The organism is Arthrobacter sp. ZBG10 (genome assembly GCF_001238605.1).
In the GTDB taxonomy this organism is placed as follows: Bacteria; Actinomycetota; Actinomycetes; order Actinomycetales; family Micrococcaceae; genus Arthrobacter.
In genome coordinates, this window is record NZ_LFQH01000047.1 from 1 (window position 1) to 115,343 (window position 115,343).

The 115,343-nt window shown below is 66.4% G+C and carries 97 protein-coding genes and 1 tRNA gene (1 of these 98 running past the window's edge); 67 read left to right on the top strand and 31 right to left on the bottom strand.

The window, feature by feature from the left end:
• Window positions 1–32: 32 nt before the first annotated feature.
• Both ACU18_RS11725 and ACU18_RS11730 read right to left on the bottom strand, forming a co-directional pair.
• On the bottom strand, window positions 33–1,886 hold the full coding sequence (locus tag ACU18_RS11725; protein ID WP_157407688.1) for a glycosyltransferase family 39 protein: 1,854 nt from the start codon (window positions 1,884–1,886) through the stop codon (window positions 33–35).
• Between the two features lie 71 nt (window positions 1,887–1,957).
• The gene (locus ACU18_RS11730) at window positions 1,958–3,196 is read right to left on the bottom strand and encodes a bifunctional glycosyltransferase family 2/GtrA family protein (RefSeq protein WP_050685956.1); all 1,239 of its coding nucleotides are present in this window, start codon (window positions 3,194–3,196) and stop codon (window positions 1,958–1,960) included.
• A 193-nt stretch (window positions 3,197–3,389) separates the two neighbouring features.
• On the opposite strand from ACU18_RS11730, the gene glmM reads away from it, so the two are divergent.
• Window positions 3,390–4,751, top strand: a complete 1,362-nt coding sequence (gene glmM / locus ACU18_RS11735; RefSeq protein WP_050685742.1) for a phosphoglucosamine mutase — start codon at window positions 3,390–3,392, stop codon at window positions 4,749–4,751.
• An 81-nt stretch (window positions 4,752–4,832) separates the two neighbouring features.
• Here glmM and mscL read toward each other — a convergent pair whose 3' ends face one another.
• The 3 genes from mscL to coaA form a co-directional block, all read right to left on the bottom strand.
• Complete coding sequence (mscL, locus tag ACU18_RS11740; RefSeq protein ID WP_050685743.1) at window positions 4,833–5,222, bottom strand: large conductance mechanosensitive channel protein MscL; 390 nt, start codon at window positions 5,220–5,222, stop codon at window positions 4,833–4,835.
• A 91-nt stretch (window positions 5,223–5,313) separates the two neighbouring features.
• Entirely contained in the window at window positions 5,314–6,150 is an 837-nt protein-coding gene (locus ACU18_RS11745; protein ID WP_050685744.1) for a M15 family metallopeptidase, read from the bottom strand.
• A gap of 5 nt (window positions 6,151–6,155) precedes the next feature.
• Window positions 6,156–7,151 carry a type I pantothenate kinase gene (gene coaA, locus ACU18_RS11750; RefSeq protein WP_197273570.1) on the bottom strand — a complete coding sequence of 332 codons (996 nt, stop codon included), beginning with the start codon at window positions 7,149–7,151 and terminating at the stop codon, window positions 6,156–6,158.
• 106 nt (window positions 7,152–7,257) lie between these two features.
• Between coaA and glmS the strand changes: the two genes are divergently transcribed.
• The 8 genes from glmS (at window position 7,258) to ACU18_RS11790 (ending at window position 19,890) form a co-directional block, all read left to right on the top strand.
• Complete coding sequence (gene glmS / locus ACU18_RS11755) at window positions 7,258–9,150, top strand: glutamine--fructose-6-phosphate transaminase (isomerizing) (RefSeq protein ID WP_050685746.1); 1,893 nt, start codon at window positions 7,258–7,260, stop codon at window positions 9,148–9,150.
• A 5-nt stretch (window positions 9,151–9,155) separates the two neighbouring features.
• Window positions 9,156–9,503 (top strand): holo-ACP synthase, encoded by a 348-nt coding sequence (locus tag ACU18_RS11760; protein WP_050685747.1) that lies wholly within the window; start codon window positions 9,156–9,158, stop codon window positions 9,501–9,503.
• Between the two features lie 13 nt (window positions 9,504–9,516).
• The gene (locus tag ACU18_RS11765; protein WP_050685748.1) at window positions 9,517–11,112 is read left to right on the top strand and encodes an NAD(P)H-hydrate epimerase; all 1,596 of its coding nucleotides are present in this window, start codon (window positions 9,517–9,519) and stop codon (window positions 11,110–11,112) included.
• 64 nt (window positions 11,113–11,176) lie between these two features.
• The gene (gene glgX, locus ACU18_RS11770) at window positions 11,177–13,432 is read left to right on the top strand and encodes a glycogen debranching protein GlgX (RefSeq protein WP_050685749.1); all 2,256 of its coding nucleotides are present in this window, start codon (window positions 11,177–11,179) and stop codon (window positions 13,430–13,432) included.
• Window positions 13,429–15,750: a malto-oligosyltrehalose synthase gene (treY, locus tag ACU18_RS11775; RefSeq protein WP_050685751.1), complete on the top strand. Its 2,322-nt coding sequence runs from the start codon at window positions 13,429–13,431 to the stop codon at window positions 15,748–15,750. The genes glgX and treY overlap by 4 nt, the downstream gene beginning before the upstream one ends.
• On the top strand, window positions 15,747–17,516 hold the full coding sequence (gene treZ, locus ACU18_RS11780; RefSeq protein ID WP_050685752.1) for a malto-oligosyltrehalose trehalohydrolase: 1,770 nt from the start codon (window positions 15,747–15,749) through the stop codon (window positions 17,514–17,516). The genes treY and treZ overlap by 4 nt, the downstream gene beginning before the upstream one ends.
• 93 nt (window positions 17,517–17,609) lie before the next feature.
• On the top strand, window positions 17,610–18,650 hold the full coding sequence (gene mgrA, locus ACU18_RS11785) for an L-glyceraldehyde 3-phosphate reductase (protein WP_050685753.1): 1,041 nt from the start codon (window positions 17,610–17,612) through the stop codon (window positions 18,648–18,650).
• Window positions 18,651–18,804: 154 nt separating this feature from the next.
• The gene (locus ACU18_RS11790; protein WP_050685754.1) at window positions 18,805–19,890 is read left to right on the top strand and encodes an inositol-3-phosphate synthase; all 1,086 of its coding nucleotides are present in this window, start codon (window positions 18,805–18,807) and stop codon (window positions 19,888–19,890) included.
• Between the two features lie 84 nt (window positions 19,891–19,974).
• Here ACU18_RS11790 and ACU18_RS11795 read toward each other — a convergent pair whose 3' ends face one another.
• The 4 genes from ACU18_RS11795 to ACU18_RS11810 form a co-directional block, all read right to left on the bottom strand.
• Complete coding sequence (locus ACU18_RS11795) at window positions 19,975–20,892, bottom strand: endonuclease domain-containing protein (RefSeq protein WP_050685755.1); 918 nt, start codon at window positions 20,890–20,892, stop codon at window positions 19,975–19,977.
• Window positions 20,893–21,030: 138 nt separating this feature from the next.
• The gene (locus ACU18_RS11800; protein WP_050685756.1) at window positions 21,031–22,707 is read right to left on the bottom strand and encodes a formate--tetrahydrofolate ligase; all 1,677 of its coding nucleotides are present in this window, start codon (window positions 22,705–22,707) and stop codon (window positions 21,031–21,033) included.
• A 54-nt stretch (window positions 22,708–22,761) separates the two neighbouring features.
• Window positions 22,762–24,027 carry a D-inositol-3-phosphate glycosyltransferase gene (mshA, locus tag ACU18_RS11805; protein ID WP_050685758.1) on the bottom strand — a complete coding sequence of 422 codons (1,266 nt, stop codon included), beginning with the start codon at window positions 24,025–24,027 and terminating at the stop codon, window positions 22,762–22,764.
• Window positions 24,028–24,102: 75 nt separating this feature from the next.
• Window positions 24,103–25,560 (bottom strand): family 4 glycosyl hydrolase, encoded by a 1,458-nt coding sequence (locus ACU18_RS11810; protein ID WP_050685762.1) that lies wholly within the window; start codon window positions 25,558–25,560, stop codon window positions 24,103–24,105.
• 70 nt (window positions 25,561–25,630) lie between these two features.
• Between ACU18_RS11810 and ACU18_RS11815 the strand changes: the two genes are divergently transcribed.
• The 6 genes from ACU18_RS11815 to tsaD are packed head-to-tail and all read left to right on the top strand — an operon-like array spanning window position 25,631 to window position 30,865.
• Window positions 25,631–26,722 carry a carbohydrate kinase family protein gene (locus ACU18_RS11815; RefSeq protein ID WP_050685764.1) on the top strand — a complete coding sequence of 364 codons (1,092 nt, stop codon included), beginning with the start codon at window positions 25,631–25,633 and terminating at the stop codon, window positions 26,720–26,722.
• A gap of 56 nt (window positions 26,723–26,778) precedes the next feature.
• Window positions 26,779–27,987, top strand: a complete 1,209-nt coding sequence (gene alr, locus ACU18_RS11820; RefSeq protein ID WP_050685766.1) for an alanine racemase — start codon at window positions 26,779–26,781, stop codon at window positions 27,985–27,987.
• A complete protein-coding gene (gene tsaE / locus ACU18_RS11825; RefSeq protein WP_050685768.1) occupies window positions 27,984–28,622 on the top strand; it encodes a tRNA (adenosine(37)-N6)-threonylcarbamoyltransferase complex ATPase subunit type 1 TsaE in 639 nt (212 codons plus the stop codon). Before alr ends, tsaE begins: the two co-directional genes overlap by 4 nt.
• Complete coding sequence (gene tsaB, locus ACU18_RS11830; RefSeq protein WP_050685770.1) at window positions 28,603–29,274, top strand: tRNA (adenosine(37)-N6)-threonylcarbamoyltransferase complex dimerization subunit type 1 TsaB; 672 nt, start codon at window positions 28,603–28,605, stop codon at window positions 29,272–29,274. The genes tsaE and tsaB overlap by 20 nt, the downstream gene beginning before the upstream one ends.
• Window positions 29,275–29,318: 44 nt before the next feature.
• Window positions 29,319–29,777, top strand: a complete 459-nt coding sequence (gene rimI, locus ACU18_RS11835; protein WP_050685958.1) for a ribosomal protein S18-alanine N-acetyltransferase — start codon at window positions 29,319–29,321, stop codon at window positions 29,775–29,777.
• Window positions 29,774–30,865, top strand: coding sequence for a tRNA (adenosine(37)-N6)-threonylcarbamoyltransferase complex transferase subunit TsaD (gene tsaD, locus ACU18_RS11840; protein ID WP_050685772.1), 1,092 nt, complete (start codon window positions 29,774–29,776; stop codon window positions 30,863–30,865). Before rimI ends, tsaD begins: the two co-directional genes overlap by 4 nt.
• A 158-nt stretch (window positions 30,866–31,023) precedes the next feature.
• On the opposite strand, the gene ACU18_RS11845 is transcribed toward tsaD, so the two are convergent.
• Complete coding sequence (locus ACU18_RS11845; protein WP_050685774.1) at window positions 31,024–32,175, bottom strand: glutamate--cysteine ligase; 1,152 nt, start codon at window positions 32,173–32,175, stop codon at window positions 31,024–31,026.
• A 377-nt stretch (window positions 32,176–32,552) separates the two neighbouring features.
• Here ACU18_RS11845 and ACU18_RS11850 point away from each other — a divergent pair, with 377 nt between their 5' ends.
• Window positions 32,553–33,989: a glycoside hydrolase family 3 N-terminal domain-containing protein gene (locus tag ACU18_RS11850; RefSeq protein WP_050685959.1), complete on the top strand. Its 1,437-nt coding sequence runs from the start codon at window positions 32,553–32,555 to the stop codon at window positions 33,987–33,989.
• A gap of 35 nt (window positions 33,990–34,024) precedes the next feature.
• On the top strand, window positions 34,025–34,843 hold the full coding sequence (locus ACU18_RS11855) for a shikimate 5-dehydrogenase (RefSeq protein ID WP_269430539.1): 819 nt from the start codon (window positions 34,025–34,027) through the stop codon (window positions 34,841–34,843).
• An 18-nt stretch (window positions 34,844–34,861) separates the two neighbouring features.
• On the opposite strand, the gene ACU18_RS11860 is transcribed toward ACU18_RS11855, so the two are convergent.
• A complete protein-coding gene (locus ACU18_RS11860; RefSeq protein WP_050685778.1) occupies window positions 34,862–36,094 on the bottom strand; it encodes a class I SAM-dependent methyltransferase in 1,233 nt (410 codons plus the stop codon).
• Between the two features lie 10 nt (window positions 36,095–36,104).
• Window positions 36,105–36,941, bottom strand: coding sequence for a helix-turn-helix transcriptional regulator (locus ACU18_RS11865; RefSeq protein WP_050685780.1), 837 nt, complete (start codon window positions 36,939–36,941; stop codon window positions 36,105–36,107).
• Window positions 36,942–37,045: 104 nt separating this feature from the next.
• Here ACU18_RS11865 and ACU18_RS11870 point away from each other — a divergent pair, with 104 nt between their 5' ends.
• Together ACU18_RS11870 and ACU18_RS11875 are read left to right on the top strand one after the other, a co-directional pair.
• Window positions 37,046–37,867 (top strand): phytanoyl-CoA dioxygenase family protein, encoded by an 822-nt coding sequence (locus ACU18_RS11870; protein WP_082178302.1) that lies wholly within the window; start codon window positions 37,046–37,048, stop codon window positions 37,865–37,867.
• 27 nt (window positions 37,868–37,894) lie between these two features.
• Window positions 37,895–38,272, top strand: a complete 378-nt coding sequence (locus tag ACU18_RS11875) for a glycosyltransferase 87 family protein (RefSeq protein WP_157370894.1) — start codon at window positions 37,895–37,897, stop codon at window positions 38,270–38,272.
• Here ACU18_RS11875 and ACU18_RS11880 read toward each other — a convergent pair.
• Entirely contained in the window at window positions 38,197–39,129 is a 933-nt protein-coding gene (locus ACU18_RS11880) for a DMT family transporter (protein ID WP_050685784.1), read from the bottom strand. The two genes, ACU18_RS11875 and ACU18_RS11880, sit on opposite strands and share 76 nt — an antisense overlap.
• Window positions 39,130–39,353: 224 nt before the next feature.
• Here ACU18_RS11880 and groES point away from each other — a divergent pair, with 224 nt between their 5' ends.
• The 6 genes from groES (at window position 39,354) to ACU18_RS11910 (ending at window position 49,302) form a co-directional block, all read left to right on the top strand.
• A complete protein-coding gene (groES, locus tag ACU18_RS11885; protein ID WP_003805290.1) occupies window positions 39,354–39,647 on the top strand; it encodes a co-chaperone GroES in 294 nt (97 codons plus the stop codon).
• A 79-nt stretch (window positions 39,648–39,726) separates the two neighbouring features.
• A complete protein-coding gene (groL, locus tag ACU18_RS11890) occupies window positions 39,727–41,337 on the top strand; it encodes a chaperonin GroEL (RefSeq protein WP_050685790.1) in 1,611 nt (536 codons plus the stop codon).
• A gap of 101 nt (window positions 41,338–41,438) precedes the next feature.
• On the top strand, window positions 41,439–43,487 hold the full coding sequence (locus ACU18_RS11895) for an acyltransferase family protein (protein WP_231686068.1): 2,049 nt from the start codon (window positions 41,439–41,441) through the stop codon (window positions 43,485–43,487).
• Window positions 43,487–45,568, top strand: coding sequence for an acyltransferase family protein (locus ACU18_RS11900; protein WP_157407689.1), 2,082 nt, complete (start codon window positions 43,487–43,489; stop codon window positions 45,566–45,568). The genes ACU18_RS11895 and ACU18_RS11900 overlap by 1 nt, the downstream gene beginning before the upstream one ends.
• A 211-nt stretch (window positions 45,569–45,779) precedes the next feature.
• Window positions 45,780–47,291, top strand: a complete 1,512-nt coding sequence (guaB, locus tag ACU18_RS11905; protein WP_050685796.1) for an IMP dehydrogenase — start codon at window positions 45,780–45,782, stop codon at window positions 47,289–47,291.
• Between the two features lie 82 nt (window positions 47,292–47,373).
• On the top strand, window positions 47,374–49,302 hold the full coding sequence (locus ACU18_RS11910) for an ABC transporter ATP-binding protein (protein WP_050685798.1): 1,929 nt from the start codon (window positions 47,374–47,376) through the stop codon (window positions 49,300–49,302).
• Here the strand turns inward: ACU18_RS11910 and ACU18_RS11915 are convergent.
• Window positions 49,262–49,903 carry a hypothetical protein gene (locus ACU18_RS11915; RefSeq protein WP_050685800.1) on the bottom strand — a complete coding sequence of 214 codons (642 nt, stop codon included), beginning with the start codon at window positions 49,901–49,903 and terminating at the stop codon, window positions 49,262–49,264. The genes ACU18_RS11910 and ACU18_RS11915 overlap by 41 nt on opposite strands.
• A 95-nt stretch (window positions 49,904–49,998) precedes the next feature.
• Here ACU18_RS11915 and ACU18_RS11920 point away from each other — a divergent pair, with 95 nt between their 5' ends.
• From ACU18_RS11920 to ACU18_RS11950, 7 genes are all read left to right on the top strand, one after another.
• A complete protein-coding gene (locus tag ACU18_RS11920; RefSeq protein WP_050685802.1) occupies window positions 49,999–51,135 on the top strand; it encodes a GuaB3 family IMP dehydrogenase-related protein in 1,137 nt (378 codons plus the stop codon).
• A gap of 120 nt (window positions 51,136–51,255) precedes the next feature.
• Entirely contained in the window at window positions 51,256–52,995 is a 1,740-nt protein-coding gene (locus tag ACU18_RS11925; protein WP_050685804.1) for a glycerol-3-phosphate dehydrogenase/oxidase, read from the top strand.
• A gap of 42 nt (window positions 52,996–53,037) precedes the next feature.
• On the top strand, window positions 53,038–53,526 hold the full coding sequence (locus ACU18_RS11930; RefSeq protein WP_050685806.1) for a PTS sugar transporter subunit IIA: 489 nt from the start codon (window positions 53,038–53,040) through the stop codon (window positions 53,524–53,526).
• An 80-nt stretch (window positions 53,527–53,606) separates the two neighbouring features.
• Entirely contained in the window at window positions 53,607–54,431 is an 825-nt protein-coding gene (locus ACU18_RS11935) for an SURF1 family protein (protein WP_050685808.1), read from the top strand.
• Window positions 54,428–54,934 carry a DUF3817 domain-containing protein gene (locus ACU18_RS11940; RefSeq protein ID WP_050685810.1) on the top strand — a complete coding sequence of 169 codons (507 nt, stop codon included), beginning with the start codon at window positions 54,428–54,430 and terminating at the stop codon, window positions 54,932–54,934. Before ACU18_RS11935 ends, ACU18_RS11940 begins: the two co-directional genes overlap by 4 nt.
• 105 nt (window positions 54,935–55,039) lie before the next feature.
• Window positions 55,040–56,629, top strand: a complete 1,590-nt coding sequence (gene guaA, locus ACU18_RS11945; RefSeq protein WP_050685962.1) for a glutamine-hydrolyzing GMP synthase — start codon at window positions 55,040–55,042, stop codon at window positions 56,627–56,629.
• A gap of 128 nt (window positions 56,630–56,757) precedes the next feature.
• Window positions 56,758–61,050 (top strand): DUF4011 domain-containing protein, encoded by a 4,293-nt coding sequence (locus ACU18_RS11950; RefSeq protein WP_050685811.1) that lies wholly within the window; start codon window positions 56,758–56,760, stop codon window positions 61,048–61,050.
• Window positions 61,051–61,077: 27 nt separating this feature from the next.
• Here ACU18_RS11950 and cpaB read toward each other — a convergent pair whose 3' ends face one another.
• The 3 genes from cpaB to ACU18_RS11965 form a co-directional block, all read right to left on the bottom strand.
• Window positions 61,078–61,815, bottom strand: a complete 738-nt coding sequence (gene cpaB, locus ACU18_RS11955; RefSeq protein WP_082178304.1) for a Flp pilus assembly protein CpaB — start codon at window positions 61,813–61,815, stop codon at window positions 61,078–61,080.
• A 144-nt stretch (window positions 61,816–61,959) separates the two neighbouring features.
• Window positions 61,960–62,232, bottom strand: a complete 273-nt coding sequence (locus ACU18_RS11960; protein ID WP_050685813.1) for an FmdB family zinc ribbon protein — start codon at window positions 62,230–62,232, stop codon at window positions 61,960–61,962.
• A gap of 117 nt (window positions 62,233–62,349) precedes the next feature.
• Window positions 62,350–62,970: a 5-formyltetrahydrofolate cyclo-ligase gene (locus ACU18_RS11965; RefSeq protein WP_050685815.1), complete on the bottom strand. Its 621-nt coding sequence runs from the start codon at window positions 62,968–62,970 to the stop codon at window positions 62,350–62,352.
• 110 nt (window positions 62,971–63,080) lie between these two features.
• Here ACU18_RS11965 and galU point away from each other — a divergent pair, with 110 nt between their 5' ends.
• The 6 genes from galU (at window position 63,081) to ACU18_RS11995 (ending at window position 70,188) form a co-directional block, all read left to right on the top strand.
• The gene (gene galU, locus ACU18_RS11970; RefSeq protein WP_050685816.1) at window positions 63,081–63,986 is read left to right on the top strand and encodes a UTP--glucose-1-phosphate uridylyltransferase GalU; all 906 of its coding nucleotides are present in this window, start codon (window positions 63,081–63,083) and stop codon (window positions 63,984–63,986) included.
• A 5-nt stretch (window positions 63,987–63,991) separates the two neighbouring features.
• Window positions 63,992–64,612 carry a GNAT family N-acetyltransferase gene (locus ACU18_RS11975; protein ID WP_050685818.1) on the top strand — a complete coding sequence of 207 codons (621 nt, stop codon included), beginning with the start codon at window positions 63,992–63,994 and terminating at the stop codon, window positions 64,610–64,612.
• Window positions 64,613–64,693: 81 nt separating this feature from the next.
• On the top strand, window positions 64,694–65,608 hold the full coding sequence (locus ACU18_RS11980; protein WP_231686069.1) for a hypothetical protein: 915 nt from the start codon (window positions 64,694–64,696) through the stop codon (window positions 65,606–65,608).
• 121 nt (window positions 65,609–65,729) lie between these two features.
• A tRNA-Ala gene (locus tag ACU18_RS11985) sits at window positions 65,730–65,802 on the top strand.
• A 338-nt stretch (window positions 65,803–66,140) separates the two neighbouring features.
• A complete protein-coding gene (locus ACU18_RS11990; protein WP_050685820.1) occupies window positions 66,141–68,867 on the top strand; it encodes a hypothetical protein in 2,727 nt (908 codons plus the stop codon).
• Window positions 68,842–70,188, top strand: coding sequence for a hypothetical protein (locus ACU18_RS11995; RefSeq protein ID WP_197273571.1), 1,347 nt, complete (start codon window positions 68,842–68,844; stop codon window positions 70,186–70,188). The genes ACU18_RS11990 and ACU18_RS11995 overlap by 26 nt, the downstream gene beginning before the upstream one ends.
• 55 nt (window positions 70,189–70,243) lie before the next feature.
• Here ACU18_RS11995 and corA read toward each other — a convergent pair whose 3' ends face one another.
• Both corA and ACU18_RS12005 read right to left on the bottom strand, forming a co-directional pair.
• Window positions 70,244–71,239, bottom strand: coding sequence for a magnesium/cobalt transporter CorA (gene corA, locus ACU18_RS12000; RefSeq protein WP_050685824.1), 996 nt, complete (start codon window positions 71,237–71,239; stop codon window positions 70,244–70,246).
• A gap of 120 nt (window positions 71,240–71,359) precedes the next feature.
• Entirely contained in the window at window positions 71,360–71,839 is a 480-nt protein-coding gene (locus ACU18_RS12005) for an Lrp/AsnC family transcriptional regulator (RefSeq protein ID WP_231686070.1), read from the bottom strand.
• A 166-nt stretch (window positions 71,840–72,005) separates the two neighbouring features.
• Between ACU18_RS12005 and ACU18_RS12010 the strand changes: the two genes are divergently transcribed.
• Window positions 72,006–73,247: an MFS transporter gene (locus tag ACU18_RS12010; RefSeq protein ID WP_050685967.1), complete on the top strand. Its 1,242-nt coding sequence runs from the start codon at window positions 72,006–72,008 to the stop codon at window positions 73,245–73,247.
• 8 nt (window positions 73,248–73,255) lie between these two features.
• Here the strand turns inward: ACU18_RS12010 and ACU18_RS12015 are convergent, their stop codons facing one another.
• Window positions 73,256–73,759, bottom strand: a complete 504-nt coding sequence (locus tag ACU18_RS12015) for an Lrp/AsnC family transcriptional regulator (protein ID WP_050685829.1) — start codon at window positions 73,757–73,759, stop codon at window positions 73,256–73,258.
• Between the two features lie 114 nt (window positions 73,760–73,873).
• Window positions 73,874–75,121, bottom strand: coding sequence for an MFS transporter (locus ACU18_RS12020; protein ID WP_050685831.1), 1,248 nt, complete (start codon window positions 75,119–75,121; stop codon window positions 73,874–73,876).
• A 120-nt stretch (window positions 75,122–75,241) separates the two neighbouring features.
• On the opposite strand from ACU18_RS12020, the gene ACU18_RS12025 reads away from it, so the two are divergent.
• Window positions 75,242–76,234, top strand: coding sequence for a LysR substrate-binding domain-containing protein (locus tag ACU18_RS12025; protein ID WP_050685833.1), 993 nt, complete (start codon window positions 75,242–75,244; stop codon window positions 76,232–76,234).
• A gap of 51 nt (window positions 76,235–76,285) precedes the next feature.
• Window positions 76,286–77,236 (top strand): BadF/BadG/BcrA/BcrD ATPase family protein, encoded by a 951-nt coding sequence (locus ACU18_RS12030; protein WP_082178305.1) that lies wholly within the window; start codon window positions 76,286–76,288, stop codon window positions 77,234–77,236.
• A 9-nt stretch (window positions 77,237–77,245) separates the two neighbouring features.
• Here ACU18_RS12030 and ACU18_RS12035 read toward each other — a convergent pair whose 3' ends face one another.
• Entirely contained in the window at window positions 77,246–78,268 is a 1,023-nt protein-coding gene (locus tag ACU18_RS12035; RefSeq protein WP_050685835.1) for a pirin family protein, read from the bottom strand.
• Window positions 78,269–78,514: 246 nt separating this feature from the next.
• On the opposite strand from ACU18_RS12035, the gene ACU18_RS12040 reads away from it, so the two are divergent.
• The 6 genes from ACU18_RS12040 to ACU18_RS12065 all read left to right on the top strand — a co-directional run bounded on the left by ACU18_RS12040 (window position 78,515) and on the right by ACU18_RS12065 (window position 84,355).
• Window positions 78,515–79,615, top strand: coding sequence for an ABC transporter ATP-binding protein (locus ACU18_RS12040; protein WP_050685837.1), 1,101 nt, complete (start codon window positions 78,515–78,517; stop codon window positions 79,613–79,615).
• Complete coding sequence (locus ACU18_RS12045) at window positions 79,615–80,385, top strand: ABC transporter permease (protein WP_050685838.1); 771 nt, start codon at window positions 79,615–79,617, stop codon at window positions 80,383–80,385. The genes ACU18_RS12040 and ACU18_RS12045 overlap by 1 nt, the downstream gene beginning before the upstream one ends.
• Window positions 80,382–81,128, top strand: a complete 747-nt coding sequence (locus ACU18_RS12050; protein WP_050685840.1) for an ABC transporter permease — start codon at window positions 80,382–80,384, stop codon at window positions 81,126–81,128. Before ACU18_RS12045 ends, ACU18_RS12050 begins: the two co-directional genes overlap by 4 nt.
• The gene (locus ACU18_RS12055; RefSeq protein WP_050685842.1) at window positions 81,125–82,078 is read left to right on the top strand and encodes an ABC transporter substrate-binding protein; all 954 of its coding nucleotides are present in this window, start codon (window positions 81,125–81,127) and stop codon (window positions 82,076–82,078) included. The genes ACU18_RS12050 and ACU18_RS12055 overlap by 4 nt, the downstream gene beginning before the upstream one ends.
• Before the next feature lie 150 nt (window positions 82,079–82,228).
• Entirely contained in the window at window positions 82,229–83,449 is a 1,221-nt protein-coding gene (locus tag ACU18_RS12060) for a pyridoxal phosphate-dependent aminotransferase (RefSeq protein ID WP_050685843.1), read from the top strand.
• Between the two features lie 51 nt (window positions 83,450–83,500).
• Window positions 83,501–84,355 carry a polyphosphate kinase 2 family protein gene (locus tag ACU18_RS12065; protein ID WP_050685845.1) on the top strand — a complete coding sequence of 285 codons (855 nt, stop codon included), beginning with the start codon at window positions 83,501–83,503 and terminating at the stop codon, window positions 84,353–84,355.
• Between the two features lie 18 nt (window positions 84,356–84,373).
• Here ACU18_RS12065 and ACU18_RS12070 read toward each other — a convergent pair whose 3' ends face one another.
• Together ACU18_RS12070 and xseA are read right to left on the bottom strand one after the other, a co-directional pair.
• On the bottom strand, window positions 84,374–84,595 hold the full coding sequence (locus ACU18_RS12070; RefSeq protein ID WP_050685847.1) for an exodeoxyribonuclease VII small subunit: 222 nt from the start codon (window positions 84,593–84,595) through the stop codon (window positions 84,374–84,376).
• A complete protein-coding gene (gene xseA, locus ACU18_RS12075) occupies window positions 84,588–85,928 on the bottom strand; it encodes an exodeoxyribonuclease VII large subunit (RefSeq protein WP_050685849.1) in 1,341 nt (446 codons plus the stop codon). The genes ACU18_RS12070 and xseA overlap by 8 nt, the downstream gene beginning before the upstream one ends.
• A gap of 163 nt (window positions 85,929–86,091) precedes the next feature.
• Between xseA and ACU18_RS12080 the strand changes: the two genes are divergently transcribed.
• Together ACU18_RS12080 and ACU18_RS12085 are read left to right on the top strand one after the other, a co-directional pair.
• Entirely contained in the window at window positions 86,092–86,934 is an 843-nt protein-coding gene (locus tag ACU18_RS12080; RefSeq protein WP_050685851.1) for a hypothetical protein, read from the top strand.
• A 9-nt stretch (window positions 86,935–86,943) separates the two neighbouring features.
• On the top strand, window positions 86,944–88,023 hold the full coding sequence (locus tag ACU18_RS12085; RefSeq protein WP_050685853.1) for a 4-hydroxy-3-methylbut-2-enyl diphosphate reductase: 1,080 nt from the start codon (window positions 86,944–86,946) through the stop codon (window positions 88,021–88,023).
• 21 nt (window positions 88,024–88,044) lie between these two features.
• Here the strand turns inward: ACU18_RS12085 and ACU18_RS12090 are convergent, their stop codons facing one another.
• On the bottom strand, window positions 88,045–89,265 hold the full coding sequence (locus ACU18_RS12090; RefSeq protein WP_050685855.1) for a DNA recombination protein RmuC: 1,221 nt from the start codon (window positions 89,263–89,265) through the stop codon (window positions 88,045–88,047).
• A gap of 54 nt (window positions 89,266–89,319) precedes the next feature.
• Here ACU18_RS12090 and ychF point away from each other — a divergent pair, with 54 nt between their 5' ends.
• The 5 genes from ychF (at window position 89,320) to ACU18_RS12120 (ending at window position 93,746) form a co-directional block, all read left to right on the top strand.
• Window positions 89,320–90,405: a redox-regulated ATPase YchF gene (ychF, locus tag ACU18_RS12095; protein WP_050685970.1), complete on the top strand. Its 1,086-nt coding sequence runs from the start codon at window positions 89,320–89,322 to the stop codon at window positions 90,403–90,405.
• A gap of 345 nt (window positions 90,406–90,750) precedes the next feature.
• On the top strand, window positions 90,751–90,954 hold the full coding sequence (locus tag ACU18_RS19655; RefSeq protein ID WP_157407690.1) for a hypothetical protein: 204 nt from the start codon (window positions 90,751–90,753) through the stop codon (window positions 90,952–90,954).
• A 121-nt stretch (window positions 90,955–91,075) separates the two neighbouring features.
• Window positions 91,076–91,492: a hypothetical protein gene (locus ACU18_RS12105; protein ID WP_050685858.1), complete on the top strand. Its 417-nt coding sequence runs from the start codon at window positions 91,076–91,078 to the stop codon at window positions 91,490–91,492.
• A gap of 726 nt (window positions 91,493–92,218) precedes the next feature.
• Window positions 92,219–93,010, top strand: a complete 792-nt coding sequence (locus ACU18_RS12115) for a DUF1877 family protein (protein ID WP_050685862.1) — start codon at window positions 92,219–92,221, stop codon at window positions 93,008–93,010.
• A 76-nt stretch (window positions 93,011–93,086) separates the two neighbouring features.
• Entirely contained in the window at window positions 93,087–93,746 is a 660-nt protein-coding gene (locus ACU18_RS12120; RefSeq protein ID WP_050685863.1) for an SDR family NAD(P)-dependent oxidoreductase, read from the top strand.
• A gap of 20 nt (window positions 93,747–93,766) precedes the next feature.
• Here ACU18_RS12120 and ACU18_RS12125 read toward each other — a convergent pair whose 3' ends face one another.
• On the bottom strand, window positions 93,767–94,804 hold the full coding sequence (locus ACU18_RS12125) for an LLM class flavin-dependent oxidoreductase (protein ID WP_050685971.1): 1,038 nt from the start codon (window positions 94,802–94,804) through the stop codon (window positions 93,767–93,769).
• An 82-nt stretch (window positions 94,805–94,886) separates the two neighbouring features.
• Here ACU18_RS12125 and ACU18_RS12130 point away from each other — a divergent pair, with 82 nt between their 5' ends.
• From ACU18_RS12130 to ACU18_RS12155, 6 genes are all read left to right on the top strand, one after another.
• A complete protein-coding gene (locus ACU18_RS12130; protein WP_050685864.1) occupies window positions 94,887–96,503 on the top strand; it encodes a cryptochrome/photolyase family protein in 1,617 nt (538 codons plus the stop codon).
• Between the two features lie 85 nt (window positions 96,504–96,588).
• Complete coding sequence (locus ACU18_RS12135; protein WP_050685865.1) at window positions 96,589–98,349, top strand: ABC transporter family substrate-binding protein; 1,761 nt, start codon at window positions 96,589–96,591, stop codon at window positions 98,347–98,349.
• 298 nt (window positions 98,350–98,647) lie between these two features.
• Complete coding sequence (locus ACU18_RS12140) at window positions 98,648–100,333, top strand: peptide ABC transporter substrate-binding protein (protein ID WP_050685866.1); 1,686 nt, start codon at window positions 98,648–98,650, stop codon at window positions 100,331–100,333.
• Between the two features lie 124 nt (window positions 100,334–100,457).
• Window positions 100,458–101,387 (top strand): ABC transporter permease, encoded by a 930-nt coding sequence (locus tag ACU18_RS12145; protein ID WP_050685867.1) that lies wholly within the window; start codon window positions 100,458–100,460, stop codon window positions 101,385–101,387.
• Window positions 101,377–102,324, top strand: coding sequence for an ABC transporter permease (locus ACU18_RS12150; protein ID WP_050685868.1), 948 nt, complete (start codon window positions 101,377–101,379; stop codon window positions 102,322–102,324). Before ACU18_RS12145 ends, ACU18_RS12150 begins: the two co-directional genes overlap by 11 nt.
• A gap of 11 nt (window positions 102,325–102,335) precedes the next feature.
• Window positions 102,336–104,039 carry an ABC transporter ATP-binding protein gene (locus ACU18_RS12155; protein WP_050685869.1) on the top strand — a complete coding sequence of 568 codons (1,704 nt, stop codon included), beginning with the start codon at window positions 102,336–102,338 and terminating at the stop codon, window positions 104,037–104,039.
• Window positions 104,040–104,103: 64 nt separating this feature from the next.
• On the opposite strand, the gene ACU18_RS12160 is transcribed toward ACU18_RS12155, so the two are convergent.
• Window positions 104,104–105,006 (bottom strand): SGNH/GDSL hydrolase family protein, encoded by a 903-nt coding sequence (locus ACU18_RS12160; RefSeq protein WP_050685870.1) that lies wholly within the window; start codon window positions 105,004–105,006, stop codon window positions 104,104–104,106.
• A gap of 285 nt (window positions 105,007–105,291) precedes the next feature.
• On the opposite strand from ACU18_RS12160, the gene typA reads away from it, so the two are divergent.
• Window positions 105,292–107,220, top strand: a complete 1,929-nt coding sequence (gene typA / locus ACU18_RS12165) for a translational GTPase TypA (RefSeq protein WP_050685871.1) — start codon at window positions 105,292–105,294, stop codon at window positions 107,218–107,220.
• 125 nt (window positions 107,221–107,345) lie between these two features.
• On the opposite strand, the gene ACU18_RS12170 is transcribed toward typA, so the two are convergent.
• Window positions 107,346–107,585, bottom strand: a complete 240-nt coding sequence (locus ACU18_RS12170) for a putative acetyltransferase (protein WP_050685872.1) — start codon at window positions 107,583–107,585, stop codon at window positions 107,346–107,348.
• A gap of 150 nt (window positions 107,586–107,735) precedes the next feature.
• Here ACU18_RS12170 and fdxA point away from each other — a divergent pair, with 150 nt between their 5' ends.
• From fdxA to ACU18_RS12185, 3 genes are all read left to right on the top strand, one after another.
• On the top strand, window positions 107,736–108,062 hold the full coding sequence (gene fdxA, locus ACU18_RS12175) for a ferredoxin (RefSeq protein ID WP_050685972.1): 327 nt from the start codon (window positions 107,736–107,738) through the stop codon (window positions 108,060–108,062).
• Window positions 108,063–108,075: 13 nt separating this feature from the next.
• Window positions 108,076–109,218: a succinyldiaminopimelate transaminase gene (gene dapC / locus ACU18_RS12180; RefSeq protein WP_082178306.1), complete on the top strand. Its 1,143-nt coding sequence runs from the start codon at window positions 108,076–108,078 to the stop codon at window positions 109,216–109,218.
• Between the two features lie 245 nt (window positions 109,219–109,463).
• A complete protein-coding gene (locus ACU18_RS12185; protein WP_050685874.1) occupies window positions 109,464–110,750 on the top strand; it encodes a citrate synthase in 1,287 nt (428 codons plus the stop codon).
• A gap of 59 nt (window positions 110,751–110,809) precedes the next feature.
• Here the strand turns inward: ACU18_RS12185 and galE are convergent, their stop codons facing one another.
• Complete coding sequence (gene galE / locus ACU18_RS12190; protein WP_050685876.1) at window positions 110,810–111,829, bottom strand: UDP-glucose 4-epimerase GalE; 1,020 nt, start codon at window positions 111,827–111,829, stop codon at window positions 110,810–110,812.
• 107 nt (window positions 111,830–111,936) lie between these two features.
• Between galE and ACU18_RS12195 the strand changes: the two genes are divergently transcribed.
• Complete coding sequence (locus ACU18_RS12195) at window positions 111,937–112,545, top strand: TetR/AcrR family transcriptional regulator (protein WP_050685878.1); 609 nt, start codon at window positions 111,937–111,939, stop codon at window positions 112,543–112,545.
• A gap of 99 nt (window positions 112,546–112,644) precedes the next feature.
• Window positions 112,645–113,256, top strand: coding sequence for a hypothetical protein (locus tag ACU18_RS12200; RefSeq protein WP_050685880.1), 612 nt, complete (start codon window positions 112,645–112,647; stop codon window positions 113,254–113,256).
• Window positions 113,257–113,275: 19 nt separating this feature from the next.
• Here ACU18_RS12200 and ACU18_RS12205 read toward each other — a convergent pair whose 3' ends face one another.
• Entirely contained in the window at window positions 113,276–114,124 is an 849-nt protein-coding gene (locus ACU18_RS12205) for a hypothetical protein (protein ID WP_050685882.1), read from the bottom strand.
• Window positions 114,125–114,131: 7 nt separating this feature from the next.
• Window positions 114,132–115,160 (bottom strand): 2,3,4,5-tetrahydropyridine-2,6-dicarboxylate N-succinyltransferase, encoded by a 1,029-nt coding sequence (dapD, locus tag ACU18_RS12210; RefSeq protein WP_050685884.1) that lies wholly within the window; start codon window positions 115,158–115,160, stop codon window positions 114,132–114,134.
• 95 nt (window positions 115,161–115,255) lie between these two features.
• Here dapD and dapE point away from each other — a divergent pair, with 95 nt between their 5' ends.
• Window positions 115,256–115,343, top strand: the 5' portion of a protein-coding gene (gene dapE, locus ACU18_RS12215) for a succinyl-diaminopimelate desuccinylase (protein ID WP_050685978.1). Its footprint extends 1,043 nt past the window's final position; only the first 88 of its 1,131 coding nucleotides appear in the window; its start codon is at window positions 115,256–115,258; its stop codon lies beyond the right edge, outside the window.

Consider the following 115,343-nt stretch of genomic DNA (forward strand, 5'->3'; position numbering starts at 1 on the left):
CCCGCCATTGGCGGGGCGGGCTGTTCCGCGTTTCAGGGCTGGTGCAGGAGGTACAGTTCGGCGCCGTCGCCGTCCCGGGCGGGAAAGGTGGCACGGACCCATGCCACGATCCGGGCCGACTCGCCTTTACCTTCCAGCGTCAGCGGCGGCAGGTCCTGGACCACTAGGGAACCCACCTTGCCGTCTGCCACAAGGGCCTGGAACTGTTCCAGCGTGGGATATGGGTCTGTGCCGTCGAAACCGCCCAGCGGAAGGACGGCGCGACCCAGTCCCAGCTGGTAGTTTGCTGCCGTTTCAGACCCGACGACCGCAGCCACCCAGGTTACCGACGGGGGGATGCTGCGCAGGGAGCTTTCCAGCCCCGCGGACGGTGAGCTGCCCAGGACCAGGGCCACGTGACCGGGCGCCAGGATGGATTCGAGCTGTTGCTTGTCCGGATGGTCGGTCCTGACGCCCCAGATGGCCGGCCCTGCCGTCACTGCGGCCCCTGTATGCGGACTGAGGGCCGTGTTGACGGACCAGACGGCGGGGCCCAGGACAACGCAGGCCAGAAGCAGCGGCATCGAGGCCCGCCGTAGGGCAGGGGGAGCCCCGGGGACCATCCGCAGGGCGATGGCCACGGCCCACCCGATCAGGAGCAACTGGGCGCCGGCAGGAAATTCGGACGGCGACCGGCCTGCCGTGAGGAAGGCCATGCTGGCCAAAGACAGCAGCGTCACGGCGAAGATGATCCTGGTAAGCCGACCCTTTGATCGAAGAAAATAGGCCAATGCCACGGCGGCCAGCACACACAACGGGGGCACGGCTGTCAGGGAATAGTACGGGTGGACCATGCCGGACATAAATGCGAGCACCGTTGCCGAGGTGGCAAACCAGACGGCCGCCAGGAGCAGCAGGCTTCGCGCCCCACGGCTGCCGTACCGTTTGGCCAGCCACAGGGCAGCAATCAAAAGTCCGACGGCGGCCAACGGCAGGAACCAGCCGAACTGCCCTGAGAACTGGGGTTGCAGGAACCGTTGATAGCCACTGTCCCACTCCTCCAGTTGGGCACCGGACGGGGTTGTCCGAGCCAAATCCTCGCCGGTGAGGCGCTGCAAACCGTTGTAGCCCAGCGCAAGTTCCAGGGTGCTGTTGGTTCTGGACCCGCCGATGAAGGGCCTGCTTGTAGGGTCGGCTGTCTGAACGGCCACCAGCCAGGAGCCGGCCACCACTGATGCCGCGGCTGCTGCGTACCCCAGGTGCAGGAAACGCCGCCGCCAGGGGATCCGAGCGAAGGCCAGATACGTCACCGCGAGTGCCGGGAGGATGAGGCTGATCTGGAGCTGCTTGGTGAGGAATCCAGCACCCACCAGGGCTCCGGCGAGGATCATCAGCGATGGCCGTTGCCTGTCGATGGCCGTGGCCACAGCCAGCGCTGCGGCCACCATGGTCAGGATCAGCAAGGCGTCAGGGTTGTTGTACCGGAACATCACGGTACTTACCGGCGTCACGGCCATAAACGTTGCCGCGAGGAGGGCTGTGGAGGCGCCGAGGTAGCGGCGGACCAGCACATACAGCAAATAGACGGTCAGGACCCCCATGGCGGCCTGGGGCAGGAGGATGCTCCAGCTGTTGAGGCCGAACAGGCGGACCGACAGGGCCATCACCCAGATGCTCATGGGAGGTTTGTCCACGGTGATGGCATTGGCAGGGTCCGAGGAGCCGTAAAAGAAGGCCGTCCAGTCCTGCGCGCCGGACATCACGGCCGCGGAGTAGTAGGAGTTCGCCCAGCCGTTCCGGTCCAGGCCCCAGCAGTACAGAACCGCCGTGGCGGCCAGCAGCCCCAGCAGGGCGCCGCGTTCCCAGCGTCCATGTGCCAGCGCAGCCTGGCCGAATACCCGGGCCATGATGCGGGGCTGGATGAGATGTGCGGGGCGGGTTCCGCGGCGGGTACGCGGCGCAGTCCCGGCCGACGCCGTCACCCGAGACCTCCGGCAGCCGTCCCCAGCGCGAGACGCCGGGGCGCCCTGTCGGCCCGCCGCGCCCGGAACACCCACAGCCGCAGGAGCAGGAACCGTACCAGCGTGGCCACCACATTGGCTGCCGTCAGGGTGAGGAGCTCCAGGTTGGGCGCGGCATCCGCGTTCACCAGGTGGAGCGTCAGCAGGGAGGAGGCTGTTATGGCCCAAGCCAGGAGGAACACCATAAGCCCTTGGATCTGGTGGACGAACAGCCGGCCGGGCCCCGTGATGCCGAACGTGAACCGGCGGTTGGCGGCCGTGTTTCCCACGGCGGTGAGGAGCAGGGCGAGGAAGTTGGCTTCCTGGGCGCCGAAGGGGCCCTGCAGCATCAGGTACAGCAGGGCGAAAGCCAAGGTGGACACCGCTCCCACCAGGCCGAAGCGCAGGACCTGGCCAAAAAAACTGGGCCGGTGCAGCGGTGCCGCCGGCCGGCGGCCCAGTTCGGCATAGATGGCCTGGACAGGAACCACACCGCGCAGCAGGGAGCCCGCGACCCGTGCCATACCGCGCAGGTCAGCCAGCGCCGTTTGGCGGATATCCACGCGGCTGTCCGGATCATCGACCCAGTCGACGGGGATTTCGTGGATGCGCAGCCCGGAACGTTCGGCAATGATCAGCAGCTCGGTGTCAAAAAACCAGCCGTTGTCCTCCACGTGGGGCAGCAGCCGCCGGGCCACCTCGGCGCGGATGGCCTTGAAGCCGCACTGCGCGTCCGAAAAGCGGACCTGCAGGGTCCGCCGCAGCAGGAGGTTGTAGGACCGGGAAATGAACTCCCGCTTGGGACCCCGGCTGACCCGGGAGTTCTGCCCCAGCCTGGTCCCGATCGAGATGTCCGAGTGTCCGGAGAGGAGGGGTGCCACCAACGGCGGCAGCGCGGCCAGGTCCGTGGACAGGTCCACGTCCAAGTAGGCCAACACCTTTGCCTCCGAGGCGCTCCAGGCGTCCCTGAGGGCGAGGCCACGGCCCTTGACCTCCAGCCGGCGGTAGGCCACGTTGGGCAGCTGTTCGCTGAGCCGGGCCGCGATGGCCGGTGTGCGGTCAGTGCTGGCATTGTCCGCGATGGTGATCTGCCACGTCGTGGACAACTCAGTTGTCAGGTATTCGAAGAGTCGCGTGATGCTGTTCTCGAGTACCGCCTCTTCGTTGAAGACCGGTACAACAATTTCGAGCGCCAAGCCCCCATAGCTAGGTGTCATGAATGGAGCGTAGAAGGCCCGGATCGGCACTGGCGAGGCTTTCCCGCAAAGACAGGTACCGTCAACGGGGAAGCAGGTAGTGCGGCGTGGCCGGCAGGAAACGGGTGAGTAGCCGGGCCCGGAAATCAGGTAGGAAAAGGCGCCGGGCACGGCCCGCGACGGTACCCGCGCGGCCATCCTCTAGACTTGACCGGTGTCTAGATTATTTGGAACTGATGGTGTCCGGGGGCTGGCCAACGGACTGCTGACTGCTGAGCTGGCGATGCAGCTGGCCCAGGCGGCCGCCGTCGTACTCGGCCATGACCGCAACACCAACGGAACCAGGCCCCGCGCCGTGGTGGCCCGCGATCCCCGCGCCAGCGGCGAATTCATCGCAGCTGCGGTGGAAGCCGGCCTGTCCAGCTCCGGGGTGGACGTCTACGACGCCGGTGTCCTGCCCACTCCTGCGGCCGCCTATCTGGTGGCGGACCTGGATGCCGACTTTGGCGTGATGATCTCGGCGTCCCACAACCCCGCCCCGGACAACGGCATTAAATTCTTCGCCCGCGGCGGCCAGAAACTCCCGGACGAGGTGGAGGACGCCATCGAGGCCCGGATGCTGCAGGACGCCGTCCGGCCGGTGGGTGCGGACGTTGGCCGGATCCAGCGCTTCTCCGATGCGGAGGACCGCTACATCGTCCACCTGCTGGGCACCCTCCCGCACCGCCTGGACGGCGTCAAGGTTGTCCTGGACTGCGCCCACGGTGCGGCCAGCGGCTGCTCGCCCCAGCTCTTCAAGGACGCCGGCGCCGACGTGATTGTTATCGGTGCCGATCCCGACGGCCACAACATCAACGACGGCGTGGGCTCAACCCATCTGGGCCCGCTCAAAGCGGCCGTACTGGCGCATGGCGCCGACCTTGGCATTGCCCACGACGGCGACGCGGACCGCTGCCTGGCTGTGGACCACGAGGGCACCGAAGTGGACGGCGACCAGATCATGGCCATCCTTGCGGTGGCTTTGAAAACTGCGGGCAAGCTCAAGGACAACGTCCTGGTGGCTACGGTGATGAGCAACCTGGGCCTCAAAATCGCGCTCCGTGACGCCGGCATCAGCATCCGGGAAACCGCAGTGGGGGACCGCTACGTCCTGGAAGGCATGCGTGAAGGCGGCTTCAACCTGGGCGGTGAACAGTCCGGCCATGTCATCTTCGCTGACCACGCCACCACCGGCGACGGCCTGCTGACGGGGCTGCAGCTCGCCGCGCAGGTTGCCTTGACGGGCCGGCCGCTCAAGCAGCTGGCCACGGTGATGACCAAGCTGCCCCAGGTCCTGATCAACGTCCGTGGTGTTGACCGCACCCGCGTGGGTGACAGTGAGGTGCTGCACCGCGCCGTGCTGGCCGCGGAGGCCACCCTTGGCGAGACCGGCCGCGTCCTGCTCCGGCCATCCGGCACGGAGCCGGTGGTCCGCGTGATGGTGGAAGCCGGCGATGAAGAAACCGCGCAGTCCATTGCAGCGCACCTCGCCGACGTGGTCCGGGCCGAACTGGCGCTCGAGCTTGTGACCGACTGACGGAAAATCCAAAAAAACTGCGGCCCGCTTCCAACCGGAAGCGGGCCGCAGCTTTTGGCGGCCGGAGCCGTTGCGGAAATGTCAGGCGCGGCGCTCCTGCAGGGCGTCGCGGATTTCGGTGAGCAGGGCGATCTGCGGGTCCTCGGCAGATTCTTCCTTCACATCGGGGTCGATGCCGAGCCGGCGGTTGCGGCGTTCAATCATCAGGTTCATGGGCAGGATCACCACGAAGTAGATGGCCGCGGCGATGAGCACAAAGGAAATAATGCTGGAGATGACGGATCCGTACATGAATCCCTCCCACTGCATGTCCTCGATGCCCTTTGCACTGAAGAGCCGGCCGATCAGGGGAGTCAGCAGGCCTTCCACGATGGATGTCACAACGGCCCCAAAAGCGGCGCCCATGACGACTGCGACGGCAAGGTCAACGACATTGCCCTTCATGATGAAGTTCTTGAATCCTGTCAGCATAGGAACCAAGCTAGTGCAGGATTGTTAACCTTGGAAGAATGCCGGGTAATTTCCTTGGGCGTGTCCGGAACCGGAAGGATGCCCGGGTCGTTCAGGGGTAGCCCGGCGCGGCTTCCAGGCCGAAGTATTCCTCCACTGTGCTGATCCCGCGGGCCGCCATCTCCGTGGCAGCCTCCACCCCGATGTACCGCAGGTGCCACGGCTCGTAGTAGTAGCCCGTCACGGGGTGGAACATCAGCGGGTACCGGACCACAAAACCGAAGCGGTGGCCGTTCGCCTTGGCCCATACCGCTGCCGGCTGGTCAGCGAAGCATGGCTGGAAGGCGCAGCCCCCGCCGCCGTCGGCGATGTCGAAGGACCAGCCCGTCTGGTGTTCCGAGTAGCCGGGCCTGGCGCTCGCGGTGTCCGCGTCCGCCTGGCCGCGGCTGGCAACATAACCGTTGTACGTGGCCACCTGGGTGGCGTAGGAACGGTAGCCGCTGGCCAGGACCATGGCCACGCCGTCCTGGGCAGCGGCGGCAAACATGGCCTCGGCGGCCGCTGCCGTGGTGCTGTTGAGCAGGGCCGCGTCACCTGCTGCGGACGTGGCGACGGCGGGCCGCACCAGGTCAGCCGGCGCATAGTCCGCCGGCGCCAAGGGACGGTACTTGTTGACCACCAGCCAGGGGCTGGCGGGGTCCGTCAGGGAGAACTTCCGGGCAGGGGAGGGGACAGGCTCAGGTTCGGGGACGGCTGGGGGAGCCGTCGTGGCGGCAGGCGGGGACGGCGGCGCGGAAGCCGTCGGGGAAGCGGACGACGGCGGCGCCCCGGCAGGTGCCTCCGGTGTGCAGGCCGCCAGGACAGTGAGCCCGGCCCCCAGCGCCAGGAAGCGGCCAAAAGCGCGGCGGCTGCCGGCCATTGCAGGCAGGCATTCCTGGTTGTGGCACACCTGGGTTAAACCTTGCGGAGCAACATGCGGCGGATGGAGTGGTCCGCTTCCTTGGTAAGCACCAGCTGGGCCCTGCCGCGGGTGGGCAGAACATTTTCTTCCAGGTTGGGCTCGTTGATTCGCTTCCAGATGCTGCGGGCCGTGCTCTCCGCCTCGGAATCGGAGAGGGTGGCGTAGCGGTGGAAGTAGGACTCCGGCTGGGCGAAAGCAGTGGTCCGCAGCTTGCGGAACCGGTCCACGTACCACTCCTCGATAAAGGAGGTCTTGGCATCCACATAGATGGAGAAGTCGAAGAAGTCACTCAGCGCGAGCCCCTGCCGGCCGTCATGCCGGGGCCGGGCCGGCGCCAGCACGTTCAGGCCTTCCACAATCAGCACATCCGGCCGGCGGACCACCACTTCCCGGTCCGGGACGATATCGTAGGTGACGTGCGAGTACCAGGGAGCGCGGACTTCCTCGGCCCCGCCCTTGATCTCGCTGACGAACCGCAGCAGGGCCCGCCTGTCGTAGGACTCCGGGAACCCCTTGCGGTCCAGCAGCTGGCGGCGCTTCAGCTCCGCCAGGGGATACAGGAAACCGTCGGTGGTGATGAGCTCCACGTTCGGGGTGCCCGGCCAGCGCCGCAGCATTTCCCGGAGCACGCGGGCGATGGTGGATTTCCCCACGGCCACCGAACCGGCCACGCCAATCACAAACGGCGTGCGCTGGGTCTGCTCGCCCAGGAACGTGGTGGTGGCCGAATGCAGCTGGCCCGCGGCTTCGACGTAGAGGTGCAGGAGCCGGGACAGGGGAAGGTAGACCTCGCGTATTTCCCGCATGTCCAGGGGATCGCCGAGGCCGCGCAGCCGGAGGATGTCCTCCTCATTGAGGGGCTGCTCCATCTGGGCTGCGAGCCTGGACCAGGTCTGCCGGTCCAGTTCCACGAACGGGGAGGCACCCTCTCCGTTCGCCTCATTGCGTTGCAAAGTCACTTTAGAGATTCTGCCCCGCCCCCGGCACATAGCGAAATGGGCCCGCCGCCGCGCGCGCCGGGAGGCGCAACATTCCCGCAGCCGGGCACACTGCCCAGGTTTAGAACTTCCGGTCCCTGCCGATAGGCTTGACCCTATGTGTGGAATTGTGGGATATGTGGGCCGTTCAAACGACGGCGTCAATGCCGGTTACAGCGCCCTGGACGTTGTCCTGGAAGGCTTGCGCCGCCTGGAGTACCGGGGCTATGACTCGGCAGGTATTGCTGTGGTGTCCGAGGGCGCCATCGAGTCCCGGAAGAAGTCCGGGAAGCTGAGCAACCTGATCCATGAGCTGGAAGAACATCCGCTGCCTGCAACGGCCACGGGCATCGGCCACACCCGCTGGGCCACCCATGGCGGCCCCACGGACCGCAACGCGCACCCGCACCTGGCCGACGGCGGACGCCTGGCAGTGATCCACAACGGCATCATCGAGAACTTCGCCGAGCTCAAGCTGGAACTGCAGAACAAGGGCATCAGCTTCGTTTCCGAGACGGACACCGAGGTGGCCGCCGCGCTCCTGGCCGACATCTTCCGGAACACCCTGGGCGGCGAAACGGCGAACGGTGGCCTGGCCAAGGCCATGCAGCTCGCCTGCCAGCGCCTGGAGGGCGCCTTCACCCTGCTTGCGGTCCACGCCGACCAGCCTGACATGGTGGTTGCTGCCCGCCGCAACTCGCCCCTGGTGGTTGGCCTGGGCGACGGCGAGAACTTCCTGGGCTCGGACGTGTCCGGTTTCATCGACTACACCCGCCGGGCCGTGGAACTGGGCCAGGACCAGATCGTCACCATCACCGCCGATTCCGTGGAGATCACCGACTTCTTCGGCAACCCCGCCGAAGGCAAGGAATACCACGTTGACTGGGACCCGGCCTCTGCCAAGAAGGACGGCTTCAGCTCCTTTATGGAGAAGGAAATCCACGACCAGCCGGACGCCATCAGGCAGACCCTGCTGGGCCGCTCGGACCTGAACGGGAACCTGACCCTCGACGAGCTGCGGATCGACCCGGAACTGCTCAAGCAGGTCAACAAGATCATCGTCCTGGCCTGCGGCACCGCAGCCTACGCCGGGACCGTCGCCAAGTACGCGATTGAAAACTGGTGCCGGATCCCCACGGAAGTCGAGCTTGCCCACGAGTTCCGTTACCGCGACCCGATCCTGGATTCCAACACCCTGGTGGTCTCCATCAGCCAGTCCGGCGAGACCATGGACACCCTGATGGCCGTCCGCTACGCCCGGGAACAGGGCGCCAAGACCATCTCCATCTGCAACACCAACGGCTCCACCATCCCGCGTGAATCCGATGCAGTGCTGTACACCCACGCCGGCCCCGAAATTGCGGTGGCGTCCACTAAGGCGTTCCTGGCACAGATCACGGCCGCCTACCTGCTGGGCCTGTACCTGGCCCAGCTGCGCGGGAACATTTTCTCCGGGCAGATCAAGGACGTCCTGGCGGACCTGAACAAGATCCCGGCGAAGATCCAGACCATCCTCGATGGCGCCGGGCCGCTCCGTGAACTGGCCCGCAGCATGGCCAACGAGCAGTCGGTGCTTTTCCTGGGCCGGCACGTGGGCTACCCCGTGGCCCTGGAAGGTGCGCTGAAGCTCAAGGAAATCGCGTACATCCACGCCGAAGGCTTCGCCGCCGGTGAGCTCAAGCACGGGCCCATTGCGCTGATCGACGAAGGCAAGCCCGTCTTTGTGGTGGTCCCGTCCCCCCGCGGCCGTGATTCCCTGCACGCCAAGGTGGTCTCCAACATCCAGGAGGTCCGCGCCCGCGGCGCCCGCACCCTGGTCATCGCCGAGGAAGGCGACGAAGCCGTAAAGGCCTATGCCGAACACGTCTTCTACGTCCCCGAGACGCCCACGCTGCTGATGCCCCTCCTGACCACCGTGCCGCTGCAGATCTTTGCCGCGGAACTTGCCGCCGCCAAGGGCTATGACGTGGACCAGCCGCGCAACCTGGCCAAGAGCGTCACCGTAGAATAAGCCGCATGATTGTTGGCATTGGCGTAGACGTTGTAGACATCGAGCGGTTTGGCCGCCAGCTTGAGCGGACCCCCGGCCTCCGGGACCGGTTGTTTGTTCCTGCCGAGCGGGAACTGAACACCCGGTCCCTGGCCGCGCGCTTTGCGGCCAAGGAAGCCGTGGCCAAGGTCCTGGGCGCCCCCGCCGGCATGAACTGGCAGGACTGCTGGATCGGACTGGACCGCAATGGCCCCACCGTCCAGGTCAAAGGCACCGTGCTCGCCGTGGCCGAGGCAAAGGGCGTCAAGCGCTGGCACCTCTCCATCAGCCATGACGGCGGGATCGCCACGGCCACCGTCATCGCAGAAGGCTGACCTGCCCGGACCCATGATCAGCGCCTACACCGGAACGCAGGTCCGCGCAGCCGAGCAACCGCTCCTCGCTGCCGGGCAGGGTGATGCCCTGATGCAGCGCGCCGCGTTTGGCCTCGCCGCCGCTGTGGTTGGCGGGCTCCGGTCCCGCGGCCGCCGCCTGGCCGGCACCAGCGTGGTGGTACTTGCCGGCAAGGGAAACAACGGCGGTGACGGCCTGTACGCCGCCGCCTTCCTGGCCGCACGTGGAATGCGCACGACGGCGGTCCTCACCGCAGGCGCTGCCCACCCCGCAGCCCTCGCTGCCTTTGAACGTGCCGGTGGCCGCGTCCGCGGGCTGACCGAAGCCACCCTTAAGGGTCTGGCCGAGGAAGCGGCCAACGCCGGCGTCGTCATTGACGCGATCCTGGGCACCGGCGCACGCGGCGGGCTGCGCGGACCTGCCGCCGACCTGGTCCGGGCCATCGACGACGCACGCGCGGACCTTCCAGGCCGGGGCCTTGCCGTGGCCTGCGACCTGCCCAGCGGCGTGGACGCCGATACCGGCGCGGTGACCGGACCGGTACTCTCCGCCGACCTGACGGTAACGTTCGGAGCCGCCAAGGCAGGGCTGCTGGCAGATCCCGGCGCCGACCACTCCGGCCGGGTCGAGGTGGTTCCCCTGGGCATTGAAGCGCACCTCCCGGCCGCCCCGGTGCGCCGGCTGGAAGCCGCCGACCTGGCCGCCCTCCTGCCGGATCCTGCCCGCCGCGCGCAGAAGTACTCCCGGGGTGTCCTGGGGGTGGTGGCTGGTTCCGCAGACTATCCGGGCGCCGCTGTCCTGGCCTGCCGCGGCGCGCTGGCGGCCGGCGCCGGCATGGTGCGCTACCTGGGCCCACCCGAGGCCACCCGCCTGGTGCAGCAGGCCTGCCCCGAAGTGGTCTGCAGCGACGGCCCGGTGGCCGATACCCACGTCCAGGCCTGGCTGGTGGGCCCCGGCATGGGCCCCGGCGACCAGCGCCAGCTCCAGCGGGCGCACGACGCCGCAGCCTCCGGGCTGCCCACCGTGGCGGATGCCGGAGCCCTGCCGGCCCTGCCCGCTGCCCTCGGCCCCCAGGTGGTCCTGACCCCGCACGCCGGCGAACTCGCCGCCCTGCTGGCGAGGCTGGGCCAACCCGCGGACCGTGCCGGAGTGGAGGCCGGAACCCTGGCCGCTGTCCGCGGGGCCGCCGCATTGACGGGCGCCACTGTCCTCCTGAAAGGTGCCACCACTCTGGTGGCGGCCCCCGGCGGAACCGTGTTCAGCCAGGCCGACGGCGTCCCGTGGCTTGCCACCGCCGGCAGCGGCGACGTCCTGGCCGGCATCATCGGCGCGCTGCTCGCGCAGGCGGGGACCGGCGTCGGGCGCTTCGAAAAACTGGACATTCCCGAACCGGCGCGCTGGGCTGCGGTGGCCGCACTCGGTGCCGCCCTGCACGGCAACGCCGGCAGGTCGGCGTCGGACGCCTGTGCCGGCGGGCCCATCACCGCCGGCGGCATCGCCGATGCCCTACCCCATACCTGGGGTAAAGTAAGCACGCTTAGTAACCCTGGGGCCCATTCACGTAATAGTCACCGCCTGCCGCTACGGTAGGCATAAGTTCGCACCTGCAGCCGGGGCGCTTCATTCCCGGCTGCGGCAATCACTGAGGAGCATCATGGAAGTCTGGCCTGGAACCGCTTATCCGCTCGGAGCTACCTTCGACGGTACCGGCACCAACTTTGCCCTGTTCAGCGAGCAGGCGGAGCGGGTCGAACTCTGCCTTCTGGCTGATGACCTGACCGAGACCCGCGTCGAGCTGACTGAAGTGGACGGGTACGTGTGGCACTGCTACCTGCCCCACATCCAGCCCGGCCAGAAGTATGGCTACCGGGTCCACGGACCCTACGATCCGGCCAGCGGCAACCGCTTTAACGCCAACAAGCTGCTCCTGGACCCCTACGCGAAGGCCGTTGAAGGCCAGATCGACTGGGACCCGGCCCTGTTCTCCTATGAGTTCGGCGATCCAGACTCCACAAACGACGCCGACTCGGCTCCCCACACGATGCACGGTGTGGTCATCAACCCGTTCTTCGAGTGGGACGGCGACCGCCAGCTCCGGATTCCGTACCACCAGTCCGTCATCTACGAGGCGCATGTCAAGGGCCTGACCCAGCTGCACCCCGAGATCCCCGAGGAGCAGCGCGGCACCTACGCCGGCGTTGCCCACCCCGCCGTGATCGAGCACCTGAAGAAGCTCGGCGCCACCGCGATCGAACTGATGCCGGTCCACCAGTTCGTCAATGACGGCACCCTGGTGGAAAAGGGCCTGAACAACTACTGGGGCTACAACACCATCGGGTTCTTCGCCCCGCAAAACACCTACAGCTCCGCAGGTGACGTGGGAAACCAGGTCCAGGAATTCAAGGCAATGGTCCGCGACCTGCACCGGGCCGGCATTGAAGTCATCCTGGACGTGGTCTACAACCACACCGCCGAGGGCAACCACCTGGGCCCCACCCTGTCCTTCAAGGGCATCGACAACCAGGCCTACTACCGCCTGGTTGACGGCGACCAGAAGCACTACATGGACTACACCGGCACCGGCAACTCCCTGAACGTCCGGCATCCGCACTCCCTGCAGCTGCTGATGGACTCCCTCCGGTACTGGGTCACGGAAATGCACGTCGACGGGTTCCGCTTCGACCTCGCCTCCACCCTGGCCCGTGAGTTCTACGACGTCGACAAGCTTTCCACCTTCTTCGAACTCATCCAGCAGGACCCGATCGTCTCGCAGGTCAAGCTGATCGCCGAGCCGTGGGACGTTGGCCCCGGCGGTTACCAGGTGGGCAACTTCCCGCCACAGTGGACTGAATGGAACGGCAAATACCGCGATACAGTCCGTGATTTCTGGCGCGGCGAGCACGCCACACTGGGTGAATTCGCTTCCCGCCTGACCGGTTCCGCGGACCTCTACGAAAGCTCCGCCCGCCGCCCGGTGGCCTCCATCAACTTCGTCACGGCCCACGACGGCTTCACCATGCGCGACCTCGTGTCCTACAACGAGAAGCACAACGACGCCAACGGTGAAGGCAACAACGACGGCGAGTCGCACAACCGGTCCTGGAACTGCGGCGAAGAGGGCGACACGGACGACGAAAAAGTCCTGACGCTCCGCGCGCGCCAGCAGCGGAACTTCCTGGCTACCCTCCTGCTCTCGCAGGGTGTCCCCATGGTGCTCCACGGCGACGAACTCGGCCGCACGCAGCAGGGCAACAACAACACCTACTGCCAGGACTCCGAGCTGAGCTGGATCCACTGGGATGCCATGGACCAGCCGCTGGTCGAATTCACCTCCTTCGTGAACAAACTCCGGCGCGACCACCCCACCTTCCGGCGCAGCCGCTTCTTCGACGGCCGGCCCGTCCGGCGTGGCGAAGGCGAGAAGCTGCCCGACATCGTCTGGCTGCGGACCGACGGCACCGAAATGCTGCCCGAGGACTGGGGCAACGGGTTTGGCCGCACCATCGGCGTCTTCTACAACGGCGACGGCATCCAGGAGAAGGACTTCCGCGGCCGCCGCATCACCGACGACAGCTTCCTCATGACCTTCAACGCCCACGATGACAGTGTGGACTTCCTCCTTCCGTCAGAGGAGTACGCCCAGTACTGGGAAGTCATGATCGATACCGCAGCCCAGGCAGACGCGTACGAACCGCTCAAGGCCGGCGCCACGATCACCCTGGATGCCAAATCCATGGTGGTCCTGCGGGCCTACTCCGGCCCCGAAGCTGAGGTGGATCTGTCCGCCGCCGCGTCCCTGGCCTCCATGGCCGATCATGAAGAAGCCCAGGTGGAAATGGTGGAGGCGCAGACGCAGGCCGCCGAAGCCAGCGAAGCAAGGGCAAGTGAAGCGAAGGCGGACGAAAAGTGAAGGTCCCCGCTTCCACCTACCGGTTGCAGATCCGGCGCAGCTTCACGCTCTTCGACGCTGCCGCCACCGTCCCGTACCTGAAGGACCTGGGGGCGGACTGGATCTACCTTTCACCGATCCTGACGGCGGAACAGGGCTCGGACCACGGCTATGACGTGACCGACCCTTCCGCCGTCGACCCCGAACGCGGCGGCCCGGAAGGGCTCCTGGCCCTCTCGGCAGCCGCCCGCGAGCACGGCATGGGTGTCCTGGTGGACATTGTGCCGAACCATGTGGGCGTAGCCACGCCCGCGCAGAACCCCTGGTGGTGGTCCCTGCTGAAGGAAGGCAAGGACTCGCCGTACGCGGACGCGTTCGACGTCGAATGGGACCTCGCCGGGGGCAAGGTGCGCCTGCCCATGCTGGGCTCGGACGATGACCTGGACAAGCTGGAAATCGTGGACGGCGAGCTGCGGTACTACGACCACCGGTTCCCGCTGGCCGCCGGCACGTATTCGGCCGGGGACTCCGCGCAGGACGTCCACAACCGCCAGCACTACCAGCTGGTGGGCTGGCGGCGGGCCGACGCCGAGCTGAACTACCGGCGCTTCTTCGCTGTCACCACCCTGGCGGGCATCCGTGTGGAAACGCCCCGCGTTTTTGAAGAAGCCCATGCCGAGGTGGGCCGCTGGTTCACCGAGGGCCTGGTGGACGGGCTCCGCGTGGACCACCCGGACGGCCTGGCCGATCCGGGCGGCTACCTGCGCTGGCTCAAGGACCTCACCGGCGGCGCGTACATCCTGGTGGAGAAAATCCTCGAACCAGGGGAAGTCCTGCCCGGCGAATTCGCCTGCGAAGGGACCACCGGGTACGACGCCCTGGCTGACGTGGACCGGCTCTTTGTTGACCCGGCCGGCCAGCCGGGACTTGATGACCTGGACGCATCCCTGCGCGGCGGCAGCCCCGCGGACTACGCCGGGATGATCCGCGGCACCAAGCGCATGATCGCGGACGGCATCCTGCGCTCCGAGGTGCTCCGGCTGGCCCGGCTGGTGCCGGAGTCCGCAGGGTTGTCCGTGGCAGCGGCCGCAGACGCCCTCGCCGAAATCATCGCCGCGTTCCCGGTCTACCGGACGTACCTGCCCACAGGCGCCGAGGTGCTCAAGGAAGCAGCCGGCGCCGCAGCGGGCCACCGGCCGGAGCTGGCAGCCACCGTGGACACGCTCCTGCCCCTGCTGCTGGATCCGGAGCACGCCCTGGCTGTCCGGTTCCAGCAGACCTCCGGCATGGTCATGGCCAAAGGCGTGGAGGACACCGCCTTCTACCGGTACACCCGGCTGGGCACACTCACCGAGGTGGGTGCCGAACCCACCGAGTTCGCACTGGACCCGGCGGAGTTCCACCACCGGATGCAGCGGCGCCACCAGGACATGCCGCTGTCCATGACCACGCTCTCCACCCATGACACCAAGCGCAGCGAGGATGCCAGGGCCAGAATCTCGGTCATCGCCGAACTCCCCGCTGAATGGGCCGGAACCCTTGCCACCCTCCGCAGGCTTGCCCCCATCCCGGACGGCCCGTTCGAGAACCTGCTATGGCAGGCAATTGTGGGCGCCTGGCCCGCCAGCCGGGAACGGCTCCAGGGCTACGCGGAGAAGGCGGCCCGCGAGGCCGGCAACTCCACCACCTGGACCGAACCCAACGAAGCCTTCGAGGCGGCCGTCACGGCAGCAGTGGATGCCGTGTTCGACAACACCGAAGTGGCGGCAGCCCTCACGGCGTTTGTGGACACCATCGATGCGCACGCAGCGTCCAACTCGCTCTCCGCCAAGCTGGTCCAGCTGGCCATGCCGGGCGTGCCGGATGTCTACCAGGGCAGCGAATTCTGGGAACGGTCCCTGACCGATCCGGACAACCGCCGCCCCGTGGACTTCGGTGAACGCCGCGACGAACTGGCGCGCATCGACGCCGGGACCTTGCCCGCCGCGGGCACGGAGGCCAGCAAGCTCCTGGTCACCTCGCGGGCATTGCGGCTGCGGCGGGACCGGCCCGAGCTTTTTGCCGGCTACAGCCCGGTGCAGGCCGCCGGTGCGGCGGCCGGCCACCTCGTGGCCTTCTCCCGTGGTGCGGATGCGGACGGCGCACTCGCCCTGGCCACCAGGCTCCCTGCGGGACTGGCGGCCGGCGGCGGCTGGCGCGATACCGCCGTCGAGCTTTCCGTGCCGATGCGGGACGAACTCACCGGTGCCGGGTATGGGCCCGGCAGCGTCCCGGTGGCCGAACTGCTGGGCACCTATCCGGTGGCCCTGCTGGTACCAGCGAATGGAGCAACCCGATGACCCTGGTACACAACGGCACTGCCCGTTTTGACGTCTGGGCGCCGGACGCAGCCACCGTGGTGCTGGCGGCAGACGGCCGGGAATACCCGATGGAAAAGGTCCACTCCGCTCCCGGCACTGAAGGCTGGTGGTCCGCCCCGGACGCGCCAGCCTTTGGCGAAGTCGATTACGGGTACCTGCTCGACGGCGACACCACCCCGGTGCCGGATCCCCGGTCCCGTCGGGTTCCTGACGGCGTCCACGGCCTCTCCCGGACGTTCGATCCTGCCGCGCACCACTGGCAGGACGGCAACTGGCAGGGCAAGGAGCTGCAGGGGTCGGTGATCTACGAACTGCACGTGGGCACCTTCACGCCCGAAGGAACCCTGGACGCCGCGGCCGCCAAACTGGACTACCTCGCGGACCTCGGCGTCGGGTTTGTGGAACTGCTTCCCGTCAACGGCTTCAACGGCACGCACAACTGGGGCTACGACGGCGTCCAGTGGTGCGCGGTCCACGAAGGTTACGGCGGGCCGGCGGCCTACCAGCGGTTTGTCGACGCCGCGCACGCTGCGGGCCTGGGCGTTATCCAGGACGTCGTCTACAACCACCTTGGCCCCAGTGGCAACTACCTGCCCAAATTCGGTCCGTACCTGAAGCAGGGCGACGCCAACACCTGGGGCGACTCCGTCAACCTGGACGGTGCGGGCTCGGATGTTGTCCGGGAGTACATCCTGGACAACGCCGCGCTCTGGCTGCGGGACTACCACGTGGACGGACTCCGGCTTGATGCCGTGCACGCCCTGCGGGACGAGCGTGCTGTGCACATCCTGGAGGAGCTCGGTGCCCTGGGCGATGCTGTCGCCGCCGAGACCGGACTGGCCAAGACCCTCATCGCCGAATCCGACCTGAACAATCCGCGGTTGATGTACCCACGGGATGTCAACGGCTACGGCCTGGCGGGGCAGTGGAGCGACGACTTCCACCATGCCGTGCACGTCAGTGTCAGCGGCGAAACCACGGGCTACTACGGGGACTTCGCCTCGCTGGCCGTCCTGGCCAAGGTACTCAAGGATGGCTTCCTGCACGACGGCAGCTACTCCAGCTTCCGCGGCCGCCACCACGGCCGGCCCATCGACGCCTCGCTGGTGCACCCGGCGGCGCTGGTGGTCTGCAACCAGAACCACGACCAGATCGGCAACCGGGCCACGGGGGACAGGCTCTCCCAGTCACTCTCCCATGGCCAGTTGGCCCTCGCCGCGGTGCTCACGCTGACCTCGCCGTTCACACCCATGCTGTTTATGGGTGAGGAGTTTGCCGCCAGCACGCCTTGGCAGTTCTTCACCTCGCATCCCGAACCCGAACTGGGCAAGGCCACCGCCGAGGGCCGGATCAAGGAATTTGAACGGATGGGCTGGGATCCCGCGGTGGTTCCCGATCCGCAGGATCCGGAGTCCTTCCACCGGTCCAAGCTCAACTGGGATGAAGCCGGCACCGGCGATCACGCCCGGTTGCTGGACCTGTACCGGTCCCTGGCTGCGGTGCGCCGGGACCACCCGGAACTGGCCGGGCTCGGTTTTGCGGAGACCACGGTGGAGTTTGACGACGCCGCCGGCTGGCTGCGCTTCCGGCGCGGCAGCGTCGAGGTGCTGCTGAATTTTGCGGACGCCGAAGCCCGGCTGGAGGACGTCGCCGGCTCGGTCCTGCTCGCCACGGACGCCGGCACGGAACTGGCTGCCGGCACCCTGGTCCTGCAGCCGTGGAGTGCAGCCATCGTCAAGGCCTGACGTTTGGTTACGCCCCGGGCTGCGCTGTCAGCCTGGGGCGTAACTTCGTCCCTCCCTGCGTGTTGTGCGGGTCACAACTGGCAGGATGGAAGTATGACTTATTCTGCAGCGGAGAACCGCTACGAATCCATGCCCTACCGCCGGGTCGGCCGCAGCGGCCTGAAGCTGCCCGCCATTTCCCTGGGCCTGTGGCACAACTTCGGCGACGACAAGCGCTTCGACGAACAGCGCGCCATCCTGCGCCGCGCCTTCGACCTGGGTGTCAACCACTTTGACCTGGCCAACAACTACGGCCCGCCGGACGGCACCGCGGAGACCAACTTCGGCCGGCACCTGCAGGACGACTTCAAGCCGTACCGCGACGAACTCGTGATCTCCACGAAGGCCGGCTACTACATGTGGCCCGGCCCCTACGGCGAGTGGGGATCGCGCAAGTACCTGCTTTCCAGCCTGGACCAGTCCCTGCAGCGCATGGGCCTGGACTACGTGGACATCTTCTACAGCCACCGGCCGGACCCGGAAACGCCCATGGAAGAGACCATGGGCGCCCTGGACTACGCCGTGCGCTCCGGCAAGGCCCTGTACGCGGGCATCTCCTCCTACACCCCGGAGCAGACCCTCGAAGCGGCCCGGATCCTCAAGGACCTCGGCACGCCGCTGCTCATCCACCAGCCCAGCTACTCGATGCTGAACCGCTGGACCGAAAACGGCACCCCCAACCTGTACGAGGCCCTCGACCAGGTGGGTGCAGGGTCCATCGCCTTCTCGCCGCTGGCGCAGGGGATGCTCACGGACCGCTACCTCAACGGCATCCCCGCCGACTCCCGCGCCGCCAAGGCCCGGTTCCTGTCCGAGGACGCCATCACGGACGAGAAGCTGGACCGGATCCGCGGGCTGAACAGCATCGCCGCCGGCCGCGACCAGACCCTGGCACAGATGGCCATCGCCTGGCTCCTCCGCGACCAGCCCAAGGGCACCCCGGTGACGTCAGCGCTGGTGGGTGCCTCCAGCGTGCGCCAGCTTGAGGACACCCTGGGCGCCCTCAACAACCTCGGCTTCACCGAAGCGGAACTGACCGCGATCGATGAGTTCGCCGTCGATTCGGACATCAGCCGCTGGAAGCAGAACGCCTGAGCCTTTTGTTGCTGGGCGGTGCCGGGGAACAATCCCCGGCACCGCCCTGTTGGGTATCATGAAAAGGCGCCGTTTGGCGCCATGCCTGCCGGCCGCCGTCGTACGTATTCTGCAGCGGAAGCCAGCGGGCTGACGTATGTCATAAAGGAGTTCCGTGTCTTCACATCCGATCCGTGTTGCAATCGTCGGCGTTGGCAACTGCGCCGCCTCGCTGGTCCAGGGCGTCCAGTACTACAAGGACGCCGATCCTGCGGCCACCATTCCCGGCCTGATGCACGTTGAGTTTGGCCAGTACCACGTGGGCGACGTTGAGTTCGTTGCCGCGTTTGATGTTGATGGCAAGAAGATCGGCGTTGACCTTGCGGATGCCATCCTGGCCAGCGAAAACAACACCATCAAGATCGCCGACGTGCCGCCCACAGGCGTCACGGTCCAGCGCGGCCACACCCTGGACGGCCTGGGCAAGTACTACCTCGAGACCATTGAACAGTCCACGGAAGAGCCCGTGGACGTGGTTCAGGCACTCAAGGACGCCAAGGTCGACGTGATGGTCTGCTACCTGCCCGTGGGATCCCAGGCCGCCGCCGAGTTCTATGCCCAGGCCGCCATCGATGCGGGCGTGGGGTTCGTCAACGCCCTGCCCGTCTTCATCGCCGGCACCAAGGAATGGGCGGACAAGTTCACCGCCGCCGGCGTGCCGATCGTGGGCGACGACATCAAGAGCCAGATCGGTGCCACCATCACGCACCGCGTCATGGCCAAGCTGTTCGAGGACCGCGGCGTCACCCTTGACCGCACCTACCAGCTGAACGTGGGCGGCAACATGGACTTCAAGAACATGCTGGAGCGTGACCGCCTGGAGTCCAAAAAGATCTCCAAAACCCAGGCCGTGACGTCCAACGTTCAGGCCGAACTCGCCGCCAAGGACGTCCACATCGGCCCGTCGGACTACGTCCAGTGGCTCGATGACCGCAAATGGGCGTTTGTCCGGCTCGAGGGCCGCAACTTCGGCGACGCCCCCGTATCGCTGGAGTACAAGCTGGAGGTCTGGGATTCGCCCAACTCCGCCGGCGTGATCATCGACGCCATCCGCGCGGCGAAGATCGGCCTGGACCGTGGTGTGGGCGGGCCGCTGCTCTCCGCATCGAGCTACTTCATGAAGTCGCCGCCGGAGCAGTTCAACGACGACCTCGCCCGCGAGAAGGTCGAAGCCTTCATCCGCGGCGACCTGGAGCGCTAAGCCCTCCCCACCCTCCCGTTGCCCTATCACCTATGGTCGCCAAACGCCTTGTTTGGGGACCATAGGTGATAGGGCAACGTGCGTTCAGGCCTGGCGCAGTGCCGCCCGGATCTGGCCAACGGCGCCGCGGAAGTCCCGGGCAAGGTCGTCGGCGTTGAACTTGAAGTACCGCCAGCCGGCAGCATGGAAGGCTGCATCCCGCCGGTTGTCGCGGGACTGCTGTTCGCGGCTGAGGTGATGGCCGCCGTCGTACTGGATCGCGATGCGGCGGGCCCGGTACCCGAGGTCGGCGGCCGGCGAGTAGGGATCGGCCGGATCGATCCGGACCTGAAGGCCGGGCTCGGGGAGCCCGGCGTCTGTCAGGGCCAGGCGCAGGAACGTCTCAGGGGCGGAGTCTGAACCGCAACGGACAAGTTCGACGGCGGTACGCGCCTTGACGATGACCTTGAGCTTTGGGTGCCGGGAAGCGACCAGCCGCAGCTCCTGGACGCTGGACCAGGCTTCCGTCCGCAGCTCGAGGCCGGGGCGGGGCGGGCGCACCAGCTGGTCGCCGACCGCCACCAGATGCTCCAACGGCAAACGCCTGGCCAGGTCCAGCCAGGTGCGCGCTGGGGTGGACAGGTGGATGCCCTCCCAGCACATGGTCTCGTCAGGGAAAGCAAGAACGGTGTGGCCCACCACCCCGGAGCGTCGGGCTGGCGGCAAGGCCCTGGGCTTACTCAGGTGCAGTTCGCGGCTGTCCTGGAGCCACGGCGGCAACCACAGGCCCAGCAGCGCGGCAGCCGTCAGATGGGATATCCAGGCGCCGGGCGTGGCCGCGGAGAGTGCCCGTGCCACCCCCGGAAGGTCGAACTCCCAATCCGAGCGCTGGTAGAGCAGGCGCCCGGTGGATGTCAGGTCCGCTGCACGCAGCCGGCCCCGGGTCAGGCCCGCCGCCCGCGCCTCGTGGACGGTGAAAGGCGCGGCGGAGAGTCCTTTTGGGAGGGGCGAGGGCTGGTGCATGTCACCATTGTGGCGCGGAGCCAGGGTGGTCCGCTGAAGTTATCCACAGCCCCCGTTGCGCTATCAGTTGTGGTCCCTAAAGCCCCCTTTTGGGGACCCTAAGTGATAGCGCAACGGGGAGGGGAGGGGCCGACGGTTTTAGGCGAGCCCCACCGGGTTTCCGGCGTCGTCCACGTCCATCCGCAGCGCTGCCGGTTCCGGCGGGAGGCCCGGCATGGTCATCACCGCGCCGGTCAGGGCCACGATGAAACCCGCACCGGTCTTGGGCAGCAGGTCGCGCACGTGGATGGTGAAGCCTTTGGGGGCACCCAGCCGGGTGGCGTCGTCGGTAAATGAATACTGGGTCTTGGCCATGCAGATTGGCAGGTTGCCCCACCCGTTCCGCTCGATGTCGGCGAGCCGCTTCAGGGCCGGCACCGAGAAGTCCACGCCGTCCGCCCCGTAGATCTCCTGCGCGATGGTCCGGATCTTCTCCTCCACAGGCATGTCCAGGGGGTACAGGTGCCGGAAGCTGGTGGGTTCCGTCAGGGCCTGTGCCACCAGGGCCGCCAGTTCATCGCCCCCGGCGCCGCCGCCGCCGTGTCCCCAAACGTCCGCGACGGCGGCCGGAACGCCTTCAGCGGCGCACCAGGCCAGGAGCCAGTCCAGTTCCTCCTGCGTGTCCGAGGAGAACCGGTTGATGGCGACCACCGGCGGGACGCCGAATTTTTCCACGTTCCGTACGTGCCGGCGGAGGTTGGCCACGCCGGCTTCCAGCGCCGCCAGGTCAGGGCGGGTCAGCTGGTCCCTGGCTACGCCGCCCTGCATCTTCAGGGCCCGGACCGTCGCCACAACCACCACCGCGGACGGCGCAACCCCGCCCGTGCGGGCCTTGATGTCCATGTATTTCTCGGCCCCCAGGTCGGCGCCGAACCCCGCCTCGGTAACCACAATGTCCGCCAGCCGCCGGGCCGTCTGGGTGGCGATCAGGGAATTGCAGCCATGCGCGATGTTGGCAAACGGGCCCCCGTGGACCAGCGCGGGCGTGCCGGCGATGGTCTGCACCAGGTTGGGCCGGATCGCGTCCTTGAGGAGCAGTGTCAGGACGCCCTGCACCTTAAGGTCGGCCACCGTGACGGGCCTGCGCGCGTAGGTGTAGCCGAACGTGATGCGGCCCAGGCGGTCCCGGAGGTCGGCCAGGTCCGTGGCCAGGCAGAACACGGCCATGACCTCGGAAGCCACGGTAATGTCGAAACCGTCCTGCCGCGGGACGCCCTGGGTGGGTCCACCCAGCCCGATGACCACCTCCCGCAACGCCCTGTCATTCATGTCCAGGACGCGCTTGAACGTCATCCGCCGCGGGTCGATGTCCAGTTCGTTGCCCTGGTAGATGTGGTTGTCCACCAGGGCCATCAGGGCATTGTTGGCGCTGGTCACAGCGTGGAAGTCACCGGTGAAATGCAGGTTGATCTCGTCCATGGGCAGCACCTGCGAATAGCCGCCGCCCGTTGCCCCGCCCTTCATGCCCAGGATGGGCCCGAGCGACGGTTCCCGCAACGCAATCATCACCTTGTGCCCGGCCCGGGCCAGCGAGTCCGCCAGCCCCACCGTGGTGGTGGACTTGCCCTCGCCGGCAGGGGTGGGGGACATGGCCGACACCAGGACCACCTTCCCCGCAGGCCCGGGTGCGTCCAGCAGCGCCGGGTCGATCTTGGCCTTGTATCGTCCGTAGGGCTCCAGCGCCGCGGCGTTGATTCCAGCGGCTTCGGCAATCTCGGTGATGGGCCGGATGGCGGCGGCACGGGCTATCTGCAGATCAGTCGGGAAATCAGACACCGTTGTCCTTTCCTTGGGTTGGCGCCACCGCAGTGGCGTTGACGACGGCGGCCGTCAGGAAGCGGGGATGGCGCGGACCAGGCGGGGCGCGGCTGAGTCGTCGGCAGCGGCGTGGTAACTATCCAGGGTGACCGCCGCCGTGCGCTGCCAGCCGGAACTCTGCGCGCGGATGGCGGCGGCCCGGCCCATGTCAGCCCGGGTGGCCGGATCGTCGTAGAGCGCTTCGAGCGCATCGGCCCAGTCAGCGGCATGATGCCCGTCCACCAGCAGGCCCGTCCGGCCGTGGAAGATGGCACGCGAGAGGCCGCCCACCCGGGTGGCCACCACGGGAGTGCCGCAGGCCTGGGCCTCCAGCGCCACCAGCCCGAAGGATTCGCTGAAGGACGGCATGGCCACCACGTCAGCCGCCCGGAACCAGCCCGCCAGCTCCGGTGCCTTGACCGGCGGAAGCTGCGTGACGACGTCGTCCATTCCTGCCTCGGCAACCAGCCGCCGGAGGTTGAATTCCTTGTTTCCGCTTAGCGAGCCGAGGATGGTGAGCCGGAGGTCGATGTCCGGCCGGCGCTGGCGCAGCAGTGCGGCGGACTTCACCAGGACCTGGGGGCCTTTGAGGCGCTGGATGCGGCCGGCGAAAACCAGGTGGAACGTGTCCGGGCTGATGCCCCGTTCGGCGCGCGACCGGGTGCGGAACGCCGGCGTGAACGTGTTGAGGTCAACGCCCGGGGGAGCGACGTCGATCCGCTCGAAGCTGGCGCCGTAATGGGAGACGAGCTCGCCGGCCTCGGCGCTGGTGTTGGCGATCAGCCTGGCCGCGCCATCCACAATGCGCTGCTCGCCCACTTCGCGCCGCCGCGGTTCGGGCTGTTCACCGGATTCCAGGAGCAGGTTTTTGACCTTGGCCATGGTGTGCATGGTGTGGACCAAGGGCACGTCCCATTGCCGGGACAGTTCCAGGCCGGCCAGTCCGGAGACCCAGTAGTGCGAGTGGATCACGTCGTAGCGCCCGTGCGGCTGGCGGCGGCGGATCTGCTCGATCTCCGCCACCATGGCGTTCACCAGGCCCGGAAGTTCCTCTTTCGGAACCTTCCGCGGCGGCCCGGCCATTACGTTGTGGACGCAGACGCCGGGATCCGGATGTTCAACGGCCGGCTGGTTGGCGGCGGTGGCGCGGGTGAAGATCTCCACCTCGATTCCGGCTTCGGCCAGGGCTTCGGCCAGTTCGCGGACGTACACGTTCATTCCGCCGGCGTCGCCGGAGCCTGGCTGTTCCATCGGCGAGGTGTGGAGGGAGAGCAAAGCAACCCTGCGGATCAGTGCCACGGGATCTCCTTCCGGCCGCCGGCGCGAGTGCCGGGCGAGGCTGCAGTGCGCATTCGGTAAAACACTACTCCCAACTTAACGCCCGCTGCCCCGCCACATCTTCCCGAGGTCGGGGAAGGCCTGCTCGTACCCGGCCAGGAGCCTGGCCGCGAGGTCGGCGGAGGCCACCAGCGGATGATGCGCGAACGCGGCGAGGGCGGCTTCCCGGTCCCCGTCCGTCGCGGCCCGGACCGTGAACCGCTCCACGTCCTTGACCTCCCGGAGCAGCTTCAGGCGTGGTTCCGGTGGCGCCGCCTGGGGCAGCGGCACCGCACCTTGGGCGCTGACCGTGCAGGGGAGTTCGACGACGGCGTCCGCGGGCAAACCGGGAATGGCGGCTTCCGCGGGGGCCGGGTCAGCGGGGGCGGGGGTGGCCGGGTGGCCCAGCTGGTCGGGTTGGCCCACCCGGGACCGGGCTGTGCCGGACGCGGCCGGCACCGTGTTGACGGTGTTCAGGATCAGCTGGGTGTCGCCACCGCCGGTCAGAGCGCGCATGGCGGCCAGCGCCACTTGCTCGTAGCCGCCACCGGCCAGGCCTTCTTCGTCCCGGCGCTCGCCGTCCGACCGGGCCTCAGCCAGGTAGCCTTCCTCCCGGGCGAGCCGGGCAGCCTCCCAGAGGCGGAACGCATCCGGCCCGGCGACAGCCAGTTGCGGGTACAGGTCCTGCTGCTGCCGGTGGATGTCCTCGCCCCGGGTCCGCGCCCTTGCGGCGATGGCCAGGCGGGCGGCGTCGTGCCGGTAGTAGTAGTACAGGTACTCGTTGGGAATGGCACCCAGGCCGGCCAGGAACGCCTGCGGGAACAGCCGGCCTTCCTCGAAGCTTTGCAATGCTTCCCGGTCCTCGAGCAGGGCCGGGAGGACATCCGTTCCGCCGGGTGCCAGCCGGTACAGCCAGCCCAGATGGTTCAGCCCGTGGTAGCCCACCCCGGCCAGGCTTCCAGCCGCCAGTGGTGTACCCGCAGCCCGTGCCGCCCGCAGCACCAGGCCGCCGGCCGAGTCGCAGATTCCGATGACCTTGTGGCCCAGCACCGGGCGCAGGGCTTCCGTGACCATGCCGGCCGGGTTGGTGAAGTTGATCAGCCACGCGGCCGGGCAGCGCTGCTTCATCAGCGCCGCCAGCTCCAGCATCCGCGGGATGGTGCGCAGGGCGTACGAGATGCCGCCGGCGCCTGTGGTTTCCTGACCCAGCAGGCCCAGGCCTGCCGCCACCTTCTCGTCAAGGACCCGGCCGCTGGTCCCGCCCGGGCGGATGGCCGCGAAGACCATGTCCACACCATCCAGTGCCTCGGGCAGGCTGGTGCTGCAGCGGACGGCCAGCCGGGCACCCGGTCCGGGCGGCATGCCGGCCAGCACTGCGGCGACGGCGTCGAGGCGGTGCGGATCGACGTCGTACAACACCAGGCTCGAGACCAGGCCGCCGTAGCCGCCGGACGTCAAGGCCCGGTAGATGACTGGGACGCGGAAACCCCCGCCGCCCACAATGAGTAGCCGCATGGGTCCGAGTCTAGGCCTGCCGCCCGCGCGCCCCTATCGGTGGGAAGCGGCGTGGCGTATCGTGCCGGACATGGACGCGATCCCGGCACGCCTTTTCGACCCCCTGGGCGCCGTCCGCGCGCGGACCGGACCGGGGTTCGACCTGCTGCTCGCCGGCACAGTTTTCCAGGACATCATTTTCACCGGACTGCCCAGCGAACCCGAAGCAGGCACCGAAATCTGGAGCGAAGGGATGGGCAGCTGCCCGGGCGGCGTGGCCAACCAGGCCATCGCAGCGGCCCGGCTGGGGCTCCGGACCGGGCTGGCGGCAGCGTTCGGTGACGACGGCTACGGCGACTTCAACTGGAAGATCCTCGCGGACCAGGAACAGGTGGACCTCAGCTTGTCCAGGCGGGTAAAGGGCTGGCACTCGCCGGTGACGGTATCCCTCTGCGTGCAGAAGGACCGTTCCCTGGTGACCCACGGGCATCCGGCACCGGTGACTTCCTCGGAGTTGATCGGGGACCCGCCGCCGGCGCTCGCGGGCATCGCCGAGGTGGGCGTTGAGGTGGAACCGTGGGCCGTGGCCGCGCACCAGGCAGGCGTGAAGCTGTTCGGTGACATCGGCTGGGACCCCAGCGGTGAATGGGCGCCAATCCGGCTGGAGAACCTGAAGTACTTCCACGGGTTCCTGCCCAACCAGCGCGAGGCAATGGCCCTGACCGGGAAGGACAACCCGTGGTCCGCCCTCTATGCGCTGGCCGACCGGGTGCCCGTCGCCGTTGTGACCCTCGGCCAGCAGGGAGCCATGGCGGTGGACTCCGAAACGGGGGAGGAGGAGTGGGTGCCCTCGCTGCCCGTTAAGGCACTGGACCCCACCGGCGCCGGCGACTGCTTCGATGCTGCGTTTATTGTGGGCAGCCTGGCGGGCTGGCCGTTGGGCAACCGGCTCCGGTTCGCCAACCTGTGCGCAGCCCTGTCGGTGCAGGAAGTGGGCGGCTCGCTGGCCGCGCCGGGCTGGGGCGACATTGCCGACTGGTGGAAACGCGCCAACGCCCGGCCGGAACGGCAGACCAGCCAGTGGCTGCGGCGCTTCGGTTTCCTGTCCGAGATCATCCAGGACGTCCCGCCCACGGCCCAGCGCCGGGCCTCAGCCACCATTGCGCACCTCTCGGACGCCTGAACCCGCGGCAGGGCGGCGATTATCCGGCCGGTAGCGCCAGCACTAGAATCACTAGGGTGACTTACCCCGCAGCACCCGGCCCCACCAGCACTGACCCCGGACAGGATCCCCGCAACGAGAGGTCAGCCGTCATTGACCTGGCCGCCGTCCGGCACAACGTCCGCCGGCTTGCCGCGGCAGCCTCGCCGGCCAAAGTGATGGCCGTGGTCAAAGCCGATGCCTACGGCCATGGCGCCGTCCCCGTGGCCCGGGCCGCACTCGAGGCCGGCGCCGCCTGGTTGGGGGTTGCCCATATCTCCGAGGCACTGTCCCTCCGCGCGGCGGGTATCGACGCCCCGCTCCTGGCCTGGCTGCACACCACGGAAAGCAACTTCGGCGCGGCCGTTGCCGCCGGCGTCGACATCGGCTGCTCGGGCTGGGAACTGGACCGCATCGTCGCTGCCGCCCGCGAGCAGGAACGCCCCGCCCGGATCCACCTGAAAGTGGACACCGGCCTGGGCCGGAACGGCGCCACCACCGGCACCTGGGACACGCTGGTGGGCGAAGCCATGGAATACCAGGACCAGGGCCTGCTCCGCGTGGTGGGCATCTTTTCGCACCTCGCGGTGGCGGACGAGCCGGACCGGCCAGAGACGGACCAGCAGCTGGCCCTGTTCAAGGAAGTACTGGCCGTGGCGGAGGACGCCGGGGTGGATCCCGAGGTGCGCCACCTGGCCAACACCCCCGCCACGCTGTCCCGGCCCGACACCCATTTCGACCTGGTCCGGGTGGGCCTGGGCATCTACGGCCTGTCCCCGTTCGAGGACCTCACTGCCGCGGAACTCGGCCTGCGCCCGGCCATGACGCTGCGCACCGTGGTGTCGCAGTGCAAGCAGGTTCCGGCCGGGCAGGGCGTGTCCTACGGCCTGAACTACCGCACTGCCGCCGACACAACGCTGGGCCTCATCCCGCTCGGCTATGCCGATGGTGTGCCGCGCGTGGCAACGGGCGGCCCGGTCCGGATTGCCGGCACCACCTACCCCGTGGTGGGGCGGATCGCCATGGACCAGATGGTCATCGACCTGGGTGGGGCCTCCGGGGCGGAGGCCGGCCTGTCCGGAGCCGAGGCGGTCCTGTTCGGCGACGGGGCCGACGGCGGTCCCACAGCTGACGACTGGGCCCGCGCCGCCGGGACCATCAACTACGAGATTGTCACCAGGATCAGCCCGCGCGTCCCGCGCCGTTTTATTAATGAGCCCGATGATGGTGCGGAGGGCGCCGCGTGAGCGGGTCCGGCCAGCCCGCCTGGGAGCTCACGGTCCAGGCGACGACGGCGGAGCTGACCCATGCGCTCGCGGCCAGGCTGGCGGTGGTCCTCGACGCCGGGGACCTGCTGGTGCTCTCCGGCGAGCTGGGTGCCGGCAAAACCACGTTCACGCAGGGCCTGGCCGAGGGTCTGGGGGTCCGGGCCGGCGTCATTTCGCCCACCTTTGTGCTGGTCCGCATCCATCCCAACCTCGCCGACGGTCCCCGGCCCGGCGGACCGGACCTGGTCCACGTGGATGCTTACCGGCTCGGGTCGGCCGCGGAGATTGATGATATCGACCTGGAGAACACGCTGGATTCCGCCGTCACTGTGGTGGAGTGGGGCCGTGACCGGGTGGAGCACCTGAGCAACAGCCGGCTCGAGATCGACCTGCACCGGGCCATCGGCCTGGCCGGCGCTGCCACCGCTGGAGCGGCCGCCGGTTTACCGGCCCAGGAGGCCCCAACGGAGCAGGGCGCCGGCTTCCTGGACTTTGATACCGACGAAACAGACGAACCCCGCACCATTGTGCTGCGGGGGTACGGTCCGCGCTGGCCAGCTGCCCCGGACCTTGCCCTTCCCGAAGGAGATCCGCATGCTGATCCTCGCCATTGACACCTCCGCCGTGGCCAGCGCCGCCCTGGTGTCGGATGACGCGCTCGAGGGCATGGTGGCCGGTTTCGCCACCGAGGATACCCGCAGCCACGCCGAAGTGCTGGCCCCGGGCATCCAGGACATGCTGGCCACTGCCGGTGTTGCGGGAACGGACATCGATGCCCTGGTGGTGGGTGTGGGCCCCGGGCCGTTCACGGGCCTGCGCTCCGGCATCGCCACGGCCCGCACCCTGGCCTACGTCTGGGGCAAGCCGCTGCACGGACTCATGAGCCTGGACGCGGTGGCCCTGGAAGTGGCGGAGTCCACCGCAGCCGTTCCGGAATTCCTGGTGGCCACCGACGCCCGGCGTAAAGAGGTGTACTGGGCCCGGTACACCCTGGCGCCCGGGCAGCTGCCCGAACTGGTGGACGGTCCGCACGTCGGTTTCGCTGCTGACCTTCCGGACCTGCCGGCCTTTGGCGCAGGCGCCGGGCTGTACGCCGATGTGCTCCGCGCTGACCCGGCCTTCGTCCGGGAGCAGCCCGATGCCCTGTACCTGGGCCAGTTTGCGCTGGCCCGGCTCGCGTCCGGCGGAACCCTGCCCGACTCCACCCCCCTGTACCTGCGCGAATCCGACGCACAGGTACCCGGACCCCGCAAGCGTGCCCTGTGACCGCCGACGGACCCGCCCGCCTCGAGGGCATCACCCTCCGGCCCATGACCCTTGACGACGTCGCCGCCGTCAACGCGCTGGAGCAGCGGCTTTTCCCGGTGGACGCCTGGCCGCTGCACATGTTCCTTTCCGAACTGTCCCAGCCGGACACCCGGCACTACCTGGTGGCGGAGGACACTGCCGGGATCGTGGGCTACGCCGGCCTGATGTGCATCGAGCCCATCGCGGACGTCCAGACCATCGCCGTCGTGCCCGAACAGGAAGGCCGCGGCATCGGCAGTACCCTCCTGACCCTCCTGATCGACGAAGCCCGGGCGCGGCGGGCAGCCGACGTGCTCCTGGAGGTCAGGGCGGACAATCCCCGGGCGCAGGCACTGTACGTCCGTTTCGGCTTCGAACAGATCCATATCCGACAGCGCTATTACCGCGACGGCGTCGACGCCCTCATCATGAGGCTGCAGCTCGACGGCGGCAGCGGAACCACGGAAGCAGGCCAGCAATGAACCGGACACAGCCACTGGTGCTGGGGATCGAATCCTCCTGCGACGAAACGGGGGTAGGCATCGTGCGGGGGACCACCCTGCTGACCAACACCGTCTCCTCGTCCATGGACGAGCACGTCCGGTTCGGCGGTGTTATTCCCGAAATTGCGTCCCGGGCGCACCTGGACGCCTTCATCCCCACCCTGGACGCGGCATTGTCCGACGCCGGTGTGCGGCTGGACGAGGTGGATGCCATCGCCGTCACCGCCGGGCCTGGGCTGGCAGGTGCCCTGATGGTGGGCGTGTGCGCCGCGAAGGCCCTGGCCGTTGCCACCGGGAAGCCCCTCTACGCGATCAACCACCTGGTGGCACACGTGGGGGTGGGGCTCCTGGCGCCGGACGGCGGCGGGCGCGCCCCGGAACTGCCGGCCAACCTTGGCGCGCTGCTGGTTTCCGGCGGACATACCGAAATCCTGAAGATCAACAACATCACCGATGACGTGGTCCTCCTGGGCTCCACCATCGACGACGCCGCCGGAGAAGCATACGACAAAGTGGCCCGCATCCTGGGGCTGGGGTACCCGGGCGGGCCGGCGATCGACGCCGTGGCCCGGACCGGCAACCGTGCCGCCATCAGGTTTCCCCGTGGCCTGAGCCAGCCTAAATACATGGGAACCGCCGAAGAGCCCGGCAAGCACCGCTACGACTGGTCCTTCAGCGGGCTTAAGACAGCAGTGGCCCGCTGCGTGGAGCAGTTCGAGGCTCGCGGCGAGGAGGTGCCGGTGGCGGACATCGCCGCAGCCTTCCAGGAGGCGGTGGTGGACGTGGTGTCCGCCAAGGCGGTCCTGGCCTGCCGGGAGCACGCGATCAAGGACGTGCTGCTGGGCGGCGGCGTCGCCGCCAACTCCCGGCTTCGCGAACTGACGGGCCAGCGCTGCACGTCCGCCGGGATCCGGCTGCACGTGCCGCCGCTGGGGCTGTGCACCGACAACGGGGCCATGGTGGCTGCCCTGGGAGCGCAGCTGGTGATGGCCGGCAAGGAGCCCAGCGGGATCGCCTTCGCCCCGGACTCCTCCCTCCCGGTCACAGCGGTCTCACTCCCGGCCTGACCCCCCGCCTGAAGCCCCCGTTGCGCTATCACTTATGGTCCCCAAACCGCCGGTTTGGGGACCATAAGTGATAGCGCAACGGGGACGGGGGAAAGCGGGGACGGGGACGGGGGAAAGCGGGGACGGGGGAAAGCGGGGACGGGGCGGAGGTCGGGCGGTTAGGCCGTGGGGCCGTTCCGCATCTGCTTGACCAGGTCCAGCACCACGGCCTGGAGGTTCCCGCTGTTTTCTGCGGCGACCCGGCGCTGCCGCTGGTAGCCGGCGCCGCGGTTGATGATCTTTTCCACGTCGGCCAGTTCATCGGCGCAGCCCAGCTTGGCGGCCACCGGCTCCAACCGGTTCAGGGTCTCCAGCAGGTGATCCGTGACCAGCTGCTCCTTGCCGGCGGCGTCCAGGATGATGATCGCCTCCATCCCGTACCGGGCCGCCCGCCATTTGTTCTCCTGGATGTGCCACGGCGGCATGGTGGGGATGGTGCCGCCGCTGTCCAGGGTGGTGGAGAACTCATCCACCAGGCACTGGGTGAGGGCAGCGATGGCGCCCACTTCCTCGAGTGTGGCCAGGCCGTCGCAGATCCGCATCTCGATGGTGCCCAGGTTGGGGACCGGCCGGATGTCCCAACGGATCTCGGACAGGGTGTCGATCACCCCGGTGGTGAACATGTCCTGCACATAGGACTCGTAGTCGGCCCAGGAGGAGAACTGGAACGGCAGGCCGGCGGTGGGAAGCTGCTGGAACATCAACGCCCGGTGCGAGGCATACCCGGTGTCCTCGCCGCCCCAGAAGGGGCTGGACGCGGACAACGCCTGGAAATGCGGGAAGTAGTTGACCAGGCCATCAAGCACCGGCAGCGCTTTTTCCCGGCGGTCCAGGCCCACGTGGACGTGGACACCGTAGATGACCATCTGACGGCCCCACCACTGGGTCCTGTCGATCAGCTTCGCGTACCTGGCCTTGTCCGTGACAGGCTGCAGCTGGGGCGGGCTGAACGGGTGGCTGCCGGCGCAGAACAGCTCCACACCCATGGGGTCCGTGATTTCGCGCACAGCAGCGAGGGACCGGCTGAGGTCCTCCTTGGCTTCGGCAGCGGTTTCACAGATGCCCGTGACCAGCTCCACGGTGTTCAGCAGCAGTTCCTGCTTGATGTGTGGGTGTTCATCGTCTTCGTTGAGCTCCGGGTGGCGCGCGGCCACGCCACGGAGCACCTGGTTGGCCACGGAGGCCAGCTCGCCCGTTTCACCGTCCACCAGGGCCAGTTCCCATTCCACACCAAGGGTTGATTGCCTCGATTGTGCGAAGTCGATCTGCACGCGTTTCCTTACTGTCCGGTTTGCCGCTGGCTCGCGCCGCTGACAGGCAATGGCTGGCAGGCGAACGGGTGGTCCAAGTCTAGTGCAGGGGTAGCATCGTACTGATGGTTATGTTCCAGCGCCTGCCTCAACGACTTTCCAAAACCCTCCCCTTCCTCGCGGCGGCAGCGGCCCTTGCCCTCACCTCGTGCACCGCCACGCCGCCGCCTGCGACGCCGTCGGAATCCCCGTCCGGTTCCACAGCTGCGGCCGCCCCGTCGCCAAGTACGACGCCGGTCCCCACCACCGCGCCCCCGGCACCTGATCCCGGTTCCCGGGCCTTGGGGTGGGGCCCCGAGCAGCGCGACCAGGGCGCCGCCGCGGCAGCGGTGGCCGCCATGGACACCGGCCAGAAGGCCGGCCAGGTGCTGCTGCCGTTCTTTAAGGGCACCGACGCTGCCGCGCACGCCGCCGTTATTGAACGTCTGCACCTCTCCGGGGCCATCATCATGGGTGACAACGTGCCCAAGGGGCCGCAGGGGCAGGTTGATCCCGCCGCGATGACCGCCGCCAACCAACAGCTCGCCACCGCGACCAGGGCGGATGGGGATTCATGGCCGGGCCTGATCGGTGTGGATCAGGAAGGCGGAGTGGTGGCGCGGCTGGGCCTGCCCCTGACGGAATGGCCTGCGCCGATGAGCTTCGGGGCTGCCGGCAGCGAACCGCTGGCCCGCGAAGCCGGCGGCGGGCTGGCCGCTGAACTGGCACCGCTCGGGTTCACCGTTGACTTCGCGCCGGACACCGACGTGACCATCGGGCCCAAGGACCCCACCATCGGTGCCCGGTCCATGTCCTCGGATCCGGACGCTGCCGCTGCCCTGGGGGCCGCGTTCTCCCACGGCATGCTGGGCGCGGGGATCCTGCCCGTTGCCAAGCATTTCCCGGGCCATGGCTCCGTGACAGCCGATTCGCACCTCAGCCTGCCCGTGCAGCCCGCCACCGTTGAGGAACTCCGCGGCCGGGACTGGAAACCGTTCCAGGCGGCCGTAGCCGGCGGAGCGCCGATGATCATGACCGGGCACATTGCGGTTCCAGCGCTGGAACCCGGCGTTCCGGCGTCGCTCTCCGCCCCCACGTACCAGGCGCTGCGCGGCCTGGGCTTCAATGGCGTGGCCGTCACGGACGCCCTGAACATGGAAGCGGTGAACAAGCAGTACCCGTCCGGCGCCGCTGCCGTTAAGGCCCTGGCCGCAGGCGCCGACCTGCTGCTGATGCCGGCCGACGTGGATCAGGCCCATGCCGCCATTGTCCGGGCCGTCGCATCCGGCGAGCTCTCCGCGCAGCGGCTGGACGAGGCTGCAACGCGGGTGGCCACGATGATGACGTGGCGCGGCCGGACCGGAGCCCCGCAAGGCGCTGCGCCCGGCAGCGGTGCGGCACTCTCCGCCAAGGTCTCGGCGGCCGCGGTGACGGTCCTGTCCGGGCCCTGCACCGGGCCGCTGGTGCCGGGTGCCGTCCAGGTGACCGGCGGCGGTCCCGGCGACCGGGAACGTTTTGCGGCCGCCGCCGCCCGCGCCGGGCTCGCCGTGGGCTCCGGGCCGGTGGTGAACCTGATCGGCTATGGCGGCCGCCCGGCCGGTGGGGACATTGCCGTGGCCCTGGACGCACCCTGGCCGCTGCAGGAATCCGCCGCACCCGTGAAACTGGCCGTCTACGGCCGATCCGACGGCGCTTTCGACGCGCTGGCAGCAGTGCTGGCCGGAAAGGCGACCGCGCCCGGGAAGCTCCCGGCCGCCGTCGGCAGCTTCCCGCTCGGAACGGGCTGCGCGCCCTGACCCCGGGAACGTGCGCGAAGGCGTTTTAATGAAGGGTGCCCATTCTGAATAAAGACATGACCCTCTGCATCTCGCTCTCCGCACGGCCCAGCAACAACGGGACGCGCTTCCACAACCACCTGTACGGGCAGTTGGGGCTGAACTGGATCTACAAGGCGTTTGCCCCCACCAACCTGGAGCAGGCCATCGCCGGCGTGCGCGGGCTGGGCATCCGGGGCTGCGCGGTGTCCATGCCGTTCAAGGAGGACGTGATGGCGCTGGTGGACGAGATGGACGATTCCGCCACGGCGATCGAATCCGTCAACACGATCGTGAACACGGATGGCCATCTCAAGGCCTACAACACCGACTACACCGCCATCGAGCAGCTGCTGGCCAGCAACGCCGTCCCCACGGACTGGTCTGTCCTGGTCCAGGGCGCCGGCGGCATGGCCAAAGCCACGGTGGCAGCCCTCCGGGACGCCGGCTTCACGGACGTTACGGTCATCGCCCGGAATGAAGCCACGGGCCCGGCGCTCGCCGGTCAGTACGGTTTCGCCTGGCGGCCGGAGCTCGACGCCGGTTCAGCGGACCTGATCATCAACGTCACGCCGCTGGGCATGGCAGGCGGCCCGGACGCGGACGCGCTGGCGTTCCCCGCCACGGCCATTGACGCCGCCCGGATGGTGTTCGACGTGGTGGCGCTGCCAGCCGAGACACCATTGATCAAGGCGGCACGGGCGGCCGGGAAACCTGTGATTACGGGGGCCGAGGTGGCCACCATCCAGGCGCTGGAACAATTTGTGCTCTACACCGGAACCCGGCCCACCGCTGAGCAGGTCCGGGCCGCTGAAGACTTCATGAGGGCGCAATAGTCCCTGCTGTGCTGGAGCTCAGACCGGCTCCACCACTACCGCCACCCGGTCCTCGCCGATGCGCGTCAGGACCAGGGTGGCGGTCTTCCCGCCGCCCTTTTTGGCGGAATGCGACTTGCCGGCGGGCAGCAGCTGTTTGCGGAGTTCCTCGGGCGTCACGGCGGTGCCGCGCTTCTTGATGTCCAGCACGGTGATGCGTTCCTGCTTCACCCACGCTTTAAGCGCCTTGACGTTGTGCGGCATCACCTGCCGGACTTTGTACGCCCGGGCGAAGGGCGTGTCCACCAGTGTGGGTGCGCAGATGTAAGCGATGTGCTCGTCCACCAGGTGCCCGCCCAGCTGAAGGGCGACGTCGGCCACCAGGCCTGCGCGGATCACCGCACCATCCGGTTCGTACAGGTAGCCCTCGACTGGGCCCACCGCAGGTACCGGACCCGCACCAAAGTCCTGGCCGCTGGTCAATTCCGCTGCACCGTGCGGGCTGAGCACCAGGGCGGCACGCCGGATGTCCGGGCGCCGGACCGCGTTGAACCAGAGCGCCACCTCGGTGACGTCGCCGCCCACCGACACCCACTGTGCCTCGCAGTCGGCAGGTACCGACTCGTGCGGCATGCCCGGCCCCATCTTCACGCCCACCGCGCGGCCGGAGGCAGCCAGGGCTTCGACGAAAGACAGCGGCGGGGAGAAGGCTTCGGGATCCCAGATGCGTTTGGTGCCCGAGGTGGAGGTGACCCGGCGTGCGGGATCCAGCCAGACGCCGTCGACCCCGTCCAGCGGAACGGACGTGGCGTCGGCGTGGACCACCGTGGCGTTGGGGAAGGGGATGAGGTTCACGGTGGCGCAGGCAGCAGTGGTCTCGTCCATTTCCACTGCCGTGACGTTGATGTCCATGGAGGCAAGCGCCAGCGAGTCCGCGGCCAGGCCGCAGCCCAGGTCGGCCACATGGCTGATGCCGGCAGCCGCAAACCGCTGGGCGTGGCGGGCGGCAACACTCAGGCGGGTGGCCTGCTCAAGTCCCGCCTGGGTGAACAGCATCCGGGACGCGAACTCCCCGAACTTGGCTTCGGCCTTGGTGCGCAGCCGGGACTGGGTGAGGACCGCCGAGACGAGGGCGGGGGAGTGGCCGGCCTTGCGGAGGGCGGCGTTGAGCGCAAAGGACTCGTCGTCCCGGTAAGGGCCCAGGGACGCAAGGAGCTCCCAGCCTTCGGCGGTGAGCAAGGGCGCGATCTGGTCCTGGGGTGCTGGGGGCATGCGTTCCAGCCTAGTTGAAATCCTGCGGCGGTCCCGGGTGGGCGCCGCTGCCCGGCCCCGGAATCCGGCCGGCGCGGAAGGCCGAAGGGGACAGCCCGGACCACGCCTTGAACCGCCGGGAAAAGTACAGCGGGTCCGCGTAGCCCACGGCCGCCCCCACGTCCGCCACGGCCATCGAGGTCAGGGCCAGCAGGTCCGCGGCGGTGGAGTGCCTGACCCGGGCTACGTAGGCCTGCGGGCTCAGCCCCACAGCGGCGATGAACAACCGGTGCAGCTGCGCCGGCGAGTAGGTGGCCACGGCGCACAATTCGCTGAGCGGAAGCGGACGGTTCAGGTTCTCGGCGATCCAGCCGAACAGGGCCTCCAGCCTCGGTTCCCCGGCGGACCGTTGCGCCTGCGGCGCGCACCGGTCGAGGAGGGTGCCAAGGAGCCCCAGGAGTTCGCCGCTGAGGGCCCGGGACTCCTGCGGTGCCGGGCTCTGCTGGGCGTGGGTAAGGACCGCCATGAACTTCCGGTACATGCCCTGGTCGTCGGTCAGGGCCAGTGGCACGCCCGCTGCAGCGAACTCCTCGTGGACCGCCGCGGCCGCGGAACCGGCAAAGTGCACCCACAGCCAGTGCCAGTCGCCTGTTCGCGGCGCCGCATAGGAATGCGGGACCGACGGCGGGAACATCAGGACCCTGCCGCGCCCTGCGGTGAAGGGTTCCCCGGCCAGGTCGCCGTGGATGGTGCCCTCGATGACCCAGACCAGCAGGTAGTCCCCGGGATCCGCGCGACGGACCGGCGGCATGGGGATGTTGCGGAAGGAACCGGAGGCGCGCCAGTGCAGCAGATCAGGAAAGGCCATGACTCAAGGATAAGAAAATCCATGCAGATGAGAGGCCTTGCCATGCCGGACCGCAGCGTGGGATTCGATGATGGAAGCCCACCCAATTGCAGAGGATGAGAAGAATGCACGTAGAAACACCCGCCTACCGGCTGACGCAGGACCAGGTCAACGCCTATCATCACACCGGATTTACGGTGGCCAGGGGACTGTTCAGCGCCGCCGAAGCGGCGGACTGCGCCAAGCACTTCGACGCGCTCGCAGAAACCGGCGAGCCCATCGAGGGGCATTGGGCGCCGCAGCCCGGCACGGATCCGCTGGCCCGCTACCCGAGGATGTTCCACCCGCACCTGTTTGACGCAGGCAGCAAACAACGGCTCCTCGATCCACGGGTGAAGTCGGTGCTCACCCAGCTGATGGCGGACGAGCCGATCGCCGTGCAGTCCATGTACTACTTCAAGCCGCCGGGTGCCCGCGGGCAGGCCTTTCACCAGGACAACTATTTCCTGAAGATCAAACCCCAGTCCTGCCTGGCGGCGTGGCTGGCCATCGACCCCTCCACGCCGGAGAACGGCGGACTGCAGCTGTGCCCCGGAACGCAGGACATGGAGGTGGTCTGCCCCGATTCGTCGGACCCGGCGGAAAGCTTCACCAAGGAGCGTGTGCAGCCGCCGGAGGGCCACGAGCCGGTCAAGCTTTCCCTGGCGCCCGGGGACGTGCTGCTGTTCAACGGCAGCGTGGTCCACGGCTCGGGTGCCAACCGGACCAGCAGCCAGTGGCGCCGTTCCTTCATCTCCCACTACATGCCGGCCTCGGCCACCCACGTGGGCCGCTGGTACGCCCCGGCCATGATGGATTTTGATGGACGCCCCGTGGCCCGCGCCAGCAACGAGGACGGCGGCCCCTGCGGCTCGCTGCCCGGAGACCCGGAATCCGGCCTCCACTGATGCACCCATGCCGATAGTGTTGACGGCATGGCGGAAAATACAGAGGTCCCGGGGCCCGGAGCGAACCGGCCTGCGGCGGGACGTGTTGGATTTGCCCGCCCCGCCCTGATTGCCGCGGCGGTGGTGGCAGTAGTCTGCATCGCGCTGCTGGTCATCATCTTTTTCCTCGACACCTTCAACGCCACCGTGTACTCGGTGGGCGGCAACAACATCTCCGATGACACGCAGGAAGCCCGGGACATCCGGGGCCTCTATGCCGGCGCCCGGGCCGTCGGCATCATCCTGCTGGTGGTGTCCCTGCTGACCGCCGCGGCCGCCGGGTTCCTGCTCTACCGCCGGCGGAACCAGGGCAACCCGGAGGCCGACGCCGGCGAGGACGTGGGATTCGACGGGCTGACCGGCTGAGGGGCCCGGCCGGCGCCGGTCAGGAGGACGCCGGAGATCACCAGGACGCCGCCCAGGACCTGCGGGACCGTAATGGGCTGGCCCAGCAGCACCGTGATCACCGCTGTGAAGACCGCGATCAGGTTGAGGTAGTTTCCGGCGTTGGCCGCTGAGGTCCGCTTCAGCGCCAGGTTCCACAGCAGGTAGGACCCCAGCGACGGGAACACGGCGATGTACGCCAGCGACCAGTTGCCCGATGCCGTGGCCGGGAGTCCGGCGCCGGCAGCCAGCGCCACCGGGGCGAGGACCAGCGCGGCCATTGCCACCTGCACCGCTGTGGCCGTGATGGCCGGCAGGGACAGCCGCCGGGCGATGATCGTATACAGGGCCCAGACGGTGATGGCCGCGACGATCAGGAGTTCACCTGCGCCGAGCGAGAAGGTCAGCAGCCGTTCCACATCTCCGCCTGAGAGGACCAGCAGCACCCCGGCCAGGCCCAGCCCGATGCCTGCCCACCCCAGCGGACGTGGCCGCTCCCGCAGCAGCACCACCGAGAGCACCACGATCACCGCGGGGTTGGCGGCTGTCACCAGGGAAGCGTTGAGGGCTGAGGTGTGCTGCAGTGCGCTGTACAGCAGCAGCGTGTAGCCGCTCATGCCCAGCACGCTCAGGAGCAGCAGCACCCGCCAGTGGCGCAGCACTGCCCTCCAGTCGGGCCGCTCGACGGCCTGCGCCAGGACCAGGAGCGGCACGGCGGCCAGGGCCCAGCGCCAAAACGTCAGCTGGAGCGGTTCCATGGTTTTCACGGCGGCCTGGCCCACCACGAAGTTGCCCGCCCAGAAGAGGTTCGCAAAAATCAGGTAGATGGCTGCCCGCACCGCTCAAATGTACAGCCACGCTGTCCGCCCATGACGAAATGCTGGCACTCACCTTGACCGAGTGCTAACCCTTACATAGAGTCTCTCTTAGCACTCTCCCTAGGAGGGTGCTAACACATGAAGAGCTGCCAGCCAGGCTGCTGCCGGCACCGCGACGACGGTTTGCCAGCCAGGCGGGAGAGCTTTCCAGTCCACAAATTTGCTGACGTAAAGGAGAGGTCCGAGTGTCGGTCTCTATTAAGCCTCTTGAGGATCGTATTGTTGTCCGCCCGCTCGAAGCCGAGCAGACCACGGCTTCCGGCCTGGTCATCCCGGACTCCGCGCAGGAAAAGCCGCAGGAAGGCGAAGTTGTTGCAGTCGGCCCCGGCCGCTTCGAAGATGGCAACCGCGTTCCCGTTGACGTAGCCGTTGGCGACGTCGTTATCTACTCCAAGTACGGTGGAACCGAAGTCAAGACCGGCGGCACCGAGTACCTCGTGCTGTCCGCCCGCGACGTCCTGGCGATCGTCGTAAAGTAACCCTCCCGGATCCCCGCGCTGCTGGTCATGCTCTTAGCTGGTCAGCCGCGCGGGGTTTCTGTCTTGAAAGGACAAAACCATGGCAAAGCAGCTTGCGTTTAACGACGCTGCCCGCCGGTCGCTCGAAGCCGGCATCGACAAGCTCGCCAACACGGTCAAGGTGACGCTCGGCCCCCGCGGCCGCAACGTCGTCCTGGACAAGAAGTGGGGTGCTCCGACCATCACCAACGACGGCGTGACCATCGCCCGTGAAGTCGAACTGGATGACCCGTACGAAAACCTTGGCGCGCAGCTGGCCAAGGAAGTCGCCACCAAGACCAACGACGTTGCCGGCGACGGCACCACCACGGCTACGGTCCTGGCCCAGGCACTGGTCAAGGAAGGCCTGCGCAACGTTGCCGCCGGCGCCGCTCCCGGCCAGATCAAGCGCGGCATCGAGGTTTCCGTTGAAGCCGTCGCCGCCCGCCTGCTCGAGAACGCCCGCCCGGTTGAAGGCACCCAGGTTGCCAACGTTGCAGCCATCTCGGCCCAGAGCGATGAGATCGGCGAACTGCTCGCCGAAGCATTCGGCAAGGTCGGCAAGGATGGTGTGATCACCATCGAGGAGTCCTCCACCACGCAGACCGAACTGGTCCTCACCGAAGGCATGCAGTTCGACAAGGGCTACCTGTCCCCGTACTTCGTCACCGACGCGGAACGCCAGGAAGCTGTCCTCGAAGACGCCCTGATCCTGATCAACCAGGGCAAGATCTCCTCGGTGCAGGACTTCCTGCCGCTGCTGGAAAAGGCGCTGCAGAGCTCCAAGCCGCTCTTCATCATTGCTGAGGACGTTGACGGCGAAGCCCTCTCCACCCTGATCGTCAACCGCATCCGCGGCACCCTGAACGTGGTTGCCGTCAAGGCTCCGGGCTTCGGCGACCGCCGCAAGGCCATGCTCCAGGACATCGCCACCCTCACCGGTGCGCAGGTTGTTTCCCCGGAGCTGGGCCTGAGCCTGGACACGGTTGGCCTTGAGGTGCTGGGCACTGCCCGCCGCATCACGGTCACCAAGGACAACACCACCATCGTTGACGGCGCCGGTTCGGCAGAAGACGTAGCAGCCCGGGTTGCCCAGCTGCGCGCCGAGCTGACCCGCACCGACTCCGACTGGGACAAGGAAAAGCTCCAGGAACGCCTGGCCAAGCTGGCCGGCGGCATCGGCGTGATCAAGGTCGGCGCAGCCACCGAGGTTGAGCTGAAGGAAAAGAAGCACCGCATCGAAGATGCTGTGTCGTCCACCCGCGCCGCCCTCGAAGAAGGCATCGTGGCCGGCGGCGGTTCCGCGCTGATCCACGCGTTGAAGGCCCTGGACGAGGATTCCGCTGTCCTGGCCCTCGAAGGTGACGCAGCAGCAGCTGTTGGCATCGTCCGCCGCGCACTGGTCCAGCCGCTGCGCTGGATCGCCCAGAACGCCGGGTTCGACGGTTACGTTGTCACGGCCAAGGTTGCCGAGCTCGAAACCAACAACGGTTTCAACGCCAAGTCCGGCGAGTACGAGGACCTGATCGGCGCCGGTGTCATCGACCCGGTCAAGGTCACCCGTGCGGCCCTCCGCAACGCTGCCTCCATCGCAGCGCTGGTCCTCACCACCGAAACCCTCGTGGTGGAGAAGCCCGCTGATGAAGACGAGCACGCGGGTCACAGCCACTAGGCTGAATCCGCTTTCCGAAGGCCGGTCCGGCGTCTGCCGGGCCGGCCTTCGGCGTCTCTCCGGTAGAATTGATGCTTTGCCTACCGCTGGAGGATCGTCCCGTGTCGTTTGCGAGAACCGCGTCGCCCCCCGGTGTGGACCCCAAAAAGCCTGCCGGCAAGCGGAAATCCACGTTCCGCGCCGAGATCCAGGGCCTCCGTTCGCTCGCTGTCCTGATGGTGGTGACGTACCACGTCTGGTTTGGCCGCGTCTCCGGCGGCGTTGACGTTTTCCTGCTGATTTCCGCGTTCCTGATGACCCTCCAGTTCACCGGCCGCTACGACCGCCGCGAACCGGTGGCTCTTTTCAAACACTGGCTGCACCTGTTCCGCCGCCTGCTTCCCGCGGCGGTCACGGTGATCGTTGCCACCCTCGCGGCCGCGGCCCTGCTGCTGCCCCGGACCCGCTGGCTGGACCTGATCGACCACGGCTGGGCTGCGATGTTCTACTTCGAGAACTGGCTCCTGCAGAAGCAGGCCGTGGACTACTACGCCGCTGATCACAGCGGGGCCGGTCCGCTGCAGCACTTCTGGTCCCTCTCCATCCAGGGGCAGGTTTTTATCCTGTGGCCGCTCATCTTCGTGCTGGCAGCCTTTGCCGCCCGGCGGTACCGGCTGTCCTACCGGCCGCTGCTGGCCTACGTGTTCTTCGGCATTTTCCTGGTCTCCCTGATCTACTCGATCGTCTTCACGGCCACCAACCAGGGCCAGGCCTATTTCGACACCGGCGCGCGCCTGTGGGAGTTCGCGCTGGGAACACTGGTGGCCCTGATCCTCCCCGGGCTGAGGCTGCGGACCGCGCACCGCATTGTGATGGGCTGGGTGGGCATTGCCGCCATGCTGGCCTGCGGCATACTCCTTGACGTCGAGGGCGCTTTCCCCGGTGTCGCCGCCCTGTGGCCCACGGTGGCTGCCGCCCTGGTGATCGCCGCGGGCAGGACCGGCAGCCCGTTCGGCGTGGACAGATTCCTCGCCTCGAAACCCCTGGTGCGGCTGGGCGACAACTCCTACGCCCTGTACCTGTGGCACTGGCCCGTCCTGGTCATCTCCCTGGCCTGGACCGGCAAGGAACACGCCGGCTGGTTGGCCGGCACCATCATCATCCTCACCTCACTGGGCCTGGCCTACCTCACCACACGCTTCATCGAGAAGCCCTGGCGTGAATGGCGGTGGCCCGAGGTCAACAAGCGCCGGGCTGTCCTGGCGGTCCTGCTCGCCGTGGCGGTGGCCGCGGCCCCGCTGGGCCTGTGGCGGCAGCAGATCGTCCAGTCCAACTCCATCACTTCCATCGGATTGGACGACCCCCGTTATCCGGGTGCCCGCGCCCTCAGCCCCGGCTACCAGTTCACGCCTGACCCTGCAGCTGAGCCGGTCCCCAAAGTAGAGGCCATCGCCGAAGAGTGGCCGGAATTTCCGGAACCCTGCATCGGGGCCGGTGAAAACGCCAGCATCTGCACCAACGGTGTTGAGGGGGCGGCCAAGCACATTGTCATCCTCGGCAGTTCCCACGCCTATGTCATGAACACGCCGGTGCTGATGATGGCCGAGAAGTACAACTGGCGTGTCACCTCCATCACCAAGGGGTTCTGCCCCCTCACCGACGAGCCGGGTCCCGAAATTACCGCGGAGTGCCTTGACTTCAACAAGGAGGCCATGGAACAGGTCCTCGACATAAAACCCGACCTGGTGCTCACCATCAGCACGAGGACCTCTGCCGATCCCGGCACACCTGAAGTGCTGGAGGATTCCTGGCTCGCGCAGGCGCGCAAGCTCAACGACGCCGGCATTGAGGTGGTTGGTGTCCGCGAGACGCCCCGGATGCCCCACGTGCCAAACTGCCTGGCCGCGCACCCGGATGACCCGGCGGCCTGCAACGGCAGCGTCCTGGATACGTTCGGGCCCGTTGCGGCCACTGACGGCGTTGATACCCAGCTTCCCGACACCCGGTTCCTCGACCTCACCCGCTACTTCTGCGTGGCGGACGTCTGCCCGGCCATCATCGGCAACGTCATTGTGTACAAGGACGAAAACCATGTCACCCGGTCGTACCTCATGACCCTGGCTCCCTACTTCGAAAAGGATTTCCTCGCCTTGACCGGATGGAAACCCTGATGGCGGCCGCAACGGCAGGCGCCGCCACCGGGCAGTCAGCCGCCCCTGCTGCCGCCAAAAAGCTGCGGCTGGGATACCGGCCCGAAGTCCAGGGCCTGCGGGCCCTGGCAGTCCTGATGGTGGTGGCCTACCACGTGTGGTTGGGGCGGGTTTCGGGCGGGGTGGACGTGTTCCTGCTCATCTCCGCCTTCCTGCTCACGCTCTCGTTTGTCCGCAAGGCAGAATCGGGCCGGCCGTTCGGACTCCTGACGCACTGGCTGCACCTGTTCAAGCGGCTGCTGCCCGCCGCCGTCGTGGTTATCCTGGGGGTCCTCGCGGGCACCTGGCTGATCCTGCCGCAAAGCCGCTGGCCGGAGATCCTGGACCAGGCCTGGGCCTCGCTGCTGTACCGCCAGAACTGGCTGCTGGCGGACACCGCCGTGGACTACTACGCCCAGGACCATGCCGGGGCCAGCCCGCTGCAGCATTTCTGGTCCCTGTCGATCCAGGGCCAGGTGTTTGTTCTCTGGCCCCTGGTCTTCGCCGGGACCGCCGCCCTGCTGGCTGTGCTGCGCCGGACCCCGGCCGGCGCGCGGTTCAGCTACCGCGGGCTGCTTGCCCTGGTGTTTGGGGCAGTCTTTGTGGTCTCGCTGGCCTACTCGGTGGAGCAAACCGCCACCAACCAGGCCTACGCCTACTTCGATACCCGCGCCAGGCTATGGGAGTTCGCGCTCGGTTCCCTGCTGGCGCTGGCCCTGCCTTACCTCAAGCCGGGCCGCCGGCTGCGCGTGGCGCTGGGCTGGGCCGGCCTCACGGCCATGGTTTCCTGCGGCCTGCTGCTCACCGTGGACCGGTCTTTTCCCGGCTTTGTGGCGCTGTGGCCCACCCTGGCGGCCGCGGCCATCATGGTGGCAGGCCAAAGCGGCAGCCGGTTCGGTGTTGACCGGCTCCTCAGCAGCAAGGCTGCCGTGGCGCTGGGGGATAACTCCTACGCGCTCTACCTGTGGCATTGGCCGGTCCTGGTGCTGGCGCTTGCCGCCACGGGCGTGGAAGCCCCCAACCTGATGCAGGGCCTCGCGATCGTGGGCGCCGCCATCGTCCTGGCCTTCCTCACCACCAGGTTTGTCGAGAAGCCCCTGCGCGACTGGCACTGGCCCAAGCTCCGCGCCTGGCGCACCGCCGTCGTGATTGTGGCCTGCGGTGCCCTGCTGGCCGGACCCGTCGCCGTGTGGCAAACCAGCCTTACGGCTGAGGAAAGCGCGACGGCGGCGCAACCCCGGGAGCTGACACCCGGCGCTGCCGCCCTCCGCCCCGGTCAGGAGGACGTCCCGGCGCCCCCGGCCCGGCTGATCCCCGGCCCGTCCGCCCTGGACAATGACTGGGCGGGCATCCAGACCCCCTGCAGCGGATTAAACGCCACCGCCGATCCCATCCTGGAGGGGTGCCGGCAGGAAGCGCCGGACGTCCCGGCCACCAAGCGGATTGTGGTGCTGGGCGACTCCCACGCCCAGCAGTACCTTGCCGCCCTGGCGCCCGTGGCGGCAGCCCGCGGCTGGGAACTGGTCACCCTCCTGATGCCGGCCTGCCGGTTCGGGGCCGAATCGGAAACCCGCAACGCCGAATGCAACGCCTACAACCGGGCCAGCGCCGCCTACGTCCTGGAACACCAGCCGGACGCGGTGTTCACGGTTGCCTCCCTGACCCATGAGGAGGCCCCCTTCGAAACCGAGGTGCCGGGCTACCTGGACGGAATCCGGCCTTTCGCGGACGCCGGCATCGAGATCCTGGGCATCCGGGACAACCCCCGGTTCACCATCAATATGCCCGAATGCGTCCAGCGCCACGGCGCGGACGCGCCTGAATGCAACCCCTCGCTCGCCGAATCCCTGGTGGAACCGTCGCCGTTGGAGGCCTACCGCGGGCAGGTGGCGGGCCTGCACCTGATGGATCTCAGCGATTTCATCTGCGCCCGGGGCGTCTGCCCGGCCGTGGTGGGCAACGTCTATGTCTACAAGGACGACAACCACCTGACCCGCACCTACGTGGAAAGCATGGTTCCCATGTTCGAACAGCGCCTGCTGGCGGCGACCGGCTGGACGTAACCGGCGCCGGGCGTGCGGTTGCTCACATTGCGCGCCCGGAATAGGGGGATCAGCGCAGAGGTTCTAATATTTACTCAATACTTTCTGCCTCCCGGCGGCCGTCCTTCCCGGCCGTCCCGGCGGAATTCCTGCACAGGCCAGTTCCGTAATGACGGGCTGGTCATCGGCTGCAACCCCTACCCGCCAAGCAACCAAGGTAAGAGGCGCACTCATGACCGAGCCCGAACACAATCCCTTCGCCCTCATCGGTTTGACCTACGACGACGTGCTGCTCCTGCCGGGCCACACGGACGTCATCCCGTCCGAGGCGGACACCTCCTCACGGATCTCCAAACGGATCACGGTGCAGACCCCGTTGCTCTCCGCAGCCATGGACACCGTCACCGAATCCCGGATGGCCATCGCCATGGCCCGCCAGGGCGGCCTGGGCGTGGTGCACCGCAACCTGTCCATCCAGGACCAGGCTGACCAGGTGGACCGGGTAAAGCGCAGCGAGTCGGGAATGATCACCAACCCGCTGACCATCGGCCCTGAGGCCACACTGGCGGAACTGGACGAGATCTGCTCCCAGTACCGTGTTTCCGGGCTGCCCGTGGTTGATGAGGGCATGCGGCTGCTCGGCATCGTCACCAACCGCGACACCCGGTTTGTGCCGGAAGCGGACTTCCCGCTGCGGCTGGTCAGCGACGTCATGACCAAGATGCCGCTGATTACCGGCCACGTGGGGATCAGCCGCGAGGAGGCCTCGCACAAGCTGGCCACCAACAAGATCGAAAAGCTGCCCCTGGTGGATGAGCAGGGCCGGCTCAAGGGCCTGATCACCACCAAGGACTTCACCAAGGCGGAGCAGTACCCGCTGGCCACCAAGGATGATGAAGGCCGCCTCCGGGTCGGTGCCGCCATCGGCTTCTTCGGCGACGGCTGGGAGCGGGCCATGACGCTGGTTGACGCCGGCGTGGACGCCTTGTTTGTGGACACCGCCAACGGCCACTCGCAGGGTGTGCTGGACATGATCCGCCGGCTCAAGTCCGATCCCGTGGCCGCGCACGTGGACATCATCGGCGGCCAGGCGGCCACCCGTGAGGGCGCGCAGGCACTCATCGACGCCGGCGCCGACGGCATCAAAGTGGGCGTGGGCCCCGGGTCCATCTGCACCACCCGCGTGGTGGCCGGTGTGGGTGTCCCGCAGATCACCGCCATCCACGAGTCCGCGAAGGCGGCCATCCCGGCCGGCGTGCCGCTGATCGCCGACGGCGGCCTGCAGTACTCCGGCGACATCGGCAAGGCCCTGGTGGCCGGTGCCGATACCGTGATGCTGGGCTCCCTGCTGGCTGGCTGCGACGAGTCCCCGGGCGAGCTGATCTTCGTCAACGGCAAGCAGTTCAAGTCCTACCGCGGCATGGGCTCCCTGGGCGCCATGCAGTCCCGTGGAAAGAACACGTCCTACTCCAAGGACCGCTACTTCCAGGCCGACGTCTCCGGCGATGACAAGCTCATCCCCGAGGGCATCGAAGGCCGGGTGGCCTACCGCGGCCCGCTGGCGTCCGTGGCGTACCAGCTGGTGGGCGGCCTCCGCCAGACCATGTTCTACACCGGCGCCCCCACCATCCCCGAGCTCAAGATCCGGGGCAAGTTCGTCCGGATCACCGCTGCCGGCCTGAAGGAATCGCACCCGCACGACATCCAGATGACCGTCGAGGCGCCCAACTACGGTTCACGCTGACGTTCAAAAAACCATCCACACAGGCCACGGGGAGCAATCCCTGTGGCCTGTGTGTTTCCGTGCCGGGAACTAGGCTGTAGGCATGCCCGCATCACGCCACCCGGAGGAACTGAATCCCAGGAAGGACCCGCAGCGGCGGCTGGCGCTGGGCCCTTACGCCCGGGCCGTTGCGCAGGTCCTGCGGGTCAGCTTCCGGGCCTCGCCCGGGGCAGTGGTCATGAAGGTGCTCGGCTCCGTGATCTCCGCCGTGCTGCCCCTGGTCACCACTTACTACGCGGCGCTGACCACCACTGCCCTGGCGGCCGCGTATGCCGGCGACGCCGCCGCCGGCCAGCTGGCCATTGTGTACGTGGTCATCACCGCGGCCCTTGGCCTGTTCTGGGGCGCGTTCAACAGCGTTGACCGCTACATCCAGCAGCTGATGAGCTTCAAAGTGGGCGCCATTGTGGGCGACCAGATGTACGAACGCTTCCTGGCCCTGGAGTTCTGGCGCTACGACGACAAGGAAACGGTGGACCTGTACGACAGGGCCAAGCGGTTCTCCGATTCCTACGCCCGCGTCCTGGACCGGATTGCCGCCATTTTCACGCAGCTGGTCTCCGTGCTCCTGGCCATCGGCGCGCTGCTGCTGGTCAGCTGGTGGATCGCCGTGATTGTCCTGGTGGCCATCGTGCCCAGCGTGTACCTGCAGTTCAAGCTCTCCCGCGAACAGATTGCCCACTGGAATACGCAGGTCGATTCCCGCCGCCAGCGCCGCATGATCGAAACGAACCTGCTGCGCCCCCAGCACATCGCCGAGATGCGCCTCTACGGGATCGTGACGTACCTGATGGACTTCCGCTCGCGCCTGCGTGACGCGGACGAACGCCGCCGCCTGGACTTCCAGCGACGCTACATACCCAAGCAGCTGGCAGCTGACGCCCTCCAGTACGGGGCCGAGGTGGTTTCCCTGATCTGGGTGGTGGGGCAGATCATCGCCCGCGCGCAGCCCGTGGGCCAGTTCCTGTACGTCCAGCAGATCGTCAGCAGGGCGCTGTCCACGGCCAACAACCTGGTGTCATCCCTCAGTTCCATCGACGAGGACCTGGCCAACCTCAAGGACTACGAGCTGTTTATGGCCCTGCCGGCGCACTCGGAGTACGCCCCGCCGCTGCTGGGAGCCCCGTCCGTGGTGGAGCTCAAGGACATCCGTTTTACGTATACCGGAAGTGACACCGAAGTGATCCGGGGGATCAGCCTGACCATCCGCGAAGGCCAGCACATCGCGATCGTGGGGGAGAACGGCGCCGGAAAATCGACGCTGATCCGGATCCTGGCGGGCCTGTACCGGCCCGATTCAGGGCAGGTAATGCTCGACGGCGTTGACCTCGCCGCCGTCGACGTCACCTCCTGGCACCGGCACCTGGCCGTGCTCAGCCAGGAATTCCTGAAGTACGAGTTCGCGACCGCGGCGGAAAACATCTGGTTCGGCGACGTGGGGGAGCCCCGCGACGACGCCCGGATCAGGACGTCCGCTGCGGAAGCCGAGGCGCTGGACTTCATCGAAAAGCTGCCCAACGGGCTCAACAACCACGTCAGCAACTGGATGGAGGATCCCCGCGGCCGGAAGGGAAGCGGGCTCTCCGGCGGGCAATGGCAGCGCCTGGCGATGGCCCGGAACTTCTACCGCCGCGCCGCTTTTATGATCATGGATGAGCCCACCTCGGCGATCGACGCCCTGGCAGAGCACCGGATCTTCACCCGGCTGTTCGCGGAGCGCGCCAGCACCATCATCGCCATCAGCCACCGCCTGGCCACCATCGAGAAGGCGGACATTGTGTACATGCTGGAGGACGGGCAGGTGGTGGAGCAGGGCACCCACAAGGAACTTGTGGCCCGCCGCGGCAGGTACTTCCGGATGTTCGAATCGCAGCTTGGCGACCAGCCAGACCTGCCCGACCTGCAGGACCTGCCCGACCTGCCGGCGGACCCTACCGGCGTGCGCCCGGGCGTGGACGCCGGCGGGGCGTAGCGTCCTGCACCGTGGTGCGGACCCGGGCCAGGCTCGGCTGCGGCGGGACACTGCTGAACCCAAACGTCACAGCCGGCCGGACAGCGGCCAGGGACCCGGCGTCGGCCCCGTCCCAGGCCACGGCAGCGGAGTCGATGCGGTGCAGGTCGCTCACCCCGTAGTACTCCCAGCGGCCGCTGCCGGCCGAACCGGACGTCCGCGACCCACGGCTCACCAGGCCCGCCAGCGGGCTGACCGCACGCAGCCAGGACGGGTGCACCGCCAGCCGCCGGGGCAGCGCCCGCAACCCGGACCCCAGGAAGGTCCTGCCGCCCACGCCCGCGCGGACAGCCAGCGGACCGGCGTCGACCGTCAGGATCCCGTCAGCCAGGCGGGCTGAAACGTCCACCACGGTGACCTCGTCGAAACTGTAGGTGGCGGCGATGAACTCCGCGATGGGTGCGGCGGGAGCCAGGAGCAGCCGGTGGCCGGACGGTTCCTGGACCATAACGTCGGCAAACGCACCGAAAGGCGAGTCCTGCCAGATCCCCACCACCGCACGCAGGCCGGAGGTGGTGCCGATTCCGGCAATGTGCCCGTCAAAAATCCAGCGGCTTCCCATCCATCCACTGTAGCCACCCCTCCGGGCCGCCCCGGATTCCGCCCCGGCCCCGCGCTGGTCCGTGATCAGGGGGGCGGCTGGGATAACCTAGAGCAGTGACTTACGAGATCGAGATCGGCCGTGGCAAGCGTGGGCGTCGTGCCTACTCCCTGGATGACATTGCAATCGTCCCCAACCGTCGCACACGCGACCCCAAGGACGTCTCTGTCTCCTGGCAGATCGATGCCTACCAGTTCAGCATGCCGGTCATCGCCGCGCCCATGGATTCCGCCATGTCGCCGCAGACGGCCATCGCGCTGGGCCGCCTGGGCGGACTCGGTGTCCTGGACCTCGAAGGCCTTTGGACCCGATACGAGGACCCGCAGCCGGTCCTGGACGAGATCGGCGCACTGCAGGATGAAACCAACAGCCCTGCAGTGACCTGCAGGATGCAGGATCTTTACCGGGCACCCATCCAGCCGGAATTGATTACTTCCCGCCTCGCCGAAATGCGTGACGCCGGCGTGACCGTGGCCGGGTCCCTGACCCCGCAGCGCACCCAGGAGCACTACAAAACGGTCCTGGCCGCCGGCGTCGACATCTTTGTCATCCGCGGCACCACCGTCTCCGCCGAACACGTGTCCAAGGACCACGAGCCGCTGAACCTCAAGCAGTTCATCTACGAACTCGATGTTCCCGTGATTGTGGGCGGCGCCGCAGGCTACACGCCTGCGCTGCACCTCATGCGGACCGGCGCGGCCGGCGTGCTGGTGGGCTTCGGCGGCGGCGCAACCACCACCACCCGCCGGGCCCTGGGCATCCACGCGCCCATGGCGTCGGCGATTTCCGACGTCGCAGCCGCCCGCCGCGACTACATGGACGAGTCCGGCGGCCGCTACGTGCACGTGATTGCCGACGGCGGCATGGGCGCCTCAGGTGACATCGTCAAGGCCATCGCCATGGGCGCCGACGCCGTGATGCTGGGCAGCGCGCTGGCACGCGCCGAGGAAGCGCCGGGCAAGGGCTGGCACTGGGGCCAGGAGGCCCACCACCTGGAACTGCCCCGCGGCGACCGGGCCAACGTGGGCACCGTGGGCCCCCTGGAGGAAGTCCTCTTCGGCCCGGGCCACCACACCAACGGAACGTCCAACCTCATCGGCGCGCTGCGCCGTTCGATGGCTACCACCGGCTACTCGGACCTGAAGGAATTCCAGCGCGTCGACGTCGTCGTCTCCCCGTACGCGGGTAACTGACGCGCCAGGCCGGTTCGGGGCCGCGCCTGCCCTGACCGGCCTGTGCTGACCGGCCTGCCCAAGTCTGCCGCGAGCAAGTAGTGTGGCTTTAGACGGCACATGAGGCACTGGAGGCGTTCAATGAAGAGTAGTCCGGCAAACGGCGGGGCGCTCGGCCCCGAAGCCAGGGAAGCATCCATCCAGCGGCTGCGGGCAACCACCGAACCCGGCCGGGAACTCGACATCCTGATCGTGGGCGGCGGAATCGTGGGCACAGGGGCCGCCCTCGACGCCGTCACCCGAGGCCTGAGCGTGGGAATCGTTGAAGCCAACGACTGGGCCGCCGGCACTTCCTCACGGTCATCGAAGCTCATCCACGGCGGTTTGCGCTACCTCGAGATGCTCGACTTCGCCCTGGTCAAGGAAGCGCTCCAGGAACGCGGGCTGCTGCTTTCAACCCTCGCACCGCACCTGGCCCGGCCAGTGCCTTTCCTGTACCCCCTCACCAAACCTTTCTTCGAACGGCCTTACGTCGGCGCGGGCATCGCCCTCTACGACGCGATGTCCATTTCCAGCGGCCACAACCGCGGCGTGCCGTTCCACAAACACCTCAGCCGGCGCGGCACCCTGCGCGCAGCCCCCAGCCTGAAGGACGACGCCTTTGTCGGTTCCATCAGGTACTACGACGGGCAGGTGGACGACGCGAAGTACTGCGCCAACCTCATCCGCACGGCCGCCCATTACGGCGCCCACGCCGTCAACCGGATGGCAGTGGTGGACTTTGTCCGCGAGGGCGAACGGGTGGTGGGCGCCAAGGTGGTCAACCACGAGGACGGCTCGCAGTTCAAGATCCGCGCCAAGCAGGTCATCAACGCCACCGGTGTGTGGACGGACGAAACCCAGGCCATGGTCACTGACCGTGGCCAGCTCAAGGTCCGGGCCTCCAAGGGCATCCACCTGGTGGTGCCCCGCGACCGGTTCCAATCCACGGTGGGCCTGATCCTGCGGACGGAGAAGTCCGTGCTGTTCGTCATCCCCTGGGGCCGGCACTGGATCATCGGCACCACGGACACGGACTGGAACCTCGACAAGGCCCACCCGGCGGCGTCCAGCAAGGACATCGACTACATCCTGGAACACGTCAACAAGGTCCTGAAGCGGCCGCTGACCCGGGAAGACGTGGAAGGCGTGTACGCCGGGCTCCGGCCCCTCCTCGCCGGCGAGAACGACTCCACCGCTAAGCTTTCCCGCGAACACGTCGTGGCGCACCCGGTCCCGGGCCTGGTGGTGGTGGCCGGCGGTAAATGGACCACCTACCGGGTGATGGCCAAGGATGCCGTGGACGAAGCCACGCGCACCATGGACGAGCGCGTGCCCCCAAGCTGCACAGAGACGATTCCGCTGCTGGGCGCCAGTGGCTTCAAGGCCGCGTGGAACCGCCGCAACCGGACTGCTGAGGAATCCGGGGTGCACGTGGCCCGGATCGAACACCTGCTCAACCGGTACGGCGCCATGATCCCGGAGGTCCTGGCCATCATCGCCGCGAACCCCGACCTGGCCGAACCGCTGCCCGGCGCGGACGACTACCTGCAGGCCGAGGCCGTGTACGCCGCCACCCACGAAGGCGCCCGCCACGTCAATGACGTCCTGACCCGGCGCACCCGGATCTCCATCGAGGCGTGGGACCGCGGTGTGTCTGCCGTGCCCGTTGTCGCTAAACTGATGGGTGACGTCCTCGGCTGGAGCGACGCTCAGCGCGAAAATGAAGTCCGGAACTACATTGCCCGCGTCGAAGCGGAACGCCTCAGCCAGCAACAGCCGGACGACGAATCCGCAGACGCCGCCCGGCTGGGCGTGGAGGACATCGTGCCCTTGCGCTGAGGGGCGTCCCTGCTCTGCACCGCTGACCGAAAGGGATACGCCTTGGCGGAACCACTTGACCCGTACGATGCCGAACTCACCACCCCGGACATGGTGATCCTCGAACTGGCGGCCACAGACAAGACCGACGCCGCCAACCAGTTGGCCGAACGGCTCCACGCGGCCGGCCGCATCACCGACCTCGCCGGCTTCCTCACGCACGTCAACGCCCGGGAACACCAACTGGCCACGGGACTCCCGGGCGGCATCGGGCTGCCGCATGCGCGGAGCGAATTTGTCTCCCGCACCTCCATCGCCGTGGGCATCACCAAGTACGGCCACGCCCTGGACTTCGGGGCTGCCGACGGGCCCGCAACCGTGATCCTGCTCATTGCGACGCCGGCCAGCTCCTTCTCCGACCACCTGGAAGTCCTGGCAACCCTTGCCAGATCATTGTCCAAGGAGTCCTTCCGCGATTCCCTGCGCCGTGCCTACGACGCCGAGGTCATCGCGGAGTTGATCAATTCCAGCCTGGTGTTCTTCGACCACTGAGCAGGCCCCCGGCGCCGCCTCCGACAGGTGGGATTGCCGGCGTTTAGTTGTTCTACAGCGCTACGAAGTACGGTTAAGACGTGTGGAAAACAGCCCTTAAGCCCCGGTGGATCGCAGGATTCGTGTTTGCGATCGCCGTTTCAGGGGTGTTTGTGCTGCTCAGCCAGTGGCAGTTCGGCAGGTCCACCCAGCCTGAGATGCCGGTCAACCCCGCCACCGAGCAGGTGCAGGCCCTCACGGGCATCCTGGAACCGGGGGATTTCTTCCACGGTAGCGACGCCGACCAGATGGTCTCGGCGACGGGCAGCTACGACCCCGCCAAGCAGGTCCTGGTTCCCAACCGGCTGCACGACGGCACCTCCGGCTACTGGGTGGTTTCCGCGTTCGCAGTAGCGGGTGCCCCCACCCTGGACGGCGTGGCTTCCACCCCCAAAACCTGGATTCCCGTGGCGCGCGGCTGGGTGGCCGAGCCCGGTGACGCGGCAGCACCGCCGTCGGGCGCCATTGAACTGACCGGCCGCCTGCTGCCGTCTGAGGCGCCGCTCCCGGAAACCTCCCCGCAGCCCGGCCAGGCCACCGCCGTATCGGTCGCGGAACTGATCAACTACTGGGACGTCAGCAGCTACCCGGGTTTCATTTCCGCCACTGCCGAACTGGCCGCCGGCACCGACGTCAGTGCCGCCGCCGTGCCGGGGGACCTGCGTCCGCTGGACATCGGCCCGCAGCCGCCGGCGCAACAGGTCAACTGGCTGAACCTGTTCTACTCCCTGGAGTGGGTGGTCTTCGCCGGGTTTGCCCTCTTCATTTGGTGGCGGCTGGTCAAGGACGACTACCGGCGGGACCTTGAAGAGCTTGACGACGAACCGACTTCCCCTGAACCGATCCAGCAAAAGGTAAAGCCATGATTGATCCGAAACCGGCCACCCCGGCCCAGGCCACCGCAGGCAAGCCCGCCAACCGGAAACGCCGCTTCGGCGGCACCGAAGCCCAGATCCGGTCCGCGCTGAAGTTCTACAAGGTCCTCGCCTACCTCACCGGCGGTATGCTGCTGCTGCTGTGCGCCGAGCTGATCGCCCGCTACGGATTCGGTGCGTACCTGTTCGCCGGTGGCACCAACGCCGTCACCGGCCAGCCTTTCGGGTTCGGCTTCGCCGCGGCCGAGCCCCCGGCGGTGCTGGACGGCGTCAACCTGTCGATCGCGGTGCTGATTGTGCATGGCTGGATGTACGTGGTGTATCTGATGTCCAACTTCCGGCTCTGGACGCTTATGCGCTGGCCCTTCCTGAAAATGATCGTCCTTGCCCTTGGCGGGGTGGTTCCGTTCCTGTCCTTCTTTGTGGAGAAAAAGGTGCACGCCGAGGTGGAAGCCGAATTGGCGGCACACCCGCAGGCACCCCAGCGCTACTGACCGGCGCTGCCGGGATGACGCTGCCAAGTGGGTGGCAGCGTCTGCTCCGTCACAGCCGGGCCCCTCAAGGTGCGCCGGCGCAAGGGCGCCAAGTACGCTAGTACGGTGACTACTCCCACTGCATCCCAGACTTCCCAGAAGCCGGTGCTGGTTGTTGACTACGGTGCCCAGTACGCGCAGCTGATTGCCCGCCGCGTCCGGGAAGCGAATGTGTATTCGGAAGTGGTTCCGCATACCTACTCCACCGAGCAACTCCTGGCCAAAAACCCGGCGGCCATCATCCTGTCCGGCGGCCCGTCGAGCGTCTACGCCGACGGTGCACCAAGCGTCGGCGCCGACCTCTTCGAAGCCGGCGTGCCCGTCTTCGGCATCTGCTACGGCTTCCAGGCCATGGCCAACGCCCTGGGCGGCAAGGTGGACAAGACCGGCCTGCGGGAATACGGTTCCACCGAGACCACCGTCCTGGGCGAGGCCCGCTCGGTCCTCGACGGGATGCCGCAGCACCAGAACACCTGGATGAGCCACGGCGACTCCGTGCACGAGGCCCCTCCGGGCTTCGAGGTCCTGGCCACCACGGCGGGCGCCGAAGTGGCAGCCTTCGCCAACGAGGAAAAGTGCCTTTACGGCGTGCAGTGGCACCCCGAGGTCAAGCACTCCGCCTACGGACAGCAGGTCCTGGAGAACTTCCTGTTCAAGGGCGCCAAGCTCGAACCCAACTGGACCACCGGCAACATCCTCGAAGAGCAGGTGGACCGCATCCGCCAGCAGGTAGGCGATGCCCGGGTCATCTGCGGCCTCTCCGGCGGCGTTGACTCCGCCGTGGCCGCCGCCCTGGTGCAGCGCGCCGTGGGCGACCAGCTGACGTGCGTCTTCGTGGACCACGGACTGCTGCGCGAAGGCGAAGCCGAACAGGTCGAACGCGACTTCGTGGCCGCCACCGGCGTGAAGCTGTACATCGCCAACGAGCAGGAACGCTTCCTGTCCGCCCTGGCAGGTGTCAGCGATCCCGAAACCAAACGCAAAATCATCGGCCGCGAATTCATCCGCGCCTTCGAAGAAGCGGAACTGGCCATCATCGCCGAAGCCGCCGCGCACGGCGAGAAGATCAAGTTCCTCGTCCAGGGCACTTTGTACCCTGACGTCGTCGAATCCGGCGGCGGCGAAGGTGCCGCCAACATCAAGAGCCACCACAACGTGGGAGGCCTGCCGGAGGACCTTCAGTTCGAACTCGTCGAGCCCCTGCGGGCGCTGTTCAAGGACGAGGTCCGAGCTGTCGGCGCCCAGCTGGGCCTGCCGCAGGAGATCGTGGGACGCCAGCCGTTCCCCGGACCCGGCCTCGGGATCCGGATCGTTGGCGACGTCACCAAGGAACGCCTGGACCTGCTGCGCAAGGCAGACGCGATTGCCCGCGCCGAGCTCACCGCCGCCGGCCTGGACAACGAGGTGTGGCAGATGCCCGTGGTGCTGCTCGCTGACGTCCGCAGCGTTGGCGTGATGGGGGACGGCCGCACCTACGGCCACCCGATCGTGCTCCGGCCCGTTTCCTCCGAGGACGCCATGACGGCCGACTGGTCGCGGTTGCCGTATGACCTGCTGGCCAGGATCTCCAACCGCATCACCAACGAAGTTGATGGTGTGAACCGTGTGGTTCTTGATGTGACCAGCAAGCCGCCGGGAACCATCGAGTGGGAATAGCAGGCTAAACGGCCGGTCTCCGAATGGGGGCCGGCCGTTCCCGCTTTCCCGGCAAAATCATTGCAAAATCGGGCCTGTACGTGTTGCGGTCTCCTAACTCCGGCGTCGAAGCGGCTACTCTCGAACGTATGCCGGTATGGTCCAGGTCCCCACGTGTTAATGCAGAAAAGAAGGCAGAAGTGTCAGTTGGTCAAGGCCACCAGGAAGGCTCGGAAGAGCTGCGCAAATGGCTGTCCGGGCTTAAACCCGTCACGGGTGCCGACACCATGCTGCGGTTCACCAAAACACCCGAAGGCTCCATTGACCTGACGCATGCACACCCGTCGGGGCTGGCCCAGCTGATGGCCGGCCGCAAGACCCGGCTGTCCACGCTCATCCGGGACCGGCAGCAGTACGTGGTGGCGGCGAGGGCTTCCCGGAACATCCGGTCCAAGATCTTTGAGCTGGCCAACGACCGCGGCATCGACGCCGGGTACCTGTCCGCCGGGACCGTGGTGTGGACGTCCGCCGTAGGTGGCAAACCCCAGCGGGTCTCCGCCCCGGTCATGCTTACGGCCATCTCCCTGACGGTCCGTCCGGGGGAGGACGACTTTGAACTTCAGCTGACCGAGCAGGCACACATCAACCCCGCCCTGGTACGGCACCTGAAGAACGTCCACGGCATCGTCTTTGACGTCAACGCAGTCACCCGGCTTGCCTACAGCACCGCCCGGTTCGATCCGCAGCCGGTCCTGGACCGGCTGTCCACCCTGATCGCACCCATCCACGGTGCCGAGGCCCAGCACAACCTGCTGGTTTCCACCTTCGCCGACCTTTCCGGCAACCTCGATGACCCGTGGATCAACGAATCGAACCCCCTCGTTGCAGCCCTGGCCGCGGCGTCCGGCGGGGATCGGGTGGACGTCGCAGCGCCCGATCCTTCCCGCTTCAGCCCCCTGGACGAGCGGGACCCCCAGGACGAACTGCTGCTCCTGGACGCGGACACGGACCAGCAGTATGTCCTGGACGCGGCCCGCGCCGGCGATTCCCTGGTGGTCAGCAGCCCGCCGGGAACCGGCCAGACACAGACAGCCATCAACACCATCGGCGCGCTGGTGGACGCCGGGAAGACAGTGCTGGTGGTGGGTGACCGCCGGGCCAGCCTCAGCGAGGCAGCCAGCCGGCTGGAGGATCTTGGCCTCGAATCCATCCTCTTCCAGCTCTCCGGAAACGTCACCGCCCAACAGCTCAAGGCCCAACTGGTCCGCGCCATCATGCGCAACGAAAAGTCGCTGGAACCGCAGTTGGGAAACCTGCACACCACGCTGGCCGAACACCGCCACGCCTTGATGGACCACGTGGCGTCCCTGCACAACGTGCGCGACCGCTGGGGCTGCTCGCCCTACCAGGCAATGCAGTCCCTGGCCGAGCTGACCTCCATCCACCCGGCGCCCGCCACCACCGTCCGGCTCAAGCGCAGCGTCCTGGACAGCATCCGCGACCGCGAGGAGCTGGCCGGCCGGCTGCGCCGGGCTGCTGAGCTGGGCAGCTTCAGCAAGGCATCCACCACCAGCCCGTGGCACGGTGCGAAACTGCTGAACCGCAAGGAAACCGAGGAAGCCCAGGACCTGGTCCGTGCTGTGGCAAAGAGCCTGCCGGTCCTGCGGGAGCGGATGAACGCCGTCGCGGAACACGCCGAAATCCGGCTCGGGGAAACGTTCACGGAATGGGGCGAGCAGCTTGAGCTGCTCGTGGCCGTGCGCGGCAGCCTGGACAAGTTCACGCCGGACATCTTCGACCGGCCGGTCACTGACCTGATTTCCGCTACGGCGTCCTCGTCCTGGCGGCGTGAACGCGGCGTTGATATGGCCGCCATGCAGCGCTCCCGCCTCCGCCGCGTGGCCAAGGAGTACGTCCGGCCCGGAGTCCACATCTCCGACCTCCACACCTCGCTGGGCCTGGTCCAGGAGCAACGCGCCCTGTGGGCCGGCTATGCCACCACCCAGCGGCACCCGGCAGTGCCGTCCGGCCTGGCCGAACTGAACGTGATGTACCGCGACCTTGACCGGCAGCTGACCCGGCTCGGGTTGGCGCTGCGTCACACCGCATCCGGCGGTGCCCTGCATGGTGTCCGCTACGGGGACCTGATGGAACGCCTTGAGCGGCTGGTGGCCGACACCGACACCCTGAAGACCCTGCCGGAGCGCACACTCCTGGTGGAGAACATGCGCGAGCATGGCCTCGGTGAACTCCTGGACGACCTCGCTGCCCGGGAAGTACCGGCTGGCTCCGTGGCCGCGGAACTTGAGCTGGCCTGGTGGCAGTCGGCCCTCGAAGCAATGATCAGCGGCGACGACTACCTGGCCATGTCAGACGGCGATGCCCTGCGCACGCTGGAAGCGGAATACCGGCTGGCCGATAACGCCCACGTGGCCAGCGGCGCTGCCCGGCTTCGCTGGGACCTGGCCGAAAACTGGCGAACCGCCATCGCAGAGAAGCCCCGCCAGGCTGATCTCCTGCGCAGCCTCCTCAAGGACGGCCGCGTCTCCCTGCCTGCGCTCACCGCACAGGCGCCGGACCTGATCGGGAGGCTGGTGCCCGTTTGGTCCGTCAGCCCGTACCTGATGACAGGCCTGCTGCCTGCCGAACAGCGCTTTGACGCCGTGGTCATCCTCGACGCCGAGGCGACGTCCCTGCAGGCCGTGCTGCCGTCGATCGCCCGCGCCCGCCAGGTGATTGCCTTCGGCGACGCCAGGATCGCCAGCCCGCGGACCTTCACCGTGGGGGTCGAACGCCTGGCCCCGGGTGAGACCGCGCACCAGCGGGTGGAGAGCGCCTACAGCGCGCTGGCAGCTGTCCTGCCGGTATGGTCCTTGAACTTCGTTTACCGTGCAGTGGACGAGGACCTGGTCCTGCAGCTGAGCAAGAACTTCTACGATTCCGGCCTCCGCCGGCTGCCGGAGGGCCAGTCCGCAACCGGACTGGACCGCGCGTTGCTGGTGGAATACCTGCCGGACGGCACGGGGCTGCCCAGCGCCGACCACGAAGGCGTCGAATCCGTCGTGGCAGAGGTCAGCCGGGTGGTGGACCTGGTGTTTGAACACGCCCGCCTGCGTCCCCGCGTCTCCCTGGCCGTCGTCACAGCCAGCCTCCGGCACGCCGCCCGGATCGGCGAATCCATCAGGCTGCAGCTGCCCAACCACCCCGGCCTTGCCGGGTTCTTCGGCGCCGGCCCTGAATCCTTCCGGGTGGTCGACCTGGAACGCGCGCAGGGCCTGGTCCGTGACCATGTCATCTTCTCGCCGGGTTATGGCCGCACCCCGCATGGCCGGGCACTGCACAACTTCGGGCCGCTCTCTGCCGATGGTGGCCGGGAGAAGTTCGCCCTGGCCATGACCCGAGCCCGGCAGTCCATGCACGTGCTGACCTGCTTCCGGCCCGAGGACCTGGACCACACCCGCCTTACGCATGGGGCAGTGGACCTTTATTCGCTGCTGGACCGGGAGATTTCCGGCAACACGGATCTTGGCACGCCCGCCTCCCGGGCCGCGGCCAGCGAGCAGGCCCTCGGTGCAGACCCGCTGGTTGCTGACCTCGGTGACCGCCTGCGGGCCCGCGGCGCCAGGGTGTGGCACCAGTACGACGGCGCCATCGATGTGGTGGCCGCCGCTGATCCGCTGAGCACCATGGGCCAGGACGATTCCGCCCTGAACCGGCCGGTGGCGATCGAATCCGACGGCACCGGGCAGTACCGCAGCATGAGCGTCCGTGAACGGAGCCGGCTGCGGCCGGAGCTGCTGGAGCGCCTGGGCTGGCGGTACATGCCGCTGTGGACCATTGAAGTCTTCACAGACCCGTCCGCCTGCGCGGACAGGATCGCAGGATACCTGGGACTTGAGCGGATGGTCCTGCCCGCCCGGACAGATCATGCCACGGGCTTCCTGGACGACGACGTGGACCAGGCACTGAACGGAATCGGCGCGGCAGGGCAGGCTGCCAGGCGGTCTGCCGCGGCCAGCCAGGAACGGGCCGCTGCTGCGGTTGCCGTGAATGAGCCGGCTGCTGCTGCCCAGGAACCGGCCGCAGGCCCTGCAGCGGCTCCCGCAGCCGAAGCTGCGGACCTGCCGGACACCCGGAACCCCGGCGCCGGCGGCGCTGAACCGGACACAGACGACCTACGGGCCACCGGCCCGGGCAACGAGGAGGCGGGCACCATGGCCGCGAACGAAACGACAAATGCCGCCGCAGGAGAGCAGCCTGGCGGCAGCAGCACTGACCCGTCCACGGCCGCTGAACCGGCGGACACCCCGGCCAACGGCACTGCAGGGACCGCCGGCATCCTCCCCACCAAGGCGGCGGAGGACGATCCCAAGGGCTGGGGCGACCGCGAGGACGACCACGATGCGTGGCTCAAGGAACAGAAGCCGCCGCACTGGGGCTGATGGCAGCGGTCTGACGGCCGACCCGCCCTAAGGCGGGCCAACAAGGACAAAAAACAGCCGGCCCCGCGTGGACGCCCCGGCCAGGCGCTCGGCTTGGCTGCTGTCGGCAGCAACCACCAGCAGGCCCTCGGTCTCAGCCGTGCCAAGCCACTGGCCGTCCTGGGCGCCCTTGCCGGAGGTCCACAGGACCGGGACTCCCTTGGCAAGGACTTCTGAGGGTGCCAGGGGTTCGAAGCCGTCCGAGGGCGTGAGCACCACGTTCACCAGTTGGCCCGGCGCCACCAGCTGGATCGAGGACGGATCGGCCATCCGGAGCGGCACGGCCGCGGAACCGGGAGTTGTCCCGGCCAGGAGGCCCGGACCCACCAGCAGCGTGTCCGCCAGCGGTTGGCCCTTGCGCACTGGGGCTGCCAGTTGCATGCCCGCCACCTGGCCGGGGTCTTGCAGGAAACCGGAAGCGAGCAGGCCGGGAGGCACCCGCAGCTCAGCGAGGTCCGACGCCTGCAGCGCCGTCCCCGCCGGAAGGTCACGTGCCGCAGCCAGGACCCCGGCCAACGCGGGCGGGGCGGGAGTGAGCTGGTGGACAGTGATGGCCGCGGCGGCGCACAGGAGCAGGGCAACGGCCAGCCTACGATTGCGTCCCAGCCAGGCACCAAAACGCCGGGTGGCTTTTGACCCGTTGCTCCAGCCGCCGCGGCCTGAACTGCCGTGGACGCGTTGTCCAGGAATGTTGCCGCGGCGCTGGCGGTAGGGGGAAGCGGGCATGCTTCACCGTAGGCGCGACGAAACCCCGCATGACACAGGGGCAGCTGCTATGTGGACAAACCCGGGTCAAGCACAGGTGCGCACCGGCACAAAGCCGGGACCGCCGTCGTACCCCCTGCTCAGGCGGGTGGACCCGAAGGGGTGCTAGCTGGCTTTGGCGGCCGCAGCCGGGGTGGCAGCAGGTGCGGCGGCCGCAGCCGCGGGGGCCGACGGCGCAGGCGAGACGGTGCTTCCCTTGGCGTCACGGGAATCCGTGCGGTAGAACCCGGAGCCCTTGAAGACCACACCAACGCTGTTGAACTTCTTGCGCAGGTTTCCCCCGCACTCGGGGCACGTGGTCAGGGTGCTGTCGGTGAACGACTGCACGATGTCGAAGACGTGGCCGCAGTCCTTGCAGGCATAGGCATAGGTTGGCACTGGTGCTCCTCCTCTTGGGCAAAGGGAAGGTCCCGTGCTGCCGATTGGTGTTCCATTAGCAGTCGCAGGGCCTGAGTGCCAATTCTAGCATTCCAGCCGACGGCTTCAGTAGCTGGGTCAATCCTGGTGGGAGAGGCGCTGGAAGCCGGACGGGGTCAGGACTGTGGGGACAGGCCTGTCGAAGGGTTCTGCAGGAATGCTTCCGGCGGGGAGGATCTCGTCGTCGAAAACCACTGCTGTGCGGGGGATGTGGCGGTCTGCTGCCGCCAGGTGGGACTGGAACACGTCGTAATATCCGCCGCCCTGGCCCAGGCGGTTCCCGTCGCGGTCCACAGCGGTGGCCGGCAGGAACAGCAGGGCAGCCTGCCCTGCAACCGTTGTCGGGTGCCTTGGGCCTGTGGGCTCCAGCAGGGGAGCAAACTTGCTTCGTTCGAACTGCACCCCCGGCCGCCAGTCCACCCAGCTCAGCTCGCGTTCGGCTTCGCACACGGGGAGCAGCACGCGGTGGCCAGCTGCATGGAGGGCCTGGATCAAGGGCAAGGTGGGCGGCTCCGTCCCCACGCTGAGATAGGCGCAAACGGTTTCCCGACGGCCGCCGAGGATGGCGTCGGCCCACTCCAGGCCGTGCAGGGCGAGGCCGGCTCCGGCAGCTGCGAGTCCCTCGGCGCTGCGGGTGGAGCGCCGTCGCCGGTGCTCAGTCCGGAGGTTCTCCTTCGCCGTGGCGTTTTCATCGCTCATGGTGACATCCTTGGAAGCCGGTGTCGGCGGGCCGGGCCGCGATGTTTCCGCGGTGCAGGCAACGCCTGTGCTGATTACTGAATGGTTGACGCTGAGGTTAGATTAGTCCCGTGACTACCAGTAACCCCAGAGTGCGCAAAGCCGTTATCCCCGCCGCCGGGCTGGGGACCAGGTTCCTTCCCGCCACGAAGGCCATGCCCAAGGAAATGCTTCCTGTGGTGGACAAGCCTGCCATCCAGTATGTGGTGGAGGAAGCCGTGCACGTGGGGCTGCACGACATCCTTATGATTACGGGGCGCAACAAGCGCGCCCTGGAAGACCACTTTGACCGCGTGCCGGCCCTGGAATCAACCCTGGCCGAAAAAGGGGATACCCGGAAACTCGCCTCGATCCAGGCGGCCAGCAACCTGGGGGACATCCACTACGTCCGCCAGGGTGACCCCAACGGGCTGGGCCACGCCGTCCTGCGCGCCAGGCAGCACGTGGGCAACGAACCTTTCGCCGTGCTCCTGGGCGATGACCTCATCGATGCCCGCGACGAACTCCTTGCCACCATGATTGACGTCCAGGCCAAAACCGGCGGGTCCGTCGTCGCACTCATTGAAGTTGAACCGTCGCAGATCAGTGCCTATGGCTGCGCCGACATCGAGGCGGTTGCAGGAGAGGACTACGTCCGCGTCAACCGGCTTGTGGAGAAGCCCAGCGTGGAGGAAGCGCCGTCAAACCTGGCCGTCATTGGCCGCTACGTGCTGCACCCCGCTGTGTTCGGCGTCCTTGAAAAGACGGGACCGGGCCGTGGCGGTGAAATCCAGCTGACGGATGCGCTGCAGGAACTGGCCACAGTTGAAGGCGAGGGACACGGTGTTTACGGCGTGGTGTTCCGCGGCCGCCGCTATGACACCGGCGACAAGCTGAGCTACCTGAAAGCCTGCATCCAGCTCGCCATTGACAGTGAAGACCTTGGCTCCGGCCTGCGCGACTGGCTGCCGGGCTTCACTGCCGGGCTGTCCAAGTAGCACCCATGCGGCTGGGCCCCATCTGGCCGGTAACGCTGGAGTGCGACGACCTGGTCCTTCGTCCCATCCGGTACCGGGACAAGAAGGAATGGACTGCCGTCAGGGGGCGCAACAGCGAATGGCTGGCCCCGTGGGAGGCGTCCAACCCCGCACCCGGTGGGGGGTTGCCTGACTACCGCCAGATGGTGCGGTCCCTGAACTCGCAGGCGGCGGCGGCAACGGCTTTGCCGTTTGTGATCGCTGAGCGCAGCGTGCCCGGCGGCCCCGCGGCCATCGTGGGCCAGTTGACGGTGTCTTCGATTGTGTGGGGTTCAGCCATGATGGCCACGTTGGGGTACTGGGTTGACCAGGACCGGGCGGGGCGGGGGTTCGCACCGACAGCGGTGGCGCTGGCCACCGACCATTGCTTCCGCACCCTGGGGCTGCACCGGATGGAGATCAATATCCGGCCCGAAAACGGACCCAGCCTGCGGGTGGTGGAGAAGCTGGGATTCCGTGACGAAGGCTACCGGCCCCGCTACCTCCACATCAACGGTGAATGGGCTGATCACCGCACGTTTGCGCTTACATCAGAAGAGGTCCCTGAGGGGTTGCTGCACCGGTGGCTGGCGACCCGTACGTCATAAATCCAGTGATTTGCCAGCCGGACCACGACACACCGCGGCCAATGCGGCGGCAGCCGCCGTGATGCTCATACGGTTTTGAGTGTGGACTTCCCCCTTAGCAGCTCAGTGATCCTTGTGGTTGCCGTTGTGCTCTGGATTGTATGGGTTGCCCCTTATGTCCTTCGGAACCGGCGCAGCCAGTTCCTGCCCGCCGGCGAGATGCCGGTGGACACCCCCCACGAGGAGCTGCCTGACCCCACTGCGGGCCTGGCTCTGAACGTTGCCGCCCGGCAGGAGAAAGCAATGGATACCAGGAAGAGCGCCGGCCCCGGAGCAGGCGCGCCGCCCACCGGCCAGTTCCGGATCCGTTACGGCCGCACAGCTTTGGCGCTGGGTGGCCTGCTGGCGCTGCTGACCGCTTTTGTCTCCGGCGTTCTGCTGCCTTTCGGAGTGGGGTCGCCGGCCTTGCCCCTGTCCTGCCTTGCCTTGACCGTCCTGGCCGTGGTGGTCCTGCGCCGGTTGGCGCTTCGGGACCGGGCTGCCAGGGTTGAGGCCGCCTTCCGCGACGCCATGGGCCCGGCTCCGCATCGCGCTGAACCTGCCAGCAACCACCCCGCCACGCCCGACGCCGGCCCGGCGCCCCGGGAGGACCCCCCTTTTGACGCGGAAGCCGACAGCGGGGCCGCCAAGCCGCTGACGGCTGCGGAACTCCGCGACGCTGCCCTCGCCGTCGCTGTGGCCGCCGGAGATGCCAGCGCCATCATCGCCCCTGCAGGGCCAGCCAACACCCCGTGGGAGCCCGTGGAGGTTCCCAAGCCCGTCTACGTCGAGGCTGCCAAGGCGGAACGCCCGGCTCCCGCGCCGCTGGAACTTCCCGAAGCGCCCAAGGCAGCCGGCAAGCCGTCCCTGCGCCAGGGTGCGGAAGCCCAGGCGTCCGCCGCTGACGCCGCGCAGCCGGCGAAGGCACAGGGCGCCCTGGGCAATCTCGACGACGTCCTGCAGCGCCGCCGCGCCTAGCAGTTCCGCGGTGCGACGGGATTCCCGTGGCCGGCCGGTGCGCCGGTTTGGCATTAGGCCGGGAAAATTTATAGCCTAGGGTCACCGGTTCCGCAGCGGCAGTTGGCGTGCGGCATCATCCGGGGCTATAGCTCAGTTGGTAGAGCGCTTCGTTCGCATCGAAGAGGTCAGGAGTTCGAATCTCCTTAGCTCCACAATCAAGGCCCTCTGACCTGCGGAAACGTTGGGTTGGGGGCCTTTCCTTTTGCCCATGGTGATCCGATGCCGGGGCAATCCCGCTCGGGCATCCCGCCCTTGGTACAAAAGATACCGGGAACGCCCAGCAGCTCTGGCCCGCGTGGCCATCCCTGGATTGTACGTTCCCCCTGCCACTCCCATTTGGGCGTTTACAATCCAATACCGGCGTGCCACGATATGGATGTTGTGCGCTTCGCGGGTCAGTCATCCTTCGCAGAATGTGACAGGGAACAGATCAGTACAATCACCTCCTCCGAGGCATCTCCGGTACTCGGCCCCTCGCGAGGAATTCCTCATGTTTGATCTGTTCAAAGACCTTGATACCTACAAAGGGATCCCGCCGTATGCCAGCGAACATTACGGTGTCTATCAACCTCTGCTGGGCTGGGAATCACGGCTGACCAAAAAATGGATTCAGCGCGGTGGAATCATCGTCGATCCGCATATCAAGAAGATCCTTGATGCCCGGTTCAAACCCGGTCCGGAACTCGTGCAGAATGATCATCCCTTGGAATTTCTGGCGTTTCCCCTTCAGCCTGGCTCCGGAATATCGCCCTATTCCGTTATCTTGACCAAGACACTCAACAGCGAGCTACTGGTTGTCCTGAGGGATGCCGTCCAGGGTTTTGTGGAACAGCATGAAGGCCGTCTGCCGCAGGGTGCAGAATGGAATGCGCTGATAGAAATTAACAATTTTATGGACCCCGAGGCAGGGCCGCTGCGGAGGGTTAACGATATCCATCGTTCCCGCCTGAACCAACAGATGATGGCCCAGGCCCAAGGGGGCCAGATCACCGGCGAGGTGCTTGCGGCCACTAAGCAAGCACACCTGGCCCTCATGCAGTACGAGTCCCAGATCGCCGTCTTCCTCCTTGCCCAGGCCGAGGCCCAGCAGGGGGCAGATCCCAACGAGCTCGCCAAGCTCTTTTCTGTCACTACCGCCGCGCCGGCCACTGACATCCTCCGACCGACGGACCCTTTGGCGAGCATAGACCCCCGCGCTTCCGGCGGGACGCTCTCGCCTGTGGGGTTTGTGCACTTGTTCCGCCAATACTTTTTCGATTTGGGAACCTTTCTGGGCGAAAGTGTCGAACATGTTTGGCTTGCACCGGGAACAACAATCGAGCTCATCGAGGTGAGCACCCGAAAGTCTGTCGTGGAGCATCAGGAGGAAAGTGCGTCAGAGTCCACCACCACTTCTGAAGAGAGCAGCGCGGTTAAGGATGAACTCAGTGACGCGGTGAAAGCCGAGAACAGCAGCAGTACCAAGCTTGGTGTCTCGACCACGAACACTGTGAATTTCGGCGTGTACCAGGGTACTGCTTCGGCAAATTACGGCGTGGAGAGCAGCCGGAAAGAGGCCCGCGAGGCAACTCACAAGCAAAACCGGGAGCAGTCGGAAAAGCTTTCTTCACAGATCAAGCGGAGCTTCAAGTCCATCTTCAAGACCGTGACAGAGTCGACGGATGTGCGCAGCCGACGGTACCTGCTGCAAAATACGTCGAACAAGCTGGTCAACTACGAGCTGCGGCGCAAAATGCGCCGCGTTGGCGTCCAGCTTCAGGATATGGGAAACCAGCTGTGCTGGCAGGTGTTCATCGACGATGCCGGAGTGTCCCTGGGACTGTCTGAACTGGTGCATTTTGCTGAATCCCCGGACTTGGCGAACCTCAAGGACCCCGAGTTTGGCCCGCCCCCGGCCAACATTGCCAAGAAAATCACGGTGCCGATTCCTTTCACCCCCATCCTGAACTACAGCAACTGGCATGCAAACTACGAGTTCGCGTATCTGGAGACGGGCAACACGCCATATAAGGACAAGTTCCTTGGCACCGTAAAGGGCGACGATGATGACGATGACAGCCAGGTCATCATGGGGCCCTTCACGTTCAAGATTGACCCTCCGCAAAGTGACTATGTCCTGACCGACGACATCAGGATCATTGGGCCGCAAGGCAACAAACAGGCCGTGGTGAGGACGAAGACCAAAAACGCGGATGGCTCGTTCACCCTGGTGCTGCAGTTCATCAACTTCAACAAGGAAAATGTCCTCAACCTCGACGTGGAGCTGGTGTTCGCCCCACAGGCTGCCGCACTCACCGAATACGAGGCAAACAAGAAGAAGATCCAGGAAAAGTACGACGTCGAGAGGCAGCGTCTGCTGAAAAAGAGTTTCCTGGAGAGCGTCAGGCAACGCATCAAGGACGCAAGCAGCATCAGGTCCAGGCCCTCATGGGACCTGAGAGAAGAAGAACGCACGGTTATCTACCGTGAACTGCTCCAGCGCCTGATGCTCGACTCCTGGGACATAGCCTCCAAGAATCAGAAGGATACGGACAATCTTCGCCTCAGCCACGTCCGCTCGGAGGTCATCCGGGCCATCTTCGACGTGGATGGAATGCTCTACTTTGTAGCACCTGAATGGTGGATGCCGCGGCGGCACCGAAGCCAGCTCAATTTGCAGGTGCAGGTGGGAGACCCCTCAATCGAACTGACCGATAACGACGTCGTTAAATGGGATGACGTCGAAAAACGCCCGGACAATTACCGAATTACCGAAGACTCCGCTCCCGCACGGTTCGGCAGTTCACTCGGGTGGCTGCTCCAGTTGGACGGTGACAACCTCCGCAACGCTTTCCTTAATGCGCCCTGGGTGAAGGCTGTCATCCCGATCCGGCCCGGGAGGGAGGGGGCCGCGCTCAATTGGCTTAGAAGCATCGAAGGCCACGAGAACGACGGGTGGAACACGCCCTATATCGGCACGGCTGAAGAGGATGCCGAGTTCAGCGGCAAGACCGTCGGTGAAGTACTGGAGATCATTGCCGGGCGAATGGAAAAGGAGAACGGCAAGATCGTCAACGTACTCGAAGCAGACAAGGTCTTTGAAAAGGGGTTCGACCCGCTGGCATCGGGCTTCGACGCAGGGTTGCCCGCCAACAAGGTCTTCAGCCAGTGGATATCGATTCTTCCCACGGACCAAATCGTGGCCTCCGAGTATGAGCCAAAAGACCTCACCCTTTAGCCCTGGGGAAACAGCCATGGAACTGAGGGACATCACCCGGGAAACCTCATTGCTGAAGTCCTACAAATCGACATACGTCGACAACCAGAATCACGAACTCCTCAGGATCTACCGGGACAAAGGCCGCCAGTTTCCGGTACTGACCGAGCGGGTCTTCACACAATCAGGAGCCTCGCCGGAGGAGTTGATCGACTACAAGCTCCAGCGCAACATGGATGATGCCGATGCCGGACGGATTTTCGTCCTCGAGCGCACCGACAACCCGACCGATCAGCTGAAGACGAGGCTTTTCTTCGTCTGGCTCTCCCCAGCACTGGTCGGGCAGTTCAAGGTTGGCACCTCCAGCGCCCCCAAGGTGAAAGCGAGCGTTGTTTTTCATCCGCCGGCGGGCCTGGAAAAGTACCCGACGTACTGGAGAGGAGGACTGGAGCCGCTCCAGGTACCCAACTTCCTTGAGCTCGGAATAAGGTACCTGTGCAAGGAAAAGAATGTCGTGGCCCAGCATTTCTGCTCAACCCCCAAGACCCGCCAGCCCGGCGTCCCGCGCACCGACAGCCTCAAGAGTTCCCTGGCCGTGATGGTCGTGGTGCCAGTCTCCAGCGCCAATGCTTTCGCCAGCCTGGGCGACCCCCGGGAATTCGAAGATGCGCTCCGGCACATCGCCAAACGATGCTTTGAGGCCGTCACCACGCAGTTGATCCCGGCGGCTGCGGTCACGCTCGAGCGGGTGGCCGTCTCCGGATACAGCCGGAGCGGGGCAGTCCTCCGCACCCTCCTGGACAATGCCCGGGCGAACGAGCCGTTCATGCGGAACGTCGTGAAGGAGTTTTATGCCTTCGACGTGATGCTTAACGAGAACAATCCCCAGGGCGTTGTGATCAAAACGAAAAAACAGGGGTACGACGAGTTCTGGTCAAGACTCAAGACCTGGCAGGGGGAGGACTCCGACAAGATGATCCGGCTCTACAGCTCAGAGCCTGCAACGGTTGGAGCGATCTATGGCGAACTGCAAACCCGGCTCAAGAACTACGGCGGGGGATATCAAAGCGCCGTCGGTTTCAGCTCCTTCAACGGCAAGGCGCGGCGGAATGGTTCCGGAAAATACGCCGGACTCAGCGACGGCTACGAGATCTACTCCACCGACAACTCACGATCCCTCGCCGTTATGCCCTCAGGAAACGCCCTTGTCTACCTCTCCAGCGAGAACCTCGTTAATCCAGAAGGCTTTGCCCCTGGCGGTACCTACGAGCCCGGGCTGGAGGGGCACAGCTGGTTCGTGTCGCGGCTTCTGTCGCATGCCCTGTTCCACAGCGGCTTCTAGCGGTGCCCGTCCGCGACTCCTGGATAATCGCCGAAGACACCGGCACAACCAGCGCCTAAAGCCAGCCCTTCTTTTTGAAGATCCCATACATTGCACCCGCGATGGCCACCATCAGCGCAAGCGCCAGCGGGTAGCCAAGGTCCCAGTGAAGTTCCGGCATCGTGTCGAAGTTCATCCCGTAGATTCCGGCCACAAACGACGGTGCAAACAGGATGGCAGCCCACGAGGAGATCTTTTTGACCTGCTCGTTCTGCTCCGCGCTGGCCTCGTTCTGCCGGTTCGCGGTCAGCGTGCCGTCCAGGGTCAGGGCGTTCTGCAGGAGGTCCCGGAAGGAATCGGCCCGGGAAATGACCCGCTCCACATGGTCCTCCACATCGCGCAGGCTGTGCTGGAGTTCGGTTTCCACACCGTACTTCGCAAACCCCCGCTTGAGCTGGAACATCATGTCCGGCAGCGGGTGGATGGCCCGCTGGAACTGGATCACTTCGCGGGCCAGCTCGTAGATACGCCGCGACACGGTTGAGTCGCCGCTGAAGAGCTGGTCCTCAATCTCGTCGATGTCGTTTTCCAGGCCGGCCACCACCGGGGCATAGTCATCCACCACGCGGTCCAGCAGGGCGTACAGCACAGCTTCGGGCCCGTGCTTGAGGAGGTCAGGCCGCGCCTCAAGCCGTTGCCGGACCCTGGCCACGCCTGCCATCTCCGCATGCCGGACCGTCACCACAAAGTTCTTGCCGGTGAAGATGTGCAGTTCACCGAATTCAACGGTTTCGGTTTCATCCACGTACCGGGCGGGCCGGAGCACCGTGAACAGGTTGTCGTCGTAGCGTTCCAGCTTGGGCCGCTGATGCGCGGACACGGCATCCTCGACGGCGAGCCCGTGCAGGCCGAACTCCGCTGCCACGGCGGACATTTCCTCCCGAGTGGGCCGGTACAGGCCGATCCAGGCCATCCCGCCGTAATGGGCCAAGGTCTCAAACGTCTGCTCCAGGCTTTCCGGCTCCGCATGCCTGACACCGTCAACGTAGACGGCGTTGTCGATGATGGTCACGGGCGGGTGGTCCTGACCCCTGGAAGCCGGCAACGCGAGGGGTGATAAAAAAGGCAGTCCATGTCCGAAGCCTAACCGTCCTGCCGCCGTCGGACGCCCCTGACACTGCCGCAACGGCCGTCAGCCACCGGCCGCCTTGGACAGGCCGCTGATCAGGGGCTCGGTCCGGTAGGGGATATGCGTGTGCAGGGCCAGGACGGTTTCCGTCCGGATCACGCCCCTGATCCGGAGCACCTGCCGCAGCGCGGTCTGCAGGTTGTGCGTATCGGTGGCGACCACTCGGCACCACACATCGCCCCGGCCCGAAATCTCGTGCACTTCGAGGACCTGGGCGATGGTCCGGAGGCCGGCCACCACACCATCCAGTTCCCGGTGCGAAACTTCGATGGTCACGAAGGCAACGACGTCGTAGCCCACCGCCTCCAGGTCCACTTCCCGCCCGCTGTGGCTCAGGATGCCCGAGCGGATCAGCCGCTTGACCCGGGTCTGCGCGGTGTTGCGTGCCACCCCCAAGGAGTCGCCGAGTTCGCCGACCTGGATCCGGGGATCGCGGATCAGCGCCAGGAGGATTTTGAGATCAGTAGGGTCCAGATTGTTCAAGTGGTCACTTTCCATCATCTTGGCTGGCCAATATTGACTGTTTTGCGCAATTCTGCCACGAATATCCGTTCAATAGGGCAGTAATGCCGCAATGTAGGGCTATCGGATATCCACCCCGCGCGGCCTCCCACAAGGACCAGCCCCGCGGTTGAACCAAGGCGGCACCATGACGGTCTTCAGTGAACTTCGCATGCGCCCTGCCCCGGCCGCTGCGGCCAGGGGCTGGGACGCTTCCACCACGGCTCGCCTGGCCATGGCCGGCGCCGTCATTTTTGTGCTCCTGGTGGGTGCCAACCTTGCCACCCCCCTGTATCCGCTGCTGCAGGCTGAGCTGGGGCTGTCCACCCTGGACGTCACGGCCGCGTTTGCCAGCTACGTCCTGGCCCTGGTGGCAACCCTGATGCTGGCCGGCCATTGGTCCGACCACATTGGCCGCCGCGCCGCGCTGATCCTCGCCGTCCTGGCAGGACTCGCCGGCGGCTGGGTCTTTGCGCAGGCCGGCACCCTTGCTGCGCTGTGCGCAGGACGGGCCCTGCAGGGAATGGCCGTGGCCCTGGCCACGGGCGCCAGCTCGGCCGCACTGCGCGAACTGCTGCCCTCCCGCCCCGAATGGGCCTCCCGCTTCACGCTGCTCGCCTCCGCAGGGGGAGTGGCGGCGGGGCCCGTCATTGGCGGCCTGCTCTCGCTGCTGCCGGACCCAACCGCCATGCCGTATTACGTTCATTCCGCGGTGCTCGCCGCGCTGCTGGTGCCGCTGTTCCTCCTGCAGGCCCGCCCCGCCATCAGCCAGCCGCCGGTCTCCCGGCCGTTGCAGGTCCTGGCGCCACGACGGCCTTCCGTGTCCCGCGAGGCGCGCGGGGCCTTCTGGCTGGCATCCGGCGTCGGATTTCTCAGCTTCGCCGTCTTCGGGTTCTGCCTGTCCCTGGCCCCGGGATACTTTGCGCAGGTCCTGGGCACGGATTCCCGGCCGTTGATCGGTGTCCTCGCAGGGCTCACCCTCGGCGCCTCGGCGCTCAGCCAGCTGCTCGCCATCCGTGGCCGGTTTGCCGTCCCCGCAGGTCTGGCGATCCTGGGGACAGCCATCCTGTTGCTGGGCGCGGCCGGAGCCTGGCACAACCCGCTGCTGCTGGTGGCGGCTTCCCTGGCTGCCGGCGTGGGCCAGGGCGTGGCGTTCCGTACGGTCTTCAACGACGTCGCGTCCCGGGTTGAACCGGCCCGGCACGCCCAGATTGTCAGCACCGTGTACGTGATCACCTACCTGGGCAGCGCCGTCCCGGTCCTGGGACTTGGCTGGGCCACCGGCGTTTTCGGGCTCGCGGCGTCCGTCAGTACCTTCGTGGCCGTGTGCGGCACGGCGGCACTGCTCCTGGCGGCCCTGACGCTCCGGCAGGTCCTGCGGCGGAGCTAAGCCCGCCGCTACGCAGGCAGGGGCCCGTGGTTACCCTGGATGTGCTCAAACACCAGGGTGGTCTCGGTGTGGCCCACCACCGGATCCGTGGCCAGGTTGTCCAGCACCCAGTCCCGGAGGTCTTCGGTGGTGGCCACGGCAATGTGCAGCAGGTAGTCCACCGACCCTGACGTGTGGAACGTGGACAGCACGGCCGGCAGGTGCGGTACCCGCGCGGTGAAGCGGTCGATCTGGTCCCGGTCGTGGGCCCGCAGCCGCACGGCCACCAGCGCCTGCACGGACCGGCCGATCGCGGACAGGCTCAACTTCGCCTCGTAGCCCTGGACAATGCCCCGCTCGGAGAGCGCCCGGGTCCGCATCAGCGCTGTGGACGGGGCGATGCCCACCAGTTCCGCCAGTTGCTTGTTGGAGATCCGGGCGTCTGCCACCAGCGCGGCCAGGAGCCGCTCATCGATGGCGTCGAGGGACTCCTGGTGCTGGACCGGCCTGGCATTCCTGGGGTTCGTACTCACTGCAGTTCCTTCCAACGTCCTGCATTCATCCTAGACCGCTGATTTGTCGCCAACAGGTGCCGCAGCCGGTGCGCCGCCGAACATCTGCAACGAAAGGCCGGGATGCGGCGCGGGTTAATTCGTTGCGACCAGTGGGTCGCGGGGATGGACGACGGCGACAGTCGCCGCGGTGAGGACCGCAAGGGCCATCACGGCCCCCGCGAGGGCGGACCAGCCGAAGGACTGGAACAGCAGGCCCCCGGCCCACCCCAGCACGCTGGACCCGAGGTAGTACGCCAGGTTGTACAGTGACGCCGCCTGGGCCCTTCCTGTGCTGGCGATGGCTCCGGTCCAGCCGGCGCCGATGCTGTGCGCGGCAAAAAAGCCGCCGGTGAACACCACCAGTCCGGCCAGGATCACGGGCAGGGACGGGGTGAGGGTCAGGGCCAGGCCAGCCACGGCAAGGGCCAGGCCCGCCAGCAGGATGGTCCGGCGGCCAAACCGCAACGTCAGGCCTGCGGCCCAGCGGGACGTGAACGTCCCGGACAGGTAGGCCAGGAAGATCAGGCTGATAACGGTGGCCGGCAAGCCGAACGGTGCCCCGGAGAGCCGGAACCCCAGATAGTTGTAGACAGCCACAAAGCCGCCCATCATCAGGAAGGCCTGCACGTAGAGTGCCAGGAGCCGGATGTTCCGCAGATGCCTGGCCAGTGTCGCCACGGCGCCGCGAAGCCCTGACGCCTGCGCGGCCACGAAGCCTTGCGCCCTGGGGACCAGGAGCAGGAAGGCGACGGCGGCCAGCGTGGCCAGGATCGAAACTGAGAGGGCCGCCGCGCGCCAGCCCCACAGTTCCCCGGCGGGTCCGGCCACCAGCCTGCCGGCCAACCCGCCCAGCGTGGTGCCGGCAACGTAGCTGCCCGCTGCGACGGCAGCATGCGCCCGGGTGACTTCCTCGTTGAGGTAGGCGATGGCAATGGCCGGGATGCCCCCCAGTGCCATGCCCTCCAGGAGCCGCAGGCCAAGGAGCATGCCGAAGCTGCTGGCCAGCGGCACCAGCAGGCCCAGGACCGTGGCGATGGAGATGCCCCAGGTCATGGCCTTCACCCGGCCGATCCGGTCGGCCAGGAACGACCATGGGATCACCGTAACGGCCAGGCCCACGGTGGCCAGGGAGATGGTGAGGGCGGCCTCCGCGGCCGTGATCTTCAGGTCGGCTGCCAGCAGCGGCAGGACGGCCTGGGTGGAGTACAGCTGGGCGAAGGTGGCCACGCCGGCGAACGAGAGGCCGGCGAGGATCCGCGTGTATGCCGCCGAACCTTTCGGGTGGCCATTCCACCGGAGCGGTTCCGGCTCGCTGCCGGGGAAGGGGGCGGGGCTGGACATTCCGTAAGCGTAGCCCCGGCCGTCATATCGCTCCAATGCATGCTTTGTGTCAAAATAATCGCAAATACGGATGAATTATCCGGGGCGCCCGGGTCCCGGCAGGAAAGGCCCGGCAGCAACGTGGAACCCGAACTCAAGCACCTCGTCCAGCTCCTCCCACTGTTGCCGGTCCTGGCGGAACTGGGACGGACGGGGCACATCACGGCCACGGCCGAGATCCTCGGCGTCCCGCAGTCCACGGTGAGCCGGGCCGTGGCCCGGGCCAGTGCCGTGGTTGGCGCTGAGCTGGTGGTCCGGGACGGCAGGGGAGTGCGCCTGACCCCCGCAGCGCAGACCCTGTTGCCGTACATCGACCAGGCGCTGTCCGGCTTCCAGGCGGGACTTGACCTGGTGCGCACCGAATCCGACGTGGCCCGCGGAAAAATCGCCGTCTCCTTCCAGCACACCTTCGGCGAAGCTGCCCTGCCACTGCTGATCAGTGCCTTCCGAAGCAGCCATCCCGCCGCAGTCTTCACCCTCAGCCAGGGGGCCCGCAGTGCCTGCCTGGAGGAACTGGCCGCCGGCCAGTCGGACCTGGCCCTTACGGCCCCGGTGGCACCTGCCGGCATGAACCTGGACTCCATCCCCCTGTACCGCGAGCCGCTCCGTTTGGTGGTCCACCACAGCCACCGGCTGGCCGGCCGGCGCAGTGCCGGCGTTGCCGAGGTCCGCACCGACCCGTTTGTTGCACTCGGCCCCGGTTATGGCCTGCGTTCGCTCACCGACGCCCTGTTCAAGGAGGCAGGGTGCCGGCCCCGGATCGCTTTCGAAAGCCAGGATTCCCATACCGTCCGGGGCCTGGTGGCGGCAGGGCTGGGGGTCAGTATCCTGCCGCCCGGTGGCGACGCCCCGGGCCGGGAACTGAGGGCAGCAACAGGAAACCTGGGCTGGGTTGAAGTGCCGCTGACGTCCCGGCTCGCATTCCGGGAGGTGGGTGTGAGCTGGCGTCGCGGGAAGCCTGGGTCCGAGCCCGTCTCCGTGCGGCTCTTCCGGGAGATGGTGCTCAGCCGGGGGCAGGAACTGCTGGCCGGGCTGGCCGGCGGTTACGCATTACCGGAGCCGCCGGGAACATGAGGACGCCGCCAGGCGCATGCCCGGCAGTCCTGCTGCCAGTAACCTTGTGGCGTGACTTACACCGAAAAAACCCCCGTCCCGCCAGCTGCCCCCACCGAAGGCCACACCCCCGGTGCCCTGAACGGCATCATCATCGGGCTGGACATCGGCGGCACCAAGACCCACGGCATCCGGTTCGAAGACGGCGTCCCGGTGGCTGACGAATCCGCGGGCAGCTCCAACGTGCAGAATGTCAGCCGGGAAGACGCGGCCCGGAACCTCGCTGAACTCTTCGCGAAAATCGGCGGCGGCCCGGTAGCAACGGTGTACGCAGGCTCCGGCGGGATCGACACCGAAGACGACGCCGCGGCGCTCGCCGCCCTGATCGCGCCGCACGTGCCGGGGGCCCGGGTCACGGTGGTCCACGACTCGCGGCTGCTGCTTGCCGCCGGCCACGCCAGCACCGGTGTGGCGGTCATTGCCGGGACCGGCTCGGCTGCCTGGGGCAGGAACGCCGACGGCGGCGAGGCCCGGGCCGGCGGCTGGGGTTACCTTTTGGGCGATGAAGGCAGCGGGTACTGGCTGGGCCGCGAGGCCGTCAGGTACAGCCTGACGCAGATGAACAAGGGACTTGCCCCGGATTCCCTCACCACAGCCCTCCTCGCCGGCTGCGGCGTGGCGGACCCCAACCGCCTGATTGCCCTGTTCCACGACCCGGCCACCGGCCGCCGGTTCTGGGCCCAGCAGGCACGCCACGTTGTCGCCGCCGCAGCCACAGGCCATGCCCCCAGCCAGGCCCTGCTGGAACAGGCCGGAGCGGACCTGGCCGCACTGGCGCTGCAGGTACTCCGCCAGCTCGGGCTTGAAGGGCCCGTCATCCTCGGCGGCGGGCTGGGCATGAATGTGCCGGCCCTGCAGGAGGCATTCCGCGGCCATTTAGCGGCTGCGGGCGTCACCGAGGTTCGCGTCCTGGACCAGGAACCCGTGTTCGGGGTACTGGACCTGGTGGCCGGGCCAGCCTGACGGGGAACTTCAGCCCTGGATGGAACGGCGCCGGGGCGTCAGGCGGACGCCGGGCAGCGGCGGCGCCGGAATCCGTCCGGACTCGGCCCCCGCGTCCGGACCATGGCCGGGGACCAGCCCGTACCGGGCCGCTGCATTCTCGGAATCCGCCAGCGCCGCCTGGGCTTCCCACTCGTCGCGGGCCTGCTCCACTTCGTCGTGGGTGCGGCCCACAAAGTTCCACCACATCAGCAGTTCCTCGCCGAAAGGTTCGCCGCCGATCAGGAGGAACCGGGTGCCGGGAAGTGCCGTGAGGTGCAGGTCGGAACGGCCGGCGCCCAGGTAGCCCAGCGGTCCCGGCGGGATGTCCTGCCCGTCCACCGTCAGGCCGCCGTCGAGCACCAGGATGCCGTGCTCGAATCCCGGATCCAAGGGCAGGACTGATGCCCCCTCGCAGACCACGTCGGCGCCCACGATCGGCGAAAACATCGTTGCGGGCGAGGCCACGCCGGCCAGCTCGCCCACGAACACGGTTGCGGTGTAGCCGGGTGCCAAGGCCTGCGGCAGGTTGCGGTGCTGTTCGAAAGCCGGGGCGCGGTGCCGCTCGGCGTCCGGCAGCGCCACCCAGAGCTGAAGCCCCCGCTGCAGCGGCAACTCCCCACCGCCGTCGGGAACGACGGCGAACTCCGAGTGGGATACCCCGTGGCCTGCCGTCATGATGTTCAATTCCCCGGGCCGGACCACCACGTCGCTGCCCACGCTGTCCCGGTGCCGGATGGTCCCGGCCAGCGGCCAGGTCACGGTCTGCAGGCCGATATGGGGGTGGGGGAGCACGGACATCGCCGTCCGATCCGGCCCGAAACTGTCCAGGAAGCACCAGGCGCCAATGGTGGGCAGTCCCCGCTGCGGCAGCGTCCGGCGGACGTTCATGGCCCGCACCCCGCCCAGCGGAACTTCCCGCTCGGGCCACAGCTGCAGGCAGGGCCCCGGGCCCTCCCCGCTGGGTGCCGGCGGACAGACTTCCTGCTGCGGGGATACTTCCAGATTCGTCACCCTCCCACTTTAGGCCGCGCCGGCCGGGCGGCCCAGCGGCCCCTTGGGCGGCCCGGAATTCCTGGCCTCCGGTCCACCCATCCGGCAGGATTCAGGTTCCGAATGGTTACAGAAGGATTCCTTTTGCCCCAATCCGATCCTTGGCGGGTGTTCACGGCCAAGGATTGGGTTACCGTAACTATCAGTGTGCTGATGACCATGTCCCGGCACCACGGATGCCGTCAACAGAACAGGTAAGTCCGCACCATGGACCAGGCAATGATCGAGTTCAAGAGCGTCACCAAGCAGTACCAGGGCGGGCAGGCGGCCGTGGCGGGACTGACCATGGCAGTAGCCAAGGGGTCCATCACCGTTTTTGTCGGTCCGTCCGGCTGCGGCAAAACAACGTCCCTGCGCATGATCAACCGGATGGTGGAACCCACGTCCGGTGTCATCACCGTTGATGGCAGGGATGTGACGTCCGTGCCCGCTGCCGAACTCCGCCGCTCCATGGGCTACGTGATGCAGTCCGCGGGGCTGCTGCCGCACCGTTCGGTGCTGGACAACATCGCCACCGTGCCGCGCCTTAACGGGGTATCCAAGGCCGCCGCGCGGAAACGCGCCGAGGAACTGCTGGACGTGGTGGGCCTGGCCCGGCCCCTGGCCAAGCGGTACCCTTCACAGCTTTCCGGCGGCCAGCAGCAGCGCGTTGGCGTGGCGCGTGCGCTGGCCGCAGACCCGCCGGTGCTGCTGATGGATGAGCCCTTCAGCGCCGTGGATCCTGTGGTCCGTGACGAACTCCAGCAGGAACTGCTGCGGCTGCAGAAGGACCTGGCTAAAACCATTGTGTTTGTCACCCACGACATTGACGAAGCCACCATCCTGGGCGACCAGGTCGCGGTGTTTGCGGTAGGCGGAAAACTCGCCCAGTACGCCACCCCGGAAGAGATCCTGCGGGCCCCCGCCAACGATTTCGTCGCCTCGTTTGTTGGCCGGGACCGCGGCTTCCGCCACCTTGGCTTCACCCCGTCCGACGGCGTCAGTATCCACCCGGTGCCCACCATCATCCGCGAAGGGGACAGCCACCGGTCGGACCCGGCCGCCACCGGAGGCTGGCAACTCGTAGTGGACTCGGGAATGCGTCCGTTGGGCTGGGCCATTCCCGGCACGGACACCGCACTTATTCCGGGCGGTTCACTGTTCCGCCCGGGCGACAGCCTCCGCCGTGCACTTGATGCCGCGCTTTCGTCCCCGTCGGGCCTGGGCGTCGCCGTGGACCAGGAAGGCCAGGTCCAGGGTGTGGTCCGGGGCGGCGAAGTCCTGGCCCTCATCGAGGAAGCACGCCAGCTGCGGCAGGCTGCGCTCTGATGGAATGGTTCCTTGCCAACAGCGGCATGGTGCTGGAACGGGCCGGCCAGCACCTGGTCCTGGCCCTCATCCCCATGCTTGCGGGGCTGGTCATCGCGATCCCGCTGGCCCAGCTGGCGCGGCAGAACCGGGCCCTCCGTTCGGTGGTCCTCACCGCATCGTCCCTGCTCTACACGGTGCCGTCCCTGGCGCTCTTCATCATCCTGCCCACAATCCTGGGCACCCGGATCCTTGATCCGCTCAACGTTGTGGTGGCGCTGACGGTCTACGCGGTGGCGCTGCTGGTCCGCGCTGCCCTGGACGCCTTCGACTCCGTGGACGACGGCGTCAGCCAGGCTGCCGTGGCCATGGGCTACAAGCCGTTGGCCCGTTTCCTCCAGGTGGACCTGCCGCTGTCCCTTCCTGTGATGTTCGCCGGCCTTCGCGTGGTTTCGGTCAGCAACATTTCGCTGGTCAGCGTGGCGGCCCTCCTGGGCATCGGAAACCTTGGCATGCTCTTCACGTCCGGACTGCAACGGGACTTCATCACGGAAATCGTGGTGGGCATCGTGGCCATCCTTATCCTTGCCCTGTTGATGGATGCCCTCCTGGTGGTGCTGGAACGAGTTATGACGCCGTGGGTGCGGGCCGGCAACCAGCGCGGCGGACAGGAACTTGCCCCGGAACACAACACCTCGAACGACGCCGACGGCGGGATCCCGGCTGCGGCCGGAACAGCCGGGGCCGCCCGGCGGCTGGCGCAGCCGAAGACCGGAGGGGGGAACGCATGAGCAACGTCTTTGCCGACACATTCGCCTGGCTCACCGACCCGCTGCACTGGACCGGCAGCGCAGGCATCCCCACCCGGCTGGTGGAACACCTCCAGTACACGGGGCTGGTCATGCTGATCGCCACCGCCATCGCCGTCCCCATCGGCCTGTACGTTGGCCACACCGGCCGCGGCAGGGTGGCGGTGGTGGCCATCGCCGGTGCATTGCGCGCGCTGCCCACTCTGGGACTGCTGACCCTCTTTGTCCTCCTGGCCGGCATCGGCCTGATGCCGCCGGTCTGGGCCCTGGTCATCCTCACCGTGCCCCCGCTCCTGGCCGGCACCTACGCAGGCATCTCCAGCGTTGACCGGAATGTTGTGGACGCGGCACGCGCCATGGGGATGACGGAGCTCCAGGTGCTGTTCCGCGCCGAACTCCCCAACGCCCTCACCGTTATGTTCGGTGGCTTCCGGACCGGCGTCCTCCAGGTCATCGCCACAGTGTCCGTGGTTGCCTACATCAACCTCGGCGGCCTCGGCCGGTACCTTTTCGACGGCCTTGTCCTCAGCGACTTCCCGCAGATGCTGGGCGGTTCGCTCCTGATCGCGGTGCTGGCCATCGCCGTCGACCTTGTCCTGTCCCTGATCCAGAGGCTGTTCCTGACCCCAGGCGCCTCAAAGCAGTCCCCCCACAGCCAGCCGGCTGCGGTCGATCTCACAGAACCCGCCCCCGCGGAGCCTGTGGTACTAGGAGGAAAATCATGAATGAAAGCCGTTCACGCCTCGGCAGGCGGGCGTTCAGCGGCCTGGCCGCCGGCGTCGGCCTGGCCATGGCACTGTCAGCCTGTGGCTCGTCCGATCCGCTCAGCAACGCACCGGCCACCGGTGGTTCCTCGGACGGGAACACTGCCCTGGTGGTCGGTTCCGCCGACTTCCCGGAAAGCCAGATCATCGCCGAGCTGTACGCCGGTGCCCTGACGGCCGCAGGCATCACCGCCACCACGAAGCCAAACATCGGCTCCCGCGAGGTTTACTTCAAAGCGGTCCAGGACGGCTCGGTGGACATCGTTCCGGACTACACCGGCAACCTGCTCCTGCACGTGGACAAAGCAGCCGCGGAGGTTTCCGCGGAAGACATCCTCGGGGCGCTCCCGGACAAGCTCCCGGATGGCCTGGCAGTCGGGGACGCCTCCAAGGCTGAGGACAAGGACGCGCTGGTGGTCACGAAAGCCACGGCCGAGAAGTACCAGCTCAAGTCCATCGAGGACCTGGCCAAGGTGTGCAGCGAAATTGTGGTGGGTGCCCCCGCCACGTTCGCGGAGCGCGCCTACGGCCTGCCCGGCCTGAAGAAGAACTACAACTGCGAGCCCAAGAAGCTGGAACCGTTCAGCGACGGCGGCGGACCCGTGACGTTGAAGGCACTGCTGGATGACCAGGTCCAGGTTGCCGACATCTACACCACCACGCCGTCCATTGCCGATAACGACCTGGTGGTCCTGGAGGACCCGAAGGACAACTTCATCGCCCAGCAGGTCATCCCGCTCTTCAACGAAGCCAAGATGACCGACAAGGCAAAAGAAGCCCTGAAATCCGTCTCCAGTGTCCTCACCACCGAGGACCTGATCAACCTCAACCGTGCAGTCAGCGGCAGCCAGAAGCAGGCAGCCAAGGACGCGGCCGAGGGCTGGCTGAAGGACAAGGGCATCCTCAAGTAAGGATGCAGCGGCCGGGTGCCGGGGGAGTTGATCCCCGCCCTGGCAGGCCTGAACGCACGACGGCGGCTGCCGGACCTGGTCCGGCAGCCGCCGCTTTTGTGTGGGCGAGGTCTCAACGGGAAAACATCCTGCCTGTGGCATATTTGAGGAATGGCAGAATTCAGGCAGTCCACCAAGCTTCACAACGTGCTCTACGACATCCGTGGACCCATTCTTCAGGCCGCCCAGCAAATGGAAGCGGAGGGTCACCGGATCCTCAAACTGAACATTGGAAACCCGGCACCCTTCGGGTTCGAAGCGCCGGACGCCATCCTGGTGGACATGATCCGCCACCTTCCCCACGCGCAGGGCTACAGCGATTCACGGGGCATCTTTTCCGCCCGCACCGCCGTGTCGCAGTATTACCAGACCCGCGGCATCCAGAACATCCACGTGGACGATATCTACCTGGGCAACGGCGTCAGCGAACTCATCACCATGTCCCTGATGGCGCTGCTGGACGATGCTGACGAAGTCCTGATCCCCACCCCGGACTACCCGCTGTGGACCGCTTCCGTTGCGCTGGCCGGCGGCAAACCCGTCCACTACCTGTGCGATGAGGACTCGGGCTGGCAGCCGGACCTTGAGGACCTGGAAGCCAAGATCACCCCGCGGACCAAGGGCATTGTGGTGATCAACCCAAACAATCCCACCGGCGCCGTCTATCCCGAAGAGACGCTGAAAAAGATCGTGGCGCTGGCGGAAAAGCATGGCCTGGTGCTCTTTGCCGATGAGATCTACGAGAAGATCCTGTATGAGGATGCCGTCCACGTAAACATGGCCAAGCTCACCGGCGACGATGTCCTGTGCCTGACCTTCAGCGGACTGTCCAAGGCGTACCGGGTTTGCGGCTACCGGGCCGGCTGGATGGCCATCTCCGGGCCGAAGAAGGACGCCGCCGATTATCTCGAAGGCATCAGCCTGCTCGCCAACATGCGGCTCTGTGCCAATGTTCCCGCCCAGCACGCCATCCAGACGGCGCTGGGCGGTTACCAGAGCATCAACGACCTCATCCTGCCCGGCGGCCGGCTTTTGGAGCAGCGGAACAAGGCGTACGACATGCTCAACGCCATTCCCGGCGTGAGCACGCAGCAGGCCCGCGGGGCCCTGTACCTGTTCCCCCGGCTGGACCCGGAGGCGTTCCACATCCGGGACGACGAGAAGTTTGTCCTTGACCTGCTGCGGGAGGAGAAAATCCTGGTGTCCCACGGGCGGGCGTTCAACTGGGTGCGCCCCGACCACTTCCGCATGGTCACGCTGCCCAACGTCAAGGACATCGAGGAAGCGATCGGCCGGATGGGGGACTTCCTCAGCAGGTACAAGGGGAACTAGCCTGAGTTCACGGGCTGTTCAGGCCCGTGAACTTCGCCGGAAGGATTCGCCATGACCACTGTGGTCGGCTTCGAACAGGACCCCGCCCAGACCCTGCGGGCGGGGAAAAAATTCTCGCTGGCGGAGGTGGATCCTGACTCCACTCCCGGGTATCCGGGCAACAAGGAAAGCGGCAAGGCGCTGCTGGCCGGCCAGGACGACGATCTGGGCGAACTGCAGGAAAAGCTGTTCGCCGAGTCCCGTTTCGGCGGTGGCCGGCGCGTCCTGTTGATCCTGCAGGCCATGGACACCGCCGGCAAGGGCGGAATTGTCAGCCACGTCATGGCAGCCATGAATCCGCAGGGGGTCCAGTTCAAGGCCTTCAAAGCCCCCACCGAGGAAGAGAAACAGTACGACTTCCTGTGGCGGATCGAAAAGGAGGTTCCCGCGGCCGGCATGGTGGGGGTCTTTGACCGGTCCCACTACGAGGACGTCCTGATCCACCGGGTCCACGGCTGGGCAGCCCCGGAGGAGATCAAGCGGCGGTACGCGGCCATCAACGAATTCGAGTCCCGGCTGGCGGACGCCGGCACCAAAGTGGTCAAGGTGATGCTCCACATCAGTGCTGACGAGCAGAAGAAACGGCTGCTGGCGCGGTTGGACACACCCGAGAAGCACTGGAAATACAGCCGCGGCGACCTGGACGAGCGGGCCTTCTGGCCGGACTACATGGCCGCCTACCAGGCCGCCATCGACGCGACCAGCACGCCCGGCGCACCCTGGCACGTGGTCCCGGCCAACAAAAAATGGTACGCCCGGATCGCCGTGCAGCACCTGCTGCGCGGTGCCCTGACCGGACTTAACCTCGAATGGCCCAAGGCAGAGTTCGATGTGGCGGCCGAGCGGGAACTGGTGGCCAGGTCCTGACCGGCTAAGGGGATGGCCTTAGAGCGGCTGGTCCCGGGCTGCTGCCAGCCGCTTCCGGGCGCCCTCGAGCCATTCCTCGCACCGCTGTGCCAACGCTTCGCCGCGTTCCCAGAGACCCAGGGATTCCTCAAGGCTGGCGCCGCCGGCCTCCAGCCGTGACACCACGGCCACCAGCTGCTCGCGGGCTTCCTCGTAACTCAGCCCGCTGACGTCGGCCCCTGCCATTTGCTGCTCACTCATGTGCTGCTCCTGCTTCCACGTTGTCCTCTTCTGTTTCGACGGTGCCACCGCTGCCGGTGGAGGTGGCGCCAAACCGGCCTTCCGCCACCCGGATGGACAGCGGGGCCCCAGCCGGCGCCTCCGCCGGGTGGCGCACCACTGCGTGTCCGGCGGCCGTACCCGGGACGGCGCCGGCCCTGGCAAGTTCGACGACGGCATAGCCACGGTCCAGGGTCTTCTGCGGCGACAGCGCACGCACCTGGGCCTTGAGGTGCTGGAGTTGGTCTGCGGCGCGGACCACGGAGGAGTTGACGGCGGTCGCTGACCGCCGCAGCAACCGTTCCAACTCTTCCTCCCGGACTGTCACCAGGCCTTCCGGCGCCGCGAGGACAGGCCTGGACCGCAACGCGGTGAGCCGGTCCGTCTCCCGGTCCACCAGCCGGTCCATGCAGCGCCGAAGCTGCTCGCGGGCCTGGCGGACTCCCGCGAGTTCCTCGGAGACATCCGGCACGATGCGCTTGGCGGCGTCCGTGGGGGTGGAAGCCCGGAGGTCTGCCACGTCATCAAGGAGCGGCCGGTCGGCTTCGTGGCCAATGGCGCTGACCACCGGCGTGAGCGCCGCAGCGACGGCCCGCACCAGTTCCTCACTGTTAAACGGCAGCAGGTCCTCCAAGGCACCACCGCCGCGGGCAATCACGATCACATCCACGTCGGGGCGTTCATCGAGTTCACGCAGCGCCCGGATCACTTGCGAAACGGCCGTATTGCCCTGCACCGCCACCTCGCGGATCTCGAATTCGACGGCAGGCCACCTGAGGGCTGCGTTGCGCAGGACGTCTTTCTTGGCGTCGGAATCCCGCCCGGTGATCAGGCCGATCCTGTGGGGCAGCAGTGGAAGGGGCTTCTTGCGCGAATCCGCAAACAGGCCCTCAGCGGAGAGGGCCTGGCGAAGCCGCTCGATCCGGGCCAGGAGATCACCCAGGCCCACCGGCCGGATGTCGCGGACCAGCATGTTCAGCCGTCCGGTCTTGATCCAGAACTCCGGCTTCAGGAGGGCCACCACCCGGGAGCCCCGCTCAAGCGGCAGGTCCTGGCGTTCCAGCACCTTGCTCCACACCGACGCCGGCAGGGACACTTCCGCGTTGACGTCCCGCAGCGTCAGGTAGGCGTTGGTGCCGCGCCTGTTCAGCTCGATGACCTGTCCCTCAACCCAGGCCGACGGGGTCCGGTCAATGTGGGCTTTCAGCTTCTGCGACAACAGCTGGAGCGGCCAGGGGTTATCAGGGCTGGTTTCCGCGGCCGTGGCAGGCAGGGTGGTAGGCGCGTTGTCCGGCAGGGCTGCCTGCTCAGACATGCGGCTGTCCGTACGGGGCTGGAACGGGGGACATGGGGTCCTTCATCTCTTGTGCGGCGGTCAACCAACCTTATCCATAACCTCTATCACCGGGGTCTGACAGCGGCCGGTCAGGATCGTTGCCTAGGATGGTTTGACCGCTGTCGACCCTGAAGGACCTGTTGTGCGCACTTTTGTTTCCGCCGTTGCCACGCTGCTGGCCGTGCTGCTGGCTGCCGTGGCCGTCCCGGCCATCTGGCTGGAACGCACCATCGTCCAGGAGGAAGGCTTTGTTGGTTTGGCGGCTCCCCTGGGAACCAACGCCGAATTCCAGCAGCGGCTGGCCGCCGCCGCCGTCGGAACCATCGATACCAGCGCCGTCCCGGGCATCGTGTCCGAACTGGTGAAGCCGGTCCTTGCGGATGCGGCCACGTCGCTGACGTCCCTTCCCGGCTACCCGGCGGCGTGGGAGGAAACCCTGCGCAAGAGCCACCGGCTGAGCTTTGCCGTCTCCGGTCCGGATGCCGGCACCCCGTCAACGCTGACGCTCGATGTGGCGCCGCTGGTGTCCCTTGCCACCGGCGAGGTGTCCCGCGCCATCGGCATCCCGCTGGCGCCACCCGCCGAGACGCTTATCAGCGTGGGCCAGCCGCAGCAGAAGGAACTGACTGAACGGCTGGCTACGTTTGCACCGGTTGCATACCTTTTGGCGATTGGCTCGGCCGTTGCGCTGCTGCTGGCTCTGGTGGCAGCGCGGCGTAAATGGACGGTGCTGGCCGCTGCGGGGGTGGGTGCCTTGCTGCTCGCGGGATTGTGGGCCGTCGGGACCGGGGTTGGATCAGCCATGGCGCTCGGCACGGACACCGGCAACGACCTGGGAAACCTGTTCCGGGACGAATTCGTTCCGGCCGCAGCCGCAAGCTTCCAAAGCTGGGCCGGGGTTACCGCCGTCGTCGGGGGAGTGCTCCTGCTGGCAGGGGTTGTGGCGGGGGTCTCCTCGAGGCGGCGGGCACAGCCAAACCGGTAGCATGGGGAAATGACCTCCACCGCTGTTTCCCTTTCGATGCCAACCATTCCGCGTAGGCGCCGCTCGCCCGAGGAAGTAGCAGCCGCAGCCCCCGTTTCCGGGGCGAAGAGGGTGCTGCTGGCAGCCCCGCGCGGCTACTGCGCCGGCGTGGACCGCGCGGTGATTGCAGTGGAGAAGGCGCTGGAGCATTACGGCCCGCCCGTTTATGTCCGCAAACAGATTGTGCACAATGTCCACGTGGTGAGCTCCCTTGAGGAGAAGGGTGCCATCTTCGTTGACGAAACGGACGAGGTCCCCGAAGGTGCGCTGGTGATCTTCTCAGCCCACGGTGTCTCGCCGGCCGTAGTGGAATCCGCCGAGCAACGCGGTTTGCGCACCATCGACGCCACCTGCCCGCTGGTGACCAAGGTGCACAAAGAAGCCGTCAGGTTCGCCAAAGACGATTTTGACATCCTGCTGATCGGCCACGACGGCCACGAGGAAGTCGAAGGTACGGCCGGGGAAGCACCGGACCACATCCAGATCATTAACGGCCCGCACGAAGTGGACCAGGTAACCGTCAGGGATCCCGAAAAGGTCATCTGGCTCTCCCAGACCACATTGAGCGTGGACGAAACCATGGAAACCGTCCGGCTGCTCAAGGCCCGCTTCCCCACGCTGCAGGATCCGCCCAGCGACGACATCTGCTACGCCACCACCAACCGACAGGTGGCGATCAAAAAGATCTCGCCGCAGGCAGAGCTGGTCATTGTGGTGGGATCCGCCAACTCCTCGAACTCGGTCCGGCTGGTGGAGGTGGCCCTCGAGTACGGCGCCAAGGCCTCCTACCGGGTGGACTTTGCCAACGAAGTCGACGAAGCCTGGTTTGAGGGTGTTGCCACCGTAGGCGTGACCTCAGGGGCGTCGGTCCCGGAAGTCCTGGTCCAGGACGTGCTGCGCCTGCTGGCCGACTATGGCTACGGCAGCGTTGAAGAAGTGGTCACCGCTGAGGAAGACCTGCTGTTCTCGCTGCCCAAGGAACTCCGGGCCACCCTCAAGCAGGCCGGCGACGTGACCCGCGCCCTGGGCGGGCGCAAGGCACGCGACTGACCTCGCCTGCGCTACCCTGGCTTACGCCGCTTCTTCGTCGCGTTGCAGTTCCGGCGCCGCCACTGCCCGGGGTGTTACCTCGATGGCGGGCGGTGCCGCCAGCCCGGCGGCGTCCAGCGAGTTGAGTTTGCGTGCAGTGGGCAAGACCCGGGCCTCGAGGGTCCCCACCATCGAGTTGTAACGGTCCACTGAGGACTTCAGCGAGGCGCCCAGCTTGGTGACGTTCTCACCGAGCGTCCCCATTCGGTCGTACAGCTGGCTGGCCAGCTCAAACAGCTCGCGGGCACTGTCCGTGAGGACGTCCTGGCGCCACGTGAACGCGACGGATTTCAGGACCGCAAGCAGCGTGCTGGGGGAGGCCAGCACCACGTTGCGGGACAGCGCATGGTCCAGGAGCTCCGGGTCCGCGTTCAGGGCGGCGGCAAGAATCGATTCGGCGGGCAGGAAGCAGATCACCAGTTCCGGTGAATTGCCGGGAATATCCCAGTACTTTTTGTTGCCCAGCGCGTCCACGTGCGCCCGGAGCGCTTTGGCGTGCGCCACAAGCAGGGACTGCTGGTTGCGGCGTTCCATGGCGGACGGAAGGCCGGCGGGACGGGTGTCCGCAGTGCCGAGCTCCTGGGCTTCCAGGTAGGAGGACAGCGGCACCTTGGCGTCCACCACAAGCTGCTTCTGGCCGGGCAGCTGGACCACCAGGTCCGGGCGGACGCCGGACTCGCCGCCGGTGCTGTGGAGCTGCTCCACAAAATCAACGTGGCGGAGCATGCCGGAGGCTTCCACCACGCGGCGCAGCTGCACCTCGCCCCATTGGCCGCGTGCACTGTTGGACCGCAATGCCGATTCGAGGGCGTGGGTGGACCGGATCAGCTGTTCATCCGAGAGCCGCGCCTCCTGCAGCTGCTGGGCCAGCTGGCCGTACTGTTCCACCCGGTCCCGCTCCAGCAGCGCCACCTGCTGCTGGACAGCGGTGAGCTTCTCCGCCACCGGCGCCAGGGCGCGGAGCACACTGCCGTCCTGCGACCTGGCCTCGCCGAGCTCCCGGTTCTGTGCCGCCAAAAGCCGCCGCTCGGCGTCGGCCGCTGCGAACCTGGCGCTCACCTCCGAAAGCCGGGACGAGACGGCATCGAAGTCCTCCTCCAGCCCACGGGACTTCTTCCGAAGCGCCAAAAAGACGGCGGCGGCGCCAGCGAAGACGCCCAGCAGCAACGTGAACAAGGCCAGAATCAGGGCAAATGCATCCATGTCCTTACTGTTGCATGGGGCTCCGACAATTTGCGGCAGGTAGAATCTATGCTCGTGGCTCTAACTATTGGCATCGTCGGACTGCCCAACGTCGGCAAATCAACTCTCTTCAACGCGCTCACCCGCAACCAGGTCCTGGCGGCGAACTACCCGTTCGCCACCATCGAACCCAATGTCGGCGTCGTGAACCTGCCTGATCCGCGGCTGCAGAAGCTCGCCGAGATCTTCGGTTCCCAGCGGCTGCTCCCGGCGCCGGTGTCCTTCGTTGACATCGCCGGCATTGTGAAGGGTGCGTCCGAGGGCGAAGGCCTGGGTAACAAGTTTCTGGCCAACATCCGCGAGGCGGAGGCCATCGCCCAGGTGGTCCGCGTGTTCGATGACCCTGACGTCATCCACGTTGACGGCAAGGTGGATCCGCGCTCGGACATGGAAACCATCAACACCGAGCTGATCCTGGCCGACCTCCAGACCATCGAAAACGCCATCCCGCGGATCGAAAAAGAAGTCAAAATCAAAAAGCGGGAAGCCGCTGAGCTCGCTGCCATCAAGGCGGCGCAGGTAGTGCTGGAACGCGGTGACACCGTGTTCTCCTCCATCAAGAGCGACAAGCTGGAGATGGAGCACCTCAGGGAGCTCGGCCTGCTGACGGCCAAGCCCTTCATTTACGTCTTTAACTCTGACGAAGGCATCCTGGGCAGCCCGGAGAAGCAGGACGAACTGCGCGCTATGGTGGCCCCCGCGGACGCCATCTTCCTCGATGCCAAGCTGGAATCCGACCTCGTGGAACTGGACGAGGAGGAAGCCCGCGAAATGCTGGAGATGAACGGCCAGGACGAATCCGGCCTGGACCAGCTGGCCCGCGTCGGCTTCCATACCCTGGGCCTGCAGACCTACCTCACGGCAGGACCGAAGGAATCACGTGCCTGGACCATCCACCAGGGCGACACCGCCCCGCAGGCTGCCGGCGTGATCCACTCCGACTTCCAGCGCGGCTTCATCAAGGCCGAAGTGGTTTCCTTTGACGACCTCGTGGCCGCTGGTTCCATGGCCGAAGCGAAGTCCCGCGGCAAGGTCAGGATTGAAGGCAAGGAATACATCATGGCCGACGGCGACGTGGTGGAGTTCCGCTTCAACGTCTGATCCCACAGAATTTTGAGACGGCCCCGCATGCTTCCGCATGTGGGGCCGTCTCTGTTGGTGCTGGGCTACCTGCAGCACGTGACCTAGGATCTCCTTCGAGACCGGGATGCGCACTGACCCCTACCTGAACGGTGCCTAACAGACCGGCATCGGGCACAGCTGGGGCCTGGCGAACGTCACCAGCTCCGAGGTCGCCGGAGCCCGGTACGACAAAGTGATCTCCCTCGCCGGGCCGGCATGCTCCCGGACTGGAAACCACAGCCAAATACGGAATATTCGAATCTTTTTTACTATGATCTGCTCGTCCATGGGCAGGGAGTTACCAACCTCATCACGAATAAAGGGATGGTGTGGGATGGAAACAACCCGATTTATCGCGATGAGTTCGAACAGCACTCCTACCGAGGACCTGAGGACGACAAAATGGACGGCGCGATTGACACCGTCGAAGAAGGGAACATCCTCATGAACAACCACAGCCTCATCGCCTCCAACAGCCAGGACAACATGAAAGCGCTTGAAGACATGCTTGGAATTGTGACTAGATGAGGGCGCGGAGCGGTGCCATGACGTTATTGCTGGTGGGTCTGATAGGGCTTGCGGTTGTGGCGGAAACACGAGTTCGACCGAGCCAACTGTGCCAATTGCTGCTCAAACACAGGAGGAACCGATGAAAGCTGAACTGACCTGGCAGGAAGCTAAAGCCCACACACAAGCCATGCAATTAGAGATCGCCGCACTGATCCCAAAAGATGCTGTTATCTTGATTGATCAGAAGAAGAAGGGCGTGCTTCTGTCCTGCAACAAGACCCAACACAACTGGAACGCTTCAACGACGCTCACGGTCGCCGAAGGAACCGAATTAGAGCCCATCGTGGGAGCCATCGAAGCCCATTACCGGGCGAACGGCGCCAAAGTATCTGTCGATAGGAATGTAGATGAAAACTATAGAATCCAAATCGACCCGCCTGCTCCAGGGGAGAGTTACATCGTCTCCGAAGGATTGTCCCCAAACGAAATCCGTATCGCATCAGGATCTGCGTGCTTCACCTTGCCCGAGGGCGTCTACCCAGGTGGGGATTTTTAGATCCTCATGAACAACCACAACCTCATCGCCTCCAAAGCGAGGACAACAAGCAAGTACTCAAAGACATGCTTGGCATTGTGGGGCGCGACGCGGTGCAGAGTGGACCGCGCCTTGAAAGCTAGGGACTATACCCACGAAGACATCGCGGCCGTCACCGGCTACAGCTTCCAACGCATCGGCCAAAGCCATAAAAACAACCAGCTGACGCGAGCATGACGAGTCGAGCTGACGGGGCTGCAGGCCGTCCGAGAAAGCGCCGGTTGCAGCGTAGGAAGGTGTTGGAGCGGCGGGTACCTATCGTGTTCGCGGTCATCGTTCTGCTGGTGCTGGGAGTGGGACTGGCCCACAACTACCTGGTTGACCGGCCCAGGGTCGCTGCGGAGGTCACAGCCAAGGTGGAGTCCAGGGACGGAGAGGTTCTTTTTATCGCTCATGCTCCGCGGCGACCGAGAGAGCCCGGTTATGTCGTCGTCGTGTTCGATGGCCAAGAGAGTCGCTGCTCGTTGGACCTTTTGATGCAAAACCCGCCCGTGTTTCAGTGTGATCCCGCCGTGAACGTCAAATGATGGAATGCAGGCGATAACGGAGCTGCGGTACATGTAAAAAGAAAGCCCTGAACCGTCCAGGGGTTGATGCCGCTATCTTCTGTGAGAAAGATAGTGATTATGCCCAAGCAGTTCCGGCCCGAAGTCCGTGACCGTGCAGTGCGCAAAGGATGGCAGCACCGTGGTGATCAAGGGAATCGATGGGAGTGCCCATGAAAAGTATCCGACTGCGGGAGGGGTCATGCTGCTGTCGAAGCTGTCAGGGTCCTTGGACGACATTGGCGAACATCGCTCCGCTGCATGGTTCCGCCAGATAGGGGATGGATTGCAGAAAGGGCTGCATCGGAAGCAAGAATTTGAGGCCTGCCGTAGCATCCTTGGGCCCAAGTTATCCACAGTTGGAAAATACCAACGAACGAAGGTGGGCTTTGGGGCTCAGGATCGTTGTATGGGAATCAGATACTACGCATATGCGTTCGACAGCAATCAGACGGAGAAGGCGCTCGCCGACCCGTTCACGGTGATTGGAGTGGATCCGCTCGCAGACGCGTGGGGTCTGCAACCTGGCTTTCAGCGGGGCGTCACAGATTTCAGGCAATCCCTGCCCGAGCGGGACTTCCTGAACCTCGACAAAGCCTGGCCCCACCTGCAGCGGCTCACTGCTCCACGCTTTTCCGGCGCTACGGCCAGGGCGGCCTACCGGATGTTTGAAGGGCAGGTGACCTACGGTGACGGTGGCCTCTCATGGCGGGCATGGGTGCGGGTACTCCCGCCCCACGACGTCGCATTGATCGCCCGGGACCTGGCGACGGTCAACGAACGCCACATGGAAGCACTCCTGATGGGGACCTACCCGCCCGGTGAGGAGTTGGAATCTGAGGTGGCCTACGCGACCGCGTACCTGAACAAAGCGAAAGACTTTGTCCGTGCTGCGGCCTCAGACGGGCGCGGATTCGCCTACACGATCCGGTGACGCCGCCGTTCGACGGAGCCTAAGTGCAGTTCCGGCTTATCGTCCTTTCCCGCCGCGCGTGACCTAGGCTCAAGCAATGACGGATCTTGAGGGTGCGGTTGTTTTGGTGGTTGGAGCCACTGGCGGGCTCGGTTCGAGGATAGCCGCCGGGCTGGAAGGTGGCGGGGCCGTCGTTGCCAGGTCATCGAGGACCGGCGGGGATGATCTGCGGGTACCTGGCACGATCCGGAGGGTGCTCGACGCCACGCTCGCCGAGCACGGACGCCTGGATGGGCTGGTCATCGCGTCGGGGGTGGTTGCCTTTGGCGCCGCATCGGAGATTTCCGCGGCAACGGTGGACGAACTCTTCGCGGTGAACGTGACCAGTGCGATCCAGCTCATTGCCTCGAGCCAGCCGCACCTTGCGGATTCGGCGCGTGCGGGCCGGGAGCCTTTTGTTCTAACCCTGAGTGGCGTGGTTGCTGAGTCACCTGTAGCCGGCCTGGCCGCATATTCCGCGTCGAAGGCGGCTCTCGGCGCCTTCGTTGTCGCGGCGGCGCGCGAGTATCGCCGGGCAGGCATCCGGATCGTGGATGCCAGGCCAGGCCACACCGGCACAGCCCTGTCCGAACACCCGATCGCCGGGTCGGCGCCAGGGTTTGGAGCGGCACTGGATCCGGACTTCGTGGCAGGACGGATCATCACAGCTATCGTCGACGGCGAGAAGGATCTGCCCAGCGCCGCGTTCTATTCCTAGCGGGGAGGTGAACCCGGCGGTCAGTGCGCCGCCGGGTGCCATCCCAGCGCCGGGCCCAGGCCGGTGGCGATGTCCGTGAGGATCTGTACGTAGTCCTCATGGTCGAAGCTGAACGGCAGGGCGAACGCCACCTCGTCAACTTCCTGGTAACCCGCGTGCGCCTGCAGCTGCTCCGCAATCTCGCTGCTGGTCCCGATGAGGTCCGGCGCGAACATCATCCGTTTCGGCCCCTGTGGCACGGCGGTGCGGGGCGTCCGCTCGTCGACGTACCGCTGGTACTTGGCACGCTGGCCGGGGGAAGCGGAGTCGGTAGGGATGACCACCAGACCCTGAGAGACGCGCGCAGGCGCGTGCTGACGGGCTCCCGCCGCTGCGCGGAAGGCCCTGATCTGGGACTGCTGGATCCGGGCAAAGTCCGGGGCCTCGCCCTCACCGGGAAAAATGACGCTGCTGGAGAGCAGGTTGAACCCGTTTTCCCCGGCCCACACGGCAGACTTCCGGCTGGCAGCGCCGTACCAGAGCCGGCCCCGCAGTCCCTTGGAGTGCGGTTCAACGCGGTTGGAGAACTCCTCCACCACGCCCTGCTTGCCGCTGAACTCCCTGACGGGTTCGCCGGCAATCATCCGTCCCAGCCGGTCCACGCGGGTGTAACCGAAATCCTCCACGTCCGCGGAATCCGGGTACAGCTCCTGCCTCACGGTGTCCCACTGCATCGGTTCCCCAACACTGACGCCCGGATTGATGCGACCGCCGGACAGCAGGTCCACCGTGGCCAGGTCCTCAGCCAGCCGCAGCGGGTTCTCCCACCCCAAAGGCGTCACCGCGGTCCCAAGCTCAATCCGCGAGGTGCGCTGGCTGGCGGCGGCCATGACAGCGATGGGGGAGGAGATCCCGTACTGGAGGTGCCGGTGGCGCAGCCAGGCACTGTCGAACCCCAGCCGCTCACCCAGTTCGATGACCTGCAGCGTGCTCTCGTGCCCGGCGGCCGGATCCGCAGGATCAAACAGGCCAATGGTCAGGAAACCCAGCTTGCGCAGCGGGCGTGGGGAGTCGGGCACGGTGTCCTCCGGGAAGTTCTGCAGTGGGCTGATCCCCACAGTATTCGCTCCAGATGGAGGCAGTTCGCATTATCGTTACGTCATGATATCCGGCCGCCACGTCCGCCTCGTCCTGCCCCATCAGCTTTTTGACCAGCACCTCGACGAGGCCGACGGGACAGTGTTTGTGCTGATCGAGCACGACCTGCTCTTCCGCCAGTACTCGTTCCATTCGCACAAACTGGTCCTGCACCGTGCTTCCATGGCCCGGTTCGCCCGCAGGCTGCGGGATCAGGGGCATGACGTGGCTGTTTTGGAGAGCTCCGCCAACCGCTCGTCGCGGGCGCAGCTCGCGGAATTCATCCGGCACCGCCATCCAGCGAAGGTGACCTGGTTCGATGTTGTGGACGACTGGCTGGAAAAGGACCTGGTGGCGGGCCTCGGGGACACCGGCTACCGGATGCGTGCCGACGACGTCCTGGAGACGCCCAACTTCCTTACGGACCGCAGCCGGATCGATTCCTGGTTCGCCGATAACCCGGCCCGCATGCACGACTTCTACGTCTGGCAGCGCCGCCGGCTGAACGTCCTGGTCCAGAACGGGGATCCTGTGGGCGGGAAGTGGTCGTTCGATGCCGAGAACCGGAAGAAGCTTCCGCGCGGCTATGTGCCGCCCACAGTAGGCCTCTTCGCCCGCCATTCCGACCCGCAGCAACAGGGAACCTTTGACCTCGAAAGCCTGACGGCTTACCCTGGCGAGGCAAAAGGCGACCAGCCCGGGGAGCCTTCGCCCGACGTCGTACGGGCGATTGAATGGGTTGCGAAGGAATTCCCGGCGGCCCCGGGCGACCCGCACCTGTTCGCCTGGCCCACCAGCGCCGACGAAGCCCGCCGGCACCTCCAGGAGTTCATCACTGAACGGCTGGCGGACTTCGGGCCGTACGAGGATGCGATTTCCCGCGAGCATCCGTTCATCAACCACGCTCTGCTGACCCCGGCGCTCAACATCGGGCTGCTCGACCCCCGGGAAGTTGTCCAGGCGGTCCTGGACGGCGCGGACCAATCCACCCCGCTGGCGTCCCTCGAGGGCTTTATCCGGCAGGTGATCGGGTGGCGGGAATACATGCGCGCCACGTACCGCACGCGCGGCCGCCAGATGCGGAGCGCCAACGGGCTCAACCACAGGAACGGGCTGGGGGAGGGGTGGTGGGATGGAACCACGGGCCTGGCGCCTGTGGACCTGGTCATCTCCCGTGTACTGGCCACCGGATACGCCCACCACATTGAACGGCTGATGGTACTGGGCAACGCGATGTCCTTGCTGCGGATACACCCCGACGACGCCTACGAGTGGTTCATGGAACTGTTCATCGACGCCTATGACTGGGTCATGGTGCCCAACGTCTACGCCATGAGCCAGTTCGCTGCAGGTGCCGACATCACCACCAAACCCTATGTGTCCGGCAGCAACTACCTGAAGAAAATGTCGGACCTGCCCGCCGGTGACTGGATGCCGGACTGGGACGGCCTGTACTGGGCCTTCGTCGAGGACCACCGGCCCGTCTTCGAACGGAACCACCGCGCCAAGATGGTGGTGTCCCTGCTCGACGGCATGGAGGATGGGAAGCGGCGGGAGCACCGCCGTCGTGCGGATGCCCTGCTGCAGAATCCCGACGGCGCGGCGACGCGGTTGCTGAGCCCGCCGCAGCACCGGCCATGACCAGGCAGACGGCTTATCCTGTTTAGAGGGCGTGACGTGCTGATGGCAGGTCCCCCTTCCCGGGAGGACAACACAAGGAGGCTCCATGCCTGTCAGGCATCTGATGCGGCTCATCGCCGCGGCATTGGCAGCCGTCCTGGTTCTGTCCGGTTGCCAGGGCGGCGGCAGCGCACCGGTAGTGGTGGGGGAAACCAAAACCGGCGGCATTGCCACCGTGGCGGAGGTAAACGCCTTCACCTCGTTCAACCCCTTCAGCGCTGACGGCAACACCGACATCAATTCCAAGATCGGCGCCGTCACGCACTCCGGCTTCCATTTCCTGGACCAAACGGCCCGGGTGGTGCGGAATGACAAATTCGGCGGCTACGAAAAGATCTCCGACCAGCCGCTCAAGGTCCGCTACACAGTCAACGAAGGCGTCAAATGGTCCGACGGCGAGGCCATCGACGCCGGGGACCTTCTCCTTGCGTGGGCGGCCGGGTCAGGATACTTCGACGACGAGGATCCGGCCCTCGGCACCGGCACCACGTATTTCGATTCGGCCGCGGACACCGGCGGCCTCGCGGGCACGGTTCTCCCCGAGCTCGGCGACGACGGCCGGTCCATCACGCTGGAGTACACCCAGCCTTACGCCGACTGGGAGGTGGCGTTCGACGTCGGCCTGCCGGCGCATGTGGTCGCGGCCAAGGGCGGCCTCAGCGACGAGGACGCCTTGGTCAAACTCCTCGAGGAATCACCGCGCGGAAACCCGGAAAAGCCGGCAGTCAACGCCGACCTGAAAAAGGTCGCGGATTTCTGGAACTCCGGGTTCAATACTTCGGCCATCCCCGATGACCCCTCGCTCTACCTCTCCAGCGGCCCCTTCATCGTCCAGGACATCGTGCCGGACGTCTCCATGAAAATGGTGCGGAACCGGGACTACGTCTGGGGCCAGGAACCGCGGCTCGACGAGATCAACGTCCGGTTCACCGCGAGCTTCCCCGCCGCTGTCGACGCCCTCCGGAACGGCCAGGCGGACATCATCGCGCCGCAGCCCTCCGCCGGGAACGAGGCCATTTTCGCCGGCCTGACCTCGCAAGGGGTCACGGTGGAACGGTACAGCCAGTCCGGCTATGACCACCTCGACCTGAACTTCACCGGGCCGTTTGCCGCCCGGGAAGTCCGCGAAGCGTTCCTGAAGACAGTTCCCCGGGAAGCCATCGTTGAGGCCGTGGTGGGGGACCTGCTTCCGGATGCCAAACCACTGGATTCCCACGTGTTCCTTCCCGGGCAGCCGAAATACGGCGACACCGTCAAGAACAACGGTTCGGAAGCCTATGCGGACGTGGACATCGACGGCGCCAAAAAGCTGTTGGCCGGCAAAACGCCCACCATCCGCATTCTGTTCAACCGCGACAACCCCAACCGGGCGGAGTCATTTGGGTTGATCCGTGACTCCGCGAAGCTTGCCGGCTTCACCGTGGTGGACGCCGGCGAAGGAAACGCCGACTGGACCAGGTCCCTGGGCAGCAGCAACCACGACGCCACGCTCCTCGGGTGGATCGGAACCGGCGCCGGAGTCAGCCGCGTGCCGCAGATTTTCCGGACCGGGGCGGGGAGCAACTTCAACGGGTTCTCCGATGACGCTGCGGATAAAGCCATGGCGGAGCTCTCCGGCACCACGGACCTGGGCAAACAGGATGATCTGCTGGTCGCCGTGGACAAACGGCTGTGGGAGAACGCCTACGGCCTCCCGCTGTACCAGACCGTCGGGGCCACCGCCGTGGGGCCACGGATCACGGGTGTGAAATCCAGCGCCGGGCCGCTGGGCGTCTGGTGGAATGTCTGGGAATGGCGGCTGGCGTAGCCGCGTTCTGATCGGCTGCCGCACATTGTGGCGTCGGCAGACTTCGGCTGGGAGCGGTTCCACCTTCGATTTCACAGCTGCCACTACCCGCGAGTAGCATGTGACTTGCACAACTTCCGTTTACCGACTAGCGCGGCGAACGGCGCCGGTTACGGTTTGGCAACGGAGTACCAGTATTTGGACTTCAAGCGGTTAGGCTACTCGTATATGTAGGCCCCGTCACAGCGGACAGCTGTGCCCGGCCTGCGGGGAAACACAAGATTCCCCTCGTTATCTCCCACAACTCATAGGAGGCGGAATGCGTTTTACGCGCACTTCCAAAGCACTGGGCATCGTGGCAATCGCCGCTCTTGCCCTGACCGGTTGCGGCGCCGGAGGCGGCAGCAACGACGGTGCCAGCAACTCTGCTGGCGATCCGGCCAAGGTCATTTCCGCGTACAGCAACGAACCGCAGAACCCGTTGCTGCCGGCCAACACGAACGAGGTCTACGGCGGCCGCGTCGTCGAGCTGCTGTTCGAAGGCCTGCGGACCTACGATGCAGATGGCAAGCCGGTCAACGCGCTGGCCGAGTCCATCGAGTCGCCGGACGCCCAGAACTGGACCATCAAGGTCAAGCAGGGTCAGAAGTTCACCAACGGTGAAGAGATCACGGCAAAGACCTTCGTCGACTCCTGGAACTTCGCCGCCAACTCGAAGAACCTGCAGAACAACGGCTTCTTCTTCGAGTCCATCGAAGGCTACGCGGACGTTTCCGCAGTCAATGAGACCGTGGGCGCGGATGGCAAGACCTCCTCCACACCGGCACCCACCGCTGAAACCATGTCCGGCCTGGTTGCCACGGACGACTCCACCATCACGGTGAAGCTCGCGCAGCCCGAAGCTGACTGGTCCCTGCGCCTTGGCTACTCCGCTTTCTTCCCCCTTCCGTCGGCAGCTTTGACTGACCCGAAGGCATACGGCGAGAACCCGGTGGGCAACGGACCGTACAAGTTCGAAAAAGAAGGCGCCTGGGTCCATGACCAGTCGATCTCGCTCGTCAAGAACGCCGACTACAGCGGCCCCCGCGAGTCCAAGAACGGTGGCGTGAACTTCAAGTTCTACACCGATCCGGGCCCCGCATACACGGACCTGCAGGGCGACAACCTGGACATCACCGATGTCCTGCCCTCCAACGCCCTGGCCACCTACGTCTCCGACTTCCCGGACCGTAACTCCACCAAGGCTGTCGCCACCAACTCCACCCTGAACATCCCTGGCTACAACCCGAACTTCCAGGGTGAAGCCGGCAAGCTCCGCCGCCAGGCGCTCTCCTACGCCATCAACCGCGAGGAAATCGCCAAGGTTGTCTTCAACGGCACCCGCACCCCGGCCAAGGCCTACGCTCCGCCGGTCATCGACGGTTTCAAGGATGACCTTAAGGGCAGCGAAGTCCTGGAATTCAACGCTGACAAGGCGAAGCAGCTCTGGGCCGACGCTGAGAAGATCCAGCCTTACGACGGTTCCAAGCCCCTGCAGATCGCCTCGAACACCGATGGCGGCAACAAGGAATGGATCGACGCCGTAGCTAACGGCTTCAAGAACAACCTGGGCATCCAGGCCGAGATCCAGCCGTTCGCTAAGTTCGCCGAGGTCCTGAACCTGCGCAAGTCGCAGTCCCTTCCGGGTCTGAGCCGTGCAGGCTGGCAGGGCGACTACCCGTCGCTCTACAACTTCCTGGGACCGGTATGGGCCACGGGCGCTTCCTCCAACTACGAGAAGTACTCGAACCCCGAGTTCGACAAGCTCCTCAAGGAGGGCCTTGCCGCCAAGACCACCGAGGACGCGAACGATAAGTTCAACCAGGCGCAGGAGATCCTCTTCGAGGACCTTCCCGGCCTGCCGCTGTGGGATCAGGCTCGTCCGATCGTTTGGAGCAACAACGTCATCTCCGCTGAAACCGGCTGGAATGGCAGCATCCTGTACTACAACATCACGGCTAAGTAGTCACCAGAACTAAACTTGCCGCTGGCACAATGGGGGTCCGGTCACAGCCGGGCCCCCATTGGCCTGTACGGCAGGAAGGCACGCATGAACCTGTTCGCTTCCCACCCGGAAGGCTGGTGAACCTGTGGTCCGTTTTATCCTGCGCCGACTCCTTCAGGTGATCCCTGTCTTTATCGGTACCACGCTTTTGGTCTATTACATGGTGTTCGCCCTCCCCGGCGACCCCATCGCTGCGCTCTTCGGTGAGCGCCAGCCCCCGCAGGCTGTCATCGACACCCTGCGGGCGCAGTACAACCTGGATCAGCCCTTCTGGGTCCAGTACGGGCTGTTCCTGAAGAACCTCTTCACGTTTAACTTGGGCGTTGACTTCACTGGCCAACCCATTGCCGCGGGGCTTGCCCGGGTGTTCCCCGTCACCGCCATGCTCGCAGTCGAGGCGCTGGCCATCCAGGCCATTTTCGGCGTGGCTTTCGGCGTTTTCGCAGGCCTGCGCCGCGGCGGTTGGTTCGACTCCACCGTCCTGGTGGTCTCGCTTGTTGTAATTGCTGTTCCCACCTTCGTGCTGGGCTTCGTCTTCCAGCTCATTTTTGGCGTCCAGCTTGGATGGGCCAAACCCACTGTGGGTGCCAACGCCGACTGGGTGACGCTGCTTCTGCCGGCCGTGGTGCTGGGGCTGGTCTCCTTCGCCTACGTATTGCGCCTTACCCGTGCATCGGTCAGTGAAAACATGAATGCGGATTACGTCCGCACCGCAACTGCCAAGGGCCTGTCCCGTCCCCGCGTGGTCATTGCGCACATCCTGCGTAACTCCCTGATCCCAGTGGTCACCTACCTGGGCGCCAACCTGGGTGGACTGATGGGTGGGGCCATCGTCACCGAGGGCATCTTCAATGTCCCTGGTGTTGGCAACAAGCTCTTCCAGGCAGTCCAGCGCAGTGAGGGACCCACCATCGTTTCCATCGTCAGCGTGCTGGTGCTGGTATTCGTGGTGGCGAACCTTCTCGTTGACCTCCTGTACGCCTGGCTTGACCCGAGGATCCGCTATGACCAGTAACAACAGCCACTTTGTGGCCCCCATTGACGAAACACCACTGTTGGCCACGGATGCGGTCAAAACAGATCAGGCGCCCCTGAGCCTCTGGTCTGATGCCTGGCGCAAGCTGCGCCGGCAACCGCTGTTCATCATCTCCGCCATCATGATCCTGGCTTTGATTGTTGTTGCCTTGTTCCCCGGTCTGTTCACGTCTGTTCCGCCCAACGACAATTGCCAGCTGGCAAACTCGCAGGGTGCCCCCGGACCGGGACATCCGTTTGGGTTCACCTTCCAGGGCTGCGACATCTATTCGCGCGTTATCCACGGCACGTCCGCGTCACTGTCCGTAGGCCTCTTGTCCGTGATCTGCGTGTTGATCATCGGCGTGACCCTGGGTGCATTGGCTGGCTACTACGGTGGCTGGCTGGACGCAGTCCTGGCCCGGCTTGGCGATATCTTCTTCGCGCTTCCGCTTATCCTCGGCGCCTTGGTCATCACGCAGCTCCCGTTCTTCAGGGAAAACCGGGGTGTGTGGACTGTGGTGCTGGTCATCTCGCTGCTTGCTTGGCCTCAGATGGCACGTATTACCCGTGGCGCCGTCATCGAGGTCCGTAACGCGGACTTCGTCACCGCTGCCCAGGCGCTGGGCGTGTCCAAGTTCAAGGCGCTGCTGCGGCACGTTTTGCCGAACGCGCTTGCCCCGATCATTGTCCTGGCCACTCTTGAGCTTGGCGTCTTCATCGTGGCCGAAGCCACCCTGTCATTCCTCGGAATCGGCCTGCCCGAAGGCGTTATGTCCTGGGGTGCCGACATCTCAGCCGGCGCCAAAGCCTCCCTCCGGACCAACCCGGAAATCCTGCTCTATCCGGCTGCTGCGCTGTCCCTTACCGTGTTGAGTTTCATCATGCTCGGTGATGCAGTCCGTGACGCCCTTGATCCGAAGAGCCGGCAGCGATGAGAGATAAAGACATGACTACTTCAGACGTCCGCATCGGTGAGGCTGGGCCCGTTGGTGCCAGGCCCATCCTCGAAATCCGCGATCTTGCCATCACGTTCAAAACCGGTGGCGGCGAAGTCAAAGCAGTACGCAATGCTCATCTGACCATCATGCCGGGCGAGACCGTGGCGATCGTGGGGGAGTCGGGTTCCGGCAAATCCACCACAGCCCTGGCCGCGATCGGGCTGTTGCCCAGCAACGGCAAGGTTTCGGGCGGCCAGATCCTGCTCGACGGCGAGGATATCTCGCAGGCCAGTGAGAAACGGATGATCGAGCTTCGCGGCAATACCATTGGCATGGTTCCGCAGGATCCCATGTCTAACCTGAACCCGGTCTGGAAGATCGGCTACCAAGTGAAGGAGACCCTGCGCGCCAACGGACAGCCCAGTGGACCGGATGACATCGCCAAGGTGCTCTCCGAAGCAGGCCTCCCGGATGCAAAGCGGCGTGCCAACCAGTATCCGCATGAGTTCTCCGGCGGTATGCGCCAGCGTGCGCTGATTGCCATTGGGCTCTCCTGCCAGCCCCGGCTGCTCATTGCCGATGAGCCCACCTCAGCGCTGGACGTCACCGTCCAGCGCCAGATCCTGGACCACTTGGACAAGATGACCACGGAACTGGGTACTTCCGTGCTGCTCATCACCCACGATCTTGGCCTTGCAGCGGAACGTGCTGACAAGGTTGTGGTGATGTACCAGGGGCAGGTCGTGGAAGCAGGCCCGTCGCTGGAACTGCTCCGCAATCCCCAGCACCCGTACACCAAGCGGTTGGTGGAATCTGCGCCCTCGCTGGCCAGCCGCCGGATCCAGGTTGCCAAGGAGCAGGGCGTTGAAACCACCGAGCTCCTTGCCCCGGCCGCTGAGGTAGCCGGTGGTGACACTTTCCTTCAGATCAAGGATCTGCGGAAGGTCTACAAGCTCCGCCAGGGCTTTGGTTCCACGGACTTCGCGGCCGTGGATGGTGTGAGCTTCGACGTCAAGCGGGGGACCACCACGGCCATTGTGGGGGAATCCGGTTCCGGTAAGTCCACAGTGGCCAAGATGGTCCTGCAGCTGGAGAAGCCCACGGAAGGCCAAATCCTGTTCGACGGGGTGGACACGTCCGGACTGAAGGGGCGGGAACTGTTCAAGTTCCGGCGTCGGGTCCAGCCCATCTTCCAGGACCCCTACGGCTCCCTTGACCCGATGTACAACATCTTCCGAACCATCGAGGAGCCGTTGCGGGTCCACAGGATCGGGGATGCCGCGAGCCGAGAGAAGAAGGTCCGCGAGCTGCTGGACCAGGTCTCGCTTCCGCAGTCCGCCATGCAGCGATACCCGAATGAGCTCTCGGGCGGCCAGCGCCAGCGTGTGGCCATCGCCCGGGCGCTGGCACTCGATCCCGAGGTGATCATCTGCGATGAGGCCGTGTCGGCACTTGATGTGCTGGTCCAGGCGCAGGTGCTGAACCTGCTCGCTGATCTTCAGGCGAACCTCGGCCTGACGTACCTGTTCATCACCCACGACCTGGCCGTGGTCCGGCAGATCGCCGACCACGTCTGTGTCATGGAGAAGGGCAAACTCGTAGAGACCGGTTCAACGGACAGCGTCTTCGAATCGCCGCAGCAGGAATACACCAAGGCACTCCTGAATGCCATCCCCGGCGCGAAGCTTATGCTTCCACCGGAAGTGGCGTAGCCCATATCGGCAAAAGGTTGAAGTCGGAGTCACTCGTGACTCCGGCTTCAACCTTTTTTGCTGTTCAACCCTGGTTGGATCCCACTGGAGCCAGGCTGCCCTGGGCCATCAGTCGGTCGGGGTCGACAGTGGTTTTCCGTTCCAGATTGAGCTCGCGCAGCTTGCCGTCCAGAACCTTACCCAGGGTCTTCCGGCCAGCCGGATTCATGTGCACGGCGTCGGCAAGGTCCTTGGTGGCGCCGTATTTGGTCAGCCAGTCGCCGGCTGAGATAAACGGCAGGCCGTGCGCGGCTGCCACTGATCCCAGCAGGGTGTCCACTTCGGTGCGGCGGCCGCCACCGTTCGCCGCGCCCTTGGCCAGGGTGCCGATAAGCACAATCCGGGTGCCCAGGTAGCGGGTCTTCAGTTCGGCGATGAGGCGGTCCGCGTTCGCGGAGATCTGGCTGTTGCTGGCCCCGGTGCCTGCGTCGTTGCCACCACCCTGGATGACGATCATTGCCGGCGTGCCCGAAGGCAGCAGCCAGTTGCCGTTCAGCAGCGCGTCGATGTAGTTTCCAACGCCACCATTGGCGGCGACGTAGCCCGTGCCGCCGAGTCCGCAAAAGTAGACGCTATAGCCGGCCGAGGCGAGGCCCAGCCGGGGCCAGCCGTCCTGCGGGGCGGACTGGGAGTCGCCAATCAGCAGCACGGTTTTGCTGATGTCCGGAACCACCACTTCAAGCCGGCCGTTGGCAGGGTTCCTTACCTGGGTACCCGCGGGCAGCGCCTTGGTGTTCGCTCCGGCGGCCTGTGGCTGGGAGGCGCCGGCAGGTTGCGGCGATGGCGCGGGTGCCTGGGTTGCCGAAGGTGCGGCAGCGGGCGGCGGAACATCGGGGGCACCGCAACCGGCGATCAGGACCATGCCGGAGAGCGCCAAAGTGACGGCTGCGGAAGCGCGTCCGCGGGTCCGGGATAAAACAGTTCGCATCGGGTGTCTCCGGGCTCGCATTAGGTGTCAGAGCAATCATGTGGCATGGAGCGCGGTTTCGCCAGCCATGGTGACCCAAAGTTCCGGTGTGGCGTGCCAGGGGTTGTCGGCCGCCGGGCCGGGGGCTTCCGGCTGGCCGGGCGGGCGCCGTCCGTTTTTAGGCCAATAAATGCCGCAGGGGGTAAACTTGTGGTAGGCGCCCTGTGCTAAGGGCCGGATCCTTCGTGCGTTCCAGTTGGAAATGTCGCGATACAACAGCTGACCCACTGAATCGAGTCATTACGCATGTCTGAAACCACCACCAACACCGCGCTGAACACTGCTTCCCGCAGTGACCTGCGCAACGTCGCGATCGTGGCCCACGTTGACCACGGCAAGACCACTCTGGTCGACGCCATGCTCAAGCAGACCAACTCCTTTGCCGAGCACAACCACCTCGAAGACCGCGTGATGGACTCCGGTGACCTGGAACGCGAAAAAGGCATCACCATCCTGGCCAAGAACACCACCGTGGCCTACAACGGACCGTCCTCCAACGGTGAGACCATCACCATCAACGTCATCGACACCCCCGGCCACGCCGACTTCGGCGGCGAGGTGGAGCGCGGCCTGTCCATGGTGGACGGCGTGGTACTCCTCGTTGACGCATCCGAGGGCCCGCTGCCCCAGACCCGCTTCGTGCTGCGCAAGGCCCTGGCCGCGCACCTGCCGGTCATCCTCCTCGTCAACAAAACGGACCGCCCCGACTCCCGCATCGACGAAGTTGTCCACGAGTCCATGGACCTCCTGCTGGGCCTCGCCTCGGACCTCGCCGACGAAGTTCCGGACCTGGACCTGGACAAGATCCTTGAAGTTCCGGTTGTCTACGCAGCCGCTAAGGTAGGCCGTGCCTCCCTGGTGCAGCCGGCGGACGGCTCCGCTCCGGACAATGAGGACCTTGAGCCGCTGTTCAAGACCATCATCGAGCACATCCCCGCGCCGACGTACAACCCGAACGGCGTACTCCAGGCACACGTCACCAACCTGGACGCCTCACCGTTCCTGGGCCGTCTTGCACTGCTGCGCATCTACAACGGCACCCTGCGCAAGGGGCAGACCGTCGCCTGGGCCCGCGCCAACGGCGAGCTTAAGAACGTCAAGATCACCGAACTGCTGGCCACCAAGGCACTGGACCGCGTTCCGGCCGATTCTGCGGGACCGGGCGAAATCGTTGCTGTCGCCGGCATCGAGGAAATCACCATTGGTGAGACCCTCACCGACGCCGACAACCCGCAGCCGTTGCCGCTGATCACGGTTGACCCGCCGGCAATCTCCATGACCATCGGTATCAACACATCCCCGATCGCCGGTAAGGTCAAGGGCCACAAGGTCACCGCACGCCAGGTCAAGGATCGTCTTGACAAGGAACTGATCGGTAACGTTTCTTTGAACGTTCTCCCCACCGAGCGTCCCGACGCTTGGGAAGTTCAGGGCCGTGGCGAATTGGCTCTGTCCATCTTGGTTGAGCAGATGCGCCGTGAAGGCTTCGAGCTGACCGTGGGCAAGCCGCAGGTTGTCACCAAGACCATCGACGGCAAGATCCACGAGCCGATGGAACACATGACCATCGACGTGCCGGAAGAGTACCTCGGCGCCGTAACCCAGCTCATGGCCTCCCGCAAGGGCCGCATGACCAACATGGCCAACCACGGTACCGGCTGGTGCCGCATGGAGTTCATCGTTCCGGCCCGTGGCCTGATCGGTTTCCGCACGCGCTTTTTGACCGACACCCGCGGTGCCGGTATCGCTTCCTCGCTGGCCGAGGGCTACGAGCCGTGGGCCGGCCCCATCGAGTACCGCACCAACGGTTCGATCGTGGCTGACCGCTCAGGTGTTGTCACCCCGTTCGCGATAATCAAGCTCCAGGAGCGTATGAGCTTCTTCGTTCAGCCCACCTCCGAGGTTTACGAGGGCATGATCGTTGGCGAGAACTCCCGCGCTGATGACATGGACGTAAACATCACTCGTGAGAAGCAGCTCACCAACATGCGTGCAGCTTCCTCGGACACCTTCGAGAACATGACGCCGCCGAAGGTTTTGACCCTCGAAGAGTCCCTTGAGTTCGCCCGCGAAGACGAGTGTGTCGAAGTGACGCCCGAGTCCATCCGCATCCGCAAGGTGATCTTGGACGCCAGCGACCGCTCCAAGGCCAACCGCGCCCGCGCCAAGGTCTAACAAACCCGCAGCACCAACGAATGCCACCGGCGCCATGCCGGTGGCATTCGTCGTTTCGGGACGCATGCGCGCACCGAACCCGCCAGCCAGGCCGCAGGAACCGTCCTTGCCTAGTGAACCCGGCGTCAGCTGCGCGGGCGGCGCCGCGGCGGTGCCGGGGGAACGGACTTTGCCGCCACCACGGCGCCCAGGGGGATCACGACGGCGGCCTGCCGGGTCTGGACGGTGACGGAACCGGCGTCGCACGCCACCAGGTCGCCCAAGGCGTCCGTGAAGCCTTCAGGGATGCGGTAGCGGACCACAACCCGCGTTCCGGTCTTGGCAGCGGCAAGGAATCCGGCAGGGGTCGGGGCAGGCAGGCTCACCTGAACATACTAAACGGCTTCACACAAGCGCCCCGGCTAGGTTCGCGGTAACGGGCAGGGGGATAATAGGCTACAGAGTCAGGGTCCGGCCAGAGTTGCCGGATGCAAGAGCCGGCGGGACGCCGGAACCAACGTGGAGAGGCCAGGGACGTGACGTACGTAATCGCGCAGCCGTGTGTAGATGTCAAGGACAAGGCATGTATTGAGGAGTGCCCCGTCGACTGCATTTACGAGGGTGAGCGTTCGCTGTACATCCATCCGGACGAATGCGTGGACTGCGGTGCCTGCGAGCCCGTTTGCCCCGTTGAGGCCATCTACTACGAGGATGACACCCCGGATGAGTGGGCCGACTACTACAAGGCCAACGTCGAGTTCTTCGACGACCTTGGTTCCCCGGGCGGTGCCGCGAAGGTTGGCAACACCGGCAAGGACCACCCCATGATCGCTGCGCTGCCGCCGCAGAACCAAGACCACTGACCCCGGCGCACCCGTGAGCCCTGCAGTGAACACCTTTGGCCTTGCCCTGCCCGACTACCCGTGGGAGGCCATGGCGCCGTACCTGGCCAAGGCCTCGGAACACCCCGGCGGAGCCGTCAACCTCTCCATCGGCACCCCTGTGGATCCCACCCCGGCGCTGGTGCAGGACGCGCTGTCAGCTGCCGCCAACGCCCCGGGGTATCCCACCGTGCACGGCACGTTGGCTCTCCGCGAGGCCATCGCAGGGTGGTTCCAACGCCGCCGCGGCGTAGCGGGACTTGATCCCCGCGACGTGATGCCCACGGTGGGCTCGAAGGAACTGGTGGCGTGGCTGCCGCTGCTGTTGGGCCTGAAGCCCGGTGACGTCGTCGTCCGTCCCAAGGTTGCCTACCCGACCTACGATATTGGCGCCACCCTGGCCGGCGTCACCTCAGTTGCTACGGACAGCCTGGATGAGCTGGACGCCGCCACCCGGGCCCGTGTGCGCCTGATCTGGGTCAACTCACCCGGCAACCCCACCGGCAGTGTCCGGGACGCGGAATCGCTGCGCTCACTGGTGGCTCAGGCCCGTGAAATCGGGGCCGTGGTGGCTTCGGACGAATGCTACGCGGAACTTGGCTGGGGGGAATGGGACGTCCAGCGCGGCGGAAACCCTGTGCCCAGCATCCTGGACCCCCGCGTTTCCGGTGGCTCCCATGACGGCCTGCTGGCCGTCTACTCCCTGAGCAAGCAGTCCAACCTGGCCGGCTACCGCGCCGCGTTTGTTGCCGGTGATCCGGCGCTGATGGCCAACCTGGTCAACAGCCGCAAGCACGCAGGCATGATCGTGCCGTACCCGGTGCAGGAAGCCATGCGGGTGGCGGTGGGCGATGACGCGCACGTTGAAGCGCAAAAAGACCTGTACCGCGGCCGCCGCGAACGGCTGGTTCCGGCCCTGCGCGGATTCGGGCTGGACATCAGGAATTCCGACGCCGGCCTCTACCTTTGGTCGACAGCGGGGGAGGACACCTGGACCACGGTGGCACGACTTGCCGGGCTTGGCATTGTGGTGGGGCCGGGCGTTTTCTACGGTGAAGCCGGCAACGGTTTTGTCCGGGTGGCGCTGACGGGAACCGACGAACGGATCGACGCCGCAGTATCCCGCCTGACCGCGTAGCCGGCAACGGGGCTGTAACAATAGAGTGACTCGCGCCACATAGCGGCCGTTTCGGGGCCTCCTGGGCTGTCTCGGATTAGTGACACCCGCCAAGGAGCGGTATTTTTTAAGTGACTATCAATGGTGGCTTTCTACAAGAAGGCAGCCCGGGTGTTGGAACCTGTCTACTCAGGATCAGTGCGCGGCTCACCTGATGTTGGATCAAGCTTTCGACAGAGGCCCAGAAGCCTCATGAAGGGGACTCCATGACTGAGACCAACAACGCCGCCACCTTGCACCACGCCGGTGGCGAGCTGAAGCTCCCGCGCATCCAGGTTGTTGAAGGGAACGAAGGATACGACGTTTCCAAGCTGCTGAAGCAGACGGGCGCAGTCACCTTTGACCCCGGCTTCATGAACACCGCAGCAACCACTTCCGCCATCACGTACATCGACGGCGATGCCGGCATCCTGCGCTACCGCGGATACCCGATCGAGCAGCTGGCGCAGCACTCCAGCTTCCTCGAAGTGTCCTACCTGCTGATCTACGGGAACCTGCCCACCCCCACCGAGCTCGAAGAGTTCGACCAGAAGATCCGCCACCACACGCTGCTGCACGAGGAGCTGAAGGGCTTCTTCAGCGGCTTCCCGCGGGACGCGCACCCGATGCCCGTGCTGTCCTCAGCGGTGTCGGCGCTGTCCACGTTCTACCAGGACTCGCTGGACCCCAAAAACGCCGAGCAGGTGGAGGTCTCCACCATCCGCCTGATGGCAAAGCTTCCGGTCATCGCCGCGTACGCACACAAAAAGTCCATCGGCCAGCCCATGCTGTACCCGGACAACTCCCACAACCTCGTGGAGAACTTCCTCCGGCTGAGCTTCGGCCTGCCGGCCGAGCAGTACGAGATGGACCCGGTCATCGTCAAGGCCCTGGACCTGCTCCTGATCCTGCACGCGGACCACGAACAGAACTGCTCCACGTCCACCGTGCGCCTGGTGGGTTCCTCGGACGCCAACCTCTTCGCTTCCGTCTCGGCAGGCATCCACGCCCTGTCCGGCCCCGCCCACGGCGGTGCCAACGAGGCCGTCCTGAAAATGCTCCGCCAGATCCAGGCCGACGGCACCAAGCCCGAGGACTACATGGAGAAGGTCAAGAACAAGGAAGACGGCGTCCGGCTTATGGGCTTCGGCCACCGGGTGTACAAGAACTACGACCCCCGCGCCAAGATCGTCAAAAACACCGCACACGAGATCCTCTCCAAGCTCGGCGGCAACGACGAGATGCTGGAGATCGCGCTCCGCCTGGAGGAGAAGGCGCTCAACGATGACTACTTCATCCAGCGCAAGCTCTACCCCAACGTGGACTTCTACACCGGCCTGATCTACAAGGCCATGGGCTTCCCGGAGAAGATGTTCACGGTGCTCTTCGCCATCGGCCGCCTGCCGGGTTGGATTGCCCAGTGGCGCGAGATGACGCAGGACCCGCAAACAAAGATCGGCCGCCCCCGCCAGCTGTACATCGGCGAACCGGCCCGGGACTACCCCGCACGCTAGTCCCCATACGTACGACGCCGGCCGCCCACCTCCTGGAGGTGGGCGGCCGGCGGCGTTAATCAGCTTTGCGGGGCATATCCCTGCGGATTGTTCTTCTGCCAGCGCCAGTGGTCCTCGCACATCTGGTCCACTGTCTTGGTGGTGGCCCAGCTCAGGTCGGCGAGGGCTGAGGAGGCATCCGCCCAGAATGCCGGCAGGTCCCCGGCGCGGCGGCCCGTGACCTCGTAGGGGATCGGCCGGCCCACGGCCTTCTCGAAGGAGCGCAGGACCTCCAGGACGGAGGACCCCTTGCCGGAACCGAGGTTCCACCGGAACACGCCCGTGCGGTCCGCCACGTGGTCCAGGGCAGCGACGTGTCCGCCGGCAAGGTCAACCACGTGGATGTAGTCGCGCTGGCACGTGCCATCCGGGGTGTCGTAGTCCCCGCCGAAGACCATAAGCTTTTCCCGCCGGCCCACGGCCACCTGGGCGATGAACGGTACCAGGTTGTTGGGGATGCCCTGCGGGTCCTCGCCGATGCGGCCTGACGGGTGGGCGCCCACCGGGTTGAAGTAGCGCAGCAGGGCAATGTGCCAGCGGCTGTCGGCAGCGCCGAGGTCGGAGAGGATGTCCTCGATCTGTTCCTTGGTGCGGCCGTACGGGTTGTTGGCCCCGATCTCCATCTTTTCGACATAGGGCGTGGGGTTGTGCTCGCCGTACACGGTTGCTGAGGAGCTGAACACGATGGTGCGCACGTTATGGCGGTCCATGACCCGCAGGAGGTTCAGAGTGCCCACCAGGTTGTTGTAGTAGTACTGCAGCGGCTCCCGGACCGACTCACCCACGGCCTTCAGCCCGGCGAAGTGGATGACGGCGTCAATGCCGCTGCCGGCGAAGACCTGCTCTACGGCGGCCTCGTCCACCAGGTCAACATGGTGGAACGCGGCCTTCTTGCCGCTCAGCTCAGCGACCCGGCGCAGCGACTCCTCGCTGGAGTTCACCAGGTTGTCGATGACAACCACCTCGTGGCCCGCCTCATGCAGCGAAAGGACAGTGTGCGAGCCAATGTAACCGGTGCCCCCGGTAACCAGAATTTTCATGACTCAACGCTATCCCACCCTGGCCGCCGTCCACCGCCGCGTTCCGGATGCCGGTCACGCCCGGCGGGTCCCCGGATTATTGGGCACATGTGTGCTAAATAAAGGGGGTGCCAAAAATTGTAGATGCCGATGCCCGCCGCCTTGACGTTGTGGAGGCGGTCCTTCGGATCATCGCCGTGGACGGCCTGGAACGGGCATCCCTCCGGGAAGTAGCGGATGAGGCGGGCCTGGCGGTCGGATCGGTCCGGCACTACTTTGCCGGCAGTGAGGAACTGCTCGAGTATTCCTTCGGTACCGTGGTGGACCGGGTGGTGGGCCGCCTGGCAGCTGCGCTGCCGGACCTGCTCCGGGAACCCGCCGGAACCCCCGGCCAGCGCTCGGCGGTCTTAACCCTGCTGGGCGGACTCCTGGCCCTGGACGAGGAACGCGCCGTGGATCTCTGCGCGTGGATTGCCTTCCGTAACGCTGCCAGGATCCGGCCCTTCCTCGCTCCGATGGCAGGGCGCAGCCACCGGGAAGTGGCAGCAGTGGTGGGGCAGGTGGTGGCCACGCTGCTGCCGGCGGACTGCCCCGACGAACTCCTCGTAGTGGAGGCGGAGCGGTTGCTGGCAACCCTGGACGGGCTGTGCCTGCACGCACTGCTGCAACCCGAGTGGATGACCGCGGCAATGTGCGCCGACGTGCTGGAACGCCACCTCGACGGGCTGCAGGCGTGAACGGCACTTCCGCCGGAAGCACGCGGGAATAGACTGTAGCCAGGGGACGCCGGGCTGGCGCACCAGGCCCGGCACGGGCACGCCAGGGAAGGACTTTGAATGCATCACGCAAGCGGGTCAGGGTGGCAGATCAGCACGGATACGTCCGGGCCGATGATCATCGCGCTGTATGTCCGGGACACCGCCGGGCTCGATGGCGCAGGCTCCCCGGCGCTGTCCCATGCGGCACCGAAGATCCGGCGGGCTGACCACACACACCTCACCGCCGAGGTAGGCGGCATCAGCGCCCTCAAGACCGAATGGGAAGCCTGGTGGGAGCAGCTCCTGAAGGCCCACCCGCACCCCTCGCCGGAGTTGTCGCCGCCCGAATTCGAAGCGTTCGGCAATTCCCCTGCCCTGCAGCGCGTGCTCCAGGCGCACTTCGGTGCGGCCCTGACCTGGGCCCGGGAGCGCCGGAGCGAATATGCCGAGCTTGAGGCCGAGCGTGCCGCCAGCGGATCGGACCAACTGATCGCCGACCTGGTGGACGACAGGCTGATGGAGGTGGGTCGCGACGCCCGGGACTTTTCGCTGACCATCATCGAGCTTCCTCTCAATGAGCAGCGGGCCTGGTACCTGGAGCCGGACAAAATCATCATGAGCCACGGGCTGATGGGCCAGCCGGAACTGTTCCGGAGCTACGTGCAGCCTGTCGTGGAGATGTTGGTCTGACCCAGCGTGATAAGCCGGCTCAGTCCGCCGGGGCCACCGTGATGCGGACTTCGCCGTCGGTTCCGGGGGAGTCCGCCCACCCGGCCTGGTTCTCCCGCGTCCAGCTTCGGCCGGCCACGTCCACCCGGACCACGGCCATACCCTTGGCATTGGCCACCGCCCACTGCGCCACTGACCATGCCTGGCTTCCGCCGGCGGGTACCGTCACGGTCAGGCCGTCGACGGCGGCGCCCAGCGGCCCGTAGGCACGCTCCAGTTCGGCGGCCAGTTCCGCAGGATCCCCGGCCTCATCAACGGAGCGAAGGGTGCACTGCACGGCTTCGGGTGTCTGGCCGGTCAGCCCTGACGCGAAGGACCGGCCCATGTCCTCGTGCTGGGCGTAGGCGGTGGGAAAGGCCGAGCGCTGGACCCGCTGGGCGGCGTCGGTGATTTCCAGGGTCTCGTAGCCGGGGATCTTCACCAGCGCGTCGTAAAACGCGTTGGCCGCGTAGTACGGGTCCATGACCTGCGCCTCGGTGCCCCAGCCCTGGGAGGGCCGCTGCTGGAACAACCCCCGGGAGTCGGGGCCGGCCTGGTCGCCGTGGTCGATGTTGCGCAGTTTTGATTCCTGCATGGCCGTGGCAAGGGCGATGCTGGCGGCACGGGCCGGCAGCCCGCGGCGGACGGCGACGGCGGTGATCAGGGACGCGTGCAGCGCCTGGTCCGGCGCGAGTTCGGCAGTCCTCCCACCGGCCTCGGCCGTACAGCGTTCCGAAACGAGGGTTTCGGAACGCTGTACAAAGAAGACGGCGGCGTAGATTCCGCCGGCCACAAGCGCCACAGCCAGCAGGAGTACTGCGAGGCGGCGCAGGCCGCGTCTTCGTGCCACCGGGGAATCAGTTGGCGTGCAGGGCGGTGTTCAGTTCCACTGTCTGTCCCTTGCGGGCCAGGACCTCCACGGCGCCGCTGGTGGAGTTCCGGCGGAACAGCAGGTTCGGCACGCCGGAGAGCTCGGCGGCCTTAACCACCTTGGTGGTGTCTTCGCCGTCGGCGTCCTTGGGTCCCACCACGCGGACGCGGGTACCGGCGGTGACGTAGAGGCCTGCTTCAACCACGGAGTCGTCGCCGATGCTGATGCCCACGCCGGAGTTGGCCCCAAGCAACACCCGCTCGCCGATGGTGATCCGTTCCTTGCCGCCGCCGGACAGCATGCCCATGATGGACGCGCCACCGCCCACGTCGCTGCCGTTGCCGGTGACCACACCGGCCGAGATCCGGCCTTCCACCATCGAGGTGCCCAGGGTGCCGGCGTTGAAGTTGACGAAGCCTTCGTGCATCACCGTGGTGCCTTCGGCCAGGTGCGCGCCCAGGCGGACCCGGTCGGCGTCGGCAATCCGCACACCGGTGGGGACCACGTAGTCAACCATGCGTGGGAACTTGTCCACCCCGTAAACGGTGACAGCGCCGCGCTTGCGGAGCCGGGCGCGGGTGAGTTCAAAGCCGTCCACGGCGGCGGGGCCGAAGTTGGTCCACACCACGTTGGGCAGTTTGCCGAAGATGCCGTCCAGGTTGATGCTGTTGGGCTGCACCAGGCGGTGTGAAAGGAGGTGGAGCCGGAGGTAGGCATCGACGGTGTCGGCCGGCGCTGCGTCCAGGTCGATCTGGACGAACACCACCTTCTGCTCGGTGCCGCGGTCGGCGTCGTCGCCGCTTTCGGCGATCAGGGTCAGGGCTTCGTCGGCATTCTCGACGGCGCGGAGGTTCTCCGCAGCGACGCCCAGGGCGGGGGCGGGGAACCAGGCATCCAGTACGGTGGCGGATCCGTTGGCCGTGGCGATGGTGGCCACGCCGAAGCCGTATGCGGAACGCTCTCCGGCGGCGGTGGTCGAGGTTTCGGGCACAGCGGAAGCGGCAGTCTCAGTCATGCCTTCCAGTCTAACGAGGGCAGGCACCGGCTTCGAACTAGACTGGCTTCGTGACTGCCCTAACCTCCCCCGAGCCCCCTCCCGCCGCCGCAAGCCTGGAAACGGATGCCGTCCAGGCGCCCGCACGGCTTGATCTCAGGCAGGATGTGGCGCAGCTGACCGCCGCCATCATGGACATCGACA

Bases quoted from the DNA above. Each gene is read 5' to 3' on its own strand.
- ACU18_RS12160 (WP_050685870.1), bottom strand. From the start codon at position 105,006: ATGCGAACTGTTTTATCCCGGACCCGCGGACGCGCTTCCGCAGCCGTC.
- ACU18_RS12130 (WP_050685864.1), top strand. From the start codon at position 94,887: ATGATATCCGGCCGCCACGTCCGCCTCGTCCTGCCCCATCAGCTTTTT.
- ACU18_RS11910 (WP_050685798.1), top strand. From the start codon at position 47,374: ATGCCCGCATCACGCCACCCGGAGGAACTGAATCCCAGGAAGGACCCG.
- ACU18_RS11965 (WP_050685815.1), bottom strand. From the start codon at position 62,970: ATGAGCGATGAAAACGCCACGGCGAAGGAGAACCTCCGGACTGAGCAC.
- ACU18_RS12070 (WP_050685847.1), bottom strand. From the start codon at position 84,595: ATGAGTGAGCAGCAAATGGCAGGGGCCGACGTCAGCGGGCTGAGTTAC.
- ACU18_RS11915 (WP_050685800.1), bottom strand. From the start codon at position 49,903: ATGGGAAGCCGCTGGATTTTTGACGGGCACATTGCCGGAATCGGCACC.
- ACU18_RS12065 (WP_050685845.1), top strand. From the start codon at position 83,501: ATGACCACTGTGGTCGGCTTCGAACAGGACCCCGCCCAGACCCTGCGG.
- glgX (WP_050685749.1), top strand. From the start codon at position 11,177: ATGGAAGTCTGGCCTGGAACCGCTTATCCGCTCGGAGCTACCTTCGAC.
- ACU18_RS11815 (WP_050685764.1), top strand. From the start codon at position 25,631: ATGGACGCGATCCCGGCACGCCTTTTCGACCCCCTGGGCGCCGTCCGC.
- ACU18_RS12140 (WP_050685866.1), top strand. From the start codon at position 98,648: ATGCGTTTTACGCGCACTTCCAAAGCACTGGGCATCGTGGCAATCGCC.
- tsaD (WP_050685772.1), top strand. From the start codon at position 29,774: ATGAACCGGACACAGCCACTGGTGCTGGGGATCGAATCCTCCTGCGAC.
- dapD (WP_050685884.1), bottom strand. From the start codon at position 115,160: ATGACTGAGACTGCCGCTTCCGCTGTGCCCGAAACCTCGACCACCGCC.
- ACU18_RS19655 (WP_157407690.1), top strand. From the start codon at position 90,751: ATGGTGTGGGATGGAAACAACCCGATTTATCGCGATGAGTTCGAACAG.
- mscL (WP_050685743.1), bottom strand. From the start codon at position 5,222: ATGCTGACAGGATTCAAGAACTTCATCATGAAGGGCAATGTCGTTGAC.
- mgrA (WP_050685753.1), top strand. From the start codon at position 17,610: ATGACTTATTCTGCAGCGGAGAACCGCTACGAATCCATGCCCTACCGC.
- ACU18_RS12060 (WP_050685843.1), top strand. From the start codon at position 82,229: ATGGCAGAATTCAGGCAGTCCACCAAGCTTCACAACGTGCTCTACGAC.
- xseA (WP_050685849.1), bottom strand. From the start codon at position 85,928: ATGTCTGAGCAGGCAGCCCTGCCGGACAACGCGCCTACCACCCTGCCT.
- ACU18_RS12105 (WP_050685858.1), top strand. From the start codon at position 91,076: ATGAAAGCTGAACTGACCTGGCAGGAAGCTAAAGCCCACACACAAGCC.
- ACU18_RS12085 (WP_050685853.1), top strand. From the start codon at position 86,944: ATGACCTCCACCGCTGTTTCCCTTTCGATGCCAACCATTCCGCGTAGG.
- ACU18_RS12120 (WP_050685863.1), top strand. From the start codon at position 93,087: ATGACGGATCTTGAGGGTGCGGTTGTTTTGGTGGTTGGAGCCACTGGC.
- ACU18_RS11995 (WP_197273571.1), top strand. From the start codon at position 68,842: ATGAGCCAAAAGACCTCACCCTTTAGCCCTGGGGAAACAGCCATGGAA.
- glmS (WP_050685746.1), top strand. From the start codon at position 7,258: ATGTGTGGAATTGTGGGATATGTGGGCCGTTCAAACGACGGCGTCAAT.
- ACU18_RS12045 (WP_050685838.1), top strand. From the start codon at position 79,615: ATGGAATGGTTCCTTGCCAACAGCGGCATGGTGCTGGAACGGGCCGGC.
- ACU18_RS11765 (WP_050685748.1), top strand. From the start codon at position 9,517: ATGATCAGCGCCTACACCGGAACGCAGGTCCGCGCAGCCGAGCAACCG.
- ACU18_RS11900 (WP_157407689.1), top strand. From the start codon at position 43,487: ATGGCGGCCGCAACGGCAGGCGCCGCCACCGGGCAGTCAGCCGCCCCT.
- ACU18_RS11950 (WP_050685811.1), top strand. From the start codon at position 56,758: ATGCCGGTATGGTCCAGGTCCCCACGTGTTAATGCAGAAAAGAAGGCA.
- ACU18_RS11875 (WP_157370894.1), top strand. From the start codon at position 37,895: ATGGCGGAAAATACAGAGGTCCCGGGGCCCGGAGCGAACCGGCCTGCG.
- ACU18_RS11990 (WP_050685820.1), top strand. From the start codon at position 66,141: ATGTTTGATCTGTTCAAAGACCTTGATACCTACAAAGGGATCCCGCCG.
- rimI (WP_050685958.1), top strand. From the start codon at position 29,319: ATGACCCTTGACGACGTCGCCGCCGTCAACGCGCTGGAGCAGCGGCTT.
- ACU18_RS12050 (WP_050685840.1), top strand. From the start codon at position 80,382: ATGAGCAACGTCTTTGCCGACACATTCGCCTGGCTCACCGACCCGCTG.
- coaA (WP_197273570.1), bottom strand. From the start codon at position 7,151: ATGTGCCGGGGGCGGGGCAGAATCTCTAAAGTGACTTTGCAACGCAAT.
- guaB (WP_050685796.1), top strand. From the start codon at position 45,780: ATGACCGAGCCCGAACACAATCCCTTCGCCCTCATCGGTTTGACCTAC.
- ACU18_RS12135 (WP_050685865.1), top strand. From the start codon at position 96,589: ATGCCTGTCAGGCATCTGATGCGGCTCATCGCCGCGGCATTGGCAGCC.
- typA (WP_050685871.1), top strand. From the start codon at position 105,292: ATGTCTGAAACCACCACCAACACCGCGCTGAACACTGCTTCCCGCAGT.
- groL (WP_050685790.1), top strand. From the start codon at position 39,727: ATGGCAAAGCAGCTTGCGTTTAACGACGCTGCCCGCCGGTCGCTCGAA.
- ACU18_RS11850 (WP_050685959.1), top strand. From the start codon at position 32,553: ATGGACACCGGCCAGAAGGCCGGCCAGGTGCTGCTGCCGTTCTTTAAG.
- ACU18_RS12150 (WP_050685868.1), top strand. From the start codon at position 101,377: ATGACCAGTAACAACAGCCACTTTGTGGCCCCCATTGACGAAACACCA.
- ACU18_RS11760 (WP_050685747.1), top strand. From the start codon at position 9,156: ATGATTGTTGGCATTGGCGTAGACGTTGTAGACATCGAGCGGTTTGGC.
- cpaB (WP_082178304.1), bottom strand. From the start codon at position 61,815: ATGCCCGCTTCCCCCTACCGCCAGCGCCGCGGCAACATTCCTGGACAA.
- treZ (WP_050685752.1), top strand. From the start codon at position 15,747: ATGACCCTGGTACACAACGGCACTGCCCGTTTTGACGTCTGGGCGCCG.
- ACU18_RS12185 (WP_050685874.1), top strand. From the start codon at position 109,464: ATGACTGAGACCAACAACGCCGCCACCTTGCACCACGCCGGTGGCGAG.
- ACU18_RS11860 (WP_050685778.1), bottom strand. From the start codon at position 36,094: ATGCCCCCAGCACCCCAGGACCAGATCGCGCCCTTGCTCACCGCCGAA.
- ACU18_RS11975 (WP_050685818.1), top strand. From the start codon at position 63,992: ATGCGGCTGGGCCCCATCTGGCCGGTAACGCTGGAGTGCGACGACCTG.
- ACU18_RS12010 (WP_050685967.1), top strand. From the start codon at position 72,006: ATGACGGTCTTCAGTGAACTTCGCATGCGCCCTGCCCCGGCCGCTGCG.
- ACU18_RS11795 (WP_050685755.1), bottom strand. From the start codon at position 20,892: ATGCACCAGCCCTCGCCCCTCCCAAAAGGACTCTCCGCCGCGCCTTTC.
- ACU18_RS11940 (WP_050685810.1), top strand. From the start codon at position 54,428: ATGATTGATCCGAAACCGGCCACCCCGGCCCAGGCCACCGCAGGCAAG.
- ACU18_RS12200 (WP_050685880.1), top strand. From the start codon at position 112,645: ATGCATCACGCAAGCGGGTCAGGGTGGCAGATCAGCACGGATACGTCC.
- ACU18_RS11925 (WP_050685804.1), top strand. From the start codon at position 51,256: ATGAAGAGTAGTCCGGCAAACGGCGGGGCGCTCGGCCCCGAAGCCAGG.
- ACU18_RS11810 (WP_050685762.1), bottom strand. From the start codon at position 25,560: ATGCGGCTACTCATTGTGGGCGGCGGGGGTTTCCGCGTCCCAGTCATC.
- ACU18_RS11870 (WP_082178302.1), top strand. From the start codon at position 37,046: ATGCACGTAGAAACACCCGCCTACCGGCTGACGCAGGACCAGGTCAAC.
- ACU18_RS12020 (WP_050685831.1), bottom strand. From the start codon at position 75,121: ATGTCCAGCCCCGCCCCCTTCCCCGGCAGCGAGCCGGAACCGCTCCGG.
- tsaB (WP_050685770.1), top strand. From the start codon at position 28,603: ATGCTGATCCTCGCCATTGACACCTCCGCCGTGGCCAGCGCCGCCCTG.
- ACU18_RS12055 (WP_050685842.1), top strand. From the start codon at position 81,125: ATGAATGAAAGCCGTTCACGCCTCGGCAGGCGGGCGTTCAGCGGCCTG.
- ACU18_RS11730 (WP_050685956.1), bottom strand. From the start codon at position 3,196: ATGACACCTAGCTATGGGGGCTTGGCGCTCGAAATTGTTGTACCGGTC.
- ACU18_RS11865 (WP_050685780.1), bottom strand. From the start codon at position 36,941: ATGGCCTTTCCTGATCTGCTGCACTGGCGCGCCTCCGGTTCCTTCCGC.
- ACU18_RS12090 (WP_050685855.1), bottom strand. From the start codon at position 89,265: ATGGATGCATTTGCCCTGATTCTGGCCTTGTTCACGTTGCTGCTGGGC.
- ACU18_RS12040 (WP_050685837.1), top strand. From the start codon at position 78,515: ATGGACCAGGCAATGATCGAGTTCAAGAGCGTCACCAAGCAGTACCAG.
- ACU18_RS12155 (WP_050685869.1), top strand. From the start codon at position 102,336: ATGACTACTTCAGACGTCCGCATCGGTGAGGCTGGGCCCGTTGGTGCC.
- galE (WP_050685876.1), bottom strand. From the start codon at position 111,829: ATGAAAATTCTGGTTACCGGGGGCACCGGTTACATTGGCTCGCACACT.
- ACU18_RS11725 (WP_157407688.1), bottom strand. From the start codon at position 1,886: ATGGCCCGGGTATTCGGCCAGGCTGCGCTGGCACATGGACGCTGGGAA.